The organism is Microbacterium sp. NPDC064584 (genome assembly GCF_040687315.1).
GTDB lineage: Bacteria > Actinomycetota > Actinomycetes > Actinomycetales > Microbacteriaceae > Microbacterium > Microbacterium lacus.
Window position 1 is genome coordinate 761,028 of the sequence record NZ_JBFBMZ010000001.1, and the last position, 112,027, is coordinate 873,054.

Here is a 112,027-nt window from a genome sequence, read left to right on the forward strand (position 1 = left end):
GCGAGCGCGACGCGCTCAGGATGAAGAACCAGTCCGCGCCCGGTTGGCCGGCCGCGCCCGAGCGTTCGAGCCTGCGCGCGAGGTCGGTGAAGACCGGGTCCTTCTCGTCGACGAGCGACGTGAAGCGCTCCAACAAGAGGCGCTGGCCGAGCGTGACCTCGCCCGAGTCGTTCAGATAGCCGGATGCCGTGGCCCACAGCACCTGATTCGCCAGGATCGACAGCAGCCCGGGTCCGTCGGTGTAGTGCCAGACGAGGGGATCGGCCACCATGATGTCGTCCTCCCGCGCGTCGGATATCAGCGTAGGTGGAACAGGCCCGCCTGCACAGGCCATCGGAGCTGTGACGACGCAGATGAAAGGAGATCGAGGATGCGGAGGGCGGATGCTGCGCATCGGCCCTCCGGATCCTCGATCTCCTCTCGTCAGTAGGCGACGGTCAGCGTGTTGCTCACCGAGATGAGCGTGACGACCGCGGCGTTGATGAAGCCGCCGATGTAGGGGTTGTTCGTCGCCCGGTAGATCTTCCGCGAGATGACGGCCGAGACCGCGAGGATCACGATCACCGGGAAGAGCCAGATGCTGAAGATGCCACCGAACCCGGGGATCGTCTCGCCCGTGATGAAGAACGTCGTGTACTGGGCGATCACGAGCACGATCGGCGCGATCGAGTTCGCCAGTGCGAGGACCAGCGTGTTCAGCCACTCCTTGCCGCGCAGCGTGAACCGGTTGAAGCCGTTGATCGCCACCGAGTTCGCGAAGAAGTAGACGAGGAAGAACGGCACGTACAGCAGCGCGATCCAGAGCTTGTCCGCCTCGAACGCCTTCACCGCGAGCACCCACAGCCGGAAGTCCGTCGTGAAGAAGTAGTCCAGGACGAACACGATCGCGAACGCCGCGGCGACGACGACGGCTCCGAGCCCGATGCCGTGGAAGAAGGTCTTCCATCCCGGGAGGACACCCGCCGCGCGCAGATCCAGGTCGTTCTTCCTGCCGAACGCGAAGTACGACACGAGCATGATGATCAGACCCGCGACACCGTTGATCGCCGCCCACGTCGCGATGAAGAACACCGCTCCCTGGGTGAAGATCGTCGGAAGCACGTTGAACGCGATGCCCTGCATCAGGGGCTGCTGGCTGAGCCACACGTAGCTCGCGCCCGAGAAGAGCGCGGAGACCAGCAGTCCGCCCCAGAACCAGGCCAGGCCGGTGCGGGTCGTGCCGGCGAGCTCACGCGTCTCCGTCACCCGCAGGCCGGCGAATGCCCGGGTGCCGAGGAGAGCACGGGTGAACGCGACGAGGAAGATGCCGAATCCGATCAGACCGACCGCCGTCGCCGTCTCCTTGATCTGCCACACCTGCGCGCCGGCGTCGATCGGCGTCGGGGCTCCGAACGTGGCTTCCCAGAACTCGATCTGCGAAGCCACGGTCGTCTGCGAGATGGTGCCCCACGGGTGCGTCTCGGCCGGGGTGTAGACGATGCGCGTCGCACCGTTCTCCTCATAGAACTGTCCGGCCCCCCGCTGCTGCGCATCCGCGGGGTCTGCGCCGAAGTTCAGGAACGACTGCGCGTTCGGGGTCGTGATGTAGTCACGCGGCGGGGTCAGCGCGACTCCCTCCGGGCTGTAGCTGCGGAAGAAGAACTCGTCGTACTGGTCGGCCACCAGGCCCACGTCGCGGGTGCCGTAGACGTTGGCGTATGCGCCGTCGGCATCCGTGTAGACGGGATCGTTGTCGACGAGGAAGACCGCGTCGATCAGCTGCTCGTCGGCCGCGTTGTCCAGGGCGACGGAGAAGTTCGCGGCTCGCGCCCCGTTCGAGTGCCCGGAGACGCCGATCTTGTCCTGATCGACGTAGGGCAGATCGGCGACCAGCTTGACGACGTCGTACATGCCGGTGCCGCCGAGGTCGAGCTGATCGTTGATCAGCGGCGATGAATTCCCGTGCCCGTACATGTCGATCGACACGACGACGAAGCCTCGGCGGGCGAGTTCGACGTAGTTCGCATCCTGCATCTCACGGTTGTTCCACCATCCGTGGGAGACGACGATCGCCGGCGCCTTGTTCTCGGCCGACACGGCGTCGGGGCGGAACATGAGGGCGCTGATCATCTGGCCGGACGGGGTTTCCCATCGCATGTCCTTGACCGCGACGGATCCGACGTTGGTCTGCACCGCCGACGCCACGATCGCCGACAGCAGCATCAGCACGAGAGACAGGCTCAGCCAGAACCGGTTGCGTCTTATGAGTGCGGGCTTCATTCGTTCTACTCCTTTGTATGCGTCCTCGTTCACATGCGCTGAGGGCGGCGCCCGGAAGGCGCGACGGCAGCATCGACGCCGCGTGAGCGCCGACGTGGAGAGGACTCCGACTGCGAGCTTCGGCGGTTGCCACCGCCGGGGGGACGGGAGAGGTGCCGAGCGTGCCGGTGACCGACATGGTCATCGGCCTGAATCGTATAGCCGAACGGGCATGGACTGTTCCGTCGCCCGCTGGTTCTGCACCTCTGTGCAGCGGGCGCGCTGTTTCCCGCGCCCGAGCGTGAACGAACGTGCACCGGGGGAGAATGAGCGCATGACTCTGCCCGAACCGGACGGCTTCGCTCCGGCATCCGAAGCGCTCGTCGCGGACCTGGTGCCGCGTGACGAGACGAGTGCGAAGCGGACTCTGCGCACCGTCCTCAACCTGGTCGGCGGCATGTTCCTGGACGACCACGAGCTCGGACACTCGAACCTCGATCTCGTCGTCACGCGCCGCGACACCGGGGCGGCGGTGCTGCGCGTCGCGGCGGGCACCCCGACCGAGGCGAGCTACCTGATCGATCGGGTGAAGACCGACCTGGCCACCAAGTCCATCGAGGACTTCCTGTCGGAGTGGCGCTGAGCGGCGCTACCGGGCACGGCGGATCCGGATGGGCCCGCGCGCCGTGGACGGATCCACCACAGCGCCCTGCTGCGTGATCTCCACATCACCCGCGTCGACCATGCGTCGCGCCGCGCGGCGCGCGGGCTCCATCAGGTCGCGCCAGTCCTCCCCGCCGACCGCGCGGGCTGCCTCGGACGGGCAGATCGTGGCATCGGCGGCCCGTGCCGCGAGGAGAGCACGGATCGAGTCCTCGAGCTCCCGGTCCACCGTCGAGACCTTGCGTCGGCGGCACGCGTCCGAGCAGTACCGCACGTCGTCCCAGTTCGCCGCCCACTTCTTGCGCCACTGCATCTCGCGCCCGCACGACGCGCACACCTTCGTCGGCGCGTCGGGGGCGGAGGAGCGGCTCACTCCTCCAGTGTGAACCCGAAAATTCGCTCCGGGTCAAGAACGGCAGGAGTTACGCGTCCACGCCGCGTCACATCAGCCGGCCGCCCCCTCCGGCGGGGCATGCTGGGCTCACATCGATCTGCATGGAGCACCACGTGTCCCGCATAGGCATCGTCGCCGAAGCGCCCCGCGAGAAGCGGGTGTCCGCGACCCCCACCACCGTTCCCAAACTCATCGCGCTCGGCTACGACGTCGTCGTCGAAGCCGGCGCGGGGGCGGGCTCGTCCTTTCCGGATGCCGAGTACGCGGCATCCGGAGCGATCATCGTCTCCGCCGACGAGGCGTGGGCGGCGGACATCGTCCTCAAGGTCGACGCCCCGACACCGGCCGAGATCTCCCGCCTCTCCGACGGCGGGACCCTGATCGCCCTGCTGAGCCCGGCGCTGCGTCCCGATCTCGTCGCGTCGCTCGCGACCCGCGGGATCACGGCGCTGGCTCTGGACGCGGTCCCCCGCATCTCGCGGGCGCAGTCGATGGACGTGCTCAGCTCGATGGCGAACATCTCCGGCTACCGCGCCGTGATCGAGGCGGCGAACGAGTTCGGCCGGTTCTTCACCGGCCAGGTGACGGCGGCGGGCAAAGTGCCGCCGGCGAAAGTCCTGGTCGCCGGCGCCGGTGTCGCGGGCCTGGCGGCGATCGGCGCCGCGTCGAGCCTCGGCGCGATCGTGCGGGCGACCGATCCGCGGCCCGAGGTCGCCGATCAGGTCGCCTCGATCGGCGGCGAGTATCTCGAGGTGATCGTGCCAGACGAGGCCAAGGAGGTCTCCGCCGACGGATACGCGAAGGCGACGAGCGAGGCGTACGACCGGCGGGCCGCGGAGATCTACTCGGAGCAGGCGGCGGACGTCGACATCATCATCACCACCGCCCTGATCCCCGGGCGCGCGGCGCCGCGGCTCATCACCGCCGCCGATGTGGCGAGCATGAAGCCCGGCAGCGTCATCGTCGACATGGCGGCCGCTCAGGGCGGCAACGTGGAGGGCTCGGTCGAAGGCGAGCGGGTGGTGACGGCGAACGGCGTCGTGATCCTCGGCTTCACCGACCTTCCCGGTCGCCTGCCGCAGCAGGCCTCGCAACTGTTCGGCACGAACCTCGTGAACCTGCTGAGGCTGCTGACCCCCGGCAAGGACGGCCGGCTGCGGATCGACTTCGACGACGTCGTCCAGCGCACCGTCACGGTCGTCCGCCGCGGCGAGAAGACGTGGCCGCCGCCGCCCGTGCAGGTCTCGGCGGCCCCGCCGAAGGCCGCGGCGGCGGCATCCGCCCCGATCGAACCGAAGAAGCCGATGTCCACGCGTACCCGCGGCACCCTCGTCGCGGCCGGGATCGCCGTGCTGTTCGCGGTGTGCGCGTTCGCGCCGCCGCCCCTGCCGCAGCACTTCCTCGTCCTGACGCTGTCGGTCGTCGTCGGCTTCTACGTGATCGGACACGTCGCCCACGCCCTGCACACGCCGCTCATGAGCGTGACGAACGCGATCTCGGGCATCATCATCGTCGGCGCGATGGTGCAGATCACCGCACCCGACCTCACCGTCCAGATCCTCGCGGCGATCGGGGTGCTGCTGGCGAGCATCAACATCTTCGGCGGGTTCGCCGTCACCCGGCGCATGCTCGCGATGTTCCAGAAGGGTCAGAGCCGATGACCACGATCGACACGGCCGGGCAGGTCGCCGGTGCGGCGTACATCGTCGCGGCGCTGCTGTTCATCCTGAGCCTGGCGGGTCTCAGCAAGCACGAGACGAGCCGCCGCGGTGTGGCCTTCGGCATCACCGGCATGGCGATCGCGCTCGCCGCGACCGTGTGGGTGACGATCGCCGGCGCGTGGGGCCAGCCGCAGACGACGCTCGGCATCGTGCTCCTCGTCGCGGCGGTGCTCGTCGGCGGGGCGATCGGGCTGTGGCGGGCGCGCGTGGTCGAGATGACCGGGATGCCGGAACTCATCGCCCTTCTCCACTCCTTCGTGGGTCTTGCCGCGGTGCTCGTCGGCTGGAACGGGGCGCTGTACGACACCGGCCTCGAGGGCGCCCTCGCCGACATCCACCACGCCGAGGTGTTCGTCGGCGTCTTCATCGGCGGGGTCACCTTCACCGGGTCGATCGTTGCCTTCCTCAAGCTCTCGGGGCGCGTCTCGTCGAAGCCGCTCATGCTCCCGGGCAAGAACGTCCTGAACCTCGGGGCACTCGTCGTGTTCGTCGTCCTCACGGTCTGGTACGTGATCACCCCGGAGCTGTGGCTGCTCATCCTCGTCACAGTGCTCGCGTTCGCGCTCGGCTGGCACCTCGTCGCCTCGATCGGCGGCGGCGACATGCCCGTCGTGGTCTCGATGCTCAACAGCTACTCCGGGTGGGCCGCGGCTGCCGCCGGATTCCTGCTGAACAACGACCTGCTGATCGTGACCGGCGCCCTCGTCGGCTCGTCCGGCGCCTACCTGTCGTACATCATGTGCAAAGCGATGAACCGGTCCTTCCTCTCCGTGATCGCCGGCGGGTTCGGCATCGAGGCGCCGAAAGGGGAGCAGGCGGATCTGGGCGAGCATCGCGAGATCGATGCCGAGGGCGCCGCCGAGCTCCTCGCCGGCGCCTCGAGCGTCGTGATCACCCCGGGCTACGGCATGGCGGTCGCCCAGGCGCAGCACGGCGTCGCCGACCTCGTGCAGAAGCTGCGTGAACGCGGCGTGGACGTGAGGTTCGGCATCCACCCTGTCGCCGGCCGACTGCCCGGCCACATGAACGTCCTGCTCGCCGAGGCGAAGGTGCCGTACGACATCGTGCTCGAGATGGATGAGATCAACGACGACCTGGCTCAGACCGACGTCGTCCTCGTGATCGGGGCGAACGACACCGTGAACCCTGCGGCGGCGGAGGACCCGGGTTCGCCGATCGCGGGGATGCCGGTGCTGCGCGTGTGGGAGGCGCGCAACGTGATCGTCTTCAAGCGGTCGATGGCCTCGGGATACGCTGGTGTGCCGAACCCGCTGTTCTATCGGGACAACGCGCAGATGCTGTTCGGCGACGCGAAGGAGCGCGTGGAGGACATCCTGTTCGCCCTCGCACGCGTCTCCGCCTGACGCCACGGCCCGGCCCCGCACTCGCGGGAGCCGGGCCGTCGCCTCATTCGTACCTGAGTGATTCCACCGGGTCGGCACGCGCCGCACGCGCGGCGGGCAGGGTTCCGGCGAGGAACGCGATGCCCATCACGATGACGATGATCACCGCGATCGAGAGCGGATCGAACGCGATGAGCGTGAGCCCCGGAAGATCTGCCAGGAGCGTGCCGGACAGTGCCGAGCTGATGCCCACGCCGGCGACGATCGCCACCGCCACTCCGATCGCGCTGCCGAGGAGCCCGATGAAGGCCGCTTCGAAGCTGAACAGGGAGAACACCCGGCCATTCCCCATGCCCATGGCCTTCATGAGACCGATCTCACGCGTCCGCTCCTGCACGGACATCAGCAGGGTGTTGACGATGCCGAAGCTCGCGGCGAGCAGGGCGATCACCGCGAAGGCGTTGAGCACGAGGACGATTCCGTCGATCACCGTGCGGAACGCGCCCAGCTGATCGGCGACCGTCGACCCGGTGAAGCCCTCCGCGGCGAGCCGATCCTTGAGCGCGGCGATGTCGTCATCGGTCGCCTGTGGGTCGAAACGGATCGTCGCCTGGGCGTAGCGGTCGAGCTGATCGGCGGGAACGCCGATGTTCTGCGCGTCGAAGAGTGCATCGCTGAGCGCCTGGTTGGGAACGATGCTCGCTCCGGCGGGGGTGACCAAAGCGTCGTCCGCGACCCCGACGACGGTGGCGTCGAACGTGTGCGCGGTGCGCTCGGCGTCGGTGAGGGTGAGCTCCACGGTCTTGCCGATCGCCTCGTCGGCGTTTCCGAGTCCCATGGGCTCGACGAAGTCGATCGGCAGCACGAGCTGGAGCTCGCTCGACGCGTCGTCCGGCTCGGCACCGGCGGCGAGCTCGATCGTCTGCCCCGCGATGAGGGCGCCGACGCCGATCACGTACTTCGTCCCGTCACCGGCCTGGATGTAGTCCAGGCTGATCGTCCGGGTGGGCTGCACGTCGAGGACGCCGTCGATCCCGGCGAGGGTCTCCAGATCATCGGGTCGGAGGGCGATCACAGTGGATCCCGGAGGGCCGGGCTGACCGCTCGCGACGGCGTCCGGATCGTACTCGACGGGTCCGTCGGCCGCGACGCCGGTCGGCCCGTCCGAGGTCTTCGTGACGGTCATCGCATCGGACGCGCCGATCGCCGTGACGGTGTCGTCGATGTAGGCGTTGATGCCGGTACCGAGGCCGCTGGTCAGTGTCAGGGTGAACGCGCCGACGAAGATCGCGAGGATCGTGAGGATGGTCCGCGTCTTCGAGCGGAAGGTGTTCGCGACGGCGGTGCCGATCAGGTCGAGGGTCTTCACGCCGCCACCCCCGCCGAGTCCTCGACGAGCAGGCCGTCGCGGATGAACAGTCGGCGATCGCAGCGGCTCGCGAGGTCTTCGTCGTGCGTCACGACGATGAGCGTGATGCCGTGCTCACGGTTGAGGCTGAACAGGATGTCCTCCACCACGGCGCCCGTCGCGCTGTCGAGGTTGCCGGTGGGCTCGTCCGCGAAGATGATCCGCGGGTTGTTCACCAGCGCCCGGGCGATCACCGTGCGCTGCTTCTGCCCGCCGGACAGATTGACGGCCTTGTTCTTGGCCTTGTCATCCAGCTCGAGCTGCGCGAGGGCGGCCAGGCCGCGGCGTCGACGTTCGGCGCGTCCGACGCCGGCGATCTTCAGTGGCAGGATCACGTTCTCCAGCACCGACGTGTTCCCGGTGAGGAAGAACTGCTGGAACACGAACCCGAACGTCTTGTTGCGGGTCCGGTTCAGCGCCTTGCCGCGCAGGCGCGATGTGTCCGCGCCCTCCAGCTCGACCGTGCCGGCCGTGGGCGCGTCCAGCAGGGCGAGCACGTGCATGAGCGTCGACTTTCCCGATCCGCTCTTGCCGACGATCGCGATGCTCTCGCCCTCGGCGATGTCGAAGCTCACCCCCTTCAGTGCATCGAAGCGGTTCTGGCCTCGGCCGTAGGACTTGTGGATGTCCCTGACCGAGATGATCGGCGTCGTCATCTCTCTCCTCGTTTCGCTGCGGGTGGGTGCGGTCTCCAGCATCGCCGTGCCGGCGTGGCCGGCGCATCGCCCGTTCGGATGCACTTCCGTACCGCGGATGCGGTACGGCGGATGCCGCACCGGGAGGATCCGCGACGCGTCCGGGACCGGCACACTGGAGCGATGAGGTCCGCATCGCCGTCCGCCCGGACCGCCGCCGGCCTGCCGCCGAAGCTGCCGGCGTGGGTCGGGGACGTCGTGGCGGCGATCGTCGTGATCGGCACCGCGTTCATCCCGTTCCCCGAGGCGCAGTTCCATCCGACCGATCCGGCGGGCTACGCGCTCGTGGTCGCCCCGGCGCTCGTGCTGCCCTGGCGACGCCGCTTCCCCGTGGCCGCGCTCGCTGCGTGCGTGGTCCTGTACGGTGTCGCCGCTTTCGCCGCTGACGTCTGGCCGGGCATCGTGCTGGCGGTCGCGATCGCGGTGTTCGCCGTCGCCACCCGGTCGAGCAGGCGGCGGACCGTCGTGGTGACCCTGGTCACGATCGGCGTCGTGGTGCTCATCTCGGTGACCAGCTCGCTCGTCGTGATGCTCGGGACCCGGATCTTCGCGATCGCGATCACGATCGCGTTCGCCGCCGCCGCCGCGGATGCCGAGCGATCGGCGCGCGCGTACATCTCGGCGATCACCGAACGCGCGGAGCGCGCCGAGCAGACGCGCGAGTCAGAAGCGCGGCGCCGCGTGAGCGAAGAGCGACTCAGGATCGCCCGCGACCTCCACGACGTGGTGGCGCACCAGATCGCGGTCATCAGTCTGAACGCCGGTGTGGCGGCATCCGCGCTTCCTGCACGGCCGGAGGCGGCCGAGGATGCGGTCCGCACGATCCGCTCGGCCGCACATACGGTGCTGGGCGAGATCGGCACCCTGCTGGAGGTGCTGCGGACGGATGAGGCGGCACCCGGCTCGCCGGACGCGCCGCAGCCGGGAATCGACAGCATCGCCGACCTCGTCGAGGCGTTCGCGGATGCCGGGCTCGCGGTGACCCTGCGGACGGAGGGCGACCTGGCCACGGTGAGTGCGACGAGCGGCCTCACCGCGTACCGCGTGGTGCAGGAGGCGCTCACCAACGCCCACAAGCACGGCGTCGAGGGCCGCGCGCACGTCCTGGTGAGCGTGGACGGGGCGCTGCACGTCGTCGTGACGAACCCGACGCGCGCGGATGCGGGTGTCGCCGAGGCGCCGCCGGGGTCGGGGCTCGGGCTCATCGGCGTCCGCGAGCGGGTGTCGGCGTTGCGCGGGTCGGTCGAAGCGGGGTCGGTCCCGGGCGGATGGCGGGTGTCGGCGACACTCCCGCTCTCGACGGAGGGAGCGCGATGATCCGGGTGCTCGTGGTCGATGACCAGGTGCTGATCCGACGGGCCGTGGTCCAGATCCTCGGCACGGCACCCGATGTGGACGTGGTGGGAGAGGCGCCGGACGGACTCGCGGCCGTGGCGGCGGCATCCCGACTCCGTCCCGATGTCGTCGTGATGGACATCCGGATGCCGCGCATGGACGGCATCGAGGCGACCGCGGCCATCTGCTCCGACGCCGATCTCGCGGAGACGCGGGTCCTCATCCTGACCACGTTCGAGGAGGACGAGTACATCGTCGCCGCGCTCCGGGCCGGCGCGAGCGGATTCATCGGCAAAGGCGCGGAACCGGAGGCGATCGTGCACGCCGTCCAGGCGATCGCCGCGGGCGACGCGCTGCTTTCCGCTGCGGCGACGCGGAGTCTCATCACGCGCTACGTCCTGCCGCGGACGGGCGGAGCGCCTGTCGAGGTGCCGGCGCAGTTGCGCGACCTGACGGACAGGGAGCGGGAAGTGCTTCTGCTCGTCGCCCGCGGTCTGTCGAACCACGAGATCGCCGAGAGCCTGCACATCTCCCCGCACACGGCGAAGACGCACGTGAACCGCGTGATGGCGAAGGTCGAGGCGCACGATCGTGCGCAGCTGGTGATCCTCGCCTATGAGAGCGGGCTCCTGGTGCCCGGTGACGCGTGAACGCGGTCAGTCGCGCGAGCGGTGCCCGGTGCACAACTCCTCGGATTCACGCAGTCGAGCGCGCCGAGACCGCGCCGGCTCGGGCGACCCGTCTCACGTCGGTCCCGGATCTGAGGAGTTGCGCACGCCGGTCCTGGCCGGCGTCAACCCCTTTCATCCCGAGCCGGCCCCGACGGATGCTGGAGGTTGGAAGGGGACCGCGATGACACAGGAACACACCGATCCGGCCGAAGAGGCCGAGACCGACGAGCCGACGCCCGAATCGACCGAAGATCCGGACGCGGACGAGCTGGACGAGCCCAGCACAGAGAAGGACCCGGGGGAGGAGCCGACGGGCGGGACGTCCGAGCCCGGACCCCGCGACCCGGGCGCGGATCACCGCGCCGTCGGGATCGGCGTGATCGACGCACCCCTCGTGGACCCTCAGGCCGAAGGCTGATTCACGCCTGAGCCTGCAGCACCTTCAGACGCTTCTTCGCCTGCTTCTCGACGAGCACTTCGACGAAATCGCGCACCTTCGCGTCGCTGAATTCGGCGTAGACGGCGCTCACGACCGTGCGGATCGTGTCAGCCGGAAGATCCGGGTATCGCGGCGTCAGGCGGTCCGAGATGTCGGCGATCGTCTGCTCGGCGCTGGGCGGTTCGTGTGTCATGAGGACTCCGGGGCGAGGGGGACGCTCTCACGGTACCTCCCCGAGCGTGACCGCGCACCGGGCGCCGAAGTCCGCTGAAAGCTCACTCCGTGGGGATGAATCGGATCCCACCCGGCCCGTCATAGTCTCGGGTGTCCGCACGGCCGAGGCTGCGGCGTGCCGAGAACGGGAGCGTCATGGGCGGGGAGCCGAAGAAGCCGCGCGCGAAGCGCGTGCGCAGCGAGATGAAGAGCACCGGCTACGAGATCTTCATCGGAATCCTCTCGATCCTGTCGATCGTGAATCTGGTGCTGGTCCTCGTGCTGCGCGAAGAATCCCTCGACACCGTGCTGGGCGCCATGAACGCGCTGTTCAGCCTGATCTTCCTGATCGATTTCACGTACCGCATCTTCACGGCGCCGTCGGCGAGCACGTACTTCTTCAGGCACTTCGGCTGGGCCGACCTGCTCGCGAGCCTTCCGTTCGCGCAACTGAAGATCCTCCGCATCTTCCGGCTCATCCGCGTCTGGCGCCTCCTGCGCGAGGTGGGTGTGAAAGCCGTCGCGCACACCCTGATCAAGGACCGCGCCGGCAGCGCCCTCTACATGCTCCTTCTCATGGGCATCCTGGTCCTGCAGTTCGGCAGCCTGACGATCCTGTACTTCGAGCAGAACGCGGAGGGCGCGAACATCACGACCGCCGGGGACGCGCTCTGGTACACGATGGTGACGATCTCCACCGTCGGGTACGGCGACCAGTACCCGGTGACACCCCTCGGGCGCCTGTGCGGCACGATCATCATCGTGGTCGGGGTCGGCATCTTCGGCACGTTCACCGGCTACCTTGCGACCGTCTTCCTCACGCCGAAGCCGACGGATGCCGAGCCCGTCGCCGACGAGGGGAAGCCGCTGTCCGCGGAGTCGGTCGACGCGCTGCGCGCGCGTCTGACGGAGATGGAGGCGAAGATGGCCGAGATCAGGAAGATGCTCAGCTGACCTGCCGAGGCGGGGGGAAATGCGCGATCGGGATCGGCTTCGTCGCGCCCCCGCCGGTGCGCTCCCAGGACTCGAGCGTCTCCAGTGCGTCCTGCGGTGACGCGAAGACGACGGGAAGGGGGAGCGGTGCGGTCCACACCACCTCCGCGACGTCGTCGTCGTCGATCGTGATGTGCGCGAGGGGACGGACGGCGAACTCGGGTGCGCCGGCATGGACGATCATCCAGTCACGATCGACGGTGCGACGCAGGGCGAAGCGGCGCCGTCGTGTGCTCTTCGGCATGCTCGACATGATGGTCCCTCGATGATCCCGGCGAGGGGAGGCGGTCCTTCGAGTGTGTGCCGCCCTCGTCCGCCGCGAACGGGGCTTGACAGCCGAGGGAGGGCGTGATCCTCAGGCCCGCGTGATCGTCACCGTTTCCGGTCTGAGGACGTAGCCGACGCGCATTCCGGGCTCGAGGTCCCCATCGGCCACTTCCGCGGGCGCCAGGTCCGCGGAGATCGTGTCGGACCGCACGCGGATCAGATCGCCGCGCGGCTCGAGATCCAGAACGGTCGCGAGGATGCGATCGACGCCGGGCGTCGTCGTCGCGGCAGACGCGACGGCGACATCGCCCGGGCGCACGGTCGCCACGACGCGATCGTGCACGGCGGCGTCGGTCGGCAGGGTCGACCGGATCACGATGCCGGCATCCGTGATCATCCCCTCGGCGGTGCGGATGCCGGTCAGCAGGTTCAGGCCCGCGAGGCCCGCCGTGAACCCGGTGCGCGGACGCGCGAACGTCGCGCGCGTCGGCCCCTCCTCGACGATGCGACCCTCCGACAGGACGATCACCCGATCGGCGAGTGTGAGCGCGTCCAGGACGTCGTGCGTCACGATGATCGCCGTGCGTTCGCGCAGCACGCGCAGGAGTGTGCGCCGGATCGTCGGGGCGACGGCGACATCCAGCGCCGACAGCGGCTCGTCGAGCAGCAGCAGGTGCGGGTCGGCGGCGAGGGCACGTGCGATCGCGACCCGCTGCGCCTGCCCTCCGGACAGCTCGGAAGGCCGGCGCTGCGCGAGCTCGGTCGCCTCCACCTCGTCGAGCCAGTGCCGCGCGATCTCCTGCGCACGTCGTCGCCCGAGCCCTTTGCTCCGCGCGCCGAACGCCACGTTCTCGAGCACGCTCAGGTGAGGGAACAGATCGGCGTCCTGAGTGAGGGTGGAGACGCCGCGTGCGTGCGGGGGTGTCCACCGGCCTCGCCCACCCGTGAGGTCGAACAGCACCGCGCCGTCCAGGTCGGCGTGCCCGGCATCCGGCTGCACGAGTCCCGCGATCATGCCCAGCAGGGTCGATTTGCCGGCGCCGTTCGGACCGAGCACCGCGACCGTCTCACCGAGGGCGACCTCGAGGTCGAGCGCGACTCCTCGCGCGTCGAGAGTCGCGGAGAAGACGAGCGTCATCGGCGCAGCCCCTGCGTGAACGACGTCGTACCCCCGGCGCGGTGGGCGACACCCACCACGATGACGGCGACGACGATGAGCACGAGCGACAGCGCGACCGCCGCGTCGGGGTCGACCTCTCGCTGCAGATAGATCTCGAGCGGGAGCGTGCGGGTCGTGCCTTGGAGGCTCCCCGCGAACGTGAGCGTCGCTCCGAACTCGCCCAGGGCGCGCGCGAAGGAGAGCACGGCGCCGGAGAGCAGCGCGGGGAGCACGAGCGGGATCGTGATGCGGCGCAGCACGGTCGTCGGTCGGGCGCCCAGGGTCGCGCCGATCGCCTCGAAGCGGGTTCCCACGGTGCGGAGGGCTCCCTCGAGACTCAGCACGAGGAAGGGCAGCGCGACGAAGGTCTGCGCGAGCACGACCGCCGTCGTGGAGAACGCGATGTCGATGCCCAGGGTCTGCAAGGTCGAACCCAGCAGTCCGCGGCGTCCGAACGTGTACAGCAGCGCGAGGCCGCCGACGACGGGCGGCAGGACGAGCGGCAGCAGAACGAGCGCGCGCAGCAGTTGCTGCCCGCGGAAGCGCGTGCGGGCGAGGACGAGCGCCATCGGCACCCCGAACACGACGCACAATAGCGTGGCGGCGATCGACGTGCGCAGGCTCAGCCACAAGGCTGCGCGGGATGACTCCGACGTGATCAGCGCGATGAACTGCGACCAGTCCACCCGGGCGATCATCGCCACGAGCGGCAGGAGCACGAAGAGCGCGCCGACCGCGGCGACCACGGCGACCCAGCGGGGGATGCCGGCGAACGTGCCCGCCCCGCGCACGCTAGGGCTTTCCGAAGCCGGCGGCCTCGAGCACGGCACGGCTCTCGGCGCTCGTGACGAACGCGACGAAGGCGGCGGCGATGTCCGGGGCGTCTGATTCGTCGAGCGAGGCGATCGGGTAGACGTTGACCGCCTCATCCGATTCCTCGAACGGGATGCCGGTCACCGCGTCGCCGGCGGCGATCACGTCGGTGACGTACACCAGTCCGGCATCCGCTTCACCCGAGGCGACCTTGCCGAGCACATCCGTCACCGACGACTCCTCGCTGACCGGGGTGAGTGTCACGCCCGTCGCCTCTTCGACGGTGACGGTCGCCGCGCCGCACGGCACCTCCGGTGCGCAGATCACGAGCTTCAGCCCCGGATCGGCGAGATCGGCGAACGCCGCGATCCCGGCGGGGTTGTCCGGTGGTACGGCGATCTCCAGCGTGTTCGTCGCGAAGTCGACGGGGTCGCCCTCGACCAGGCCGGTGTCGGTGAGCTTGGCCATGTTCTTCTGGTCCGCTGAGGCGAACACGTCGGCCGGAGCGCCCTCGGTGATCTGCGTGACCAGATCTGCGGAGCCGGCGAAGTTGAGATCGACGGTCGTGCCGGGGTGAGAAGCCTCGAACCGTTCGGCGAGTTCGGTGAACGTCGTCTTCAGCGAGGCGGCGGCGAACACGGTGATCGAGCCCGCGAGGACGCCGCGCGAGGCATCCGGGGACGGGCTCGGGGTGGTGCACCCGCCCAGGAGGAATGCCCCGATGACTGCCGCCGCCACCGCCGCAGTTCGCATCACGGCGTGGCCTTCCCCAGGGGAGTTTCGACGATCACATTGGTCGCCTTCACGATCGCCGTGGCGATCGAGCCGGGGACGAGCCCGAGCTCGCGCACAGCCTCGGTGCTCATGAGCGACACGACGCGGTGCGGTCCGCACTGCAACTCGACCTGCGACATCACCGTGTCGGAGATCACCTCGGTCACGAGTCCGACGAAGCTGTTGCGGGCGGACCGGCCGATCCCGCTCGGATCGGCGGGGACGACCGCGTTGCGTCGGGCGAGCGCGGCCAGCTCCAGGCCGTCCACGACGGTGCGTCCCGATGCATCGCGGGCGCTGGAGAGCACGCCGTTCTCGATCCAGCGGCGCAGCGTGTCATCGCTGACGCCGAGGTAAGTGGCGGCATCTTTCACCCGTATCTGCGGCATGAAGCTCAGTCTACGTCCGCACATACGGACTTGCAGGGCCAGCCCTAGGCTGGTGTCCCATGGCCCTCGGCGCAACCATCCACACATTCACCGTGCAGCTGGCCGACGTCGACCGCGGTGTCTATGACGAGCTCGCGCTGCGCGTGGCGCGGCATCCGTCCGAGACCGAGGCGTACATGATGACCCGCGTCCTGGCGTACTGCCTCGAGTACGAGGAGGGCATCGCGTTCAGTGAGGGCATCTCCTCCACCGACGAACCGGCCGTGCTCGTCCGCGACCTCACCGGGCGCGTGACGGTCTGGATCGAGGTCGGGGCCCCGGATGCCGAGCGCCTGCACCACGGCAGCAAGCTCGCGGATCGCGTCACGGTGTACACGCATCGCGACCCCGCGAAGGTGAGGGCGCCGTGGGCGGGTAAGCGCATCCACCACGTCGAGGACATCACGCTGCACAGCTTCGCGCCGGGCTTCGTGGACGCGGCCGTGGCCGCGCTGGAGCGGCGTAACGAGATGACGGTCTCGGTCACCGAGCGCGAGCTGTATCTCGACCTGAACGGGACGAGCCTGAGCTCGCCGATCCTGGACCACCCAGCCGTCTGAGCCCGACCGCCGGCGGCAGTTCGGCGTCAGGCGGCTCCGGCCAGGGCTGCGTTCTTCCTCGGCTGCTCTTCGAGCATGTCGAGCTCGATCGTGAGCCCCTGCGACGAGTTGGACGCCTGCGCGAAGCGCGCGAGGAGTTCGTGGTCGAGGGTCTCGGACTCGGAGGTGAAGACGAAGCGGAGGGGGATGGCGGGCTGCAGCCAGATCGTCGAGCGCCCTCCGGGGATGTCCTCGGTATGGCGCCAGGTGAGGGTGAAGCTTTCGCTCCGGCGCAGCTTCGTCGCGATCACGACCTTGATGTGAGCCAGAAGACGATCCGGAATCTCGATCGGTTCGGCGGTGTTTCCGTAGAACAGGTACCCCATGCGAGATCTCCTTTGCGGTTGGGTGGATGCCGACCCCGATCGACGGGACAACCGTAGCACGAATATCTCGCAAATTTAGATAAGTTCTCGAACAGTTAGTCTCACTAGAGGATCTGGTAGCGTGGCGGAAAGTCGATCGAGGAGGTGGGAAGATGGCAGCGATGATCTCGCCCTCATCCTCTTCGCTCCCCGCGCTGGCCGTAGCTCTGCGTCGATACGTCGATGCGCGCAACGCCGCACTCCTCGCCGCCCGCCTGCTCCTGGGTGTCAACGAGCTCGACGCGCGCGCGCTGCTTCACATCGCGGCCAACCCCGGCACGCGCCCCGGCGAGTTGCGCGATTACCTCGGCATCACCTCGGCCGGGGTCACGACGCTGATCGATCGACTCGTCGAGCGCGGCGCCGTGCAACGCGACGTCGACAGGGACGATCGCCGCGTGAGCAGGCTCACGGTCATCGCCGACCTGAAGGGCGAGCCCTGGAACGTGCTCACCCGATTCGACGACGCCTTCAGCGCGGCGATCGAGCGGTCGGATCAGAACGACGCGGGGCGATTCGCGGAGGCGCTGGACGGGTTCACGGTCGCGGCGCAGCAGGCGCGGATCTGAGCGTCACTCCGTCGCGCCGTGCAGGAAAGCGTAGGACTTGGCCTGCAAGAACGTTCCGAGCGCCGCGACGACGGAGAGTTCGTACGAGAGCTTGAGCACGTCGGCCGCGGTCATGGTGGCCGGGACCTCCCGAGCTTCCATGGTGACCCGCCATTCGTGGGAGCCGGGCTCGGGAGCGAGATACGCGTGCGTCGGGGCGTTCATGAGCTGGAAGACGACGAGACCGGTGTCTTCGCCCTCGAAGTCGTCCTGGGGGACGACCTTCGCGGATCCGTTCAGCGGATAGCCGAGCGTCGCGAACTCGTCCAGCCACGACTGGAGCGTGCTCAAGGTCCGGAACGGCATCGCGCTGCTTTCTCGTCGGTGCGGGAATCCCTCCCCGCTTCCCCAATTATGGGTGAAGTTGCACGCGCGCGAACAGTGATCCGGCATGTGCCTGTCAACCCCCCTCGCGAAAGTGCACGCGTGCGGCTGAATGATCAGGTACCCCGAACCCCGATAGAGGAGCAGACAATGGTGCAGATCATCGAGACCATCGACGTCGACGTGCCCGTGCGGACGGCTTATGACCAGTGGACGCAGTTCGAGAGCTTCCCGAATTTCCTCGACGAGGTGGAGTCCATCACGCAGCTGGATGAGACCCACACGCACTGGAAGGTCAAGGTCGGCGGCGCCGAGCGGGAGTTCGATGCGGAGATCACCGAGCAGCACCCCGATGAGCGCGTCGCGTGGCACAGCGTCGGCGGCGAGACCCACCACGCCGGTGTCGTGACCTTCCACAAGCTGACCGACACCTCGGCGCGCGTCACCGTGCAGATCGACTGGGAGCCGGAAGGCCTTCTCGAGAAGGTCGGCTCGTTCATCGGGGCGGGTTCGCACGCGGTGAAGAAGGATCTGAAGAACTTCAAGGAATTCATCGAGGCGCGCGGCGTCGAGACGGGCGCCTGGCGCGGCGACGTCCCGGCCTGACCGGCGGCGGAGGACATCGTGTCGGCATCGCACGACGACATCGAGATCTCGCCGATCTCGGCGTCCGACGCCGGCGAGGTGCTCACGATCCAGCGTGCGGCCTTCGTCTCCGAGGCGATCATCTATCAGTCCGTCGACATGCCTCCGCTCGTGCAGACGCTGGACGAGCTCGAGGCCGAGTTGCGGGATGCCGACGGGTGGATCGCACGGAGATCCGGCCGTCTGGTCGGGGCGATCCGCACACGGCGGGAAGGCGATTTGCTGCTGATCGGGCGCATCGCGATCGCACCGGACCAGCAGGGCGCCGGCATCGGACAGGCGCTCCTGGAGGCGGCCGAACAGGCGTCCGGTGCGGCGGAGGCCGAGCTGTTCACCGGCAGCCTCAGCGAGGCCAACATCCGGCTCTACGAGCGGTGCGGATACGTGGAGACCCAGCGGGTGGAACAGGGCGGCGGCATCCAGGAGATCTACTTCCGCAAGCGTCTGGGTCACGCCGCCGCGCCATCGGACTAGGGCGCCGAGAGGTCCAGGTCCTGATCGAGATCCGGTCCGACGAATCGCCGGGTGCCCGCCGCCGGTGGCCGGAGCGACTGCGTCCGCCGGTCGATGTCGTCGATGACGTTCTGGTCGCGACCGCGCTCCGTCGCGCCGTCCACCGGGATCGCCAGGAGCTGACTTGCGGGCCCGATGAGGAACTCCGCCGTCGTGAGGATGCCTGCCGCGTCCACGACGGGGACGATGAGCACATCGGACCTCTGCGTCGCGGCGAGCTCACGTGCGTAGTGCAGGACGGCCTCTGCCACGTCGTCGGCCATCATGACCGCGCCGCCGGTGTAGTGCAGAGTCATCATGATCCCATCGTGGTGCGCGGAGCGGGATCGGACGGGGGGCTTGCGGGATCCCGCCGTCCGTGCCATCCCGCCGCATCGTCGGTGTCAAGGGTGCCCCCCGCCGACCACGGGGATCTATCGTGCTAACAGCGCCCCACTTCGCGGCGCAGCATCCGAATGAGAAGAGCCGTGCAATGACCTCGCACATCGCCGTCGTCTGGAATCCGTCCAAGACCGAGAAGGAAACGCTCGAGTCCGGCCTCGCCGAAGCGATCGACGAGGCCACCGCGCCGACGGTGACGTGGTGGGAGACGACGAAGGACGATCCGGGCCGAGGTGCCACTCGTGACGCGCTCGCGGCAGGCGCCGACCTGATCGTCGTTGCCGGGGGTGACGGGACGGTCCGCGCGGTCGCCGAGCACCTCGCCGACGCGGCCGCCGACGCCGTCCTCGGGATCATCCCGCTCGGGACGGGGAATCTCCTTGCCCGGAACCTCGACGTCCCGATCAACGACGTCCCGGCCGCCTTCATGCGCGCCCTCGGCGACGCGGAGCGCGCGATCGACATCGGCTGGGTGGAGGTCGAGCTCGCCGAGGGCGTGGAACGTCACGCCTTCGCGGTCATGGTCGGGTTCGGCATCGACGCCCAGATGATCGCCGAGACGGATGAGGATCTGAAGAGCAAGGCCGGGTGGCTCGCCTACGTGGAGTCGCTCGGCCGCGCGCTCGCGGCGAGCGAGGTCGTGCCGTTCCACATCACCACCGACGGCAACCCGCCGCGCGACGAGGAAGGGCACACGCTGCTCATCGCGAACTGCGGCAGCCTGCAGGGCGGCATCACACTCCTGCCCGATGCGCTCCCCGACGACGGAGAGCTCGACTACCTCGTGCTGAGCGCGGAGGGCTTCGGCGAATGGGCGGGCACGCTCAAGACGATGATGTGGGACAACGGTCTGATGCGGCTGATCACCAAGAAGGACGATCTGACGAGCACGGATGCCGTCGGGCACGGTCGCGCGAAGAAGATCGAGGTGACCCTCCCTGAGGCGCGGGCCTTCGAGATCGACGGCGAGGAGATCGGCGAGACGACGTCATTCACCGTCACGATCCAGCCGGCCGCGATCCGGGTGCGCTGACCGGTTTCGCCATTCCGCGTCCTGCCCCCGTGAATCGGCCTCATCATATGAGGTGAGCGCGCGAGGAAGCCGCATCCGCCGGCACGCGACGTTCGTGAGAACCGGAGGTGCGTCGGCCATGGCACGCAAGCAGGAGACCCCCAAGGTCGTCGAGTACGACCGCAACGGCGATGCCGACGTGCTGGAGCTCAGACCGACGGACGTGCCGGTTCCCGGGCCGGGTGAGGCGACCGTCGAGGTGATCTGCGCGGGGATCAGCCACATCGACGGCTTCATCCGCGCCGGCCGCGAGACCGAGTGGGATGCCGATCCGTGGCCGCGGAGGTCGGGGAGCGACTTCGCCGGGGTCGTCGTCGCCGGCGACGGCACGTTCAAGTCGGGGACCGAGGTCATCGGCCACGTGCGCGCCGGGGCGCAGGCGACACACGTGACCGTTCCGACCGCGGCCCTCGTCGTCAAGCCGAAAGAGGTGTCGTGGGAGACGGCGGGAGGGCTCTTCCTCGCCGGTGCGACGGCGCTGGACACCCTGGACCAGCTCAAGATCGGTCCGGAGGACACGGTCGTGATCTCCGCGGCCGCCGGCGGTGTCGGAAGCATCGAGGCCCAACTCGCCAAACACCGCGGCGCCCGCGTGATCGGCACGTGCGGCGACCGCAACTTCGACTACCTGCGTCAGCTCGGCATCAAACCGGTGCGCTACGGCGAGGGCATCGCCGATCGCATCCGCGCCGCCGCCGGGGGGCCGGTCACGGCGCTCATCGACAACTTCGGTCAAGACGGTCACGCGCTCGCCGAGGATCTCGGCGTGCCGGCGAGCCGCTACCGCTCGAGCGAGGATCGCCGGCACACCGAGGTGAAGCTGCTGCGCGATGATGCGGAATCGATCGCCTACGGTACGAGTCTGCTCGCCCGCCTCGCCGAGCTTGCCCGGATCCGCGCGTTCACGCTGCTGGTCTCAGGCCTGTATCCGCTGGAAGAGATCGGAGACGCGTACCGGGATCTCGATAAGCTCCACTCGCGCGGCAAGGTGCTCATCGGCACCCGGATGGTCACGACATTCCGCACGCTGAAAGCCCGCGACGTCCACGAGGCCTCGGCCTGAAGCTACGGGCGCGGCTCGCAGATCACGACCGGAATCAGCCGGTCCGTCTTGCGCTGATAACCGGCGTAGCCCCGGTAGGCGCGCGTGATGCGGGGCCAGAGTTCGGCGCGCTCGGCGGCGCTCGCCGTCCGGGCCCGCATCGGGACCGTCGTGCCGCCGGTCGTCAACTCGACGTCGGGGTGCGCGATGAGGTTGAGGTACCACGCGGGATGCCGGTCGTCCCCGCCTTTCGAGGCGACGAGCACGTACGTGTCGCCGTCGTGCACCGGCGCGGTGAGCATGACGCTCCGGCGCGCGCCGGAGGTGCGCCCGACCGTATGCAGCTCGACGACCGGCATCGGGCCGATCCGCCAGCCCAGACGCCCCCCGGTGACGGCGAGGATGCCGCGGTGCAGGCGATTGAGCAGCCGGTGCCCGAAGTCGACCACCGTGTGCGCTGCCATGCGTGAAGCCTACGTCGGTCGCCGGGGGTTGAAGCGCGATGCCCGTCGCGTGACCCGATGACGGTAGCCGCGTCGGCGGGAGGTCGCCGAGGCGCGGGGTCGCTGCAGTCGCGCGTAAAAGGCGTGCTTGGCGAGCTCCACGACGACGAGGTAGAGCACGACCACCGCGACCAGGGCGAGGAAGAACCCGACCGGGAGAGGCTGGAAACCGAGCACGGCGGACAACGGCGAGGAGGGGAGCCAGACCCCGATCGCGATGACCGAGGTCGCCGTCACGATGAGTCCCGTCGACGGCCGGCTGCGCAGGAACGGTGTGCGGTGCGTGCGGATCGCGAAGACGATGAGGGTCTGGGTCGCGAGGGACTCGATGAACCAGCCCGATTGGAATTCGCTCTGACCGGCGTGGAAGACCCCGAGCATGAGGGCGAACGTGGCGAAGTCGAAGACGGAGCTGATCGGACCGAACACGAGCATGAACCGGCGGATGCCCCTGATGTCCCAGTGCGCCGGAGCCACCAGCTGCTCCGGGTCGACACGGTCGCCGGGGATCGCGAGCTGTCCACTGTCGTACAGCAGGTTGTTCACCAGGATCTGCGAGGGGAGCATCGGCAGGAACGGCAGGACGAGGGACGCGACGGCGGCGCTGAACATGTTGCCGAAGTTGCTCGATGTGCCCATCAGGACGTACTTGATGGTGTTCGCGAAGATACGTCGCCCCTCCCTGACCCCTTCGGCGAGGACACCGAGGTCCTTCTCCAGCAGCAGGACGTCGGCGGCGTCCTTCGCGACGTCCGCCGCGGAGTCGACCGAGATGCCGATGTCGGCCTGGTGAAGCGCGAGCGCATCGTTCACGCCGTCGCCGAGGAAGCCGACGGCGCGGCCGCTGTGGCGCAGGAGCCGCACCACCCGCGCCTTCTGCTCGGGAGAGACACGGGCGAAGATCGTCGCGGTGCGTGCCTTCTGGGCGAGCTCGTCGTCACCCATCGCATCCAGATCGCTGCCCGATAGCGTGTCACCGGGCGGCAGACCGATGTCGGCGAGCACCTTCTCCGCGACCACAGCGCTGTCGCCGGTGGCCACCTTCACGCTCACCCCGAGTGTGGCGAGGGTCCTCAGCGATGCCCGCGCGTCCGATTTCGGGCGGTCCAGGAACAGCAGGAACCCCTGGAGAGAGAGGCCGGCTTCGGCCTCGGGCGAGAGTCGCTCCTGGTCGGACGCGGTCGTCGTGGCGACGGCGATGACCCGGGCCCCCGAGCCGTATGCGCCCGCGAGCACACCGCTCGCCGCCGGCGGCACATCGCTGCAGCGGCGCATCACATCCTCAGGTGCGCCCTTCGTCACGATCACGCGCCGCCCGTCGGGCGTCTCTCCGAGCACCGTGGTCATGCGTCGTTCGTGGTCGAACGGCAGCAGGTCGATCCGACGGAAGCCGTCAGGCCGCGAGCCGGCCTCGTGCGAGGCCTCCCACAGCGCGGCATCCACCGCATTCAATCCCGCGGTCGTCACCGACGTCTCCGCGGCTTCGGTGGCGCGCAGCCCCCAGCACGTCAGCTCGGCGGGCGACAGGCCGGCGCGCACCGGAAGCGCGGTCGTGAAGCTGATCCGGCCCTCGGTGAGGGTGCCGGTCTTGTCGGTGACGAGCAGGTCGAGGTCACCGAGGTCCTCGATGCACACGAGTCGCTTGACCAGGACGTTCCGCTTCGTGAGCACGCGGGAGCCGGTCGCGAGGCTCGTGCTGACGACCGCGGGCAGCAGCTGGGGGGTGATCCCGACGGCGATCGCGAGCGAGAAGAGCAGCGATTCGAGGATCGGCCGCTGCAGCACGACGTTCGCGATGAAGATGAACGATGTCAGCACCGCGGCCACCTGCAGGAGCAGCAGCGAGAACTTCGCGAGCCCCCGCTGGAACTCCGTCTCAGGCTCGGTCGTCGACACGCCCGCGGCGATGCGACCGAACTCCGTGGCGCGGCCGGTCGCGACGACCACGGCCGTCGCCGAGCCGGACTGCACGACGGTGCCCATCAGCAGGCCGGCGCGCAGGTCGCCCACACCTGTCCCGGCCGGGATCGTCGCGGTCGACTTCGCGGCCGGGATGGACTCGCCCGTGATGATCGCCTCGTCGCACGCGAGATTGTGGCATTCGATCAGCCGCATGTCGGCGGGGACGACGGATCCCGTCGCGAGGAGCGCGATGTCTCCCGGCACGAGGACGGTCACATCGACGGATCTGGGCACGCCGTCTCTCCGGACGATGACCGAGTGCCGGATGCGGTCGTGCAGAGAGTCCGCAGCCCGCGCCGCGCGGTACTCGTTCACGAAACCGAGTCCGATGCTCGCGACGAGGATCACTCCGATGATGAGCGCGTCCGCCGCCTCGCCGAGGAACACCGAGACGAGCGCCGTGACGAACAGCAGCACGAGGATGGGGCTGCGGAGCTGCCGGCCGAGCACCGGCCACGCACGCGCCCGCCGTGTGCGAAGGGCGTTCGGACCGATCTCCGCGAGGCGCCGCGCCGCCTCCGCCGTGCTCAGGCCCGACGGGGATGTCGCGACGCGAGCGAGCACGTCGTCCGCGCTCAGCGCCGAGGCCTCCGCGACGCCGAGCGTCGGGGGAGCAGAGCAGGGACTCGTCGCACTCATCGCGACCCCAGTCCATCCCGCCGCCGCCGAGGGCGAAAGGCCCTTCGTCCCGCCGCGCAAGCCCTCACCCGACGGCGCGCGTGCGGGTAGCGTGGGCGCGTGAGCACGGACGCACCCTCGGTACCCCCGCAAGCCGTTGAATCCGCCGAACCCGACGCCCGGCGCATGATCGCCCTCGTGGTCGGCATTCTCGCGACGGTGCTGTTCGTGATCCTGCGCTTCGTCGTGGCGATCGACGATCACAAGCCGCTCGGGATCGACGTGTGGTGGAACGAGCTCATGGTGAGCATCGAGACGCCGCCGGGACTGATCCTGGCCTGGATTCCCGCGATCGTCGGCGGCACGATCGGGATGTTCGCGATCGCGCTGCTGACCGTGATCGTCCTGTACTGGCGGAAGCGACGGTGGGACTCACTGAACATGGCGATCGCGATCGCGCTGGTGGTGGCGATCGGTGCGCCGATGGCGGCGATCATCGCGCGGGCGCGGCCGGGGGATTCGCTCGCCGAGAGCGTGGCGACCTCCTTCCCGTCGGGCCACACCGCCGTCGCGACGACGTTCGTCGTGACCCTCGCGCTGCTGTTCCGCAGGTGGTGGATCTGGACGATCGGCGCGGTGTGGGTCGTCTGGATGATGTGGGGTCGCACGTACCTGCACGCGCACTGGCTGAGTGATGTCGTCGCCGGGATGCTGGAGGGGATCGCGGTCGCGACCCTCGTCTGGTGCGCGGTCGAAGCGTTGCGGGATCGGCGCGCCCGCAAGAAGCTCGGCGCCGCGCCCGCTTAGAGCGCCGCGGCGCTCTCGAGGAACGCGTGGTCGGCGGCCGCGTCGTCGGTCGCGGTGATGGCACGCAGGACGACCTCGTCGACCGCCGCGCGGTACTGCGCCAGGCGCTCCCCGAAGCCGAGGTCGGCCGCATCCAGCACCGTCCGGTCGGGATTCAGCCCCAGGCGAGCGAAGTTCGCCGCATACGACGGGAAGCCCGCATAGCGGCCCGTCTCTTCGCGCAGGCGCTCCCGCGCGTCCGGCTCGAGCGCCGTGCGCACGTACAGCGCGACGTGTGCGGCGGGGTCGACCGCATGTGCCTGTGCAGCCTGCACGTACGCGGTCGCCGGGTCGAGCCAGCTGAGCAGCGGCCCGTCCGCATCTGCTGCGGCCAGGTGGCGCATGCGCGGACCGAGCGCGCCCACCATGACACGGACGGCGGTCCCGGCGCGGAGGTCGGCGGCGGTCGTGCGCACGAGATCGAGGGCGCCGGTGCGGATGCCGCCCGCGCCGACCCCGATCACGACGCGCTCCTGCGGCAGGGCACGCACCCGCTCGCTGATCGTCGCGGCGCTCCACCGGTCCAGCGGCAGCACGCCGGTCGCGAGCGTGAGGGTGGAGGTCGCCGCGGCTGCCGCCTCGAGCAGAGTGAGCGCATCGGCGCCGGGGGTGTCGTTGACCCACAGCGCGTGGAAGCCCGCGGCCTCCGCGCCGGCGGCGAACGCCGCGGCGCGCTGCGGTCCGATCGCCGCGGCGATTCCGAGGGAGAGGACACCGGTGCGGGTCATGCTCCGAGCTTGCCGCATCCGCTCGTCAGCGGCCTCCACCGAACCGCGGGGCGCGCTTCTGCTGGAACGCCGCGAAGCCCTCGCGGTAGTCCTCGGTGTCGCACAGCGCCACTTGAGCGCTGTTCTCGAGCGCCATCGCGTCCCACAGCCCCAGGCGCTCGTCGCGAAGGCGACTGATGAGCGTCTTGCTCGCGACGAAGGCCTGCGTCGCACCGGCGGCAGCTCGCGTCGCGGCCTCCTCGGTACGTGCGAGGAGCTCATCGGCCGGGAAGACCTGGGAGAACAGCCCGGACTGCACCGCCTCGGTGCCGCTCATGAGCCGCGCCGTGTAGATGAGGTCGAGGGTCTTGTGGGCGCCGAGCCGCTCGAAGAACAGCGCGTGGCCGCCGGAATCCAGCGTCGCGCCGAGGGCGGCGAACGGCGAGCCGATGCGAGCCGAATCGGCGACGTACACGACATCGGTCGCGATGAGGAGGCCGAGGCCGACCCCCAGACATGCGCCGTGGGCGGCCGCGAACGTCGGGGCGGGGAACGCCGACATCTTCCGCAGGAGCGGAGTGACCAGCCCGCCGAGGTAGCCCTGCACGTCGTCGTCACGAGGGTCGACGCCCGCGATGTCGCGACCGGCGCAGAAGGCCGGACCGGCGCCGCTGAGCACGAGCGCCCGCACGCCCGCGGCTTCGGCCTCGTCGTACGCCGCCGAGAGATCGATGAGCGCGCGTTCGTCCAGGGCGTTGCGCTTGGCGGGGGCGTTGAGCGTGATCCTCGCCACGGCCCCGTCGATCTCGACCTCGATCATGCTCACGCCTTCCTTCACCGACTCATCCGTCGTAGTCCACGACGATGCGCTCGCTCGTCGGGTGCGACTGGCACGTCAGGACGTATCCGCGCTCGAGCTCATCGGGTTCGAGAGCGTAGTTCTCGGTCATTCGGACGCTGCCCGACACGAGCCGGGCGCGACACGTGCCGCACACACCCCCGGCGCATGCGAACGGCACGTCGCCGCGGACACGGAGGGCGGCATCCAGGATCGCCTCGTTCGCCGCGACCGGTGACTCCACCCGCGAGGACAGGCCGTCGAGCGTGAACTCGATCTGCACGGTCGGCTCACCCTCCCGCGTCTGCACGGGACGTCCGCGGTCCGTGCGCGGGGAGTCGGCATCCGTCGTGAACAGTTCGAAGCGGATCTCGGATGCCGGCACCCCGCGCGCCTGCAGCGTGTCGCGGCACAGCGCCACGAGTTCGAACGGGCCGCACAGGAACCACTCGGTGACGGTCTCAGGCCGAACGAGCGTGTCCAGGATCGTCTCGAGCCTGGTCGCGTCGATGCGGCCCGACAGCAGCGGTGCCGCACGCTGCTCGCGGGAGAGGACGTGATGCAGCGCGAGGCGCGCCGGGTAGCGGTCCTTGAGGTCGGCGAGCTCTTCGAGGAACATCACGTCCTGGGTCGCGCGATTCGTGTAGATCAGCGAGAACCGTGCCGTATCCGACGAGGCGAGCACGTGCGCGGCGAGGGCCATGAGGGGCGTGATGCCGGAGCCCGCGGCGATCCCGACGAGGTGGGCGTGCGCGAGGTCGGGCAGCTTCGAGGTGAACCCTCCGTCGGGACTCATGACCTCGAGGCGGACGCCCGCACGGAGGTTCTCGTGCGCCCACACGGAGAACAGGCCGCCGAGGTCGCGCTTGATCCCGACGCTGATCGATCCCGGCTGCGGGGGGCGGCAGATCGAGTAGCTGCGGCGCACCTCGTGGCCGTCCACGTTGGCGCGGAGCGCGACGTACTGACCGGGGAGGTACGCGTAGTCGTCCGCGAGGTCCGTCGGGACGCCGAAGGTGACCTCGATGCTGTCCGCGGTGAGCGGCCGGACCGAGAGGATCTCGAGCTCGTGGAACCGCGCGCGGCGCCGGGTGGCGGTCGTCATCACAGCGCCTTGAAGTGATCGAAGGGCTCGAGGCAGTCCTGGCACTCGTACAGCGCCTTGCAGGCCGTCGAGCCGAAGCGGGACAGCTCGCGCGTGCGCAGCGAGCCGCAGCGCGGGCACTTCACGGCCAGGCGGACCCGGATCGGGCCGGACGGGGGCGCTCCGTGCGGCGGCGCGATCCCGTACGCGGTCAGCTTCTGCTTGCCGGCATCCGTCATCCACTCCGTCGTCCACGCCGGGGCGAGCGTGGTCTGCACGCGGACGTCCTCGACCCCCGCGGCGATGAGCGCGAGGACCACGTCGTCGCGCATCGTTTCGATCGCGGGGCATCCGCTGTAGGTCGGCGTGAGGGTGACGACGACCCGGTCGCCGTCCACCTCGACGGCACGCAGCACCCCGAGGTCCTCGATCGTGAGGACCGGGACCTCCGGGTCGGTCACGGTCGCAGCGACCGCCCAGGCCTCGTCGCGCGTGATCACCACGTCGCCCCCGGATGCTGACGGGCGAGCACCTGCATCTCGGCGAGGATGAAGCCCAGATGCGGTGAATGGATGCCGCGCCGCCCGCCTCCGGATGAGACGAAGCCCTGCGGCACCTCGAGCTCGGCCTCGGCGAACACCGCGGCGATCACGGCATCGAATCCGGGGCGCAGCGTCGAGGGGCGGACCGCGATGCCCGGGAGCCGCTCGATGAGCGCCTCGTCGCGGAACAGCTCGTCGCCGTACGGCCAGATGTCGCCGATCGCGCGGATCATCCGTGCGCGAGACTCCTCCGTGCCGCCGGCGAGGCGCAGCGTCCACTGGATCGCGTGGTCGCGGTGGTAGTCGACCTCCTTGACCGCCTTCGCGGCGACCGCGGCGAGCGTGGGGTCCGTCGAGTCCTGCAGGGCGGTGTGGAGCTCGAACATGAAGGTCGCCGCGACGAGCTGCCGGGCGATCGTCTGGGCGAAGTCGCCGTTGGGCTGCTCCATGAGCCAGGCGCTGCGGAAGTCCGGTTCGCCGCGGAAATACGCCAGGTCGTCCTCGGATCGGCCGTCCGCGGTGCCGCTGTAGTGCAGGAGCGAGCGCGCGTGTCCGAGGAGATCGAGGGCGATGTTGCCGAGGGCGACGTCCTCTTCGAGCTCGGGGGCGTGCGCGATCCAGCCGGCGAGCTGCTGGGACAGGATCAGCGCGTCGTCGCCGAGCCAGAGCGCGTACTCCGCGACGTCGGCGGAGGCGGGAGGGGCGGCATCCGCCCCCGTGAGCTCGTCGGCGAGCCGCAGTTCGTCGACGGTGACGTCCCCGTGCAGATCGCTCACAGGTGCGGCACCCCCTCGGAGGCGGTGTAGTACACCGCGTGGCGGTAGTTCTTGCCTGCGGGGCTTTCGAAGAACGCGCCTTTCGCGTCGGGGTCGCTCGTCGTGATCGCCTCCGCCGGCACGACCCAGATCGAGACGCCCTCCCCTCTCCGGGTGTACAGGTCGCGGCCGTTGCGGACCGCCATCTCGGCGTCGGGGGCGTGCAGCGACCCGACGTGCACATGGCTGAGGCCCCGGCTCGCGCGGACGAACACCTCCCACAGCGGCCAGCTCTCGGCCGGCGAGGATCCCGGAGTCGCCATCACGCCACCGCCCGTTCGGAGCGCAGGGCCTGCTTGCGGGCGTACTCCGCCGCGGCCTCGCGCACCCAGGCGCCGCTCTCGTGCGCTTCGCGGCGGGCCCGCAGTCGTTCGGCGTTCATCGGGCCGCGGCCGGCGAGCACGTCGAAGAACTCGGTCCAGTCGATCTCGCTCATGTCGTACCGACCTGTCTCGGCGTTCCAGCGCAGGTTCGGGTCGGGCAGCGTGACACCGAGGGCCTCGGCCTGGGGGACGAGCATCGAGACGAAGCGCTGGCGCAGCTCGTCGTTCGAGAACCGCTTGATCTTCCACGCCATCGACTGGGCCGAGTTGGGGGACTGCTCATCGGGGGGCCCGAACATCATCAGGCTCGGCCAGTACCAGCGGTCCACGGCGTCCTGCGCCATGCGCCGCTGCGCCGGCGTGCCCTGCATGAGCGACAGCAGGATCTCGAAGCCCTGGCGCTGGTGGAACGACTCCTCCTTGCAGATGCGCACCATGGCCCGGGCGTACGGCCCGTACGACGCGCGGCACAGCGGCACCTGGTTGCAGATCGCCGCGCCGTCCACGAGCCACCCGATCGCGCCCATGTCGGCCCAGGTCGGGGTGGGGTAGTTGAAGATCGACGAGTACTTCGCCTTGCCGTCGATCAGATCCTGCGTCATCTGCTCGCGCGGCATCCCGAGCGTCTGCGCCGCCGAGTACAAGTACAGGCCGTGGCCCGCTTCGTCCTGCACTTTCGCCATCAGGATCGCCTTGCGCTTCAGGCTCGGTGCGCGGGTGATCCAGTTGCCCTCGGGCTGCATCCCGATGATCTCCGAGTGCGCGTGCTGCGAGATCTGACGGATGAGCGTCTTGCGGTACGCCTCGGGCATCCAGTCGCGCGGCTCGACCCGGGAGTCGGCCGCGATGATCTGCTCGAAGCGCTCCTCGGGGGTGCTGGACGCGGTCATCTTCGACTCCGATGTTTTACAGAACGATCGTTCAGATATTATGCCAGACATGGAGAGGCCCACGAAAGCGATGATGGCGCGCGACCTCGCCTCGGCATCCCTCGGCATGGTCGTCGAGCACGACGAGCCCGGTCGCGCCGTCGTGTCCATGCTCGTGCGCGAGGACATGACGAACGGCTTCGGCATCACGCACGGCGGCCTGGTGTTCGCGCTCGCCGACACGGCCTTCGCGATCGCGTGCAACGAGGACGAGCGCATCACGGTCGCCCAGGGCGCCGACATCACGTTCCTGACGTCCACGGTGGCGGGGCAGACCCTGACCGCGACCGCGGTGCGCCGAGCCCGCCGCGGGCGCGTGGGCCTGTACGACGTCACGGTCGCCGACGAGACCGGCGACGTCGTGGCGGAGATGCGCGGCCGCTCGCTCACGACCGACCGCTCCCTCGCGGAGTAGGTCAGACCGCAGCAAGCTCCTTCTCGACGAGCGTCAGCACGTCGTACTGCGCGACGAGCTCGTCGCGCTGATTGCGGATCACGGCATCCCACCGCACTTCGCCGTACTCGTCCGTCTCGCGCGGGGTGATCTGCTTCGCGGTGAGCTCGACCCGGATCTCATCGCCCGGCGACACGGGTGTCACGAAGCGCAGATTCTCCAGGCCGTAGTTCGCCAGCACCGGCCCGGGCGCGGGGTCGACGAACAGGCCGGCCGCCCACGAGACGAGCAGATATCCGTGCGCGACCCGCCCGGGGAAGAAGGGGTTGGCGGATGCCGCTTCCTCGTCCATGTGGGCGTAGAACGTGTCGCCGGTGAAGTGGGCGAACGTCTCGATGTCGGCGAGGGTCACTTCGCGCGTGTCCGACACGACCTGATCGCCGAGCCGCAGGTCGGTGAGCGACTTGCGGAACGGGTGCACGCCCCCGGGCTGCGCGGCGGCGCCCGGATGCCACACGCCGGTGAGCGCGGTGAGCATGTCGGGCGAGCCCTGCACCGCGGTGCGCTGCATGTGATGCAGGACGGCCCGGATCCCGCCGAGCTCCTCGCCGCCACCGGCGCGCCCCGGACCGCCGTGCACGAGGTTCGGCAGCGGCGAGCCGTGACCGGTGGAGGAGCGCGCGTCGTCGCGGTCCAGCAGCAGCACGCGTCCGTTGAACGCCGAGATGCGTCCGATGAGCTCGACCGCGACCGCCGGGTCGTGGGTGGCGATGCTCGTGACGAGCGATCCGCCGCCGCGGGCGACCAGATCCGCGGCCTCCGCCGTGGTCTCGTACGGCAGGATCGACGCGATGGGGCCGAACGCCTCGACCTCGTGCACGGCCGGGGCCGCGGCATCCGCGAACCGCAGCAGGATCGGCGCGACGAACGCGCCGTCGGGGGCCGGTCCCACCGAACCGTCGGCGTGCGTCACGGACGGCGCCTCGGTCGAGCCGATCACGATCTCACCGCCGGCCGCCTGGAGCCGCGCGACCTGCCGGAGCACTTCGTCGCGCTGCGCGGTCGAGGCGAGCGGGCCCATCGTGACGCCGTCCGCGCGCGGATCGCCGACCACGACGCGTTCGGACAGGCGCGTGCGGACCGCGTCGATCAGCGCGTCGACGGATGTCGAGGGCACGAGCGATCGGCGGATCGCGGTGCACTTCTGCCCGGCTTTCGAGGTCAGCTCGGTGACGAGCTGTCGCACGAACGCCTCGAACTCCGGCGTGCCGGGCTCGGCGTCGGGACCGAGGATCGAGGCGTTGATCGAGTCGGTCTCGCTCGAGAACCGCACGCCGCCGGTCTGCACGCACTCGTGCGCGCGGAGCTTCTCGGCGGTCGCGGCACTGCCGGTGAACGCCACGAGGTCGCCCAGGCGCAGGTGATCGAACAGGTCGGGCACCGGTCCGCTCACGAGCTGCAGCGCGCCGTCCGGGACGAGACCGGCCTCGACGAGGATCCGCACGCACGCCTCGGTCAGGTAGCCCGTCGGCGTCGCCGGCTTGATCAGGGTCGGCATCCCGGCGAGGAAGGCGGGGGCGAGCTTTTCGAGCGCGCCCCACACGGGGAAGTTGAACGCGTTGATCTGCACGGCCGCGCCCGGCAGCCGGGTGTAGATGTGACGTCCGAGGAACGAGCCGTCCTTCGAGAGCGGCTCGGCGGGTCCGTCGACGTACACGTGGGCGTTCGGCATCTCGCGCCGGCCCTTGCCCGAGTAGGAGAACAGCACGCCGATGCCGCCGTCGATGTCGACCCACGAATCGGCTTTCGTCGCACCGGTCCGCGTCGAGATCTCGTAGAGCTCGTCCTTGCGCTCGGTCAGCGCGCGGGCGAACTGCTTGAGCAGCACCGCGCGCCGGTGGAACGTGAGTGCGCCGAGGCTGCGCTGCCCCACGGTCCGGGCGTAGGCGAGCGCACCGGCGAGATCGAGCCCCGCGGTGCTGACGCGGGCGACTTCCGCACCGGTCGTCGCATCGCGCACGAGCGTCGATTCGGCATCCGCCTCGGGGGACCACCAGTGGCCCTGGACGTAACTCGGCAGCGTCATCCGTTCTCCCATCGGTAGAACCCCTCTCCGGTCTTCCGTCCGAGCCGGCCTTCGGCCACCATCCGGCGCAGCAGCTCGGGCGGGGCGAAGCGCTCGCCGAGCCGCGCGTGAAGCTCCTCGGCGATGCCGAGGCGGACGTCCAGGCCCACGAGATCCGTCGTCCGCAGGGGGCCGATCGGATGCCGGTACCCGAGCGTCATGGCGGCGTCGATGTCTTCGGCCGTGGCGATCCCCTCCTCGAGCATGCGGATCGCCTCGAGACCCAGGGCGACGCCGAGCCGGCTCGAGGCGAATCCCGGGGAGTCGCGCACCACGATCGGCGTCTTGCCGAGGGCGTCGACCCACCCGCGTGCGGCGTCGACGACCTCGTCGTCGCTCGCCCGCCCCCGGACGATCTCGACGAGCGCGGAGGCCGGAACCGGATTGAAGAAGTGCAGCCCGACGAAGCGCCCGGGGCGGCGGAGCGGGGCGGCGAGCTCATCGATCGGGATCGACGACGTGTTCGAGGCGAGCACGGTGCTGTCGGGCGTTGCCCTCTCCACGCGCTCGAGCGCCTGCCTCTTCAGCTCCGCGTCCTCCGGGACCGCCTCGACGACGAGTGCGCAGTCCGCGAAGGCGGCGGCATCCGTTCCGGTCGACAGCGCGTCGACCAGCTCGTCGGCGGTGAGCACCGTCGCGCCGCGCTCGAGCGATCGGGTGATGTCTCGGCGGATGCGCACGGTCGCGTCCTCGGCTGCGGCCGCGTCGCGCTCGACGACGACGACGCTGCTGCCGGCGAGGAGGAACGCGTGGGCGATCCCGGAGCCCATCCGCCCGCCGCCCAGCACGCCGACCGTGCGCGGCGCGCTCACCGGGCCGCCGATCGCTCGAGGAACGCGGTCATGCGCCGGTGCTTCTCGGGACTCTCGAACAGCTCCGCCTGCAGTTCTCCGTCGATCTCGGGATGCCGCTCCCGCGGTGCCCGCAGTGCGCGTTTGGTGTGCCGGGTGGCGAGCCAATCGTTCGCCGCGATGCGGTCCGCGATCGCATGGGCGGCGGGCAGCAGCTCCTCAGACGGATGCAGGCTCGAGACCAGGCCGATCGCGAGTGCTTCGTCGGCCTCGATGATCCGGCCGGTCAGCAGCATCTCGCTCGCGCGGCCCTCCCCGACGATCGCGCGCAGGCGCCACGTGGCGCCTGCTGCCGCGATGATTCCCAGCCGGGGCTCGGGGTTGCCGATCCTCATCGCGCCGGTGCCGATTCGGATGTCGGCCGCGTAGGCGAGCTCGGCGCCGCCGCCCAGCGCGTAGCCGTCGATCGCCGCGATCACCGGCATCGGCAGCGCACCGACGCGTCCGAACGCGGTCGCGTTGATACCGCGGAGCGCGTCGGCCGCGCGGCGATCGCGGAGCTGGGCGATGTCGGCGCCCGCGGCGAAGTCGCCGCCCGCGCCGGTCAGGATCAGCGTTCGCGGCTCGCGCTCCAGTTCGGCGCACAGGTCGTGCAGCGCGTCGACGGTGGCCTGATCGATCGCATTGCGCTTGTGCGGACGATCGAGGGTGGCCACGACCCGGTCGGGCAGGCGCTCGATGCGCAACGGGCCCATGTGCTGCTCCTGACTGCGGTGTCCGGCCGCCGGTCCATTACCGACCGAGCGTTCAGGAAATCAGTATGCCAGGCATGCCCGCGCGGGCAAACCCGGGCGGCGGGTGTCAGACTGAGCGGGTGACCGACGCCCCGGCATCCGCCCCCGCCCGTCGCGGACGACCGGGCTATGACCCCGATCAGATCCTCGCGGCGGCCGTCGACGTGTTCATCGCGCACGGGTACGACGCGACGTCGGTCGCCGCGGTCGCCGAGCGGCTGGGCCTCACGAAATCGGCTCTGTACCACCACTTCGACTCGAAGGAGCATCTGCTCGGCGTCGCCCTCGATGAGGCTCTGGGTGGCCTCGAGGGTGTGCTCGCGCAGCCGGGTGCGAGTGCGGGCGCCGCCGGCGAGCGGCTCGAGTTCGTGCTGCGCGGAGCCGTCCGCGTGCTCGTCGAGAAGCTGCCGTACGTCACGCTGCTGCTGCGCGTCCGCGGCAACACCGAGGTCGAGCGCGATGCCCTCGAGCGCCGCCGCGCGTTCGACCACCGCATCACCGCCCTCGTGCGCGACGCGCAGACGGAGGGCTCGGTGCGCGCCGACGTCGACCCGTCCGTGGCGACCCGCCTCGTGTTCGGCATGGTCAACTCGATCGTGGAGTGGTACCGCCCGACGGGCGCCGAAGGCGCCGACGACCTCGCCGACGACGTGCTGCGCGTCGCGCTGGACGGTCTGCGCACCCGCTGAGCGGCGCGCGCGACTCGGCCTTCGCGGCCCTTCGAATCGCTCGCGGCCCGTCATGCACGGCGTGCCGCGAGGCGGCGCACGTGCCGCGACCGCGTGGCGGCGCGAACGGGCCGGCTCAGAGCGCGGCGAGCGCCTGCTCGAGATCGGCCAACTGGTCCTCGGAGCTCTCGATGCCGACCGACAGGCGGACGACCTCCTCGGGGACGGCGAGCTCGGTGCCTCGCACGGAGGCATGCGTCATCGCGTCCGGGTAGTTCACGAGCGACTCGACGCCGCCGAGCGACTCGGCGAGCTGGAACACGCGCGTGGACTCCGCGAACCTCCGTGCCGCTGCGCCGTCGGCGAGGGCGAGCGAGACGATGCCGCCGAACGCCGACATCTGCGACGCCGCCAGCTCGTGACCCGGGTGCGAGGACAGCCCGGGGTAGTACACCTTCGCGACGCGATCGTGGCCTTCGAGGAAGGACGCGACGGCGGCCGCGTTCTCGCTGTGGCGCTGCATCCGGATGCCGAGCGTCTTGATTCCGCGCGTCGTGAGGAACGCGTCCATGGGTCCGGAGACCGCGCCGGCGGCGAACTGCAGGAACCCGACGCTCTCGGCCAGGGCGTCGTCGTTCATCACGAGCGCGCCGCCCACGACGTCGGAGTGCCCGCCGAGGTACTTCGTCGCAGAGTGGACGACGACGTCCGCCCCGCGCCGCAGCGGCTGCTGCAGGGCCGGGGACGCGAACGTGTTGTCGACCACGACCAGGGCACCGGCATCCCGTCCGAGCTTCGCGAGACCCGCGATGTCGGTGATGCGCAGCAGCGGGTTGCTCGGCGTCTCGACCCACAGCACCTTCGCGGGCTTCTCCTCGAGTGCCGCGGCCACCTGGCTGAGATCGGTCATGTCCACGACCCGCAGGCCCACGCCCCACGGTCCGAGGATCCGGGCGATGAGCCGGTAGGTGCCGCCGTACACGTCGTCGGACAGGAGCACGTCGTCGCCGGGCTTCAGCACCGCGCGCAGCAGCGCGTCCTCGGCGGCGAGACCCGACGAGAACGACAGACCGTGGCGGCCGTGCTCGATCGCGGCGAGCTGGGTCTGCAGCGCCGTGCGGGTCGGGTTGCCGCTGCGTCCGTACTCGTAGCCGCCGCGGAGTCCGCCGATCCCGTCCTGCGCGTAGGTCGTGGAGAAGTGCACCGGCGGGATCACGGCGCCGGTGGTCGGATCGAACTCCTGGCCGGAATGGACGGCGAGACTGTCGAAGCCGCGGATGTGCTCGCTCATGCGTTGCTCCCGGTCGTGCTGATCGTGGCGGATGCCGGGGCGGCGGCATCCGGAGTCGTGTCGGTCGTGGCGAAACCGCGGTCGGTCATCCACGCGTCGTTGAAGATCTTGCTGACGTACGCCCGGCCGTGGTCGGGCAGCAGGACGACCACGACGGCGTCCGCGGGAAGGTCGCGGGCGGTGCGGAGGGCAGCGACCACGGCCATGCCGCTCGAGCCGCCGACGAGGAGTCCCTCTTCGCGGGCGAGGCGCCGCGTCATCGCGAAGGACTCCGCGTCGCTGACACGGTGGTACTCGTCGACGACCGTCGGGTCGAACGTCTCGGGCCAGAAGTCCTCGCCCACGCCTTCGACCGCGTAGCCGTGGATCGGCCCGCCGGAGTAGATCGAGCCCTCCGGGTCGGCTCCGATGATCCGCACCGCACCCTGCGAGAGCTCGCGCAGGTAGCGGCCGGTGCCGGTGATCGTGCCGCCGGTGCCGATGCCGGCGACGAAGTGGGTGACCAGGCCCTCGGTGTCGCGCCAGATCTCGGGTCCCGTGGTCTCGAAGTGACCGCGCGGACCGTTCTGGTTCGCGAACTGGTTCGGCTTGAATGCGCCGGGGATCTCACGGGCGAGGCGGTCGGACACGCTGTAGTACGAGCGGGGGTCGTCGGGCTCGACGCTCGTGTCCGTCATGACGACCTCGGCGCCGTAGGCTCGGAGCACGTCGACCTTCTCGCCGGCGAACTTGTCGGGGACGACGAAGATCATCCGGTAGCCGCGCTGCAGGGCGACCAGGGCGAGGCCGACGCCGGTGTTGCCGCTCGTGGGCTCGACGATCGTGCCGCCGGGGCGGAGGAGGCCGTCGCGTTCGGCCGCGTCGACGATGTTCCGCGCGATGCGGTCCTTCGCGGAGCCGCCGGGGTTGAAGTACTCGATCTTCGCGAGCACCGTGGCGCGGATGCCGTCGGTGACGCGGTTCAGGCGGACGAGGGGGGTGTTGCCCACCAGGTCGGTGATGTTCTCGGCGTAGCGCACAGTGGTGTCCTGAGGGAAAGGCCGCGCGCGGGGGCGCGGCGGATGGCTGGGGTCGTCGAAGGCGAGCGCGAGGCGCTCAGCGACAACAACGACAGGTCAGCACCCCTCCACCATAACCCCTCCCGCCGAGGTGGTGGTTCTTCCTCCGAGGTGGTGGCTCTCCCGCCGAGGTGGTGGGTTTCCCGCCGAGGTGGTGGGGGCATTCTCGGGCGAAAACCCACCATCTCGCCGGAGAGGGGACCATCTCGGCGGGAAAGCGGGTCAGCGGGAGGTCATCACCGCGTCCCAGAGCGCGTCGGCGACCTCGCGCTTGCTCCCGGAGACCTGGGCGACCACCTCGTCCTCGGCACCGAGGATCGTCAGGGCGTTCTCTGCGCTCTCGAACCCCTTCTGCCAGCCCACTTCGTTCACGGCGAGCAGGTCCACGCCCTTGCGGCGGCGCTTCCGTCGCGCGCGGTCGAGCAGGGCATCGGCATCCGTCTCGGTCTCGGCAGCGAACCCGACGATCGTCTGCCCGTCGCGCCGACCGCGTACGAGGCCGGCGAGGATGTCCTCGGTCGCGACGAGCTGCAGCGTGAGGACCCCGCCGGTGTCCTCCTTCGCGAGCTTGCGGTCCGCGGTCTCGGCCACCCGATAGTCGGCGACCGCCGCCGCCATCACCACGACATCCGCGTCCACCGCGCGCTCGGTGACGGCACGGCCGAGCTCGGCCGCCGTGCCGACCCGCACGAGCTCGATGCCGGCGCGACCGATCGCGGGGGCGAGGGCATCGGCATCCGCGTGGGCGACCACGAGCGCGACCGACGCGCCGCGGTCGGCTGCAGCTAGCGCGACGGCGACCCCCTGTCGCCCGCTCGAGCGGTTGCCGAGGAAGCGCACCGGATCGATCGGCTCCCGCGTGCCGCCCGCGGAGACCACGACGCGCAGCCCGGACAGGTCGCGCCTGCGGTTCATGAGTGCGGAGGCATATGCGTGCAGCGCCTCGGGTTCGGTCATGCGTCCGGGGCCGACGTCACCGCCGGTCAGCGGTCCGTCCTCGGGGCCCACCACGTGCACGCCGCGCTCGCGGAGGACGGCGACGTTGTGCACGGTCGACGGATGCCGCCACATCTCGGTGTGCATCGCGGGGGCCACCACGACCGGTGCCGTCGTCGCGAGTAGGCTCGTCCCCAGCAGGTCGTCGGCCAATCCGGCGGCCGTCTTGGCAAGGAAGTTCGCCGTCGCCGGCGCCACGATCACGAGATCGGCCGCCTGCCCGAGCGCGACGTGGCGGACTTTCGCGACGTCGTCGTGCACGGAGGTGGTGACCGGATGACGGCTGATGGCCTCCCACGTCGGCGTGCCCACGAATCGCAGCGCGTCCTCGGTGGGGATCACGTGCACCTCGTGTCCGTCCCGCACCAGCAGGCGCACGAGTTGCACGGTCTTGTAGGCGGCGATCCCGCCCGTCACTCCGACGATGACGTACACGGCCCGATTGTCCCACGCAGGAAGGCGCCGACGTGTGCACCGTGATCATCAGCGTCCCCGACGACTCGTCGAGCCCGGTCCGCCTCCTCGCCGTCCGCGACGAGGATCCGGGACGGCCCTGGGATCGCCTCGGCCCGTGGTGGCCGCAGACACACCCCGGCGTGATCGGCATCCGGGACGCGCGCGCGGGCGGAGCCTGGCTCGCCGCGAACGAACAGGCCCGCACGCTCGCGGTCCTGCTGAACCGCCATGATCTGTCCGACCGCCGTGACGACGAGGTCACGACCCGGGGTGCGGTGGCGCTGGATGCCGCCGCCGGGCGCGCCGTCGGCGACAGCCCGCAGACGCGCGGGTTCAACCTCGTCGAGGTGACGGCGCACACCGCCCGCGTCACCGCGTGGGACGGACTGTGTTCCCGGACGACGGAGCTGCCGCCCGGCATCCACATGGTCGCGCACGACGACGTCGACGACCCCGAGACGCCGAGGATCGCCCGGTGGCTCCCCGAATTCCAGGATGCCGCTCCCGCGGGCGCCGCATGGTGGAAGCCGTGGCTGGACATCGTCGAGCGCACCGCCGACCTACCGGGCGACGACCCGGCGGCGATCATCCGCCGGCAGAGTTTCGAGGGCGTCCCCTCCTACTCGCTGCTCGTGTGCGTCGCCTCGATCGGGGATGCCGAGTTCGACGTCCGCGATGCGCCGTTCACGACCCCGGGGACGTGGACGCCCGCGGCGCTGCGCTGAGCGCCCGCCGCGATGCGCTGAGCATGCCCCGCGCCCGCCGCGCGCCGCGCGCGATCAGATCGCGCGCAATGCCGGCGGGCCATTGACGGCGCAGCTCCACGCCGTCGCGGCCCTCGACGAGGGCGCACCGGCGCCCGGCCCACACCGGTGACGGCCCGAGGGCGCGAAGTATCCCCGGATCGGCATGCAGCGGGACATCGAAGGTCCACCCCAGGCGTCGCACGTGTGCGCGCAGGCGTCCGCCGACCGAGGGATCCTGACGCGCGAACACGCGGACCGGGTCGATCACGACGCGCGCGTCGCGCAGCCCGGGCGCCGACGCACCGGGGATGCGGCGCTCGAAGGCGTCGGGCGACGCTTCGAGCCGCAGCTCGACCCGATCCGCCGGCGCCGCCGTGCCCGGCGGGATCACGAGGCCGAGCGCACGCCCGATGCCGTCCGGCGTGAGGTCCTCGCCGTCCGTGTCGAGCACGCGCGCGCGGATCGTGAGCGCGATCTTGCCGCGGGTCCACTCCGCCGCCACGATGCGGGCGTCGGCGCGCAGGCCGGCGTCGTAGTCGGCCAGGCGCAGGAGGTCCTCGCGACGGCCCGCCCGCAGCACGCTCGAGCGCACCCGGAGCGGAAGCGGCAGTCCGTCCTCGACGGAAGACCCGAACCGGCGCTGGGCGAGCGGGATCACCGCGTCCAGGAACCGCTCGCGGTAGGCGGCCGGGTAGCGCCGCATCCGCTTTCCGCCGAGCCGCCCGAGGATCTTGCCGCGGTACCAATGCCGCAGCAGCGTGTCCCGAAGGGCTCCCGGTTCGGTGTTGCGCTCCACGAGGTCGAGCACGGCTTCCAGGTGCGGGAAGTACGTCTCGGGGTCGATGCGCGACGAGCTCGCGCTGCCGGCGTTCTTCAGCCACGCGTAGCAGGGCGTCGAGGCGAGGATCGAGATCGTCCGTGCCCGGAAGTAGGCCTCCATCACGAACAGATGATCCTCCAGGCGCACGCGGCCGTTCGGATAGCGGATGCCGCCATCTCGGAGGAACGCCGTCCGGAAGAGCTTGTGCGGCGTCAGCAGCGCCAGCAGCGGGTCGCGCCCGAGCTCGGCGCGAGGGATGTCCCGCCGGAACACCGAGCGCGGGATGTCCCGGCCGATCCCGACGACCCGGCCGATCACCACGTCCGACGTGTGCGCGTCGGCGTACGCGGCGAGCGCGCGGAGGGCGTCGCGATAGAGGCGGTCGTCCTGGTCGGCGAAGAACACGTACCGCCCGCGCGCCGCGTCGATCCCGTGGTTGCGCGGCGTCCCCGGCCAGCCGGTGTGCGGCAGCGTCAGGACACGCACGTGCGGCCGGGTGCGGGCGACCTCCGCGAGCCGCGCGCGCGTCGTCTCGCCGGATCCGTCGTCGCACAGGAGAACCTCGAAAGCACCGGGCGGAATCGTCTGGCGATCCAGGGACGCGATCAGGTCGTCGAAGGTCGGGCCGGGCTCGTACACCGGGACGATCACGCTGACGTGGGGCGGGGAGTGATGGGCGGACACAGGTCGAGGCAACACCCGCCGCCTGAGAACCGGCGGAGGGTTGCGCATCCGCCCGCCGTATGCTGTGCCGCGGCATCCACCGTCCGCTCGAAGGGGCAGGATGGGACGATGCCGCTCGATCCCTTCTTCGCCGAGCGCCTGCGCGTGCACCGGCGGTACCTGATCGGGCAGCGGATCGCGCCGCTGCGCTCCCGCGTGACGCGGTGGTGGCGGCGGCTGCGGGGGGAAACGGATGCCGCGGCCCCCGCCCCGCGGCGGGGCCGCGCACTGACCCCGCGCGAGCGGCACCGACGCGCTGCTCTCGCGTGGGACCGCACCGAGCTGAAGACCGTCGGGACGCCCGGCCCCGAGTTGCGCACGAGCGAGCACACGGTCGAGGTCCCCGGATACCCCTCGGTCCGGGTGCGGATCTACCACCCGCCGACCGCGGAGACCCCGCCGGTCTGGCTGTCGTTCTTCGGCGGCGCGTTCCGCATCGGCGGCATCGACTATCCGACGACGGACGCCGCGAACCGGCGCCGGGCCGCGGAGGCGGGCGTCGCGATCGCCGCCGTCGACTACGCGCTCGCCCCCGAGCACCGGTTCCCGACGCAGATCGAACAGGCGCGCGCGGCGCTGGCGTGGATCCACGCGCACGCCGCCGAGATCGGGGTGGATGCCGACCGCATCGGCGTCGCGGGCATCTCGGCGGGCGGGTCCCTCGCCGCCGCCCTGACGATCGCGAACCGCGATCGGAGCGGCATTCCGATCCGCCTGCAGCTGCTCGAGGTGCCGGTGACGGACCTCACCGGCCGGCACCTGGATCTGCGCGCGACGTGGGCGCTCGGCATCCCGAGCGTGATCGCCCTGCGCGAGCTGCGGTCGGTCGCGCGCACGTATCTCGCCTCGCCGGCGGATGCGCGCGATCCGCTCGCCTCACCCCTCCGGGCCGCCTCGCACGCGGGCCTTCCGGAGGCGGTGATCCTCACCGCGGAGTACGACCCGCTCCGCGGCGACGGGGCGGCGTACGCGGCGAAGCTGCGCGCGGCCGGGGTCGAGGCGAGCGCGGTGCGCTATCTCGGGGTCACGCACGACACGTGGATGTTCACCGGGGCGCTGCCCGCTGCTCGCCGCTGGCACGCGGAGGTCGTCAGCACGCTCGCTCGCCTGCACGAGCGCTGACCGCGTCAGAACGCGGACAGGTTCGCCTGCAGGCCGCCGGGCACGAACTCCGAGCGCAGGATCCCGCGGCGCCGCAGGATCGGCACGAGGTCGTCCAGGGCGCGGTGCAGCGTGACCGGATGCAGGTCGCCGGAGAAGATCAGGCCGTCGTTGTCGGCGTCGTCCCCGAGCGCTTGGATGAGGTCGGCGAGCTCGTCGGCGGTGCCGACCGTGCCGCTGATGCCGTCGCCGATGCGGCCGAGCCGGGCCTTGCCCGCGAGGATCTCACGCAGCGGGACACCCTCGAACGAATCGAACCGGCCGCGCAGCCCTTTGATCGTGCCGCGCGAGACGTGCTCGCCGAAGATCCCCTCATCGAGCGGCTCGTCCAGGTCGAGCGTCGTCAGATCGGTCTCCAGATCGCTCGACCACGCTTCCGCGACAGCGCGCAGCGCCGCCTCGTCGGGGTTCGCGGATGCCGCCACGATGCGGTCGGCCTCCTCGACGGATGCCGCCACGATCGGCTTGAACACGAACAGCGTCTTGATCGAGGCGGGATCGCGCCCGTGCGCGACGGCATCCGCGCGGACCTTCTCGCGGTGGGCGCGCACGGCACCGACGTCGAGGTTCGACAGCGCGAGCTGGATCTGCGAGTTCTCCCCGGCGAAGCGGATGCCGCGGGGCGACCCCCCGGGGGAGGCCACGACCGGCTCGGAGGGGAGGGGCTCCGCGTTGAGCGGTCCGTCGAACGAGAAGTACTGCCCGCGGTGCTGCACCGCGCGGATCTTGGTGCCGTCGGCGTAGATCTGGGTCTCCGGATCGGCGATCAGGGCGTCGTCGTCCCAGCTGCGCCAGAGCAGGCGCAGGGCGTCCAGCCATTCCTGCGCCCGGTCGTACGCGGCGTCGTGCGGCAGGCGCTCCTGGCCGAAGTGGTGGGCGGAGCCGACGTCGGTGACGACGTTGAGGCCGAGCCGGCCGCCGGAGAGGTGCTGCAGAGACGCGAACTGCCGTGCCGCGGTGTAGGGGTGCCAGCCGGCCGGGTTCGCGGTCGGGATGACGCCCAGGTGCTCGGTCGCGGCGAAGAGGTACGGCGCGAGCGTCCACGGGTCGTGCTTGGGTCCGCCGTAGGCCTTGCGCACCCGCAGATCCAGAGTTTCCGGGCTGATCCCGACCGAGAGGGCGTCCTCGATCAGGACGAAGTCCATGCCCGCCTGCTCGAGCGTCCGGGCGCCCTCCTGGTAGAGCCCGGGCTTGCGCCAGTCGTAGTTCCACTCCCAGTACGGACGCGCCCAGCCGTGCGGGCCGAAGCCGCGCGAGAGGAACCAGCCGAAGTGCTGCGTCTTGCTCATACGATGCCGGCCCGCTCCAGAAGCTCCGCGGCTTCCACGGCGCCGAGGGCGCGGTCGAGGTCGGCGATCAGGTCGTCGGCGTCCTCGAGGCCGATCGACAGGCGCAGCAGCCCCTGCCCGATCCCTGCCGCCTGCCGCTCCTGCTCGGTCCGGTTGACGTGCGTGGTCGAGGCCGGGTGGAGCACGAGCGAGCGCACGTCCCCGAGGTGGGTCATCCGGGTGAACAGCTCCACCGCGTTCACGAACGTCCGTGCGGCATCCCGCCCGCCGCGCAGCGTGAACGAGAACACCGAACCCGCACCGCGCGGGAGGTAGCGCTCGGCGAGCGCGTGATAGGGGCTCGAGGGGAGTCCGCTGTAGTCGACCGACTCGACGGCGGGGTGCTCGGCGAGCCACTCCGCGATGCGCTGAGCCGACTCGCTGTGCCGCTGCACGCGCAGCGACAGCGTCTCGATGCCCTGCAGGATGAAGAACGCGTTGAACGGCGACGGCGAGGGGCCCTGACGGAGGGCGATGTTCGCCCGCGCGTAGTCCAGGAACGCGGCGCGGCCCGATCGCTCGGCGACCGTGCGTCCGTCGCTGCCCGGGGTGCGGGTGAGGTGCGGGAAGCGGTCGCCTGTTGCTGTCCAGTCGATGCGCCCGGCATCCACGATCACTCCGCCGAGAACCGTGCCGTGCCCGGCCAGGAACTTGCTCGCCGAGTGCACGACGACATCGGCGCCGTGCTCGATCGGGCGCAGCAGGTAGGGCGTCGCGAGGGTGCTGTCGATGATGAGGGGGATGCCGTGGCGGCGGGCGACGGCGGCGACGGCGGCGATGTCGAGGATCTCGTTGCGCGGATTCGGGATCGACTCGGCGAACAGGGCTTTCGTCTCGGGGCGGATGGCCGCCTCCCACGCGGCCGGGTCGTTCGCCTCGGTCACGAACGAGGTCTCGATGCCCAGCCGCGAGAAGTTGTCGCGGAAGAGTTCGCGCGAGCCTTCGTAGATGCCGGATGCCGAGACGAGGTGGTCGCCCGAAGCGGCGAGCGCGAGCACGGCCGTGGAGACCGCCGCCTGACCGCTGCCGACCAGAAGCGCTCCGGCGCCGCCCTCCAGGTCGGCGATGCGGCGCTCGACCGCGGAGTTCGTGGGGTTGCCGACGCGCGTGTAGCTGTATCCGTCGTCGGACTGCACGAAGCGCTCGTTCGCCTGGTCGAAGTCGGCGAACTCGAACCCGGCCGTCAGGTAGATCGGCGTCGCGCGCGGGCGGTGCCCGTCGATGCGGTCCGCGCCCGCGTGGATCTGGCGCGTCGCGAAGCCGAGGGCGTCGGGACGAGTGGTCTCGGGGCGCGGCGCGTCGGCGGGATCGCGATGTTCGGGCATGCCGGGAGACTACGGGTCGCCGCGCCCGGCGTCACCTCGCGCGTAAAGCGCGGAAACATCTCAGACGGCCAGGGCGCGATGGACCGACGCCACCGCGCTGGAGCCCTCCCCGACGGCGGCGGCGACGCGCTTCATGGATCCACGCCGCACGTCGCCTGCGGCGAACACCCGCGGCAGCGAGGTCTCGAAGGGCAGCGGCTCGCGGCCGAGGCTCTGCCAGTGCGACAGCGCGTAGGCGGCGACATCCGTCCCGGTCCGGACGAACCCGTCCTCGTCGAGGTCGACCCCTCGCAGCCACCCCGTCGCGGGCTCGGCGCCGATGAAGCAGAACAGGCCCCGCGCGTCGACGGTTCCGAGGCTGTCGATGTGAACACGCTCCAGCCCGGCATCCCCCTCCAGGCCCACGACGCGCGACGAGGTGTGCACGTCGATGCGCGGATCCTCCACGAGCCGGTCGACGAGGTACGACGACATCCGGGCGCCGAGGTCGTCGCCGCGCACCACGAGGTGCACAGGGCAGCCGTTCGCGGCGAGGTACAGGGCCGCTTGCCCTGCGGAGTTCGCCCCGCCCACCACGACCACCGGAGCGTTCAGCACCTGGCGGAGCTCCAGCTGGGTCGCCGCGTAGTAGATGCCCGAGCGCTCGAACCGATCCCAGTGCTCCAGCGCGAGCGTCCGATATGCGGCGCCCGCGGTCACGATCACAGAACGGGTCCGCACGACCCGCCCGTCGGTCAGGGTCACGTGCAGCAGATCGCCGACGGGGTCGAGGCGCACCGCTTCGCACGGTGCGTACACCCGCACGCCGAACTTCAGGGCCTGCAGCGACGCCTGCCCGATCAGGTCGCCTCCGGCCACGCCGAACGGGAACCCCAGGAAGTTCTCGATGCGCGACGTGGCCGCCGCCTGACCACCCGGGGCGACGGCATCCAGCAGGACGGTGCTGAGACCTTCGGAGGCGCCGTAGATCGCCGCCGCCAGCCCCGCCGGTCCACCGCCGACGACGACCAGGTCGACGATCTCGTCGGCGTGCGCCTGGTAGCTGAGACCCAGCCGCTCGGCGACCATGCCCGGGGTCGCCCGCACGATCGGCTCGCCCTGGATGAACGCGACGGGCAGATCGTCGGGGTCGAGCCGGTGGGCGGATGCCGGCGGGTCGGCCGGGTCGATCTCGACGGCGGTGTGCGCCAGACCGAACCGCTCGGCGAAGCGTCGCAGCGCGAGGAAGTCCCGCGAGGAGCGGGCGCCGACGAGCTTGAGCGTCAGCGCGGCCGGTCCCTCGCGCAGCGACTCGCGCCGGGCCCAGAGCGCGTGCAGGATCAGGTCGCACAGTTCGTCGTCCTCGGCCATGAGCCGCCGCAGCTGGGTGTGGGGGATCCGGCGCACGCGCCCCGGCACGATCACCCGTGCCGACAGGAACGCGTTCTGCTCGTTGAGCACACCCAGTTCGCCGGCGAACGTGCGCGGACCCATCCGCGTGATGATCGCCTCCTCGACCCACCACAGCGAATCGCGGACGATCTCGACCTCCGCCGTCTCGAGCAGAGCGAGTTCGTACGCGGCATCGCCGGAGCGGAAGAGGTAGTCGCCCACCTCGACGTCGACAGGCGTCCCGAACGCGCACAGTCGCTCCCACTGCGCGTCCGTGAGCGCGGGCGACATCGTCGGATTCAGGTCGGATCCCATGGGTCGGTCACCTCTCGGTCGGGGGCGTCGCTTCCGGTGCCGGCGGGGTCAGCGCCCGGATGAGCGACTGCGCGTCGTAGGGGCCCGTGTGGCGCCTGCCGTTGATGAAGAGCGTCGGCACCGACGTGATCCCCATCGCCTCGGCATCCAGCATGTCGTCACGGACGTGCCCGGTGACCTCCGGAGCGGTGAGGTCGCGCTCGAACTTCTCCACGTCGAGCCCGAGCTCGCGGGCGAGGCGGACGATGTCCGACGGGCGCTGGTTCTCCTGATCCGAGAACAGTCCGCGCTCGAACTCGAAGAACTTGCCCTGCAGGGATGCCGCCTCCGCGGCCTCCGCACCGGCGAGGGCGTTCGGGTGGTACTGCGTGAGCGGAGCGTGCCGCCACACGTAGCGGAGCTGGTCGCCGAGTTCGGCCTTGACCTCCTGGATCGACCCCGACGCCTTCAGGCAGAACCCGCACTGGAAGTCCCCGTACTCGACGATCGTGTACGGCGCGTCGTCGCGGCCGAACACGTGGTCGCGGCGGGAGTCGACGGGGCGGACGAGCGTCTGGCCGGTGTCCTCGCGCGGGTGGAACGCATCCGAGACGCGGAAGACGATCGTGGCCACGAGGAACGCGATCACGGAGGCGGCGAGGACGCCGACACGGGCCTGGTTCTGCGCGTCCTCCCCGTCGATCGCGATGTCGACGATGAACAGCGAGATCGTGAAGCCGATGCCGGAGAGGGCGGCGCCGCCCGCGATGCGGTCGAGCGTGAGACCCGGGCCGAATTCGCCGAGCCGGAGGGTCTTCAGGATCGCCGCCGACCCGAAGATCCCGAGGAACTTGCCGACGACGAGCCCGATCACGATGCCCCACGTGAGCGAGGAGACGAGGGCGGCGCCCAGGATCTCGGGGGTGATCAGGACTCCCGCGTTCGCGAGCGCGAACAGCGGCAGGATGACGTACGCGACATACGGCGCGTACGCGGACTGCAGTCGCTCGTTGATCGAGATCGATTCGCGCAGGCTGTTCGCGGCCGCCCGCGCGTACTCGGTGTTCGGCGACTGACGGAACGTGCGGGCGAGCTCGAGCGCGTGCTCGACATCGCGGCGGTCCGGCCGGTAGACGGGCACGAGGAGCGCGATCGCGACGCCGGCGAGCGTCGGGTGCACGCCGGAGGCGAGGAAGGCGAGCCACACGATGACGGCGAGGGTCGCGTACACCGGGCCTCGGCCCCCGCGGAGGTAGCGCGTGAAGTAGACGCCGACGAGCCCGGCCGCGGCGATCAGCAGCGGCAGGGGCGTGAAGTTCTCGGTGTACACGAGCGCGATGATGCTGAGCGCGCCGATGTCGTCCACGACCGCGAGAGCGAGGAGGAACACGCGCAGGCGACCGGGCACCCGGGGCCCGACGAGCGCGAGAGCCCCCACCAGGAACGCGGTGTCTGTGGAGATCACGACGCCCCACGCGGAGGCGTGACCGGAGTCGGCGGCGACCCACACGAACAGCAGTGCCGGCAGGGCGAGTCCGGCGATCGCGGCGACGACCGGCACGACCGCACGGGACCAGCTCGTGAGCTCGCCGATCGCGAACTCGCGCCGCACCTCGAGCCCGACGGTGAAGAAGAAGATCGCCATGAGCGCGTCGTTCACGAGGGCGTGCAGAGTGAATTCGAGGTGCAGGTCGCCGACGCCGATCATGAGCTCGGTGTCCCAGAAGGTCTCGTACGACCCGATCGACACGTTCGCCCAGGCGACCGCGGCGACGGTGGCGAGCAGCAGGACCAGGGCGCCGATGCGGTTCTGGCCGAGCGAGCGGACCTTCTCGGCGATCGAGCGGCGCGACCGCGAGCGCGCCGAGGACTGCTCCGGATCGGGTGAGCGCTGGATGAGCGTCAGTTCGGCCATACGCGTGCATTCTCCTCGGACCCCACACGGGCGACAAGCCCACTCGCGCCCCGCGCATTCCCCTGCGATGATGCAAGCGTCACCCGAAGACAGGTCCCCCGTGCCACCCATCGCGTTCTCTGCGCTCGCCGCCGCCATCGTCCTCGTCGCGGCGGGTCTCTTCCTGCTCGCCCGCCGTTCCCGCGCCGAACGCGACATCGCGATCGGCGCGCGTGCCGCGCTCATGACGGGTTCGCTCCCGATCGCCGAGGACGCGAAACCGGATGCCGCCGCCACGCTCGCCGCGACGGAGGCGGTCGGCGGCGCCATGACCGACGCCGGGTACTCGGTCGAGACGATCCAGAACGTGCTGGCGGACATCGCCGAGACGAACGGGCTTCCCGAGAGCCAGGCCCTGGTCTTCCCCAATGCCCTCCTCGTGTCGGCGCGCGGCGACGGTCAGCACCGCACCGGAGCCACGGCCAGCGGTGACGGGCAACTGCTGTTCTCGCAGATCGACGAGGTGCAGCGGACGGTGGATGCCGCACGCACGGGCCTGCTCGACCCGCAGTCCACGATCGAGAAGATCGCCCGCGTCCGGGACATGACACCGACCTACGGGCGGGTCGTTCGCGTGGTCGCGTACGGCTTCCTCAGCGGCGCGCTCGCGGTGCTGCTCGGTTCGACGTGGACCGGAGTGTCGCTGTCGGCCGGACTCGGCCTGATCACCGGCGCCGCGCTTCTCGTGAGCGAGCGCGTGCCGCGACGGTACTCCGCCCTCATCACCGTCGCGATCGCCTTCGGCGTGGCGCTCGTGGTGTTCCTGCTGCTGCGCGGGGGCTGGGGTTCCGGCATCCTGTCCGCGCTCATCGCGCCGCTCGTCGTCCTGCTCCCCGGGGCCCTGCTGACCACGGCCGTGCTCGAACTGTCCACGGGCAACATGATCTCCGGCGCGGGGCGTCTTGCCGCCGGGGGGATGCAGCTCGTCCTGCTCGGCGCCGGGATCGTCACCGCCGGCGCGGTCGTCGGGGTGCCGGACGTGGATTTCAGCAAGAACCCCGAGATGCTCGGCCCGTTCGCGCCGTGGGTCGCGGTCGCGGTGTTCGGGATGGCGATCTCTGTGCATCGGTGCGCGCCGCGGCGGACGATCGGCTGGATCCTGCTCGTCCTCTACGTCGCGTACTCGGCGCAGATCCTCGGCGGTCTCGTGCTCGGCGGTGTGCTGTCGGCGTTCATCGGGGCGCTCGTGGTGACGCCGGTGACGGCGCTCGTGGCCCGGCAGCCCTCCGGGCCGGCGGCGCTCATCAGCTTCACCCCCGCGTTCTGGCTGCTCGTCCCCGGAGCCCTCGGCCTCGTCGGGGTCGCCGACGTGCTCGGCGGTGATTCGGCCGCGGGCTCCTCGCTCGTCGCGACGCTGTCCACGATGGTCGCGATCGCCCTCGGCGTGCTGGCCGGCTCCAGCCTGTCCAACCGGATGCGGCGCCCCGCGCTCTGAAGCGGCTTGGTAGTCTGCGGCCGACCCTTCGTACGGCTCGGAAAGCAGATTGCGGATGATCGATCAGGTTCTTCTCTCCATCCCCGACGGTCAGGAGGATGTGACCGTCGTGCGGCCCATCGACGGCCTCAGCTACATCGACCCGGACGATCCGGCGATGCCGTCCTACCGCGTGATCGCGAACAACCGCGCGCCCGTCGCGTTGCGCGACATGATGATCATCCCGGTGCGCACCGGCTACGTCGGGGGCGGCGCCCATGTCGCGCCGGACCCGGCGCTCGTGCCTCCCACCGGTGCCGAGGCCGTCCCGGACGTCGAGGTCACGGTGGTGTACCTGCCGGTGAGCGGGGGTGTCGCGCGGTGCCAGGTCTATCGGCCGCGCTCAGCATCGCCCGCAGAGTTGCTTCCGGTTCTGCTCTACGTGCACGGCGGAGGATTCACCGTGGGCAGCTCCGATGACACCGACTACATCACGCGGCGACTCGCGCGGGACAACGGCATGCTCGTCGTCTCGGCGGACTACCGGCTCGCGCCGGAGTACCCCTTCCCGACGCCGTTGGAGGACGTCTACGACGTGTACCGCTGGCTGCGCGCGGACGCGGCCCGGGTGGGCGGCGACCCGGCGTGGGTCGGGGCGGCGGGCGATTCGGCCGGTTCGAATTTCGCGGCGGCTCTGCCTCTGCGCGCCCGGGCCGATGCGGTGCCGGTGCCGTCCGCGGTCGTGCTGCTGGGAGCGTTCGTCGACTTCGTCGCCGAGAGGTGGCCCTCGTTCCAGGCGATGGCCCCCCGCGGGATCGTGTATGACAGCGCCTTCTTCGGTTTCATCCGGGGCGCTTACGTGCCGACCACGCCGTGGACGGACCCGCTCGTCAGCCCGATCTACGGCGACCTCGCGGACTACCCGCCGACCGTGATCGCGACGGGGACGCACGACCCGATCGTGGACTCTGCGCGTGCCTTCGCCGACCTGCTGCGGGAGGCGGGCACCCCGGTGGCCGGATACTTCCCCGACGGCATGCCGCACGGCTTCTACTTCTTCCCGGACGTGCAGGTGCCCGAGGGGGATAGGGCGTTCGATGAGGTCGCGCGCTTCTTGGCCGCCCATCGTCCGTGACGCGGACGAACTCACGGCGCGCTCACAGTTTGACGGGACCAAAAACCCCGGCGGCGCGGTTCTGTTGAAGTGACGCGGCAGCCAGCCGCGTCGACCGAGGAGGAACCCATGTCCCACGACTACCGCGCGACGGCCGACGCCCTGAGCCGGCTGACCCCCGCGCAGTACCGCGTCACGCAGGACGACGGCACCGAGCCGCCGTTCCGCAACGAGTACTGGAACCACCACGAGCCCGGCATCTACGTCGACGTCGTCTCGGGCCAGCCGCTGTTCTCGTCGACCGACAAGTACGACAGCGGCACGGGCTGGCCGAGCTTCACCCGCCCGATCGAGCCCGCAGCCGTCACCGAGAAGGTGGACGGAATGCTGTGGATGAAGCGCACCGAGGTGCGCTCGTCGGGCGCCGACAGCCACCTCGGGCACGTCTTCGACGACGGACCCCGGGATGCCGGGGGCCTGCGCTACTGCATGAACTCCGCCGCGCTGCGCTTCATCCCCGTCGCACAGCTCGAGGAGCAGGGTTACGGTGACTACCGCAGCCTCTTCGACACGACCACCACACAGGAGAACGCATCATGACCAGCGGACCGAACGACACCGGCGAGATCACCCGCACCCCCGGAACCGAGACCGCCGTCCTCGCGGGCGGTTGCTTCTGGGGCGTGGAGGACCTGATCCGTCGCCAGCCCGGCGTGCTCGACACCCGCGTCGGCTACACCGGCGGAGCGAACGACCACGCGACCTACCGCAACCACCCGGGCCACGCCGAGGCCGTCGAGATCGTTTTCGACCCCACGAAGACGACGTACCGCGACATCCTGGCGTTCTTCTTCCAGATCCACGACCCGTCGACGCTGAACCGCCAGGGCAACGACATCGGCACGAGCTACCGGTCGGCGATCTTCCCGCTGGATGCCGAGCAGGAGCGGATCGCGCGCGACACGATCGCCGACGTCGACGCGTCGGGGCTCTGGCCCCGCAAGGCTGTCACCACGATCGAGCCCGCGGGCCCGTTCTGGGAGGCCGAGCCCGAGCACCAGGACTACCTCGTGCGGATCCCGCACGGCTACACGTGCCACTTCGTGCGGCCCGGATGGGTGCTGCCCAAGCGCGACGCGACCGTCTAGGACGAACGAGAACGGCCGGGCCCGGGGGCCCGGCCGTTCTGCGTGTCTTCTACAGCGTGCGGGCGAACGGGTCGAAGTCGACCGGCACCGCCGCGATCGGCTCGACCGTGCTCTCGACCGTCACGAACTCGCCGCGAGCGGCGGAGTCCTGCGCGGCGGCCATCGTGTCCAGCACGTGGTAGCCGAGCTCGCCGGTCGCGCGATGCGGGCGGCCCGTGCGGATCGCCCGCGCCATGTCGAGCGCGCCGAGTCCTCGGCCGACGACGACACCCTCTTCGGGCACCTCCGTGAACTCCTGCTCGGCCACGGCGGCGAGGGCGGGGTCGGAGCCCCGGTGGCCGAACGGGCGCGTGATGGCGGTCCGTCCCGTGAACATGTTCGGATCCGGCAGCACGATCGTCCCCTCCGTGCCCGAGATCTCGAAGAAGCCCTGGCGGCGCAGCGCCGAGTCGAAGCTCAGGAGCGACTGCGACTGGGCGCCGCCCTCGAACGTCGCGAGCACGTTGATCGTCGAAGGGACCTCGACCGGGAACGTCTGCCCGGCATCCGGCCCCACGAGGATCGTGCGCTCCTCGACCTGCTTGAGCCCCATCGCGGCGACCGTCGCCACCGGACCGAGGATCGAGATCAGCGTGGTCAGGTAGTACGGGCCCATGTCGAACAGGGGTCCGGCGCCGTTCGCGTACAGGAAGCCCGGGTTCGGGTGGAACACCTCGGGGCCCTGGTACTGCATGCTCGTCTGCGCGAAGAGCGGTCGGCCGATGTCACCGCGTTCGATCGCCCGCTTGGCGGACTGGATGCCGGGCCCCAGCACGGTGTCCGGGGCGATCCCGACCCGAAGGCCCGCGGCATCGGCCTGCGCGAGCAGCGCCCGAGCGCTCTCGCGGTCGATGCCGATGGGCTTCTCGCTCCAGACGTGCTTGCCCGCGGCGATCGCGAGAGAGGAGACCTCGACGTGCGCGGCGGGGATCGTGAGGTTGATCACGAGCTCGACACCGGGGTGGGCGAGGACGTCCTCCGCGGTTCCGGATGCCGGCACCCCGTGCTTCTGCGCCTGCGCGGCGGCCCGCTCGGCCAGCACATCGCCGACGATGAGCACCTCCACGTCGGGGAAGCTGTTCAGGTTCTCCAGATACGTGTCGCTGATGTTGCCGGCACCGATCACGCCGATGCCGACGGGGCCCGATCCGACGGGCGCGAACGCGGCCATCAGGAGAGTCCTCGAGCCGCGAGGAACTCGTACCCGGTGCGGACGCCCGCCCAGATGTCACCCGGGTAGGCGTCGAACTCGACGATGGCGTACTGCGCCGCATGCGCGGCATCGAGCGCGGCGGTCAGCGCGACCGCGCCTTCTCCGGCGGGCACCTGATCGGTCGGCACGGTGCCCAGCGACGGAAGCGGGTCGAGCGTGCCGTCCTTGACGTGGAGGGCCACGACGCGGTCGCCGAGGCGTTCGACGAGGGCCGCCACGTCGGCGCCGCCGGCCGAGGCCCAGTACAGGTCGAGCTCGAGGCCGACCGCGGGATCGAGGTGCTCGGCGAAGATCTCCAGGGCGAAGCGTCCGTCGATGCGGTTCGTGAACTCCTGGTTGTGATTGTGGTACCCCACCGCGATGCCGTACCCGGCGCCGATCTGCGCCGCGGCGTTGAGCGCCTCGGCCGTCTTGCGGATCTCCTCGGTGCTCTCCCAGCGGTCCGGGGCGACGAACGGGTCGAACACGGTCGACATGCCGAGCTTCGTCGCGGCCTGGAAGACCTCGTCGGGTGTGGGGACGGCGATCGTCGGGTCGAACGGGTTCTCCGTGCCGGAGGCGAGCGAGGCGTGGCCGGTCGGGGAGGCGAGTCCGTGTCGGGTGAATGCCTCGGCGAGCTCGTCCGCCCGGGTCACGAAGCCGAACGCCTCGACGTTGCGGAAGCCGATCTCGCGGAGCGAGGCGAGCGTCGCGTCGGCGTCGGCGGTGAGCTCGTCTCTCACCGTCCACAGCTGGACGGAGATTGCGGGGGTGGTCATGGAGCGGTCCTGCTTTCTTGCGGGCGGGCGAGCTTTTGGGAACGGTACCACAGAAAACCACCACCTGGAGGTTTTTCTTGGTACGCTTCGGATATGCCCGCGCCGACGCCCTCCGACGAACCCGGGACGAGTCGTCGCCCGTACGCGAAGGGCGTCGCACGGCGGCAGGAGATCCTCGACCGGGCGATCGAGGTGTTCGCGGCGAAAGGCGCCGAGGGTACGTCGCTGCGAGCGATCGCCGAGCGGATCGGGGTCTCGCACGCGGCCCTGCTGCACTACTTCGGCTCACGCGAAGAGCTCCTCGTCGAGGTGCTGCGGCACTGGGAGGCGCTGCGTGGGGGAGCCCCGCGCGAAGTGGTGGGCGCGATGGTGGCCGCGGCCGAGCGCAACGTGACCGTTCCCGGATTCGTCGCGCTGTACACGTCCCTCCTCGCCGGCGCGGTCGAGCCCGACAAGGCCTACTCCCGCGAGTTCTTCTCGGCGCGCTTCGCGCGACTGCGCGGGGAGATCGCACGTCTGATCCGTCTCGGTCAGGCAGACGGGACGATCCGCACGGACGTGGACGCCGAGGAGATGGCTGCCCTCGTGATCGCCGCCTCCGACGGGCTGCAGACGCAGTGGCTCCTCGATCCGGCCGTCGACATCGCCCGGAGTCTGCTGCTGCTGGAGCGCATCCTCGCCGTCCCGCACGTCGCTCAGAAGAATTCCGACGAACCCGCGTAATGGACGGCGCGGCCCGGCGTCCTGGGTGTGTGAAGTAGAGCTCCATGTACTTCACGGTGCTGCCCCAACAGTGCCTGGGCCGTCGCTGCTTGGTTTCATCCCCAGAAGTCAGCGTCGGCCCTCAACTGTCTCCGCGGGCTTCGTCGAGCGCTTCGGCTATCTTTGCCGGCATCCGCGTGATAGGCATTCCTCATGGCAGACGATCTGGGGTCGTCGCATGTTCGCAGCGATTTTGGGGAATTGAGCGACGCCGAGCTCGTGCGTGCAACCCGCGAGGGCTCGCGGCGTGCGTATGCCGCGCTGTACGCGCGGCACTCTTCGGGCGCGCTCAAGTACGCGCGCACCCTCACCTCGTCGGATGCCGATGACGTGGTCTCCGAGGCGTTCCTGAAGGTGTACTCCGCCCTTCGCGCGGGGAAGGGCCCCGAGGAGGACTTCCGCTTCTACCTCCGCTCAGCGGTGCGCAACACGTTCGTCTCCATGGTGCGTGCGCGCCGGACGGTCGACGCGGGTGACGCGATCGAGGAGGTCGTCGGCGATCGCGGCGCCGATGTCGCCTCTCTCCGCAGCTTCGACGGATCGACCACGGCCAAGGCTTTCCTGTCGCTGCCGGCGCGGTGGCAGGAGGTGCTGTGGTACCTCGAGGTCGAGGGTTTCAGCCGGGAGCGCACGGCCGAGATCCTGGGCATGAACGCGAATGCGGTCTCCGCACTGTCCTTCCGCGCGCGCGAAGCGCTGCGGACGGCCTGGGTGCAGCAGCATGTCGGTGCCCCGTCCGACCTCGACCGGGGCTGCGAGGCGATCTCGCCGCTGCTCGGCGCGCACTCGCGACGGGGTCTCTCGCGACGTGATCGCCTCCGGGTCGAGCACCACCTGACCGGCTGCGGACACTGCCGCTCGATCGTCGACGAGCTGTCCGAACTGCTGACCCCCGGCCGGCTCGCGCTCGCCCTGCTGCCCCTCGTGGTCACCGGCGGTGGATTTGCGGCGTGGGCCGCGCGCTTCGGTGTGGGTTCGACCTCGATCGGTCCCGCGGCGCTCGCCTCGGCATCCGCTGCGGCACCGTCCACCGCGCTGCTCGCTTCCGTTGGCGGCAGCACGGGTGCGGCGGCCCTGTCGGTCGTGGGCAAGGTCGCCGCGTGCGCCGTGGCGGTCGCGATGATCGTGCCGCCCGCCCAGATGCTGATCGTCGCGGTGAACGACGCGCCGCTCACCCCTCACTCCTCGAGCACGATCCACCGCGCCGTGTTCAGCGAAGACGGGGCGGATCAGGTGTCGCCGACCGGCCCGCTCGTCGACGAGTCTCCGCAGACGGACCCGACCGCGCCCGCGGATGCCGACGATCCGGTCGCGGGCGGACGGCCGGAGTGGGCGGGTACACCCGGGGGCAACCCGGACGGCGGCGGCAACGCGGCAGCCGACGCTGCCGGGGATGCCGGGGGCAATGCGAACGCGGGTGGGAGCAACCCGAATGCGGGTGGCGGAAACCCGAACGCGGGTGGAAGCAACCCGAACGCGGGCGGTGGCAACCCGAACGCGGTCGGTGGCAACGCCAATGCCAATCCCAACGCCGGCGCGACCGGCAACACGAACTCGAAGGGAAACGCGAACTCGAGCCCGAATGCGAATGCCAACGCCAACGCCAACGGCAACGGGAACGGCAACGGCAACGGCAACGGCAACGGCAACGGCAACGGGAACGCGAACGGCAACGGGAACGGCAACGGGAATGCCGACGGCAACGCGAACGGTAAGGGGCAGGTGAGCGGCAATGCGTCCCCGCAGGCCGGCAACGCCGCCCCGAACGGCGCAGCGGCGTCGAACGGCCAGGGCAGCACCGCGCGCAGCGCGAACGCGAACAGCGCCACGACTCCCGGGGCGAAGGGCGGCCCGGCGGAGGACGCCGCACCGACGACTCCCACCGGCCCGTAGTCATGGCTGACGGTGCGCCTCCGCCGTTCGATCCCGAATTCGACGAGGTGCTGAGCCGACTCGCCGGCACGGTGCCGCCCGCGATCACCCCCGATCTGATCGAGGGTTTCCGCGCGCTTCCGCCGGATCCCACCGTCGGGGGCCTCATGGCCGCCCTCGGAGTCACGCACGAGCAGCGCACGGTGCCGGGATTCGAGGGGGCGGCCCTGAACGCATCGGTCTTCCGCTCGCCCGCGCAGGATGCACCGGGCCCCGGCATCCTGTATCTGCACGGCGGAGGGATGGTCTTCGGCAACCGGTTCGGCGGCGTCGGCGCATATCTGCCGTTCATCGCGAGCCACGGTGCCGTCGTGATCACGATCGACTACCGACTCGCACCGGAGCATCCCGACCCGGCGCCGGTCGAGGACTGCTTCGCGTCGGCGCGCTGGATCGCGCAGCACGCCGACGAGCTCGGCATCGACCCCGGCCGGATCATCGTCGCCGGGCAGAGTGCCGGGGCGGGACTGGCCGCCGGTGTCTGCCTGCTGGCCCGCGACCGCGATGAGCCGGCGATCGCCGCGCAGGTGCTCGTGAGCCCGATGCTCGACGACCGTAACGACACCGGGTCGGCCCACCAGATCGACGGCCGGGGCGTATGGGACCGCACGAGCAACGCGACCGGGTGGTCGGCCCTCCTCGGCGACCGGCGCGGTGGCGATGCCGTCACGGATGCCGCCGCCCCGGGCCGCGCGATCGACCTCGGCGGTCTGCCGCCCGCGTTCCTCTCGGTCGGCAGCGCCGAGGTCTTCCGCGACGAGACCGTCGCGTATGCGTCGCGCATGTGGGCGGGAGGCGGCGACGCCGAGCTGCACGTCTGGCCGGGAGGATTCCACGGGTTCGAGAACTTCGCTCCCCAGGCGGCGCTCTCCCGTGCGGCGGCGGCTGCGCGGGACGGATGGCTCACCCGGTTCCTGAATCGGTGACACGCTCGCCGTATGCGCGCGGGCGCGACAGACTGTCTGGCATGACCCACGCGCCCGAACCAGATCACATGCACGCCATCTCGGACGACACCCGCGACACCGTCGACGAGGTGCTGCACTACGCCCGACGACGTGCGCTCTTTCAGGACATCCCGCTCGACAAGGCGATGTCGCCGCGCGACCTGGCCCGGCTGGCGTCGGGATCGATCACCGCCGACGGCATCGGGGCGCGACGGGCGATCGGGCTGTTCGAGAACGTGCTCGCACCGGCCTGCATCTCCACCGACCACCCTGGATACCTGTCGTTCATCCCGTCCGCGCCGACGAAGGCCGCCCTCGCGTTCGACGTCGTGGTCTCCGCGTCGGCGATCTACGCCGGGTCGTGGATGGAGGGTGCGGGGGCGGTCTACGCCGAGAACGAGGTCCTGCATTGGCTCGCGCGCGAGTTCGGCCTGCCCGAGGGCGCCGGCGGCGTCTTCGTGCAGGGCGGCACGATCGGCAATCTGTCCGCTCTCGTCGCCGCGCGCGACGTGGCGCGGCGACGCAATCGCCAGGTCGGGCGCGAGGACCCCGCGCGCTGGATCATCGTCTGCAGTGCGGAGGCGCACTCCTCGATCGCGTCGGCGGCCGCGGTCATGGACGTCGACGTCATCACCGCGGCACCGGATGCCGAGGGGCGGCTGCATGGCGAATCCGTGAGCGCTCTGCTCGACGAGCACGGCCCAGCGGTGTTCGCCGTCGTCGCCACGGGCGGCACCACGAACTTCGGCATCGTGGACGACATCGCCTCGGTCGCCGCGGCGACGCGTGGGAGGGACGTCTGGCTGCACATCGACGGCGCCTACGGGCTCGCCGCGATGCTCGTCGAGAGCATGCGGCCGGCCTTCGAAGGTGTCGGCGAGGCGGACTCGGTGATCGTCGACCCGCACAAGTGGCTTTTCGCGCCGTTCGACGCGTGCGCGCTCATCTACCGCGATCCCTCCGTAGCCCTCGCCGCGCACACGCAGAAAGCCGAATACCTCGACACGCTCACCGAATCCGCCGACTGGAACCCGTCCGACCTCGCGATCCAGCTCACGCGGCGTGCGCGCGGACTTCCGCTGTGGTTCTCGCTCGCGACGCACGGCACCGAGCACTACCGGGCCGCGATCGACGGCGGCATCCGTCTGGCTCGTCGCATCGCCGACGAGATCACCGCTCGAGAAGGGGTCTCGCTCGTCCGCGAGCCCCAGCTCTCGGTCGTCGTCTTCCGGCGGGAGGGCTGGTCGCCGGCGGACTACCAGGCGTGGTCGGACCGGCTGCTGGAGGACCAGCGGGCCTTCGTCGTCCCGAGCTCCCACGCGGGGGAGACGGTGCTGAGGTTCGCGATCATCAGTCCGCTCACGACGTTCGAGACGCTCACCGACATCCTCGACACCCTCGCCTGAGCGGTCCGGGAGAGCGGGAGGCGGGCCGACGCGCAAGACCATTGCCAGAGGGATAGGTCGCACATAGACTCATCGAACTGCTCGGCAGTCGGGGCGGACGGCGTCGTCGGTCCCGGAGTCAGGACCTCAATCCCCCCAGGAGTGTCATGCATTCTCGCCCACGCGCCCTCATGTCCGCGGTCATCGCCGCGATCGCCGTTCCGGCCCTGATCTTCGGCTCCGCGCCGGCATGGGCGGCTGATCCGATATCTCCACCGACGTTGCCCGACGCCGCGACCGGCGACGGGTACGACACCCCGACTCCTCGCGGTCTCGCCGACAGCCTGAAGAGGGCATCGGGTGCGGTGGAGGTCAGCGTCCGGCTCGCCGAACCGGCGATCGCCGAGACGGTGCCCGAAGGGGCGATCGCCGACGGCACCGTGCCCGGGGCATCCGACCAGCTGGCGCAGAAGGACCGCGTCAACGCGCAGCAGGACGAGTTCGTCGCCGCGGCCGATGATCTCGGTGTGACCGAGCTCGCCCGCACCGACCTCGCCGCGAACATCGTCGCGGTCTCGGTCGACGCCGGGCAGCTGGAGAGCCTCGCGGCTCTCCCGAACGTCATCTCGATCAACCCGATCCGCACGTACGAGAAGGACATCGTGACGGCGGCCGCGGAGGAGACCGTCGAGTCGGGCAGCCTCGCGCAGGCGATCGACTACGTCCAGGCCGCCCCGCTGCACGCGCAGGGCATCGACGGCACGGGCGTGAAGGTGGCCGTGCTCGACTCGGGCATCGACTTCACCCACCTCAACCTCGGCGGACCCGGCGACCAGGCCGTGACCGACGAGTGCTTCGCGGGAGCCGCGGCCCCCGTGGCCGGCATCTGCGCCACGCTCTTCGGCGAAGGAGCCCCCAAGGTCAAGGGCGGGTACGACTTCGTCGGCGAGAACTGGCCGAACTCCGACCTCGTCCAGGACCCCAACCCGATCGACGCGGGACCCGAAGCGGGCCACGGCACGCACGTCGCCGACATCATCGGCGGCCGGAGCGCCGACGGCTCGCATCTGGGCATCGCCCCGGGCGTCGACCTCTACGGCGTGAAGGTCTGCTCGTCGGTGTCGACCTCGTGCAGCGGCGTCGCGATCCTCCAGGGTCTGGACTGGTCCCTCGACCCGAACGGCGACGGGGACATCTCCGACGCGGTCGACGTCGTCAACATGTCCCTCGGCTCGTCGTACGGCCAGGAGCAGGACGACTCGGCGTTCGCCGCGAACAACCTCGTCAACGCAGGTGTGGTCGTGGTCGCCTCCGCAGGCAACTCCGCCGACCGTCCCTTCATCGTCGGGTCGCCGTCGTCGGCGCCCGGCGTGATCAGCGTCGCGCAGACCTCGCTGCCGGACGACCTGCAGTGGGTCATCCAGACCAGCGCCGGCACCACCATCACGAACGCCGTGCTGCAGTCCTGGTCGCCCGCGCCGACGGGGGTCATCTCCGCTCCGCTGGCGCGACCGACGGATGCGGGCGGCATCGGCTGCTCGGCAGGCGCCTACTCGTCCTTCCCGGCCGGCTCGATCGCGCTCGTCTCGCGCGGCTCGTGCAACGTGTCGGACAAGGCGGTCTTCGCCCAGGATGCCGGTGCGATCGCCGTCATCATCTACAACAACGCCCCCGGTGACCCGCCCAGCTTCAGCTTCGGCAGCACCGTCCCGGTCACCGTTCCGACATTCAGCATCTCCCAGTCCGCGGGTCAGGCTCTCGTGGCCGCCCTCGCCACCGGGCCCGTCACCGCGACGATCGATCCGGCCAGTGCGATCTCGCTGTCGAACACGATGGTCGGCACGTCGAGCCGCGGCACGACGATGGGCGACAACCGGGCCAAGCCCGACATCGGCGCCCCCGGCGCATGGCTGTCGGCCGAGACCGGCACGGCGACGGAAGAGACGAACTTCGGCGGAACCTCCGGTGCCGCCCCGGTCGTCTCCGGTGCCGCGGCGCTGCTGATCGACAAGTTCCCGGACGCCACGCCGCTCACGATCAAGGCGCGTCTGCTCAACGGTGCGGACAACACCAACCGCACTCCGACCGCGGACGGCTTCATCACGACGCCGATCTCGCGCATCGGCGCGGGTGAAGTGCGGGTCGCCGCGGCGGCGGACGCAGCCAGCGTTCTGACGACGCCCGGCGCCGGCGGAAACATCGGTCTCGGCATCCCGTCGATCACGACGAAGTCGAACTACTCCACCGACGTCGAGCTCACCCTCACGAACACGAGCGACACGAAGCTGAAGTACGACCTCGCCGCGAGCTTCCGCGAGGAGGCCGATCAGGCCAGCGGTGCGGTCGCGCTCAAGTTCGCGCCGAACAGCGTCAACCTCGGTGCCGGCAAGAGCCAGAAGATCAAGGTCAAGGTGACGATCGACGGCTCGAAGCTGCAGGACTGGCCCTTCAACGACGTGGGCGCCACCGGTGGCGACGGGTCGCTGCTGAACGGACCCGAGTTCGACGGCTGGATCACGGCGACATCCGAGCGCGACAGCGTGAAGATCGGCTGGACCGTCCTGCCGAAGAAGGCCGCCGAGGTGAGCGCGAGCTCGTCGCTCAAGCTCAAGAAGGACGGCACCGGATCGGTCAAGGTCAAGAACACGTCGTCGGTGGCGAGCGGGGATGTGGAGATCTTCGCCCTGACCGGCACGAGCCCCGAGCTGCCCGACCCCGCGCCGGGTGAGCCCGGGTCGCCGGGCAGCAACGCGGCGATCATCGACCTCGCCGCGGTGGGTGTGCGCGAGCCGGAGCCGGGCTTCGTCCAGTTCGGCGTCGCGACGTACGACCGCCGCACCGTGCTGAACTACCCGGCCGAGTTCGACGTGTACGTCGACTCGAACAACGACGGGACCGACGACTACATCGTCTACAACGCCGAACTGGGCGGGTTCGCCCTCACCGGCCAGACCGTCGTCTACGTCGCGAACCTCGCGACCGGTGCGAGCACGGCGTACTTCTACGTCGACGGAGGATTCAACTCGTCGACGCAGATCCTCACCGCGCCGATGTCGGCGCTCGGCATCGCGCCGGGACAGACGTTCGGCTACAGCGTGTACGCGTTCGACAACTACTTCACCGGGGCGACGACCGACTCGATCGAGGGTCAGACGTTCACCGCCGGTGAGGTGAAGTACACGCCCTCGTCCGGCACGCTGACGGTGCCGGCGAAGTCGAACTCGACGATCGACGTGAAGGCGACCGCCGCCGCCGGAGCGTCGACGCAGACCGGCCTGCTGCTGCTCTACCGCAGCGCCGCGACGAACGACTACGGCGTGGTCCAGATCGCGAAGTAGCCGCGCATCACGGGGCCGGGCGTCGGAAGGCGCCCGGCCCCGTCGCGTGCCCGCGCGTCCTCTCTCGCGCCCTCGAGGTGGTCCCTTTCCCGCCGAGGTGGTCCCTTTTCTCCCGAGGTGGTCCCTTTTCTCCCGAGGTGGTCCCTTTTCTCCCGAGGTGGTGTGCACCATCTCGCGGAGAAACCGACCATCTCGGCGGAGGAGGCACCATCTCGGCGGAGAACCCACCATCTCGGGGCGGAACGCGGGACAGAGGAGAAGGGAGCGGAGGGGGCGGAGGACCTTCGGCCTAGCGAACAGAGCCGGATCGGAGTGGACTGGGGGGTGAGTGAGAGGAGTCCGCCATGACGAACGACGACAAGGGCATCGAGCACCTCACCACGACCGAATGCTGGCGGCTGCTGGAGAGCACGTCGCTCGGTCGGCTCGCGGTGGCGGGCGACAAAGGCGTCCCGGATCTCTTTCCGGTCAACTTCACCGTGCACAGCGGTTCCGTCTTCCTCCGGTCGGCGCCCGGATCCAAGCTCATGGACATCGCGGCGCACCCCGGCGTCGCATTCGAGATCGACGGGGAGGACCCGCTCTCGCACTGGAGCGTCGTGATCCGCGGATCAGCCGTGCGCCTCGATTCGGATGCCGAGATCCACGAGTCCGGCGTCGAGATGCTCCGATCCGCGAGTCCGACCGAGAAGCACGACTTCGTGCGCATCACCCCGGCCTCGGTGACCGGTCGGCGCTTCCGAAAAGACGCGACATCCGCCCCCGCCGCCCCTCCTGTCACGACGACCGGCTCGCACGAGCCGATCAGGCCGCCGGAGCGCGGAGGTCAGCATCCCGACCGCACCGCGACCGGACCCATTCCGATCCCGCACTTCCCGCCGCGTCCGACGCACTGACACAGCGGTCGGACGTCAGCTCGTGGGGCCGCCGTCGACGACGGCGTAGCGGTCCGGCTCCGGCGCGCGGCGGAACCGGCGGCCGGAGAGCCGGGACGGGGTGATGCGCACCCAGCGGTACTTGAGCGTGGGGATCCAGGGCTCGAGGCCCAGGGCGTCGGCACGGTCGATGTCGTCCTGCGCATCGAGGCGCTCGGCGACGCCCTTGGCCACGACACTGGCCGCGGTCTCGTCGTCGTAGCGATCGGCCTCCAGCGCCACGCGCGGATTCGCGGTCAACTCTGCGAGCTTCGAGCCCGGAGAAGTCCGGAAGTAGAGGGCGCCCTCGTGCGCGACGAAGTTGATCGGGAAGATGTCCACGTCATCGCGCACGCTCAGCGCGAGTCTGCCGAGCTGCGCGTGCGCGAGGAGATGCCAGCACTCCTCGGCCGTCATCTCGGTGACGACGTTGTCTTCGACATCCACGGTGGCCTCCTCGCTCGACCTCGGAGCGACTGCCCCGATGCGGTGATGACGATTCAACTCGGCAGCGACGGCCGCGCCCAGGGCCGAAGGTCCCGCCGTTCAGGAGCGCTCGCGGCGGTGTTCGGCACCGTAGACGGCAGCCTGCGTGCGCCGCTCCATGCCGAGCTTCGCGAGCAACCCGCTCACGTAGTTCTTCACCGTCTTCTCGGCGAGCCCGAGTCGCTCGCCGATCTCGCGGTTGGTCAGCCCTTCCGCGATCAGCGAGAGCACCTGACCCTCTCGCAGCGACAGTGCGGGTGCGACCGCTTCTTCGCGCGCCGCCGGCGCGAGCGCGCTCGCCGCCTGCTGCAGCACGGCCGGCGGCTGGATCGTGCGCCCGGACGCGACCCGCCGGATCGCGTCGATCAGGGCCCGGCTGCGGATGTCCTTCAGGACGTAGCCGCTCGCCCCCGCCAGGACGGCCGAGCGCAGGGCGTCGTCGTCGTCGTACGCCGTGAGGATCAGGCAGGAGATCTCGGGATGCGCCGAACGCACGTCCCGGCAGAGGTCGATCCCGTTGCCGTCGGGGAGGCGGACGTCGAGGACCGCCACATCCGGCAGCGTGGCCTCGATCCGGCGCCCCGCTTCGTGTACCGAGCCGGCTTCGCCGACGACGGTCAGATCGGGTTCGGCGTCGACGAGCTGCGCGATCCCGCGCCGCACGATCTCGTGATCGTCCACCAGGAATACGCGGATCATCCCGCCCGTCCTTCCGTCGTCGCAGGCACCGTCCACCGCACCCGGGTGCCTCCCTCGGGTCCCGGGGAGATCGTGCACGTTCCGCCGAGCAGCGCGGCGCGCTCGATCATGTTGGCGAGCCCGCTCATGTGCACATCCGATGGGATGCCGCGCCCGTCGTCCACGACCGTGAGGGTGACGATTCCCGACTCGATGCTCAGAGCGACTTCGACGCTCTGTGCCTGTGCGTGCTTGGCCACATTCGTCAGACACTCGCGCAGCACCGCGGTCAGCTCGTCCGCGAGTCCCGTCGAGACGAGCGAGTCCAGCGCCCCGGCGAACGTCACGCGCGGCGTCATGAGCATGCCGGTGGACAGCTCGGAGACGACGTCGAGCATCCTGTCGCGCAGGCGACGCTGCGTGCGGTCGCCCGAGCCGAGAGCGAAGATCACCGTGCGGATGTCCTTGATCGCGGCATCGAGGGCGTCGACCTGCCGTTCGATCGCGGCTCCGGCCTCGGCATCCACCGTCGTGGACACCGCCTGCAGGGACAGACCGGCTCCGAAGAGCCGCTGGATCACATGGTCGTGCAGATCGCGCGCGATCCGGGCTCGATCCCGGCTCTGATCGAGCCGACGCCGGTCCTCGCGCGCCCGCACCACCTCGATCGCGACCCCCGCCTGGCCCGCGAACGCGAACGCCATGTCGAGGTCGACGGCGGTGAAGGCCGGGGCGTTGGGGCGCCGTGAGACGGTGAGCACGCCGAGGGGCTCGTCCGCGGCGAACAGCGGGATCGCGACGGTGGGGCCGCGGTCGCTCCGGCCGTCCGGCAGGCTCTGCGCGTCCACGCTCGCCGCCCGGCGGGTCGACAGCGCCCGCGCAGCGAGCGTGCCCGCGGCGGGAAGGATCTCGCCGCGGGCCGGTGCGCCGGGAGCCGTGCCGGCCGCACCGCGCACCGTCGTCACCCGGAACTCCTCGTCGCCGTGCGGGACCATGACCGCGACGAGGTCCACGTCCATCAGTGCGCCGACGTGGTCGGCGATCACCTCGAGGACGTCTTCGGTGTCGGCATCCAGCATCGCCGCCATCACGTCGGCGGTCGTCGCGCTCCACGCCTCGCGTGAGCGGGTGATGTCGAACAGTCGGGCGTTCTCGATCGCGATGCCGGCGCTCGCGGCGAGCGCGACCACGAGCTCCTCGTCGTCCCCGGTGAAGGGGCCGTGGTCGCTCTCGGCCAGGTAGAGGTTGCCGTAGACCTGCTCGCCGACGCGGATCGGCACCCCGAGGAACGCATCCATCGCCGGGTGGTGGGCGGGGAAGCCCACCGAGCGGGGATCGGCGGTCAGGTTCTCGAGGCGGATCGGGGCACGCTCGGCGATCACGGCACCGAGCAGTCCGCGTCCGGCCGGCAGGTGACCGATGTGGGCGACGGTCGCCGCATCGACGCCGACGTGGATGAACCGCTCCAGACCGTCGCCGTCGGCCGCGATGACGCCCAGAGCGCCGTACCGCGCGCCGACGAGGTTCATCGCCGACTCCACGATTCGGCGGAGCACGATCTCGAGGTCGAGGCGCTCCACGACGGATGTCGTCGCCCGCAGCAGATCTCGCAGTCGCCGATCCGCGCGGTCGTCGTCGACCTGCGCGTGCTGATCGGTCCGCGACACGGCGACCTCCCGTCCAGGCGAGTCTAGCCAGAGCCCTCTCACACCGAGTCGGTCCTCGCGCTCGGGACGACGCACACCGGGACGTGCGCCTGGGACAGCACGTCCTGTCCGGTCGATCCGAGGACGGCGCCCGTGAAGAGTGTGCGATGGTGCGTGCCGAGCACGAGCAGATTCGCCGCCCGGGAGGCCCGTAGCAGCGCCGTGGCCGGGCTCGTCTGCTCGATGATCTGCTCGGTGAGCAGATCGGGATGCGCCGCGCGGGCGCGGGTGATCGCGTCGCGGATCACCCGACGATGCGTGGCACGCGTCTCGATCGGCGAGGCGAGGAGCGCGACGGATCCCTCCATCTGCGGGACCGGCATCGCCCACGTATGCACGAGGGTGAGACGGACACCCGCCGCGGCGGCCTCGGCTGCCGCGAAGTCGACCGCGGCGAGCGACGAGTCGTCATCGTCCACGCCGACGACCACGCCGCCGGCGTTCGTCGTCCAGCGCTCGGGCCAGTCGTCGGGGATCACCGCGAGGGCGGTGCGAGTCCGGGAGGCGACACGCAGCGGCATCCAGGCGGCCACCGCCGACCACAGGGGCCGACCTCGGTGCGACCCGATCACCAGCAGATCGGCGCCCCGCGCGCGCTCGAGCAGGGCGTCCGGCATCCGCCCCGTGAAGCGATGCGCATCGACCTCGGCGTCGGGCGCGCGGTCGCGCAGGCGCCGTTCGGCCTCGATCAGCCCGGCGTCGCGGCCGAAGTCGTCTTGAAGCAGTGTGCCACCGATCATGACGACCTCGACCCGGCGGGGTCCCGCGGCGGCGCGCTCCGCCACCCAGTCCAGTGCCACCATCGAGGACGGGCTGCCGTCGAATCCCAGCACGATCGTCTCCACGACGGGCCTCCTCCCGGACCGCGGTGCTCCATGCGCCGCCGTTTCGCACGGTACGGGAGCGCGTACGCCGTCCGAAGGGCCGAAGGTCCCTCGTCGTGACCCCTGCGCCCCCGATCCGTGCGAGGGTCGAAGTGATGAGCACCGGAGAGCAGACCAAGACGATCGTCATCACGGGGGCGAGCGACGGCATCGGCGCCGCTGCGGCCCGCAGGCTCGCCGAGCGCGGTCACCGGCTGGTCCTGGTGGGGCGCTCACCCGAGAAGACCCGCCGGATCGGGGCGGAGCTGGACAGTCCCGCCTTCGCAGCGGACTTCGCCGATCTGAGCGAGGTGCGGGCGCTCGCCGCGCGCATCGACGAGGAGGTCGATGCCGTCGACGTCCTGGTCAACAACGCCGGCGGGGTCTTCGGTGACCGCACCCCGACGGTCGACGGCTTCGAGAAGACCCTGCAGGTGGACCACCTGGCGCCGTTCCTCCTCACGAATCTGCTCATGCCCTCGCTATTGGCGGCGCGGGCGAGCGTCATCACGACCTCGAGTGCCGCCGCGCGCCTGTTCGGCGACATCCAGCTGGACGATCTCCAGAACGAGCGCCGGGTCTCCGCGAACAAGGCGTACGGCGACGCGAAGCTCGCGAACATCCTGTTCACGAAGGAGCTGCATCGGCGGTTCCATGCGCAGGGGCTGTCGGCGGCGGCTTTCCATCCCGGCCCGGTCGCGACGAACTTCGCGTCGGAGTCGACGAGCGCCATGCGCTGGGTGTACCAGACGCCCCTCCGCCACGCCTTCGGGCTCATCTCCGCCGACCGCGGCGCGCAGACGCTCCTCTGGCTGGCCGAGACCACGCCGGGGACGGACTGGGCCTCGGGTGAGTACTACGAGAAGCTGAAGGTCGCGCGGACCAATCCGCAGGCGGCGGATGCCGATCTCGCCCGACGTCTGTGGGACCGCAGCGCGGAGCTCGTCGGGCTGTAGCCGACGCACTACGCTGAGCGGCGTGATCGAACGGTCCGGGCGATGATGCCCCACGCCTCAGCCCGAGCCGGCTTCTGGATCGTCGCCGCGGTCTTCGCCGCAACGATGGCCTATTCGACCGTGCCGACCCCGCTGTACCCGTTGTACGAGCAGAGCGACGGCTTCCCGGTGAGCCTCGTGACCGTCATCTACTCCGCCTACGCGGTCGGGGTGATCGTGAGCCTGTACTTGTTCGGCCACATCAGCGACTGGTTCGGGCGCCGCCCGATGATCCTGATCGCCGTCGCGATCTCGCTCGTGTCGGGCGTGATGTTCCTGGCCTGGCCGGAGACCGCGGGGCTCGTGGCCGCGCGCCTGGTCAACGGAGTGAGCATCGGCATCATGTCGGCGACCGCGACGGCGTACCTCGGCGAAGTGCGCGCGGTCGCTGCCCCCACCGAGAAGCCGGCGTTCGCCACCTCGGTCGCGGGTGCAGCGAACCTCGGCGGACTGGCGCTCGGCTCCCTCATCGGGGGAGCGATGGCCGAAGTGCTCCCCGACCCGCTCGTGCTCCCGCACGTCCTCTTCCTCGTGCTCCTCACCGTTGCGCTGGTCGCCGTCGCGGCGGTGCCGGAGACGGTGGCGCGACCCGCAAAGGCGCCTCGCTACCGCCCGCAGAAGCTCTCCGTGCCGCGCGCGAACCGGTCCATCTTCCTCGTGGCCGCGTTCGGTGCGTTCGCGGGCTTCGCGGTGTTCGGGCTGTTCAGCTCGCTCATCCCGACTTTCCTCGGCGGCGAGTTCGAGGACCGCGACCACCTGCTGGCGGGGATCAGCGTCTTCGCGATCTTCGGGGCGTCGGCGGCCGGCCAGCTCGCGCTCGCCGGAGCGCGGCTGCGGACGCAGCTGACGGTGGCCGTCCTCGCGTGCACCGTGGGTCTCATGGGTGTCGCTACGGGGGCGATCCTCGTGCAGATCGCCCTGTTCCTCGGCGGCGGGGTGATCGCGGGGCTCGGCGTCGGTCTGCTCTTCCGAGGGGCGATCGGCACCTCGCTCGCGATCGCCGAGCCGGGGCACTCCGCAGAGACGGTCGCGCTGTTGTTCCTGATCGCGTACCTCGGCCCGGTGATCCCCGTCCTCGCCGTCGGTGCCGGGCTGTCCTTCGCCCCGCCGCTGGCCGTCCTGCTGGTGTTCGTGGTGCTCGTGCTCGCGGCGACGGTGTCTGCGGGTCTGATCATGCGCCGCCGCGCGGCACCCTGACCCCCGCGATGAGGCGGGCTGTCCGCTCCACGAAGTAGGCTCGCACCATGGGCAGGTTCATCTACGACACGATGGCGAATTCGGTCGATATCGACGATCGCACGCTGGCACATCTGCGGATCGTCGTGATGAACAAGCTCCGGCGCACCGAGGCGTTCATGTTCGACGTCGAGGTCGGTGACGGCAGCGGTCGGCGCAGCTTCTGGATGCACCCGTCCGTGCCGATCCAGTTCCACTTCTTCGGCAGCCGCAACCCGCGCATCAACCGGGCGTGGATCGAAGACCTCATGCAGGCCGCGAGCGGCCCGAACGGTCTGACCATCACTCCCGAGCCGACCGAGGACACGCCGGCCGAAGAGTGATCCGTCCGGGTCAGCGCTCGGGCTGAGCCGGCATCTCGCTCGTGCGGAGTACTTCCGCGGCCTCGTCAGCCGGGTTCTGCGGCACGTCGTTGCCTGCCACGGTCAGTTTCTCGATCGTGAGCTCATCGACTTCGACCTTGCCGACGGAGATGTCGGCATCCTGCTCCCCGTCCTCGCCGATGACGGGGATCGGGCCGGTGTCGAAGTGCTCGGCGATGAGCGTGATGCCGCCGGAGGAGTTCGCCGAACTCGCGAGCTCCTCGATCCACTCGCGGCTCAGATTCGTCGGCTCGGGGTCGTCGAACACGAACCGGAGCGGGATCGACGGGTGCAGCCAGATCGTGGTGCGCCCACGCGGCTGATCGTCGGGGTGGCGCCACGTGACCGTGAAACTCTCGCTCCGACGCAGCTTGGTCGCGATGACGACCTTCAGATGCGCCATCGCGCGGTCCTCGATGTGGATCGGGGTCGCCGATCCTCCGTAGTAGATGGTGCCCACGTGGCCACCATATGCCCTGTCAGCGCGTGGCGCGTGCCAGGTTGGCCTCGAGCTCGTCACGGTCCTGCCGCACCACGTACGCGGGCTGATCGCGCTCGACCCGCCAGCTCTCCGAGAGCGGTCCGGCGTTCACCGTGTCGAATCCGAACTCGTCGTACAGCGCGGTCACGAATGCGACGGCGTCCGCGTGATCGCTCGAGGTCGCGAGAGCTCGGCGACCGGGCGTTCCCGCGGGCGAGCCGTCGGTGAGGATCTGTCCCGACATGATGTGGTTGAACGCCTTCACGACCTTCGACTCGGGCAGGTGCTCCTGGAGCATGCCGCTCGTGGTCGTGGTCTTCTCCTCGAGCGCGGCGATCCGGCCGTCGCGCTCCCAGTAGTAGTTGTTGGTGTCCAGCACGATCTTGCCGACCAGCGGTGCGACGGGCACCTCTTGATAGGCCTTGAGGGGGACGGTCACGATCACGACCTCACCCCGGGTTGCGGCATCCGTCACGGTGCCCGCCTGGGCGTGCTCGCCGAGCTCGGCCACGAGCTCCTGCAGCGACGCGGGGCCGCGCGAGTTGCTGATGACCACATCGTGGCCGCGGTCCACGAGTCCCCGGGCGAGGGTAGAGCCGATATGTCCTGCGCCGATGATTCCGAAGCGTGTCATGCGGGGTGGAACGCGACCGCCGGGCGGGTATTCCCGATCGGATGCCGCGCCTCAGAGCCGCGACCAGGCCTCGGTGAGGACGCTCCGCAGGATCTGCTCGATCTGATCGAACTCGGACGGGCCGATCGTGAGCGGCGGCGCCAGCTGGATCACGGGATCGCCGCGGTCATCGGCGCGGCAGTACAGGCCCGCGTCGAAGAGCGCCTTGGAGAGGAAGCCGCGCAGCAGCCGCTCGGACTCGTCGTCGTCGAAGGTCTCCTTCGTGGCCTTGTCCTTCACGAGCTCGATGCCGAAGAAGTATCCGTCGCCGCGGACGTCGCCGACGATCGGCAGGTCGCCGAGCCGCTCGAGCGTCGACCGGAAGACCGGAGAGTTCTCGCGGACGTGGGCCAGCAGCCCTTCCTCCTCGAAGATGTCGAGGTTCTCCAGCGCGACCGCGGACGAGACCGGGTGCCCGCCGAACGTGTAGCCGTGCGGGAACGAGGCCTGGCCGTGGGCGAACGGCTCGTAGATGCGGTCGCTCACGATCGTGCCGCCCAGCGGCGAGTAGCCGCTCGTGACCGCCTTCGCGAACGTGATCATGTCGGGCTGATAGCCGTAGACGTCCGCGCCGAAGTACTGGCCGAGGCGGCCGAACGCGCAGATGACCTCGTCCGAGACCAGGAGCACGTCGTACTTGTCGCAGATCTCGCGGACGCGCTGGAAGTAGCCGGCCGGCGGGGGAAAGCATCCGCCGGAGTTCTGAACCGGCTCGAGGAACACGGCGGCGACCGTGTCGGGACCCTCGAAGTTGATCATCTCCTCGATGCGGTCGGCCGCCCAGACGCCGAACTCCTCCGGAGTGCCTCCGGCGAAGCCCATCTCGCCCGCACGGTAGTAGTTGGTGTTCGGCACGCGGAACCCGCCGGGGACCACGGGTTCGAACATGGATTTCATTCCCGGCAGGCCCGTGATCGCGAGCGCGCCCTGCGGCGTGCCGTGGTACGCGATGAAGCGCGAGATCACCTTGTGCTTCGTGGGGCGCCCGACGAGCTTCCAGTAGTGCTTCGCGAGCTTGAACGCAGTCTCGACCGCCTCCCCGCCGCCGGTGGAGAAGAAGACGTGGTTGAGGTCACCCGGCGCGAGATCGGCGATCCGGTCGGCCAGCTCGATCGCGGCGGGGTGGGCGTAGGACCAGATCGGGAAGAACGCGAGCTGCTCGGCCTGACGGGCAGCAGCCTCCGCGAGCCGGCGCCGACCGTGTCCGGCGTTGACGACGAAGAGACCGGCGAGACCGTCGATGTACTCCTTGCCGGTCGAATCCCAGATGCGGTGCCCCTCGCCCTTCACGATGATCGGCACCCCGGGGCCTTCGGTCATGACCGACTGGCGGGAGAAGTGCATCCAGAGATGGTCGCGCGCCATCGCCTGGAGGTCGGCATCCGTCCGGGACGGGGATTCGGTCGAGATCGACATGTGGCGGCCTTCCTCCCGGCGCCGTGCGCGCCGGTGGCTCCGACGTTACTCCCGCCTGCGGCCGCGGTGCCTCATCCGATCGGCACCGCGGCGAGGACCGCGACGTCCGTCACCCGGCGGTCGGCCGATCCGACGACGTGCACGTCTCCGGTCAGCTCGATCACCGCGCTCGCCTCGCGCTCGGCGCACGACGGCCCGACCCACAGCTCCACAGTGCCGGGTTCGACGATGCGCGTTCCCGCCCGTGAGGTGAAGGCCAGGCGCGTGGACGGCACGTCGAACACCACGTCGCGCTCCGCCCCGGCCGGAAGGTCCACCCGGGCGTAGCCGAGCAGCTGCGCGACCGGACGCGTCACCGAGGCGGAGACGTCGCGGGCGTAGAGCTGCACGACGTCGGTGCCGTCGCGCTCGCCGTCGTTGCGCACGCGGACGGTGGCGCGGAACGAGTCGCCGGCCGGCGCGGCACCGTCGACGCGCAGGTCGGTGTGACTGAACGTCGTGTAGCTGAGCCCGAAGCCGAACGGACGCACCGGGGCGCTGCTCGCGCTGGTGACGTCGCTCGGACCGCCGAGGATCGGGTGCAGGTACGAGTACGGCTGCGATCCCGCCGACCGTGGCAGGGACACCGGCAGACGGCCGCTCGGCACGCTCGCCCCGGACAGGAGGGAAGCGAGCGCGGGTGCGCCCTCTTCACCGGGGAAGAAGGACTGGACGACGGCCGCCGGGGCGCCGGGCGCATCCAGCGCCCAGTCGATCGCGTACGGACGGCCGGTCAGCAGGACGAGCACGACCGGGGTGCCTGTCGCGGCGACCGCCTGGACGAGTTCCCGCTGCACTCCGGGCAGCTCCAGGCTCTCCACGTCGTTGCCCTCGCCGACCGTGCCGCGCCCGAAGAGCCCCGCGCGGTCGCCGACGACGACGACCGCGACATCGGCATCCCTCGCCGCGGCGACGGCGTCGGGGATGCGGCTGCGGTCCTCTCCCTCGACGTCGCACCCTTCGGCGTGGACGATCTCGGACTGGGGGAACTCGGACCGCAGGGCGTCGAGCACGGTCGGGATCTCGAAGCCGAACTCGACGCCGGGGTGGTGTGCGAGGACGTGGTTCGCGAACGAATAGCAGCCCATGAGCGCCTCGGCCGACGCCGCGTTCGGCCCGATCGCGGCGATGCGCTGCGGCGAGTGCAGCGGCAGGACGCCGTCGTTGGAGAGGAGCACGACCGACTCCTCGGCGAGCCGACGGGCCGCCGCGCGGTGCGCGGGGCCGTCCAGGTCCGCGCTTCGCGGCGCCGCGTCGAAGGTCTCGTCCAGAAGCCCCAGCCGCTCCTTCTGAGCGAGCACGCGCGCCACGGCACGGTCGACGATCGCCTCGTCGATGCCCCCGGTGCGCATCAGCGCGAGGAGCGGCTCCGCGTAGGCCTCGGCGTTCGGGAGTTCGACGTCGACCCCGGCCGTCAGCGCGAGACGGGCCGCTTCGGCGGGGCTCGCGGCGACCGCGTGCATCGTCTGCAGGAACAGCACCGAGAAGTAGTCGGCGACCACGACCCCGTCGAAGCCCCACTGCCCGCGCAGCAGATCGGTGAGGTGTTCCGCGGAGGCGGCGACCGGCATCCCGTCGATCTCGGCGTACGAGTTCATGACGCTCCGCGCACCGCCGTCGCGGACGGCCATCTCGAACGGCGGGAGGAGGACGTCGGCGATCTCGCGCGGTCCCGCGGACACCGGCGCATGGTTGCGACCCGCGCGCGAGGCGGAGTATCCGACGAAGTGCTTGAGGGTGGCGTCGACGCCCGTCTCCTGCAGACCGCGCACGTAGGCGGTACCGATCGTGCCGACGACGTAGGGGTCCTCTGCGATGCACTCGTCCACGCGGCCCCAGCGCGGGTCGCGGATCACATCGAGGACGGGAGCGAGGCCCTGGTGGATGCCGAGCTCGCGCATCGTGCCGCCGATCAGGCGCGCCATCTCGTGCACCGCCTCCGGATCGAACGAGGCCCCCCACGCGAGCGGGGTGGGATAGGTGGCGGCCTTCCACGCGGCCAGGCCCGTCAGGCACTCCTCATGCACGATCGCCGGGATGCCGAGCCGGGTCTGCCCGCGCAGGCGCCGCTGCTCGCCCCAGAGCCATTCGGCGCGGGCGATCGGGTCGACGGGCCGCGTGCCGTACACCCGGGTGAGGTGCCCGATGCCGTGACGGCTGGCCTCCTCATAAGCGGTCGACGAGCCGAGCTCGTCCGCCATCGGCGCCACGACCTCGTCGCCCTGATCGATCCAGTACCCGCCGAGCTGAGCGACTTTCTCTTCCGGCGTCATCTGAGCGATGAGGTCTTCTACGCGCGCCGAAGCGCGCTGTTCGTTCTCGATCATGACTTCTTCCTCAGCCCTTGACCGCACCCGTGAGCCCGCCGACGATGCGTCGTTCGAACAGGCTGAAGAACACCAGCGCGGGGATCATCGACAGCGATGTGAAGGCGAGCACCTTCGCCGTGTCGACGGAGTACTGCGATGCGAACGCCTGCGTACCCAACGGGAGGGTGAAGGAGTTCTCGTTGTTCAGGATGAACAGCGGCAGCATGTAGCTGTTCCAGCTGCCGATGAACGCCAGGATGCCGACCGTGATCACACCGGGCACGGCGAGCGGGATCACCATTCGCCAGAAGAAGCCCAGGCGACTGCATCCGTCGATCGCCGCCGCCTCCTGGAGCTCGTTGGGGATCGCCGCCAGGAACGGCACCAGGATGATCACGGTGATCGGCAGGGCGAAAGCGACCTGGGGGATGATGACGCCGGCGAGAGAGTTCATCAGACCGAGGTTGCGCACCAGGATGTACAGCGGCGTGATCGCGACCGTCATCGGGAACATGAGCCCCGCGGCGAAAAGGGCGTAGACGGCTCCGCGCCCGCGGAATGAGTACCGGGCCAGCGCGAACGCGGCCATGAGCCCCAGGGAGACCACGACCGCCGTGGTGACGACAGCGGTGATCGTGGAGTTCCCCACCTGCTGCCAGAACACACCGCTGAGCAGGACGTCGGCATAGTTCTGCCAGTTCCACACGGTCGGGAGCCCGGACGGGTCGACCGTGATCTCGGAGTTCGACCGGAATCCGCCGAGGATGATGTAGGCGACAGGCGCGAGCATGAGCCCGATGAGCACGAGCGCCACGAAGTAGATCAGGAGGCCCGCCGACCGTCGAGGGGCCGGTGAGGTTCGCCGGGGCGCCGGAGGCGCGGCGAGTGTGACAGTGGCCATCAGGCCTTCCCTCCCGTGATGGCTCCGGCGGTGTCGCGACGAAGCAGGAAGCGCTGGTAGAGGAGTGCGACGGCCAGCGAGATGAGGAACATGACGACGGCGACGGCGCTGCCGTAGCCGAAGCTGCCGGCGTTGCGGCCGTTCGCGACCATGTAGGTCGCCATCGTGGACGTGCCGGCGGTGGAGGCCACGTACTGACCCCAGATGATCCACACCAGATCGAACAGCTGGAGCGAGCCGATGATCGAAAGGAACGCCCAGATGCGCACGGTCGGACCGAGCAGGGGGAGCACGATGTGGCGCTGGATCTGCCAGTAGGACGCGCCGTCGATCGCGGCTGCCTCAGCGAGTTCACCGGGGATCCCCTGGAGACCTGCGAGGAACAGGATCGTGGCGAACCCGACGTATTTCCAGGTGATGATCACCATGAGCGTCCAGATCGCGATCGACGGGTCGGACAGCCAGTCGGTGGCGAGGGCGCCCAGCCCCACTCGTTCGAGGAGGCCGTTCAACGCGCCGTTGGACTGCAGCATGAGCGACCAGCCGATTCCGACGACGACCTCGGAGATCACGTAGGGGACGAAGATCAGCACGCGGATCGCGGATTGGAAGCGCATTTTGCGGTTCAGCAGCAGCGCCAGTCCCAGCGCGACGGGACCCTGCAGCACGAGGGACATGATCGCGATGAAGACGTTGTGGCCGAGTGCCTCGTGGAAGGCCGGGTCGGTCAGGATCACGATGTAGTTGCGCAGGCCGACGAAGTCGACTGCGGGGCCGAATCCCGACCAGCTGAAGAAGCCGTAGTACGCGGCCATCACCACCGGGAAGATGACGAAGGCGACGAACACGATCAGCGCCGGGCCGATGAGGATCAGCAGCTCGAGACGAGATCCCCATCCGGCGCCGCGGGCGCGCCGGCCCGGGGCGCGCCCGCGGCGGGGAGGGCGCCCCGAGGGGGGCGTCGCCTGAGCGTCGCCCCCCTCGGCGTCCGGCGTTCCGGGCGTGTCCGCGGTGGTGTGCGAAATGTCGCGCACGGAAGCCATCAGTGCTCTCCGCTCAGGACTTCGCCGCGGCGGCGTTGACCGCATCGACGATGGCTTGAGCGTCGCCCTTGCCGGCGAACATGTCGACCACGGCGACGTTGAGGGCGTTGCCGATGTTCTGGCCGTACAGGGTGTCCAGCCAGACGACGACGTACGGGGCGTCGTTGTAGGCCTTGAGCACTTCCTGCAGCGACGGATCGGTCACGACGCCCTGTGCCTCCTGGGAAGCGGGCAATGTCACGAAGGCTTCGGCGTACGCCTCCTGATTGGCCTTCTCGACCATGAAGTTCAAGAAGTCGACGCACTCCTTGGGAGCGTTCACCCAGCACGAGTACCCGTCGACGCCGCCCATCATCGCGCCGGGCTCGCCGTCACCGCCGGGAACCTCCGGGAACGGGAACCAGAGCAGATCGGCGAGCGGCTGCTCGTCCGGGGTCAGCGAAGCGATCACTCCGGGGTTCCACGCGCCCATGAGCTCCATGGCGGCCTGGTGGTTCGCGACGAGTCCGGCGGACGACCCGGCGCCCTGCTGGGCGGGCGTCGTGAGGAAGCCCTCGTTGAAAGGCTCCGTCTCCAGGAACGACTGCAGGTCCTCGCCGGCCTTCAACCAGCACGGGTCATCGAAGCTCCGGCTGTCGGCGGCGGCGTCCATGACGTCCTTGGTGCAGGCGCGGAGGGCGAAGTTGTAGTACCAGTGGGCTGCGGGCCATGCGTCCTTCGCGCCGACCGCGATCGGTGCCACGCCGCTCTCTTTCAGCGCGGTGTCCGCCGTCTCGAGTTCGTCGATCGTGGCGGGGGGAGTGGTGATGCCGGCCGCCTCGAACAGGTCGCCCGCGTAGAAGATGCCCGACGGAAGGACCGAGGTCGGCATCCCGTAGTTCTTCCCGTCGATCTCGAAGGCGGACAGGACGCCGCCGAGGGCCTGCTTCGACGCGTCCGTGATGCCGTCGGTGAGATCCATGACCTGGCCGGCCTTGACGATGTCGGCGAGCTTGCCGCCGCCGCGCGCCATGAAGATGTCGGGGGCATCACCGGAGTTCAGCGCGGTCTGCAGCTTCCCGTCCATCTCCTCGTTCTGGATCGACTGGATCTCGACGGTGACACCGGGGTTCGCCTCTTCGAACGCCGCCGCGGTGTCTTCCCAGTAGGCCTTGCCCGGGCCGGTGGTCGAGTTGTGCCAGAAGGTGAGCGTGACATCGCCGCCGCCGCCGTCGCTGCTGTCGCCGCTGCCGCCGGCACAGCCGCTGAGGGCGAGCGCCCCCGCGATCAGGACGGCAGACCCCGCGCGGAGCTTCTTGCCATTCATGTGATTTCCGTTCTCTTCGTCGAGTCGCACCTCGCGCACGGAGGTGTCGTGAATGGTGCCCGATGGGTGGTGCTCGGGAACTGGCGTTCAGTGTCGCAAGCGATTTGTTGCCGTGTCAAACGTTTTCGAAAACCTTTTCCATTCGTTATCATCGCGACATGGGACGCCGCGCCACGATCAACGATGTCGCCGCGGCTGCCGGGGTGTCAGTGTCCACGGTCTCCAAGGCCGTGCACGGTCGCTACGGCGTCTCGCCTGACACGATCCGCCGCGTCATGGACGTGGTGGAGCGCTTGGGCTACCAGTCGAGCCTCGGCGCGAGCAGCATGCGCGCGCACCGCACGGGTGTGATCGGCGTCCTCGTGCCCGCCTTCGAGCCGTTCAGCGCCGAGATCCTCAAAGGCGTCGGCGCCGCGGTCCGCGGCACGGCTTTCGACCTCATGGCCTACGCAGGCTCGCAGGACGGCACCGGCGAGGGCTGGGAGCGTCGATCGGTGAGCCGGTTGAGCGGAACGCTCATCGACGGGGTCATCATGGTCACCCCCACCGTGGTCAACGTGGCAGGCGAGGTGCCGATCGTCGCGATAGACCCGCACACCGGTCCTGCCGACCTGCCGACGGTCGAGTCCGACAGCTTCCACGGTGCGCAGCTCGCGACCCGCTACCTGATCGAGCTCGGCCACTCCCGCATCGGATTCATCGCGGGCCGCCCCGACCTGCGCTCGTCCGTCCTGCGCGACGCGGGGTACCGCAGCGCGCTCTTGGAGGCCGGCATCCGGTTCGAACCCGGCCTCGTGGGCGTCGGCCGATACGAGGAGGACGCCTCCCGGCAGCTCGCGCACGAACTGCTGTCGCAGGTCGAGCGCCCCACGGCGATCTTCGCGGCGAACGACCTGTCCGCGATCGCGGTTCTCGGGGCCGCGCATGAACTGGGAATCAGCGTGCCCGACGAGCTCTCGGTGATCGGCTTCGACGACATCCCCGAAGCATCGCGACACGTCCCCGCCCTCAGCACTGTCCGTCAGCCCATGCAGCGCTTGGGCGAAGTCGCCACGAGACTCCTGATCGGGCTCATGAACGGCGAGACCCCCGAGCAGACGCACGTGCGCCTGCCCACGCGGCTCGTGCCGAGGGCGACGACCGCGCCGCCGCTCTGACGTGACGGGGGATCAGCCGGCGCTCTGGCCCGGGATCAGCCGGCGATCGCCGAGGGGTCGCGCAGGATGTCGCCGAACGCGAGCTCGGCCGCGCCGATCAGCAGGCGGTCCTCCGCGAGAACGGCGGTGCGGATGCGGAGCCCCTCCGTGTTCGCGGGCATCGCCTGCGCCGCGACGGCGGCCTCCAGAGCCTCCAGGTCGCGGTCGGCGAGGGTCGCGAGGAACCCGCCGAGCACCACGACCGACGGATTGAGCACGTTGACCGCATTGCCGAGCGCCGTCGCCAGGATGCGTCGCTGGCGGGCGACCTCCTCGGCGGCCGTCACCGACCCGGACGTGCGCAGCGCTTCGGCGAGCGTGGGCTCGTCCGCGGAGTGCAGCTTCACCGCGGCGAGCAGACGTGCCCTGCTCACTTCGTCCTCGAGCACGCCGTCGCCCGCGCGCCGATCCGCGGGGGAGGCGATGCCCGGACGGTTCTGCCCGAATTCACCGGCGTAGCCGCCGGCGCCGGGGATCGGCATCCCGCCCACGATGAGTCCGCCGCCGATGCCGCTCGCGCCGCCGTTGAGGTACACGACGTCGTCGACGCCGCGCGCGGCGCCGAACAGGTGCTCGGCCATCGCGCCGAGACTCGCGTCGTTGCCGACCGTGGTCGGCAGGCCGGTGGCTCCGGCGACGAGGTCGCGCACGGGCGCGTCGGTCCAATGCAGGTGCGGCGCGTTGCGCACGAGGCCGTCGGCTGCGCGGACGAGGCCGGGGACGGCCAGACCCACCCCCACGATCCGCGCGTCCGCGAGGCCGCCGGCGCGCCAGCTGTCGACCTGCGCCGAGATCATCGCGGCGGTGTCTTCGGGTGAGATCAGACCGTCCAGCTCGATGCGGGCGCGCATTGCGATGCTCTGGTCGAGTCGTACGGCGCCGATCGTGAGCGCGTCGACCTCGGGGTTCGCGGCGATCGCGACGACGCGCGGATCGGAGGCGACCACCGGAGACGGACGACCCACGCGCCGTGAGGCCTCCGGAGCGCGCTCCTGCACGAGCCCTTCGCGCACGAGTTCGGCCACGAGATCGGCGATCGTCGAGCGATTGAGCCCGGTCGCCTCGGTGAGCGCCGCCCGCGACTGCGGGCCGTCGACGTGCACGAGGCGGAGGACCCGGGCGAGGTTGCGCTGGCGGACGCCGTCGGGGCCTGTTCGCTCAGCGGCGTGGAGCTCGTTCATCTCCCTCACTGTAGGGCTCGAGGACGTTTGTTGTCGGAAACTGCAATCTGCCCGTATGGTCGTGCCCACGCCGCACCGCTCGAGGAGGACACGTGGGCCGCTATCGCAATCCGATCCTGCCGGGATGCCATCCCGATCCGTCGATCTGCCGGGTCGGAGACGAGTATTTCCTGGTGACCTCGACGTTCGAGTACCTGCCCGGGCTGCCGGTCCACCGCTCGACCAATCTGGTGGACTGGGAGCCGATCGGTCACGCGATCGAGCGCTCCGACCAGCTGGATCTGTCCGGCCTGCGATCCTCGTGCGGACTGTTCGCGCCCACGATCCGGCACCATGACGGCACGTTCTTCGTCGTGTGCACCGTCGTCGCCGGGGCGGCCGGTGACGCGGAGGAGTGGGGCGGGCGGACCGGTCACTTCGTCGTGACCGCGACCGATCCGCGGGGTCCGTGGTCGGATCCGATCTGGCTCGCAGGCGAGGGTGAGATCGATCCCTCGCTCGCGTTCGACGACGGCCGCGTCTGGCTGTGCGGCACGCGCCTCGCCCAGCCCGGACTCTGGCACCACCAGACCGAGGTGTGGCTGCGGGAGCTCGATCCCGAGACGTTCGCCGTCATCGGCGACGAGCACGTGCTCTGGCACGGTGCCGTCGAGGGTGCCGTCTGGGCCGAGGGGCCCCACCTGTACCGGCACCCGGAGGGCGGATGGATGCTGCTCGCCTCGGAGGGCGGCACGTTCGGCGAGCACGCGATCAGTGTCGCGTACGCCGACGAGATCACCGGGCCCTACCGTGGCGATCGGGGTAACCCGAGGCTCACCCACCGAGACCTCGGTGCACGCACCGACATCTGGGCCGTGGGACACGCGGATCTCGTGGACGCGGCCGACGGTCGTACGTGGGCCGTGCTGCTCGCGACCGGTCTGCGCCCCGACGGCGGGGACAGCCTCCTCGGACGCCAGACGCACCTCGTGCCGGTCGACTGGGAGGGCGGCAGCCCGCTGTTCGCACCGGGAGTGGGGCGCGTGCAGGGCGAGGTCGATGCCGAAGGCGTTCCGGACCAGGTCGTCGGGCCCGATTCCTTCGACGACGACTTCGACGGGTCGTTGGGGCTCGCCTGGACAGGTGTCCGCCGGATGCCTCACACGTTCGCCGACACGGCCGTCCGCCCGGGATTCGTGCGGCTCCGCGGCGGCGGCGAGCCGACCGGGCTCGAGGACCAGTCCTTCCTCGGTCGGCGACTCCCCGCCGAGCGCGTCGAAGCGCGGGCGGTGCTGGAACTCTCGGGCGCCGGGCGGGGCGGCATCCTCCTGCGCGTCGGCGACGAGCGCCACCTCGAGGTCTCGGTCGACGACACCGGCCTCGCCCGCGCGGTGCTCGTCACCGGTGACGGCCGCGCGGTGTTCGGCGAAGCCGCGGTCGACGCCGGTGCGCCGGTCGAGATCGCGCTGCGGATCGACGGGGCGGATGCCGAGGCCGTGGTCTCCGGCGCGAGCCTGGGTACGGCGGATCTGCGGGGGCTCAGCCCGGTCGCCGCCGCGTCGTTCCTCGGCGCCTGGATCGGCCCGTTCGCGGCCGGGGAGGGTCACGTCGACGTGGACGGCCTCGAGCTGCGCGTGCTGTCGTGATGTCCGTGCGGATGCCGCTGGACGCGGCATCCGAAACGTTATAGGTTGTGACCAGCAACATTTTCCGCAAAGGAGCAGCATGCCCACCCCTACTCGCGACGACAAGTTCTCTTTCGGACTCTGGACCGTCGGCTACAACGGCACCGACCCGTTCGGCGGCCCCACCCGTCACCCGCTCGATGTCGTGCACGCGGTCGAGAAGCTCGCCGAGCTCGGCGCCTACGGCCTCACGTTCCACGACGACGACCTGTTCGCGTTCGGCTCGACCGACGTCGAGCGTCAGACCCAGATCGACCGCCTGAAGGGTGCGCTGGCCGACACGGGGCTCATCATCCCGATGGTCACCACGAACCTGTTCTCGGCGCCCGTCTTCAAGGACGGCGGCTTCACCTCGAACGACCGCCAGGTGCGCCGCTTCGCGCTGCGCAAGGTGTTCCGTCAGCTCGACCTCGGCGCCGAGCTCGGCGCGAAGACCTTCGTGATGTGGGGCGGCCGCGAGGGCGCCGAGTACGACTCCGCGAAGGACATCCGCCAGGCGCTCGAGCGCTACCGCGAGGCCGTCAACCTCCTCGGTGACTACGTGACCGACAAGGGCTACGACATCCGATTCGCGATCGAGCCGAAGCCCAACGAGCCGCGCGGAGACATCCTCCTCCCGACGCTCGGCCACGCGATCGCGTTCATCGACTCGCTCGAGCGCCCTGAACTCGTCGGCCTGAACCCCGAGGTCGGGCACGAGCAGATGGCGGGCCTGAACTTCGCCGCCGGCATCGCGCAGGCGCTGTTCCACGGCAAGCTCTTCCACATCGACCTGAACGGTCAGCGCGGCATCAAGTACGACCAGGACCTCGTGTTCGGCCACGGCGATCTGCACAACGCGTTCGCGCTCGTGGACCTGCTCGAGAACGGCGGCCCCGGCGGGGTTCCGGCGTACGACGGCCCGCGCCACTTCGACTACAAGCCCTCGCGCACCGAGGACGAGACCGGCGTGTGGGACTCGGCCGCCGCGAACATGCGCACCTATCTCCTGCTCAAGGAGCGGGCCGCGGCGTTCCGCGCCGACCCCGAGGTGCAGGAAGCGCTGGCCGCCGCCCGCGTGGACGAGCTCTCGGTGCCGACCCTGAACGAGGGCGAGACCTACGACGACTTCCTCGCGGACCGCTCGGCCTACGAGGACTTCGACCCGTCGGTGTACCTCGGCGGCAAGGGCTTCGGTTTCGTGCGCCTGCAGCAGCTCGCGACCGAGCACCTGCTTGGCGCGCGCGGCTGACCCGGTCTTCTCCCGGCAAGTTGGCGACACCTTCCTGCGTCGGCGCCTGAGGTTTCATCGGGCCGACGCAGGAAAGTGGCGCCAACAGGTTGAGCGGGCTCAGGACCCGCAGGATGGTGTCGCCAACGTGAGAAGTGCGAAAGGAGAGCCATGGCTCTCGTGATGGGCGTCGACTCGTCGACGCAGTCCTGCAAGGTGCTGGTCGTGGACGCCGATTCGGGTGCGGTCGTGCGCGAGGGGCGCGCGACGCACCCGTCCGGCACGTCGGTGGACCCGGAGGCGTGGCTGCCGGCCCTGCGGGCGGCGATCGCGGATGCCGGGGGCCTCGGTGACGTGGAGGCGTGGGCGATCGGCGGGCAGCAGCACGGCATGGTGGTGCTGGATGCCGAGGGTCGGGTGATCCGCGACGCGCTGCTGTGGAACGACACGAGGTCTGCGGGAGCGGCATCCGATCTCATCGCCGAATTCGGCGCCGACGCGCTCGCCCAGCGCACCGGACTCGTGCCGGTGGCGTCGTTCACGATCACGAAGCTCCGATGGCTGCGCGATCACGAACCCGAGAACGCCGCGCGGGTCGCAGCCGTCGCGCTGCCGCACGACTGGCTCACGTGGCGGCTGCGCGGCTTCGGCCCGCAGGGTGAGTCGCCGCTCGGCCCGGTGTTCGCCGAGCTCGTGACCGACCGCTCGGACGCGTCGGGCACCGGGTACTGGGATCCCGCGAGCGGTGGGTACGACCGCGATCTGCTGATCGCGGCGCTCGGGCACGACGCCGCGCTGCCGCGCGTGCTCGGCCCGGAGGAGTGGGTCATCGACCAGGACGGCCGGCGGGTCGGCGGGGGAGCCGGCGACAACGCCGGCGCCGCGCTCGGGCTCGGGGCCGGGCCCGGCGACGTCGTCGTCTCGATCGGCACGAGCGGCACGGTCTTCGCGGTGAGCGAGCAGCGCACGATCGATCCGACAGGGACGGTCGCGGGCTTCGCGGACTGCACCGGGCGGTTCCTGCCGCTGGTCGCGACGCTCAACGCGGCGCGCGTCCTGGACGCGATCGCCCGTCTCCTCGGGGTCGATCACGCCGAGCTCAGCCGGCTCGCGGTGTCGGCGGAACCGGGCGCGGCGGGTCTCGCACTCGTGCCGTACTTCGAGGGCGAGCGCACGCCGAATCTGCCCGATGCGACCGCGTCGCTGACCGGGATGACACTGGCTTCGACGACGCGGGAGAACCTGGCCCGGGCCGCCGTGGAGGGCATGCTCGCGGGGCTCGGCGCGGGGCTGGAGGCGCTCCGCGCGCTCGGTGTGCCGATCGAGCGCGCCCTGCTGATCGGCGGGGGTGCGCAGTCCGAGGCAGTGCGCGTGGTCGCCCCGCTCGTGCTGGGGGTTCCGGTCGAGGTGCCCGCGCCTGGAGAGTACGTCGCTCTCGGTGCCGCGCGGCAGGCGGCATCCGTCCTCGCCTGACGCGCCCGCGGCCCCGCTCGTCTCCCGAGATGGTCCCTCTTCCGCCGAAATGGTCCCTCTTGTCCCGAGATGGTGCACACCACCTCGGGAGAAGAGCCACCGTTTCGCGGGCAAACCCACCACCTCGGCGGAGGACCCACCATTTCGCGGGGAAAGCCACCACCTCGGCGGAGGAGCCACCGTTTCGCGGGGAAAGCCACCACCTCGCGGGAAGACCCACCACCTCGGGAGGGCACGCGCTCCCAGGCGGCTCGTAGGCCGCCACCGTACCGTCGAGGGATGCCGGACGACGGGCTCGATGAACAGCTCACCTTCTCGACCGCCCAGTTGCGCGCGATGCGCGACGAGATGCAGCGGTTCCTCTTGGAGTATCGCTTCGGCATGCAGGAGGTCGAGACCAAGGTCGGGATCCTCCGCGACGAGTTCGCCTACATGCACGACTACAACCCGATCGAGCACGTCTCCAGCCGCGTGAAGTCGCCGGACAGCATCGTCGACAAGGTCGTTCGCAAGGGCGTGGAGCCCGACTTCGCCTCGATCCGCCGAGAGATCACCGACATCGCCGGCGTCCGCATCACGTGCAGCTTCACCACGGACGCCTACCGGCTGTTCGACCTGCTCACCCGGCAGGACGACGTCACGGTCGTCGCGGTGAAGGACTACATCGCCGAGCCGAAGGCGAACGGATACAAGAGCCTTCACGCGATCATCGAGGTGCCGGTCTTCCTCTCCAGCGGCCGGGTGGCGGTGCCGGTCGAGGTGCAGTTCCGCACGATCGCGATGGACTTCTGGGCGAGCCTCGAGCACAAGATCTATTACAAGTACGACCGCCAGGTTCCCGCGGAGCTCCTCACGAGCCTGAAGGATGCCGCCGACACGGCCGCCGAACTCGATGAGCGCATGCAGCGCCTTCACCGCGAACTTCACGGACCGAAGGGTCGCACGGTCGCGGTCTGAGCGCCGGCCGGACAGAATGAACGGATGACCGCGCCCGCAGACCTCGACGCGGTCGCCGCCGAGCTCTACGCGCTGCCGCCCGACGAGTTCACCGCGGCACGCAACGTCAGGGCGAACCAGGCGGACGGGCCCCTCGCCGCGCAGATCAAGGCGCTGCGCAAGCCGACGGCCGCGGCCTGGGCGGTGGGTCTCCTCGCCCGCGAGGGTCAGCTCGGCGACGCGCTCGAGCTCTCCGCTGCGCTGCGCGAGGCGCAGGACGACCTGGACGCCGCGGAGCTGAACCGCCTCGGCCGTCAGCGCCGGGCCCTCGTCGCCGCGCTCGCTGCGCAGGCCGCCGATCTCGCGGCCGCGAAGGGTGTCACGGTCAGCGCGTCGGCGCGCACCGAGATCGAGAAGACGATCAATGCCGCCGTGATGGATGCCGCGGCGGCGGCCGCCGTGATGACCGGGCGCCTGGTCCGAACTCTCGAGGCGACCGGGCTCGAGCCCGTGGACCTGACCGACGCGGTCGGCGGCTCCGTACCGGGGGTGCCGGACGCCCCGGCGCCGAGCCGCGACGACCTCGCGGAGCGCCGGGCGCGCAAGGCCGCCGAGCGGGAGCTTCGCGAGGCCGAGCGCGCCGCGGGCGAAGCGGACCGCGAGCTGGCGAAGATCGACGCGAAGCTCGCGAAGGCGCGCGAGCGCACCGACCACCTCCGCGAACGCGTCGATGACCTGCGCGCAGAACTCGCGCGGTTCGAAGCGGATGCCGAGAAGGCAGAGGCCGCCGCGACCGATCTCGAAGCCGAACGCACCGTGGCGGCCGAGCGCGCGCAGAGCGCCGCCCGCGCGACCGAGCGCGCACGGAAGGCCCTGACGTGAGGCCGGGCTTCCGCTTCGTCGCGGCGGTCATCGCCGGCATCCTGGCCGTCACCGGCGCCGTCGTCGCGGCCGAGGTCGCCCGCTTCGCCGGCGACGCGCTGGAGCGCCCCGGGATCGACGCGTTCTACGAGCAGCCCGCGGATGCCGCCACCGGCGACCCCGGCACGATCGTGAAGACCGATCCTCTGCTCGGCGCCCCGCTCGCGGCGCGCGCGTGGCGCATCATGTACCGCACCACGACCGCCGCCGGAGAACCGGTGGTCGCGACCGGTGTGCTCGTGGTTCCGCTCCTGCCGGCGCCTCCCGAGGGGCGGACCGTCGTGTCCTGGGGACACCCCACCACGGGAGCCGCCCGGGACTGCGCGCCCTCCTACGCCTTCGATCCGTTCTCGCTGATCGAAGGTCTCCGCGCTCTCCTGGACCGCGGGTACGCGGTCGTCGCGACCGACTACGTCGGCATGGGCACCGACGGCCCGGACTCGTACCTCGTCGGGATCACCGGCGGGAATGCCGTCCTCGATGCGGTGCGCGCCGCCCGGGCCGTCCCCGAGGCGCGGGCGAGCGATCGGGTCATCCTGTGGGGGCACTCTCAGGGCGGTCAGGCCGTGCTGTTCGCGGCCGAGCAGGCGCCGCAGTACGCCCCCGAGCTGCAGATCCAGGCGGTCGCCGCGGCGGCCCCGGCCGCGAACCTGGCCGACCTCATGAGCGCCCATCTCGACGACATCTCCGGGGTCACGATCGGCTCGTACGCCTTCACCGCGTTCTCCGAGACCTATCCGGACGCGCCGCTGGAGAGCATCCTGACGCCCGCGGCGCTCAAGACCGTGCCGCAGATGAACGAGCTGTGCCTGCTGAGCAACATCGACGAGCTGCATGCGATCGGTCAGCCGCTCGTCGGCGACTTCACGATCGCGGACCCCACGACCGCCGCACCGTGGAGCGACCTGCTCGCCGAGAACTCCGCCGGCGCGACGGCCTTCGACGCGCCGCTGTTCCTGGCTCAGGGGCTGAAGGACGAGCTCGTCGTCCCGAAGGACACGGCGGCGTTCGCCGAGCACGAGGCGGGGCTCGGCATCCGCGTGACCTACCAGGAGATCCCGTTCGCGACGCACGGCACGGTGGCCCTGCTCGCTATCCCGGGGCTCATGCAGTGGCTGGACCGCCACGTGCCGTGAGCCGCCCGATACGGTGAATCCGTGGACCAGCTCGAGCCGACGCTTCTCGTCATCCCGCTCCTCGCGGTGCTCGCGCCCCTGCTCGCGCGCGGACTCGGTCGGTGGGTGCGGATCCCGATCGTCGTCTTCGAGCTGCTGCTCGGCATCCTCTTCGGCCCGGCGCTCCTCGGCTGGGCCGTGCCGTCGGAGTTCATCGGCGCGCTGTCCGAGTTCGGCCTCGCGATGCTGTTCTTCGTCGCAGGCTCCGAGATCGACTTCACCGCGTTCCGGGGGCGCACCGGTCGCCGCGCCGTCGGCGGCTGGCTCATCAGCCTCGTCGCCGGCGTCGGTATCGCCTGGTTGATCTGGCCCGGCCAGGCGGCGATCGTCGTCGGGATCGCGCTGTGCTCGACAGCTCTCGGCACGATTCTGCCGATCCTGCGCGATGCACGGGAGCTCGGTACGCCGTTCGGCAAGGCGATCAGTGCGATCGGCGCGGTCGGCGAGTTCGGGCCCCTGATCGCGATCTCCATCTTCCTCGGGGCGAGCAACCCCGGCATCGAGGCGGTCGTCCTCGTGCTGTTCGGGCTCGTCGCGGGGCTCGCGATCTGGCTGGCGTTCCGGATGCCGCGCGGGGCGATGCACCGCGTCGTCAACTCCACCCTCCACACGTCCGGGCAGTTCGCGATCCGGGTGGTGTTCCTGATCCTGTCGGGCCTGGTGGCGCTCAGCATCGTCCTCGATCTCGATCTGCTTCTCGGCGCTTTCGCCGCGGGCATCGTGTGGCGCCTGCTCATGCGCGATGCCGACGCGCGCGACCGCGAAGCCGTGGAGAGCAAAGTCGAAGCCGTCGCGTTCGGGTTCCTGGTGCCGGTCTTCTTCATCTACACCGGGGTGACGTTCGATCTTGCGTCGCTCCTCGCCGACCCTCTGCTGCTGCTGGCGCTCCCCGTGCTGCTCGTGGTGCTGCTCGTCGTGCGGGGCCTCCCGTCGATGCTGGCCGCTCCCGAGGGGTCGGGGCCGAGGGACCGCATCTCGGTGGGCGTCCTCGGCGCGACGGGTCTGCCCATCATCGTCGCGGTCACCGCGATCGGCGTCGCCGAGGACGTCATGTCCAGCGCTCACGCCGCGGTGCTCGTGGGTGCGGGCGTGCTATCGGTCCTGCTGTTCCCCCTGATCGCGATGACGCTTCGCGGAGAGCGGCGGTCGCGGGTCAGCGCCCCGCTCGAAGACGACCTCGCGTGAGCACGCAGGACATCCTCGCGAGCGCCCGCGCCCGGCTGCGCGGTGCGCCCCGAGAGGCGCTCGGCGAACTCGTCGTCCCCCGCCGGGTGCTCGGCATCGGCCGGGCCGACCGCATCGTCCCGCGCGGCACCGCGTGGCACCTCGGCGCGCTGCTCCTCACCGACGACGGGGTGCTCGGGACCGGTGAGATCCTCCGCGCCCGCACCGAGGCGCGGCGCGGGTATGCCGCGGAATCCCAGCGGCAACGGGCCGAACTCGCGGCGGCCGCCCGGCGCGGCGGCTTCGCGGAGGGCGAGACCGTGCACGTCGGGTGGCAGGAGCTCGATATCGACGCGGTGGACGGGGGAGCGGCATCCGGCCCCCTCGCGCTGCGCGACGGGGTGCCCTCGATCCGGTGGAGCGCGGCGGGCGGATACATGCCGCTGGAGCGCTACCTCGCCGAGCGCATCGAGCTGCTGCGGAACCCGCCCGCCGGCGCGACCTGACCTCAGTCCTCGGCCGCGCCGAACCTGCGGGCGAACGCGTGCAGAAGCCGCACCGGCTCCGTGACGGATGCCGCCAGCACCCGGCCCGCGACGGTGTCGTAGTCGTTCGCCGGGAAGTAGCCGTCGTCGCGGTACACGGCCATGCGCTCGGTGAAGGCGCGGGTCGTGGGCTCGGGGTGGAACTGGGTCGCGTAGAGGCGCTCGCCCAGGCGGTAGGCCTGCACCGGGCAGCCCTCGTTCGTGGCGAGCAGCGTCGCGCCGGGCGGCACGGCCGCGGCGCCTTCCTTGTGGGCGGTGAGTGCGGTGAACCGGCGCGCGATCGTGCCGAAGATCGGGTCGGCCTGCCCTTGGTCGGTGAGCTCGACGCCGACCGGACCGGTGTCCTCCGGGAAGCCTCGGCTGACCTCGCCGCCGAGGAGGCGCGTGAGGATGCCGATGCTGTAGCACGTGAACATCCCGGCCCCGCGGCCCGAGTGCAGCACCGCCGTCGCGAGCTTCTCGAGGTCGGCCTCGAGGCGTCGCTGCACGTCGGGTTTGGCGGACTCGGGGTCGGTGACGTTGAACGGGCTTCCGCCGATGAAGAAGCCGCTGTAGCGGTCCAGGACGTCGTCGGGCAGGGGCTCGTTCACGAGGTCGAGGGTCGCCAGCCGATCCGGCGTGAGGCGCGCGGCGGCGCGGAACGATTCGTACTCGGCGACCGCGGCGAGCTGCTGCGGGCGCACGCAGACGTACAGGAGCGGCGCCGAGGTCATGCAGCGAGTTTAGACGTGCGCGCAGGCGGATTCTGAGGTCGTGGGAAATGTATCCGCCGACATGTATCACGCCCGATCTTTCGCGCTCTGTGCATGTGTGGACACAATGGGCGTCATGACGCACGAAAGCGCTGGGGCTTTTGTCGACTCCGCCGAACCGACACGCTGGGAGAGGGCTGCGGCCCTGTTCGTCCGCTGGCGCGACGGGGAGACGCGGGCGATGGATGACCTCGTGCGGCTGATGACGCCGCTGCTCTGGCACGTCGTGCGCGCATACGGTCTCGACCGGGCGCTCGCCGAGGACGTCGTGCAGACGACGTGGATGACGCTCGTGCGCCGGCACGAATCGATCACCGAGCCGCAGGCGATCTCGGGATGGCTGACGATGGTGGCGCGCCGCGAGGCGTGGCGCGTCGGCAAGCTGCAGCGCCGCGCCGATCCGACCGAGGTCGAGAGCCTGGAGGCTCACCTTCCCGCCCAGCAGTCCGCGGAGCAGACCGCATCCACCGACGACGAGTCCCGTCGCCTGTGGGATGCCGTCTCCAGGTTGAACGACCGATGCCGGCGCCTGCTGCGCATCGTGGCTTTCGAGGAGCGCCCGGACTACGCACGCATCGCCCAGGACATGGCGATGCCGATCGGCTCGATCGGGCCGACGCGTCAGCGCTGCCTCGGCAAACTCCGCTCGCTCCTGGTGGGCGACGGCTGGGAAGAGGACTGACATGGACACCGAGGACTTCGCAGCGGACGCCGCGCTGTTCGCCCGCATGCGACTCATGTGGCAGGAGGTCGACCCCGCACCCGCCGACCTGGTCGACCGGATGGTCGCCGCCGTCGCCGTCGAGGACCTGTCGCGCGAGTACGCGCTGCTGACCCTCGTGGAGGGCGACCTCGCCGCCGTGCGCGGCGAGAGCGACACCGCCACGCTGCAGTTCAGCGACGGGACGACGAGCGTGCTGCTGCACGTGAGCGCCACCGAGGACGGCGCGCGCCGCATCGACGGGTGGGTGGATGCCGCGGCCCTCGCGATCCGCCTGGTGCAGGGGGAGCGCGAGTTCAGCACCGACCCGGGCGAGCACGGCCGCTTCGCGTTCGACAGCGTCCCCGCCGGTGTCTCGCGGCTCCGCCTGGTCGTCCGCGACGCCGGCGGCGAGATGCACGACTTCCAGACCCCCCAATTCGAAGTGTGACCTGTCGGATGCCGCGACGGTGGTCGCGGCATCCGCTGTGATGAGGAGCGAACATGAGTGATCTGCCCCCCGACGACCCTGCCCGCGGAGCGGTTTCCGATCAGCGAGGAGTGCCGGGGTGGAGGCGCCGGTACGACTCCGCGCGCGCTCAGGGCGTGCCGCTCGATCCGACCAGCGAGCCGGTGCGGGGAGTCAGCGCGTATCCCACCGCGTATGCCCCCGATCATCTGCTGCTCACGTCTGGGGAGAAGGTCGAGTCGGTCCTCGAGGTGCTCCGTCCGGCGGCGGCGGACTTCGGCTGGGGTCTGGAGCTGCAGAACCTCGACGGCTCGCCGCTCGATCCTGAGACCGCAGGGGAGCGGGCCCGTCGAGGCCGCGAGCGATTCGACCTGCCGACGATCTACCGCGTCGAGATCTTCCCCTCGCCGAGCCCGGATCGCGACGATCAGCCGGTGCCGCCGATCGACGCGTGGCGCCTGCTGCAGCGTGCCCGGGCACGCAACGGGCGGGTCATCCCCGGTGTGAGCCTCGACCACGTCCTCTCGGTCGACCCGTTCGGCAAGACGAACCCGTTCGGCAAGACGAACCCGTTCGGCAAGACGAACCCGTTCGGCAAGACCAACCCGTTCGGCAAGACCAACCCGTTCGGCAAGACGAACGCACCGGGGGTCGACAGTTACGCCGAACCCGGCTGCGGCGGTCGCCAGGTGGTCGACTACATCGGTCCCGCGCCGCGCCGCAGCATCGCCGTCGACAAGGGTGGCAGACGGCCGGTCGTCGCAATCCTGGACACCGGTTGCGGCACGCACGAGTGGCTGACCGATGACATCGTGACGCGGTCACCGGTTGTGGACGGCGTGCGGCTCGGAGTCCACGACCCGGAAACGGATCCCGAGGTGATCGGCGACGTCTCCGGCCAGTTCGACGGGGAACTGGATGCGTCCGCCGGCCACGGCACGTTCATTGCCGGGATCATCCGACAGGTGTGCCCGGAGGCGGACCTCGTGACCGTGCGCGTGGCAGACAGTCAGGGGACGCTGCTGGAGGGGCATTTCCTGTACGCGATCCGCACGTTGGTCAAGTGGATGCTGCTCCCGGCCGCGGAGGGCGGCCGGCGCATCGACGTGCTGAACCTGTCGCTGGGGTACTACCACGAGACCCCGGAGGACGAACTCTTCGACCGGACTCTCAGTGAGCTGCTCACGCTCGCGCGCAGGAACGGCTGTGCCGTGGTCTGCTCCGCGGGCAACGAGGCGACCGACCGGCCCACGTTCCCCGCGGCGCTATGGAACTGGCCCGGATCGGACTTCGCCGTCGAGGACGTCGTCGATGCCGCTCCGCATCTCGCGGTGGGCGCGCTCAATCCGAACAACAGCGTCGCCCTCTTCAGCAACATCGGCGCGTGGGTGCACACGTACGCGCCGGGGTCCGCGGTGCTGAGCACTTCTCCGCCCCTCAACGGCGGCGTGCAGGCCGGGACGCGCTCGGACCGTCTCGGGATGCGCCGAGAGACGATCGATCCCGACGATTTCACCGGCGGCTACGCGTTGTGGAGCGGGACCTCGTTCGCGGCTCCGTATGTGGCGGGCCGGCTCGCCTCCGCTCTCGTGGAGAGGCTGGCGAGTTCGGCGGACCTCGAGCCGAAGGCGTGCGCGCGTGTCCTGGACGAAGCGCGTGTGCAGGTGCTGGCAGAGCTGGAGAAGCGGCTGCTGCGGGCGGGGTGACGCGCGCGTCGCGAACGGCGCCATGATGGGGGGATGGCGCGTTCCGCGGCGGAACTTCACGAGACGGCGGTCCGGCTCGCGAATCAGGGGCGCCACTCCGCCGCGACCCGGCACCTGCTCACGGCTCAGGAACTGACCGAGGATCCTGGCCTGCGGGCGCGCATCCTCGGCACTCTCGGCTACATCCGCGCGCGCACGGGCGACCCCGAGGGCGGCGAGCGGCTGTGCCGCGAGGCGATGGCACTGCCCGGGATCGACTCCCGGACGTACGCGCTCCTTTCGGGACAGCTTGGCGCCCTCGCCGAGCAGGCGGGAAGGTACGACGACTCGGAGAAGTGGCTGACGCGCGGCATCGACGCCCTGGCCGAGGACACCGAGGAGCGCGCGAACCTGCTCGTGAACCGCAGTCTCGTCAACATGCGCCGGCTCCGGTTGAGCGCCGCATCCGAGGACGCCTCCGCGGCATCGCGCATCTTCGCGTCGATCGGGAGCCCGATCGACGAAGCGCAGTCGCAGCACAACGAGGGGTATCTCGCACTCCTCGCCGGTGATCTCGTGACCGCGATGCGGGTCATGTCCGGTGCTCGCAGCACGCTCGCGGAACAGTCTCCGGTACTCGCGGCGATGTGCGACATGGACCGTGCGGAGGTGCTTCGGGACGCCGGGCAGGTGCGAGAAGCGGAGCGCCTGCTCGCTCACGCGGCTGGAGTCTTCGGTCGTCAGCGGATGCCGCAATCTCGCGCGGAGGCCGAGTTCCACCTCGCCCGATCGCTCCTCGCGCACGACCCGGTCGGTGCGCGACCGATCGCCCGTCATGCGGCTCGCCGATTCCGCGGTCTGGGAAGCGCGTCGTGGGCCCTGCGTGCGGACGCGGTGCGTATGCGCGCCGAGCTCAGCGCGGGGCAGGTGCTGCGCAGCGGACGCCGTGTCGGCGCGACCGGTCCCGTGCCGTCGCGGTCGGAGATCGAGGAGACGGCACGCGGGCTCGCCCGTGTCGGCTTCGCCGGAGAGGCAGCCGCCCTGCGGTTCACGCACGAGGTGTGGAGCGCGCGTCACGGAGCCGTGCAGGACATGCGGGCGCGTCCGGTGCGGCTCGCGGACGGCGCCCCGATGGAGGCGCGCACCCTTGCCCACCAGGCTCGCGCGACCCGCGCCGAACGTCGGGGCCGGCTCGCGCAGGCTCGTCGGTTCGCCGCCGCAGGGCTGGATGAACTGGCGGAGTGGCTGAGCGATTTCGGCAGCCTCGACCTGCAGACATCAGCGGTGATGCAGGGCAACGGCCTCCTCGGCGTGGGGCTGGCCGCAGCCGTCCGCTCGGGCCGGCCCGAGGCGGTCTTCGAGTGGTCCGAACGCGCGCGCCACATGAGCGCGCAGGTTCTGCCTCTCCGGCCACCGCCGGACCCCCAGCTGGCGGAGGACCTCTCCGAACTGAGGATGCTGCGCGCGGACGGCGGGGACTGGCAGTCACAGCCACGCGCGCGCGAACTTCGTGAACGCATCCGCGACCGCCAATGGTCGACGACCGGCGGCGCAGCCCTCCAGAACCGCGTCGGGCTCGACGACCTGCGCGAGGCGCTGGATGAGGAAACGGCGGTCCTCTCGTTCGTCTTCTCCGGGGACTCTTTGCACGTGCTGGTGACGCGGCGTTCCGATGTCGCCCTCGTCGACGTCGCGGAGTGGCCACGCGTCCGCGATGCGTTGCCGGGCTTGCGCTCGGATCTGGACATGGCGGCGTCCGTGCGCGGCCGGATGGGGGAGATCGTCCGCCGCTCGCTCGATGATCGCCTGGCGGCGCTGTCGGCGGTGCTGATCGATCCCGTCCTTGCGCGACACGCTGCCCAGCGCTGCGTGATCACCGTGCCTGGGGTGCTGAGCGGCATCCCGTGGTCGATGCTCCCGGGTCTGCGCGGCTCGGCCGTCACTCTCGCCGGTTCGGCGTCGCGATGGATCCATCAGCGCGGACAGGAGACTCGGCTCGAGACGGCTGCGTTCGTCGCCGGTCCGCGCGTGTCGCGGGCTCAGGAGGAGATCGCCGCGGCGTCCGTGACCTGGCGCTCGCCGGTGATTCCGGATCCCGCGACCGTCGATGTCGTGACCGACCTCTCGTCGAGCGTCGACGTCCTGCATGTCGCCGCCCACGGCCGTCATTCCGCCGACACCCCGATGCTCTCGGGCCTGGACCTCACTGACGGCACGCTGTTCGGCTACGACATCGACCGGATGGCGAAGGTGCCGTCGCTCGTTGTGCTCTCGGCGTGCGAGGCGGGTCGCTCGTCCGTGCGGTGGGGGGAGGAGGCGATCGGCATGACGCGTGCGTGGCTCCACGCAGGCACCCGGTGCGTGATCGCCGCGCCGGTGGTCGTCGCCGACGACGACGCGTGCGAACTGCTGGCGGCGATGCACGAAGGGCTGGCTGCGGGTGAGGAGCCGGCAGTGGCCCTGGCGGCGGCATCCGCCCGCACGGGCATCGTCGCGCCGTTCCAGGCCCACGGATCCGGCTTCTGAGAAAAGTCAGCCGGGGATGTATCAGACCTGAGCCGTCGCGCTCCTTCATCGTGGAGCGGCCCTGCAGTCCGGAACCGGGGGGTAACGGATATTGGGGGCGCAGGATCCATGGGGCGCGATCGGGGCGCGAGGATCCTGTCGGGCTGCTCCGCGGGGGATGTCGCGGAAACCCAACTCGGCGACATCCCCCGCTTCACATCCGCGACGAGTTCGCGGTGCGTCCGCGCACGATCCCGATGAAGGTCTCCACGGCCGGCGTGGTCCGATCGGTCGGCCAGGCCAGCGCGACGGTGGACGTCGGCGCCTCCCGCAACGGGCGCGACGCGACGTCCTTGCGGCGGTGCAGTCGCGCGAGCGACATCGGCGCGATCACGATCCCGACGCCGGTCGCGACGACCGCGACCGCCTGCTCGGTGTCCTCCGGGGCGTCGAACGCCGGCGCGACCGTGCCGGGAACGCGGATGCCGAGCGCGTCGTCGCGCGGCACGATGAGCACTTCGCCCGCGAGGTCCTCCGGCGCGAGCTCGTCGACCGCGGTCAGGTGCGAGTCGGAGGGGCAGATCACGACGGTCACCTCGTCGTACAGCGGGATGACGCTGAGCCCATCGCGCTCGATCGGCAGCCGGACCAGCGCCGCGTCCAGATCGCCCGCCAGGAGCCGCGACCGCTGATCCGCCACGGAGATCGGCTCGAGCTCGAGCGGGGAGAGCGGCATCCGCTCGCGCCACGCGTCGATCCAGCCGCCCGGCGTGGCCCCGGGGATCGCGCCGAGCACGAAACGCTCCGGGGGCGGAGGCGGTGCGATCGGCTCAGGGGTCTTCGCCGGTGTCTTCGCGCGCTTCTTCACGGGCGCTTTGTGCGCCGACGGGCGGGGCTTTCCAGACCGGGACCCGCCGCCTTTCGCCACGGACTCAGCGTAGCCGGGGCGATAGTGTTCGCTCATGATCGCCGTCATCGCCTCGGTCTTCGCGGGCCTCGCCGCCCTGCTGCACGTCTACATCTTCATCCTCGAGAGCGTGCGCTGGCGCACGCCGCGGGTCTGGAAGACGTTCGGCGTCGCCGACCAGGCCGCCGCCGACATCACGCGGCCGATGGCGTACAACCAGGGCTTCTACAACCTGTTCCTCGCGATCGGAGCGGCGTTGGGGCTCGTCCTCTACTGGGTCGGCGCTCCCGACTCGGGCCTGCGCATCGCCGGGTTCACCCTCGTGCTGTTCAGTGTCGGCTCGATGCTCGCGGCATCCCTCGTGCTCATCTCGTCCGGCAAGCGCTACCTGCGGCCCGCGGCGATTCAGGGGACGCTGCCGCTCCTGGCGTTCGTGCTGTTCCTTCTCGCCTGAACTCTGCCCCTCGAGTGCACGGGTTCGTACCGAGTGCACGGGCTCGACACGTCAGCAAGCAGTGCGCTCGGCGCGAAGCCGTGCGCTCGGCGCAACCCGCGCCGGGACTCAGGCGGCCAGGCGCAGGCCGCGGCGGTCCGTGGCGACGCGCTCGCCGTCTCCGACGGTCTCGTCGTCGCCGATGAGCGAGTTCACGGCGACCCGGGCTCCCGTGCCGATGTGCGTCCGCACGCCGATCTTCGCGCCGGCGCCGATCGCGGCACCTGACCCGATGTGGGCGTGGGGGGCGATGTCGGCCTCCGGGCCGATCACGGCGTCCGCTTCGACCCAGACCCCGCGGCCGACGTGAGCGCCCGCGGCGATCTGGACGCCCGGCTCGACGTACGCGCCGGCCTCCACGATCGCACTCGGGTGCACCTTGGCGCCGTGCGCGACGAGCCCGCGGCCGTTCGTGTGCTTGCGATACCGCAGCGACTCACCACGGTCGTTCTCGATGTCGACGTAGTTCTTACCCACGATCCCCTCCAGCGGCCCAGTTGTGCCGAGTACAGGAATAACCTGTCCCACTGCTTATTCATTCCCGCGCATCGGTCCATTCGGATGCATTCACGCGCAAGAAATATTCGCCGCGGAGCCCAGAACGGATTCCCCTGCGGGACCTCTTCTCGCGGATGCCGTCACGTCTGGCACGTCGGACACCAGAAGGTGTTGCGCTCCCGGGTCGGATCCGCTCCGAGCGACCCCTCCCTGATGACCGTTCCGCAGCGTCGGCAGGGCCGGCCTTCGCGTCGATAGACCCAGGTGGAGCGCCCCGGTCGGTCGTCGCCGGTGAACGTGCGCCCCTGCCGATCGCGGTTCGCGCGGATCATGCGCGCGCCGAGATCCAGGATGCCGGCGACGTCGGTCTCCGTCGCCGGGCGGGTGGGCAGCACCCCGCGGACGAAGAGGATCTCGTTCGCGTACTCGTTGCCGAAACCCGCGACGTTGCGCTGGTCCAGGAGCGCGACGTGCACCGCGCGCTCGTCGGCGCCGAGCCGCCGGGCGGCCTCCGCGGGGTCCCACGCGTCGCTGAGCGGATCGGGACCGAGATGACCCACGATCTGCTCTTCGTCGCGGGTGGGGACGACTTTGATATCGGCCAGATCGAACCCGACGGTGTCCCACTCCGCGTTCGCGAGCACGGCGCGCGCCGTGTAGCCCGGCCGACGCCAGCGCCCGCCGCGCGGATAGACGTCCCACCGGCCCTCCATCTTCAGATGGCTGTGCAGGGTCCACTCACCGATGTGGTGGAGGAGGTGCTTGCCCCGAGGGACGACCTCGTGCACGGTCATGCCGCGCAGGTCGATCGTCGCGGCCTGCGGCACGCGCAGATCGAAGCGTGTGAGGACAGTGCCCGCCAGAGCTTCATGCAGGCGGTGCGCCGCGCGGTAGACGGTGTCGCCCTCAGGCACGCGCGGCCTCGCGGAGCGTGTCGCCCGCGGTCAGGCGGCGGAGCGTGAGTCCTCGCGGGGACTCGACGAAACCGGCATCCCGCAGCGCCCGCGCGATTCCGGTGCCGTACACGAACTCGCCGTTGACCTGCTCGATCGTGAGGGTGGCGAGTCTGCGCGCCCGTGCGGTCGCCGCCAGGTCGCCGGCGGCGGCGGTCAGGACGGCCTCGTCGTCGGTGAAGGCGAGCGCCGACTTGCCGCCGCGCTCGAGGTACAGCGCAAGCGACCCGTCGACGATCACCACGAGCCCGCCCGCCTTGCGTCCGGGACGGTGGGTGACGCCCTCGATCGTCGGCCAGGCCAGGGCGGCTCCGTAGGGATTCGCCGGATCCGTCGCGGCGAGCGTGTACGCGCGCAGCGGCGGCGGGTCGGCGAGACCGGCGAACTCGCGCAGCCGGTCGACCGTCGCGGAGGCGGCGAACTGGGCGGCGCCGAGCTTCTCGATCACATAGCCGCGGCGGCAGTGCCCCGCCTGCTCGAAGCCCGCGAGCACGCGGTAGGCCTGCGCGAATCCGCCGGGCAGGCCTTCGGACTGCACGGAGCCCCGCGTGACCACGCCATACCGGTCCAGCAGCAGACTCGCCGCCGCGGTCGCCCGCAGCGTCGCGTCCTCCTCGGCCTCGGGCAGCAGCGACCACCGCCCGCCGATCGCCGGCGGGCGCGGCGGAGTGCTGGATCTGCCGACCGACGCACCGCGGTACATCCGGGCGCGCGGCGCCTTGCGCGCGGTGCGGTGCGCCTGCGAGCCGCCCCCGAGCAGCATCCGCACCGGGGTGAACGTGTCGTTCGTCACCCGGCCTGCCCACGTCAGATTCCAGAGCGCGTCGATCACGGACTGCTCGTTCAGCGCCCCGACCTGCTGCCGGAGCTGCGCGGCGAAGAACGCGCCGCCGCCGGAGAGCGCCGTGAGGATCTGCTCCTCGATCGAGCCGCTCGCGATGTCCTCCTCGATCCTCTGCAGGGTGAGGGGCGCGGCATCCGCCGGGTGCAGGGCGATCCAGCCGTCCCGGCCCGGAAGCGACCCGTGCCCCGACCAGACGACTTCGCCCGTGGCGGTGAGCTCGTCGAGCATCGCCGGGCTGTAATCGATCACGCGGGAGGGGAGGACGAGCGATTCCCAGGCGCTCGCCGGGATCGGCACGCCCGCGAGCTGCTCGATGACCGCCGCGACCCCGTCGATGCCCTCGAGCGGACGCGCGACGTGCTGCCAGACGGGCAGGAACCGCGCGAACGCCTCGGGAGCCACCGGCTCGACGCTGCCGCGGATCGCCGCGAGCGAGCGCATCCGCAGGCGCCGCAGCACTTCGACGTCGCACCACTCGGTCTCCTCCGACGAGCCCGAGCCCGCGGGGAGGAAGAATCCGCTCGACAGGCGCCCCTGTCCTTCCAGCCGCTGCAGCGTGAGGCGGGCGACCGCGATCCCCACGCCGAGCCGCTCGGCGACCGCGGTGCTCGTGAACGGACCGTGTGTGCGGGCGAAACGGGCGACGAGATCGCCCAGCGGGTCGGCGAGCGGCTCGAGGAACGCATTCGGGATGCCGACCGGCAGGGCTGCTCCGAGCGCATCGCGCAGGCGTCCGGCGTCCTCGATCGCGGCCACCCGCGAGACCCCGGCGACCGTCACCGGGATCGCCCGTCGCGTGTCGATCAGGGCGTCCAGGTGCGCGCGGGCATTCTCGGGGTCGGTCAGACGCTCGGCGACCTCGGCCGCATCCAGCGGTCCGAGGACGCGCAGCAGGTCGGCGACGCCCTCGACGCCATGCGCACGTCGGTCGGGGTCCAGGCGCTGCGCCTCCCGCTCGAACTGCGCCATGATCTCCGGATCGAGCAGCTCGCGCATCTCGACCTTGCCGAGCAGCTCGGAAAGCAGCGCCGGGTCGACCGAGAGCGCCGCGGCCCGACGTTCGGCCAGTGGCGAGTCGCCTTCGTACATGAAGGCACCGACGTACCCGAACAAGAGGTCGCGGGCGAACGGCGAGGGGGAAGTCGTGGTCGTTTCGATCAGGCGGATGCTGCGATCGCCGATGCTGCGGGCGATCCGCAGCAGCGCGGGCACGTCGTAGACGTCTTGCAGGACCTCGCGGAGGGTCTCGAGGATGATCGGGAACGTCGGGTACCGGCGGGCCACCTCCAGCAGCTGCGCGGACCGCTGTCGCTGCTGCCAGAGCGGGGAGCGGCGGTTCGGGTTCATCCGCGGCATGAGCAGCGCCCGGGCGGCGCACTCGCGGAACCGGGAGGCGAACAGTGCGGAACCGCCCACCTCGTCGATCACGATCTGCTCGAGCTCGTCGGGCTCGAAGACGAACAGCTCGGCGCCCGGCGGTTCTGCGGTGGCGTCGGGCACCCGGGCGATGATGCCGTCGTCGCTCGCGACGGCCGAGCCCTCGACGCCCAGGCGCTCGCGGATGCGGGCGTTCACGGCCAGCGCCCACGGGCCGTGGACCTTCATGCCGTACGGGGAATGCAGGATCACCCGCCAGTCGCCGACCTCGTCGCGGCCGCGCTCGACCGTCAGCGTGCGGTCGGTGGGGAGGGTGCCGGTGGCCTCGCGCTGTTCGGCGAGGTAGGACAGGAGGTTGACCGAGGCGTTGTCGTCGAGCCCGGCATCCCGGAGTCTGTCCCGTGCCTTCTCGGGACTCGCCGCCGACACCTCGCGGGAGAACCTGCCGAGCGCCTCGCCGAGCTCGGCGGGCCGGCCGAGGCCGTCGCCGTGCCAGAACGGGAGCTTGCCCGGCTGGCCGTACGCCGGGAGGACGTTCACGCGGTCGTGCGTGATCTCGACGATCCGCCAACTCGTCGTGCCGAGGGTGAACACGTCGTTGATGCGCGACTCGTAGACCATCTCCTCGTCGAGCTCGCCCACGCGCGCGTTCTGCGATTCGCCGGCGATGAACACACCGAACAGCCCCCGGTCGGGGATCGTCCCGCCGCTCGTGACCGCGATGCGCTGCGCGCCCGGGCGGCCCGTGAGCGTGCCGAGGTCGCGGTCCCACACGACGCGCGGCCGCAGCTCGGCGAACTCGTCGGAGGGGAAGCGGCCGGCCAGGAGGTCGAGGGTCGCCTCGTACGCCGAGCGCGGCAGGGTGCGGAACGGGGCGCTCGCGCGCACGGTGTCGTACCAGCCCTCGACGTCGATCGGCCCGAGCGCGCAGGCGGCCACGGTCTGCTGCGCGAGGATGTCGAGCGGGTTCTGCGGCACCGCGATCGCCTCGATCTGCCCGGCCAGCATGCGCTCGGTGACGATCGCGGTGTGCAGCACGTCGCCGCGGTGTTTGGGGAACAGGGCCGCCCGGCTCACCTCGCCGACCTGGTGGCCGGCGCGGCCGATGCGCTGAAGACCGGAGGCGGCACTCGGCGGCGCCTCGACCTGGATCACGAGGTCGACCGCACCCATGTCGATCCCGAGCTCGAGACTGCTCGTCGCGACGACGCAGCGCAGGGTTCCGGACTTCAGCTCCTCCTCGACCTGGGCGCGCTGCTCTTTCGAGACCGAGCCATGGTGGGCCTTCGCGAGCACCGGCTCGGCGCCGGCCGAGATGCCGGCCTGAGCCATGGTCTGGGCCGGGATGGCGGCATCCGGCACGTCGAGTCCCAGGCGCTCGGCGTAGATCTCGTTCAGGCGTCCGGTCAGACGCTCGGCGAGCCGACGGGAGTTGGAGAACACGATCGTCGAGCGATGCTCGAGGATGCGGTCGACGATCGCCTCCTCGACGTGCGGCCACAGCGACCCCGTCACCTCGGTCGATTCGGGACGCTTGCCGCCGCCGTCGCCGAACCAGTCCTCGTCGATCGGCGCGTCGGCCGCTGCCGTCGGTGCGGGGGACGCGGGACCGGATGCCGGCGGCGGAGGCGGATTGAGCATGTCGTCGACCGGCACCACGACCGACAGGTCGAACGTCTTGGTCGCGCGCGGGGCGACGATCTCGACGGGCGCCGAGCCGCCGAGAAAGCGCGCCACCTCGTCGATCGGACGGACCGTGGCGGACAGGCCGATGCGCTGGGCGGGAGCGGCCTCGGCATCCGCCGACCGGCGCAACGCGTCGAGGCGCTCGAGGCTCACCGCCAGGTGGGCCCCGCGCTTGGTCGCCGCGACCGCGTGCACCTCGTCGATGATGACGGTGTGAACGCCGGTCAGGGTGTCGCCCGCCTGGCTCGTGAGCATGAGGTAGAGCGACTCGGGCGTCGTGATCAGGATGTCGGGCGGTGCGGTGACGAGCTTGCGGCGGTCGGAGGAGGTCGTGTCGCCCGAGCGCACGCCGACGCTCACGTTCGGCACGCGGATCCCCAGCCGCCGGGCCGACTGGCCGATGCCGACGAGCGGCGAGCGGAGGTTGCGCTCGACGTCCACGCCGAGGGCCTTCAGCGGCGAGATGTAGAGGATGCGGGTCGGGGACGGCGCGGGCGGGCGGGAGCCCCGGCGCGGGGGCGGTTCGGGTGCCGGGGCCTCGGCATCCTTCTCACGGAACACGCGGTCGATCGCCCACAGGAACGCGGATAGGGTCTTTCCTGAGCCGGTGGGGGCCACCACGAGCGCGTGCTTCCCGTGCGAGATCGCATCCCACGCCCCGAGCTGTGCGGAGGTCGGGGCGGCGAAGGCGCCGCGGAACCAGTCCTGCGTGGCAGGACCGAACCGCTCGAGCACATCACTCACGCGTCCATCTTCCTCGCTGGGTGCGACATCGGGGGCGGGCTTGATTTCGAGCGCCGACGTCAGGCGCGCTCCCGCAGACCGTCCGGCAACATCTCCAGGGTGACGTCGATGCCGAGTCTGCTCAGGAAGTGCTCGTCGTGGCTGACCACGAGCACCGCACCCCGGTAGGCGCCGAGGGCGTCGACGAGCTGGTCGGCGGTATCCAAGTCGAGGTTGTTGGTGGGCTCGTCGAGCACGAGCAGCTGCGGCGGGGGATCCGCCAGCAGCACGCGCGCGAGCGCCACCCGGAACCGCTCGCCGCCGGACAAGGTCGACACCGCCCGGTCCATCGCGTCCCCGCGGAGCAGGAACCGCGCGAGCCTATTCCGCAGTTCGCGATCGGGCATCGCCGTCGCGGCATCGCGGATGTTCTCGAACACCGACGCGTGCTCGGCGAGTCCGTCCACCCGCTGCGGCAGGTAGCCGATGCGGTCGGTGTGCGCGATCGCGGCGATGTCCGCCGCCGGCGTTTGCCGAGCCACGAGGTGCTCGAGCAGCGTGGTCTTGCCCACCCCGTTCGGCCCGACCAGCGCGACGCGCTCGGGCCCCTGGATCACCCACGAGCGTTCCCCGTCGCCGAGCGTCGCGATGCGCCGCCCCGCCGCGACGTCCGGATCCGGCAGATCGATCCGGATCGCCTCATCGTCGCGGACGCGCCGTTCGGCGGCATCCAGCCGCGCCCGCGCCGCCGTCTCGCGGTCGCGCATGTCCGTGCGCATCTTGCCCGCCGACACTTCGGCCGCGCGCTTCAGACCCCCGGCGAGGATCGGCGGAACCCGCTTCTCCAGCTGCGCCTTGCGCCCCATGGCCGCTCGGCGCGAGATCTTGATCTCCGCCTCGATCCGGTCGCGCTTCTCGCGCTTGACGACCTGCGCCGCCGCGCGCTCGGCACGCAGCGCGGCGCCCTGCTCGGCATCCCGCAGCGCCTGCCAGTGGGAGAACGGACCGCCGACGACGGTCAGCGCGCTCCGGTACAGCTCGACGGTGTCGTCCATGAGCTCGAGCAGCGCGACGTCGTGGCTGACGACGATCAGCGCGCCGCGCCACCCGCGCACCATGTCGGCGAGCCGCGTCCGCGCCGGGCCGTCGAGGTTGTTCGTCGGCTCGTCCAGCAGCGTGACGCCCGCCCCCCGCAGCCGGATGCCGGCGATCGCGGTCAGCACGGCCTCACCGCCGGACAGCTCGCCCACCCGTCGGTCGAGCATGCCCGGCTCGAGTCCGGCCTCGGCCAGCGCGACGTGCGCGCGAGCCTCGACGTCCCACTGGTCGCCGACCTCGTCGAAGCGTGCGGGATCCACGTCGCCCGCCTCGATGGCACGCACCGCGCGCAGCGGGACGCCCACGCCGAGCAGGTCGGCGACCGGCGTCTGCACGTCCAGCGTGAGTCGCTGGGGCAGATACGCGGGCGGCGCGGACGCCGTCACCGCCCCGCCGGTCGGAGTGAGGTCACCGGTGATCAGGCGCAGAAGAGTGGACTTGCCGGAGCCGTTGCGTCCGACCAGGCCGGTCCGCCCGGCGCCGAACGCCCCCGAGACCTCGCGGAGCGCGACGGAGCCGTCCGGCCAGGAGAACGAGACACGGTCCAGGACGACCGTGGAGTGCAGAGAAGAGTGAGCAGGCATGAAGGCCTCCAGATGTCATGCGCTGACACCGGGTGCCTGCTCGAAGAGACGAGCGGCAGAGCTCTGCGGAACGGGAGCGTCGGCGGTTCAGCGCGCGGATGCGGGCGCGGAAGCGTCGAGAGTTCTCACCGGAGGTTCCTCACGTGGGGGACAGGAGTGACCAGAATAGCGGATCCCGCCCGCTCAGTCCTCGGCGGTCTTCGCTTCGAGCTGCTTCTCGAGGAACACCCGCACGTCATCCAGTTCACCCTCGGACACGCTGTGGGTGAGACCCGGGTAGACCCGACCGCTCAGCTCGGCGTGCTCGGGAAGCCACGCGACGGTGTGTTCGACGAGGAACGCGGGGATCACGTCGTCCCGCGTTCCGCGCCCCCAGAACACCGGCGGTCGCCGCTCGGCCAGGGCGGTGTCGCCGGGCAGCTCGCCCGGCGTCACGTAGCCGCTGAGGGTGACGGCGAAGGCGAAGCGCTCGGGCTGCAGGCGCATCGCCTGGAGCGCCACCGCGGCACCCTGCGAGAAGCCGAGGAGGCCGACGTCGACGCCGGGAGCGGTCCCGTCGAGCCAGGCGATGAGTGCGGACGCGGCATCCGTCACGTGCCGGGGGTCCCGGTTCTGCAGTCCTTCGATCGGGTACCAGGAATGGCCGGGCGCCGGGAACGGCGGGGTCAGCGGAGCGCGGACGGCCGCGACCGCGAAAGCGGGCGGCAGATAGGGGACGAGGCCGAACAGGTCGCGCTCGTCGGCGCCGTAGCCGTGCAGGAGCACCAGGAGCGGGCGGCCCGCGCGGTCGGCGGCGTCGGCGGACCAGAGGACGGCGTCGGGGTCGAGATCGGCCATCTGTCCATCTTCTCAGCACGGTCCGACCCGAGTCCGCTTCACAACTCCTGCATTCCGGGCGACGTGCGGCGCGGCATCCGCGGAATTCCGCCGTTCCGCTCACGCCAGGCACCCGGATTGCGGGAGTTGTGCACACCGCCTGAGGTATACAGGAGGCATGCCGGTCAGAACCCCCGACCCCGACCCGAACGATCGCGACGACGAGGGCGTGCCGCGCGATCCGCTCGGCGGCGAGGGCTTCGGCCCCGGCGGCCAGGCCGGGCGCAGCGGGCGTGACGGGCGGCCCCTCGGCGACGGGACGTTCGGCTCGCCGACCCCGAGCAGCGCCGCCAATCCGGGCTGGCTCTCCGAGATCGAGCTGGCTGAGGCGCGGCGGCGACTGCCGATCCTGTACGTGGAGGCGGTGCCGGTGCGCACCGACGGCGTGGGCAATGTCACCGAGGTCGGCATCCTCCTGCGCGCGACGCCGCTCGGCGAGATGACCCGCACGATCGTGAGCGGCCGCGTGCGGTACGGCGAGACGGTGCGCGACGCGCTCTTCCGTCACCTCGAGAACGACCTCGGCCCCATGGCCTTCCCGCTCCTGCCCCCGCAGCCGGTGCCGTTCACGGTCGCGGAGTACTTCCCGATGCCGGGCGTCTCGGCGTTCCACGACGACCGCCAGCACGCGGTCTCTCTCGCGTTCGTCGTGCCGGTGACGGGCACGTGCCAGCCGCGGCAGGACGCGCTCGAGGTGACGTGGATGCCGCCCGCCGAAGCCGCGAGCGATGCGCTGTCGGCCGAGATGGAGGGTGGACGGGGGAGCCTGATCCGCCTCGCGCTGGCGAGCGTCGGCGCTCTGCGCTGACCTGCTGCTCGCGAGAGGGCAGTTCTGGCTGCCGCGTACGGCGTGTCGCCCTACATTCCTGCCCTGTCGCGAGCGGCAGGCGGCGGGCCTGAGTGTTTCCCCCTGACCGGGTCCGGGATGCCGCCACCGGCGTAGCCTGAAGCCATGAGCTCCGAAGCCCGAGTGACACGTCGCCGCGCCCTCACGTGGAGCGCCGCACTCGGCGTGCCGGTGCTGGTCGGAGCGGCGATCCTCGTGCCCGTGGCCGCGAGCGGCGCGGTCGACCTTCCCGACAAGACCCCCGCCGCGCTCATCGCGTTCGCCGCGGACAGCGAGGTCGACGCGCTCAGCGGCACGATCGAGCAGACCTCCGATCTCGGTCTGCCCGACCTCGGCGCGCTGGCTGGGGGAGCGGCATCCGGCGACGAGGCGACCGCGGCGAAGCTCGACGATCTGCTGTCGCTCGTCACCGGATCGCACACCGCGAAGGTGTACCTCGACGGCGCCGACGCGCGTCTGCAGGTGCTGGATCGGCTGGGTGAGCGCAACGTCTACGTCGACGGCGCCGCCGGGACCGCCTGGTTCGTGGACAGCGAGTCGCAGACCGCGACCGCGCTGCCCCTGCCGGACGGCGAGGCGCCGGACGTCGCGCCGACACCCGAAGACATGCTCGACCAGGCGCTCGCGAAGCTCGACGAGAGCACGGAGGTGACCGTCGGGACCGATGGCCGGGTCGCGGGCCGGGACGTGTACGAGCTGATCCTCACGCCGCGCACGGACGACACGCTCGTCGGTGAGCTGCGCTTCGCGATCGACGGCGAGAACGGCGTGGCGCTCTCCGCGTCCGTCACCGCGCGCGGCGCGTCCCAGCCGGCGTGGCAGGTCTCGTTCACGCAGGTGGATTTCACGGCGCCCGACCCGTCGGTGTTCGCTTTCACTCCCGGCGACGGCGTGCAGGTCGAGCAGCTCGCGCTCCCCGACCGTGCCCCGACCGCCCCGGACTCCGACGCACCCCGGCCCACCGTCATCGGCGAGGGCTGGTCGAGTGTGGTCGAGCTGCCGATGGACGCAGGGAAGACTCTGGACGCCGAGCAGCTCGCGCTCCTCGACTCCCTCACGACGCCCGTCGACGGCGGCCGGGTGCTGCAGACCGCGCTCGTGTCGGTGCTGCTGACCGACGACGGCAGGGTGCTCGCCGGCGCGGTCCCCGTCGACGTCCTGGTCGCCGCGGGTCGCTGACGCGTCCGTGAGCGACCTCGCGATCCGCACCGCCGGGCTCACGAAGCGCTTCGGGGCGCAGACGGCCGTCGACGGCCTCGACCTCGCCGTGCCGCGCGGGTCGGTCTTCGGCTTCCTCGGGCCGAACGGCTCGGGCAAGACGACGACGATCCGGATGCTGCTCGGACTGATCCGGCCGAGCGGCGGCGAATCGCACGTCCTCGGCGAACGGATGCCGGCCTCCGGCGACACGGTCCTCCCACGCGTCGGCGCGCTGGTCGAGGGCCCCGCGTTCTCGCCTTTCCTGACCGGAGAGCAGAACCTCCGCCGCTTCGACGCCGCCGACCGCCACTCCGATCCTCGGACGCGGGCCACGCGCGTCGCCGCCGCACTGGACCGTGTGGGCCTCGGTCATGCGGCGCGCAAGAAGGCTCATGCGTACTCGCTCGGCATGAAGCAGCGGCTGGGCCTGGCGAACGCCCTCCTGATGCCGCGCGAGCTGCTCGTGCTGGACGAGCCGACGAACGGGCTCGACCCGCAGGGGACGCGTGAGGTGCGCGCCCTGATCCGCTCGTTCGCCGCCGACGGCACGACCGTGTTCGTCTCCAGTCACCTCCTCGCCGAGGTCGAGCAGCTGTGCAGCCACGTCGGGGTCATGAGCGGCGGGCGCCTGGTCGCGCAGGGGACGCTCGAGGACTTCCGCCGGACGGGTGCGCACCCGCGGGTGCGCGTGAAGACGCCGCAGACGGATGCCGCCGCCGCGGTCCTCGCCCGGCTCGGCGTCGCCGCGGTGGCGCGGGATGCCGCCTCAGATCGGGACGCCGTGACCGGCACCCTGCCGCCGGACGGTCCCGCGCCGGAGGCGATCGTCGCCGCACTCGTCGCGGCCGGAGTGCCGGTACGCGGCTTCGAGGTCGTGGGCGAGAGCCTGGAGCAGCGCTTCGTCGAGCTCACCGGGGAGGGCTTCGATGTCGTCGCGTGAGGAGGTCGTGGCGCGGGGAGGCACTGTGCGCCTGTTCGCGAACGAACTGGCCGCGCAGTTCCGCCGCTGGCGCACGTGGGCGATGCTCGCTGCCCTTGCGCTCATCCCGGTGCTGATCGGCATCGCGGTGCGGCTGGTGGGCGGGTCGAGCCCCGGCCGGGGCCCGGCGTTCCTGGACCAGATCACCGACAACGGACTGTTCGTCGCGCTCGCCGCGCTCACGGTCGCGATCCCGCTGTTCCTGCCGCTCACGGTGAGCGTCGCCGCCGGCGATGCGATCGCGGGGGAGGCGAGCCACGGCACGCTCCGCTACCTCCTGATCGCCCCGGCGGGACGCGCGCGGCTCCTGATCGTGAAGTACCTGTCGGCGGCTGTCTTCTGCCTCGCCGGAACCGTCGCCGTGGTGACGGTCGGGACGATCGTCGGGATGGTGCTCTTTCCGATCGGGCCGGTCACTCTGCTCTCCGGCGCGCAGGTGAGCGTGGGTGAGGGGATCCTCCGCCTCCTCGCCGTCGCCGCGTACGTCGCGGTCTCGCTTCTCGGGCTCGCCGCGATCGGGCTGTTCTTCTCGACGCTGACGAACGTCCCGATCGGGGCGATGGCGGCCACGGCGATCCTCGCGGTCACGGCGCAGATCGTCGGCGCGATCCCGCAGCTGGACGCGCTGCATCCGTGGCTCTTCACCGATCGATGGCTGGACTTCGGCGATCTGCTGCGCGCCCCGATCGTGTGGGACTCGTTCGGCGCGAACGCCGTTCTGCAGGGCGGCTACATCCTGGTGTTCGGTGCCGCCGCGCTCGCGCGTTTCCTCACGCGCGACGTGCTGTCCTGACCCTGGCGGCAGGTCAGGCGGCGGTCTCGCGCGCGATCGCGGCGATGAAGGCGTCGATGTCCTGCTCGGTCGTGTCGAACGAGCACATCCACCGCACCTCGTTCTTGGACGCGTCCCAGTCATAGAAGCGGAAGGACTCCCGCAACCGGTCGGCCACACCGTCGGGCAGAGTCGCGAACACGCCGTTCGCCTCGGTCGGCTGCGTGAACTCCACGCCGCGGATCGACCCGTCGGCGAGGCCGGCCTCCACCCCCGCACGTAGACGTGCGGCCATCGCGTTCGAGTGCGACGCGTTGCGCAGCCACAGGTCGCCCTCCAGCAGCGCGATCAGCTGCGCCGAGACGAACCGCATTTTGGACGAGAGCTGCATGTTGAGCTTGCGCAGGAACGTGAGCCCCGCCGACGCGTCCGGGTCGAGAACAACGATCGCCTCGCCGAGCATCGCACCGTTCTTCGTGCCGCCGAAGCTCAGCACGTCCACCCCGACGTCGCGCGTGAACGCGCGGAAGGGCGCACCGAGGGACGCCGCCGCGTTCGAGATGCGCGCGCCGTCCAGGTGCAGCTTCATCCCGAGCGCGTGCGTGTGGTCGGCGATCGCGCGGATCTCATCGATCGAGTACAGCGTGCCGAGCTCGGTGGACTGGGTGATCGAGACCACGAGCGGCTGCGCGCGGTGCTCGTCGCCCCAGCCCCAGGCCTCGCGGTCGATGAGCTCGGGGGTGAGCTTGCCGTCGTCGGTCGGCACCGTCAGGAGCTTGATGCCGGCGACCCGTTCGGGGGCGCCGCCCTCGTCGACGTTGATGTGCGCGGTGGAGGCGGCGATGACGGCGCCCCACCGCGGTAGCATCGACTGCAGTCCGACGACGTTCGCGCCGGTGCCGTTGAAGACCGGGAAGGCCTCGACGCCGTCGCCGAAGTGCCCCGCGAAGACCTCCTGCAGGCGGGCGGTGTACGCGTCCTCGCCGTAGGCCACCTGGTGGCCGTCGTTCGCCGCGGCGATCGCCTGGATCACTTCGGGGTGGATGCCGGAGTAGTTGTCGGACGCGAAGCCGCGCAGGGCGGTGTCATGGAGCGGGGTCACCGCTCCATTCTCCCACATCGCGCCGCGTCACATCTTGGCGTAGCGGGCCCGCGCGAAGCAGAACAGGCCGTACAGCACGAGGCCCGCGCCGACGACCCACAGGATCACCGGCCCGAACGGAAGACCGGCCAGGGCGTGCAGCGCGGCATCCAATCCGCCGGCCTGGGCGGGGTCGTGTGCGATCGCGGCGATCACGAACAGCACGCCGGTCACGGCGACCGCGATGCCCTTCGCGACGTAGCCGACGACGCCGAAGATCACGATGCCCTGCCGGGCTCCCTTCTTCGCCGCCGCGGCCGCTTCGCTCTCGGCCGCGGTCGAAGGAAGGTCCAGGTTCTTCCTGAAGGCCTGAGTGATGCCGCGATAGATGAACGCGATGCCGATACCGCCGACGATCAGCCCGACGAGCACGAGAAGGACGACGCCGGCGGGTGTGGCGAGCAGCTGCGCGCTCATGGTCTGCGACGACTCGGACGAGTCCGACTGGCCGCCCACCGCGTACACGAGCGCGGTGATCGCGATCGCGATGTAGGCCACGGCCGTGCCGATGTACTTGACCCGGTAACCCCACTTCTTCTTCGTGTCGGGGTTGCGCTCCAGGAACGCCTCGGCGATCTGCCAGATCGCGAGGGCGGACAGGCCCAGGAAGATGGCCCAGAGCAGGGCGATTCCGGCGGGCGAGTTGCGGATCTGCTCCATCGCGCCGCCCTGATCCGCCTCTCCGCTCCCGCCGGTGGCGACGGCGATGGCGATCAGGCCGATCACGATGTGGACGATGCCCAGGACGACGTAGCCGATCCGGGCGATCGTGCGGAAAACGGTGGAATCTTGCGCCGCTCGGGCAGCGGCTTGGGGACCGGTCATACGCGAATGCTAGCGATCCGGGGATACCCCGCGGGAGTACTTGACTACAGGGTGATGATCGTGCCGTTCACGGATGCCGCATCCTCGGCCCACAGTGCGGTGAAGCGTGCCGCGAGTTCGGCTTCCAGGCCCTCGAGGCTCTTCACCCGGAAGACCGTCGCCGCTGCGGTGAGCGGGGCGCCGGCATCCCTCGCCGCCTTCGCGAAGCCCTGCGCGACCGCGCGCGTCCACGCCTCGCTCGCGGCCTTCACCGCCGCGTAGTTCGCTCCGCCCGCGAGGGGCTTGTCCACTGCGGTCGAGGAGACGATCGCCAGGCGCGCGCGGTCGGCGGCTCTCAGATCAGCGTCGAACTCCCGCGACACCACCCGCAGCGCGGTGAACGACAGTTCGAGGAACCGGTAGTCCGCCTCGCTCTGCCCGGCCAGGCCTCCGCCGCCTCGCCAGCCGCCGACGAGGTGCAGCACGCCGTCCACCGCGCCGACGCGATCGTGCAGGGCGTGCACGGCGGCTTCGTCGGTGAGGTCGGCGACCTGGACCCGGATGCCGCGCACGGCCTGAGCGAGTTCGGCCAGCCGGTCCTCGTCTCGGCCGACCGCGACGACCCGCGCCCCGGCCTCGGCGAGGG

At 70.7% G+C, this 112,027-nt stretch carries 105 protein-coding genes and 2 pseudogenes (2 of these 107 only partly in view); 49 read left to right on the forward strand and 58 right to left on the reverse strand.

Annotation, left to right across the window (positions count from 1 at the left end; translation table 11 throughout):
• Positions 1–271 carry the beginning of a DUF2971 domain-containing protein gene (locus AB0P18_RS03640; protein WP_363358970.1) on the reverse strand. Its footprint begins 644 nt before the window's first position, so 271 of the gene's 915 nt are visible here — the first part of the coding sequence; its start codon is at positions 269–271; its stop codon lies off the left edge, out of view.
• Positions 272–423: 152 nt separating this feature from the next.
• A complete protein-coding gene (locus AB0P18_RS03645; protein ID WP_363358971.1) occupies positions 424–2,259 on the reverse strand; it encodes an alpha/beta fold hydrolase in 1,836 nt (611 codons plus the stop codon).
• A gap of 313 nt (positions 2,260–2,572) precedes the next feature.
• Between AB0P18_RS03645 and AB0P18_RS03650 the strand changes: the two genes are divergently transcribed.
• The gene (locus tag AB0P18_RS03650; RefSeq protein ID WP_363358972.1) at positions 2,573–2,881 is read left to right on the forward strand and encodes a hypothetical protein; all 309 of its coding nucleotides are present in this window, start codon (positions 2,573–2,575) and stop codon (positions 2,879–2,881) included.
• 6 nt (positions 2,882–2,887) lie between these two features.
• Here AB0P18_RS03650 and AB0P18_RS03655 read toward each other — a convergent pair whose 3' ends face one another.
• A complete protein-coding gene (locus AB0P18_RS03655) occupies positions 2,888–3,274 on the reverse strand; it encodes a DUF2256 and DUF3253 domain-containing protein (protein ID WP_363358973.1) in 387 nt (128 codons plus the stop codon).
• Between the two features lie 134 nt (positions 3,275–3,408).
• Between AB0P18_RS03655 and AB0P18_RS03660 the strand changes: the two genes are divergently transcribed.
• The gene (locus AB0P18_RS03660; RefSeq protein ID WP_363358974.1) at positions 3,409–4,956 is read left to right on the forward strand and encodes a Re/Si-specific NAD(P)(+) transhydrogenase subunit alpha; all 1,548 of its coding nucleotides are present in this window, start codon (positions 3,409–3,411) and stop codon (positions 4,954–4,956) included.
• Entirely contained in the window at positions 4,953–6,380 is a 1,428-nt protein-coding gene (gene pntB / locus AB0P18_RS03665) for a Re/Si-specific NAD(P)(+) transhydrogenase subunit beta (RefSeq protein ID WP_363358975.1), read from the forward strand. The genes AB0P18_RS03660 and pntB overlap by 4 nt, the downstream gene beginning before the upstream one ends.
• A gap of 43 nt (positions 6,381–6,423) precedes the next feature.
• Here pntB and AB0P18_RS03670 read toward each other — a convergent pair whose 3' ends face one another.
• Together AB0P18_RS03670 and AB0P18_RS03675 are read right to left on the reverse strand one after the other, a co-directional pair.
• Complete coding sequence (locus tag AB0P18_RS03670; protein WP_363358976.1) at positions 6,424–7,728, reverse strand: FtsX-like permease family protein; 1,305 nt, start codon at positions 7,726–7,728, stop codon at positions 6,424–6,426.
• Complete coding sequence (locus AB0P18_RS03675; protein ID WP_344051445.1) at positions 7,725–8,423, reverse strand: ABC transporter ATP-binding protein; 699 nt, start codon at positions 8,421–8,423, stop codon at positions 7,725–7,727. Before AB0P18_RS03675 ends, AB0P18_RS03670 begins: the two co-directional genes overlap by 4 nt.
• Before the next feature lie 162 nt (positions 8,424–8,585).
• Here AB0P18_RS03675 and AB0P18_RS03680 point away from each other — a divergent pair, with 162 nt between their 5' ends.
• The 3 genes from AB0P18_RS03680 (at position 8,586) to AB0P18_RS03690 (ending at position 10,886) form a co-directional block, all read left to right on the forward strand.
• Complete coding sequence (locus AB0P18_RS03680; protein ID WP_363358977.1) at positions 8,586–9,779, forward strand: histidine kinase; 1,194 nt, start codon at positions 8,586–8,588, stop codon at positions 9,777–9,779.
• On the forward strand, positions 9,776–10,447 hold the full coding sequence (locus AB0P18_RS03685) for a response regulator transcription factor (RefSeq protein WP_363358978.1): 672 nt from the start codon (positions 9,776–9,778) through the stop codon (positions 10,445–10,447). Before AB0P18_RS03680 ends, AB0P18_RS03685 begins: the two co-directional genes overlap by 4 nt.
• Before the next feature lie 202 nt (positions 10,448–10,649).
• Positions 10,650–10,886 (forward strand): hypothetical protein, encoded by a 237-nt coding sequence (locus AB0P18_RS03690; protein ID WP_363358979.1) that lies wholly within the window; start codon positions 10,650–10,652, stop codon positions 10,884–10,886.
• A 1-nt stretch (position 10,887) separates the two neighbouring features.
• Here the strand turns inward: AB0P18_RS03690 and AB0P18_RS03695 are convergent, their stop codons facing one another.
• Positions 10,888–11,100 (reverse strand): three-helix bundle dimerization domain-containing protein, encoded by a 213-nt coding sequence (locus tag AB0P18_RS03695; protein WP_363358980.1) that lies wholly within the window; start codon positions 11,098–11,100, stop codon positions 10,888–10,890.
• Between the two features lie 176 nt (positions 11,101–11,276).
• Here AB0P18_RS03695 and AB0P18_RS03700 point away from each other — a divergent pair, with 176 nt between their 5' ends.
• Positions 11,277–12,074, forward strand: coding sequence for an ion transporter (locus AB0P18_RS03700; protein ID WP_363358981.1), 798 nt, complete (start codon positions 11,277–11,279; stop codon positions 12,072–12,074).
• On the opposite strand, the gene AB0P18_RS03705 is transcribed toward AB0P18_RS03700, so the two are convergent.
• The 5 genes from AB0P18_RS03705 to AB0P18_RS03725 all read right to left on the reverse strand — a co-directional run bounded on the left by AB0P18_RS03705 (position 12,067) and on the right by AB0P18_RS03725 (position 15,515).
• The gene (locus AB0P18_RS03705; RefSeq protein WP_363358982.1) at positions 12,067–12,357 is read right to left on the reverse strand and encodes a hypothetical protein; all 291 of its coding nucleotides are present in this window, start codon (positions 12,355–12,357) and stop codon (positions 12,067–12,069) included. The two genes, AB0P18_RS03700 and AB0P18_RS03705, sit on opposite strands and share 8 nt — an antisense overlap.
• A 111-nt stretch (positions 12,358–12,468) precedes the next feature.
• On the reverse strand, positions 12,469–13,518 hold the full coding sequence (locus AB0P18_RS03710) for an ABC transporter ATP-binding protein (protein WP_363358983.1): 1,050 nt from the start codon (positions 13,516–13,518) through the stop codon (positions 12,469–12,471).
• Positions 13,515–14,330: an ABC transporter permease gene (locus AB0P18_RS03715; RefSeq protein ID WP_363358984.1), complete on the reverse strand. Its 816-nt coding sequence runs from the start codon at positions 14,328–14,330 to the stop codon at positions 13,515–13,517. The genes AB0P18_RS03710 and AB0P18_RS03715 overlap by 4 nt, the downstream gene beginning before the upstream one ends.
• A gap of 1 nt (position 14,331) precedes the next feature.
• Positions 14,332–15,105: a molybdate ABC transporter substrate-binding protein gene (gene modA / locus AB0P18_RS03720; RefSeq protein ID WP_363359108.1), complete on the reverse strand. Its 774-nt coding sequence runs from the start codon at positions 15,103–15,105 to the stop codon at positions 14,332–14,334.
• The gene (locus AB0P18_RS03725; RefSeq protein WP_363358986.1) at positions 15,105–15,515 is read right to left on the reverse strand and encodes a TOBE domain-containing protein; all 411 of its coding nucleotides are present in this window, start codon (positions 15,513–15,515) and stop codon (positions 15,105–15,107) included. Before AB0P18_RS03725 ends, modA begins: the two co-directional genes overlap by 1 nt.
• A 59-nt stretch (positions 15,516–15,574) precedes the next feature.
• Between AB0P18_RS03725 and AB0P18_RS03730 the strand changes: the two genes are divergently transcribed.
• Positions 15,575–16,114: a YaeQ family protein gene (locus AB0P18_RS03730; RefSeq protein WP_363358987.1), complete on the forward strand. Its 540-nt coding sequence runs from the start codon at positions 15,575–15,577 to the stop codon at positions 16,112–16,114.
• A 26-nt stretch (positions 16,115–16,140) separates the two neighbouring features.
• On the opposite strand, the gene AB0P18_RS03735 is transcribed toward AB0P18_RS03730, so the two are convergent.
• A complete protein-coding gene (locus AB0P18_RS03735) occupies positions 16,141–16,479 on the reverse strand; it encodes a hypothetical protein (protein WP_363358988.1) in 339 nt (112 codons plus the stop codon).
• A 152-nt stretch (positions 16,480–16,631) separates the two neighbouring features.
• On the opposite strand from AB0P18_RS03735, the gene AB0P18_RS03740 reads away from it, so the two are divergent.
• Complete coding sequence (locus AB0P18_RS03740) at positions 16,632–17,087, forward strand: helix-turn-helix domain-containing protein (RefSeq protein ID WP_363358989.1); 456 nt, start codon at positions 16,632–16,634, stop codon at positions 17,085–17,087.
• Between the two features lie 3 nt (positions 17,088–17,090).
• Here AB0P18_RS03740 and AB0P18_RS03745 read toward each other — a convergent pair whose 3' ends face one another.
• Positions 17,091–17,432, reverse strand: coding sequence for a hypothetical protein (locus AB0P18_RS03745; protein WP_363358990.1), 342 nt, complete (start codon positions 17,430–17,432; stop codon positions 17,091–17,093).
• 168 nt (positions 17,433–17,600) lie between these two features.
• On the opposite strand from AB0P18_RS03745, the gene AB0P18_RS03750 reads away from it, so the two are divergent.
• Both AB0P18_RS03750 and AB0P18_RS03755 read left to right on the forward strand, forming a co-directional pair.
• A complete protein-coding gene (locus tag AB0P18_RS03750) occupies positions 17,601–18,056 on the forward strand; it encodes an SRPBCC family protein (RefSeq protein ID WP_363358991.1) in 456 nt (151 codons plus the stop codon).
• 18 nt (positions 18,057–18,074) lie between these two features.
• Entirely contained in the window at positions 18,075–18,569 is a 495-nt protein-coding gene (locus tag AB0P18_RS03755) for a GNAT family N-acetyltransferase (RefSeq protein WP_363358992.1), read from the forward strand.
• Here AB0P18_RS03755 and AB0P18_RS03760 read toward each other — a convergent pair.
• A complete protein-coding gene (locus tag AB0P18_RS03760; RefSeq protein WP_344051512.1) occupies positions 18,566–18,907 on the reverse strand; it encodes a hypothetical protein in 342 nt (113 codons plus the stop codon). The two genes, AB0P18_RS03755 and AB0P18_RS03760, sit on opposite strands and share 4 nt — an antisense overlap.
• Before the next feature lie 173 nt (positions 18,908–19,080).
• Between AB0P18_RS03760 and AB0P18_RS03765 the strand changes: the two genes are divergently transcribed.
• Positions 19,081–20,022 (forward strand): diacylglycerol kinase family protein, encoded by a 942-nt coding sequence (locus AB0P18_RS03765; RefSeq protein ID WP_363358993.1) that lies wholly within the window; start codon positions 19,081–19,083, stop codon positions 20,020–20,022.
• A gap of 118 nt (positions 20,023–20,140) precedes the next feature.
• Positions 20,141–21,124, forward strand: coding sequence for an NADP-dependent oxidoreductase (locus AB0P18_RS03770; protein WP_363358994.1), 984 nt, complete (start codon positions 20,141–20,143; stop codon positions 21,122–21,124).
• 2 nt (positions 21,125–21,126) lie between these two features.
• Here AB0P18_RS03770 and AB0P18_RS03775 read toward each other — a convergent pair whose 3' ends face one another.
• Both AB0P18_RS03775 and mgtA read right to left on the reverse strand, forming a co-directional pair.
• A complete protein-coding gene (locus AB0P18_RS03775) occupies positions 21,127–21,567 on the reverse strand; it encodes a nitroreductase family deazaflavin-dependent oxidoreductase (protein WP_363358995.1) in 441 nt (146 codons plus the stop codon).
• Between the two features lie 9 nt (positions 21,568–21,576).
• Positions 21,577–24,207: a magnesium-translocating P-type ATPase gene (gene mgtA, locus AB0P18_RS03780; RefSeq protein WP_363358996.1), complete on the reverse strand. Its 2,631-nt coding sequence runs from the start codon at positions 24,205–24,207 to the stop codon at positions 21,577–21,579.
• Between the two features lie 99 nt (positions 24,208–24,306).
• Between mgtA and AB0P18_RS03785 the strand changes: the two genes are divergently transcribed.
• Entirely contained in the window at positions 24,307–24,993 is a 687-nt protein-coding gene (locus AB0P18_RS03785; RefSeq protein WP_363358997.1) for a phosphatase PAP2 family protein, read from the forward strand.
• Here AB0P18_RS03785 and AB0P18_RS03790 read toward each other — a convergent pair.
• Genes AB0P18_RS03790 through paaA form a run of 7 tightly spaced genes read right to left on the reverse strand, consistent with a single transcriptional unit; the run spans position 24,990 to position 30,231 of the window.
• Entirely contained in the window at positions 24,990–25,760 is a 771-nt protein-coding gene (locus AB0P18_RS03790; protein WP_363358998.1) for an LLM class flavin-dependent oxidoreductase, read from the reverse strand. The genes AB0P18_RS03785 and AB0P18_RS03790 overlap by 4 nt on opposite strands.
• Before the next feature lie 25 nt (positions 25,761–25,785).
• Positions 25,786–26,559 (reverse strand): enoyl-CoA hydratase/isomerase family protein, encoded by a 774-nt coding sequence (locus AB0P18_RS03795; protein ID WP_363358999.1) that lies wholly within the window; start codon positions 26,557–26,559, stop codon positions 25,786–25,788.
• A gap of 22 nt (positions 26,560–26,581) precedes the next feature.
• A complete protein-coding gene (paaE, locus tag AB0P18_RS03800) occupies positions 26,582–27,682 on the reverse strand; it encodes a 1,2-phenylacetyl-CoA epoxidase subunit PaaE (protein WP_363359000.1) in 1,101 nt (366 codons plus the stop codon).
• On the reverse strand, positions 27,682–28,161 hold the full coding sequence (paaD, locus tag AB0P18_RS03805; protein ID WP_363359109.1) for a 1,2-phenylacetyl-CoA epoxidase subunit PaaD: 480 nt from the start codon (positions 28,159–28,161) through the stop codon (positions 27,682–27,684). Before paaD ends, paaE begins: the two co-directional genes overlap by 1 nt.
• Positions 28,158–28,979 carry a 1,2-phenylacetyl-CoA epoxidase subunit PaaC gene (paaC, locus tag AB0P18_RS03810; protein WP_344051530.1) on the reverse strand — a complete coding sequence of 274 codons (822 nt, stop codon included), beginning with the start codon at positions 28,977–28,979 and terminating at the stop codon, positions 28,158–28,160. Before paaC ends, paaD begins: the two co-directional genes overlap by 4 nt.
• On the reverse strand, positions 28,976–29,281 hold the full coding sequence (gene paaB, locus AB0P18_RS03815; protein WP_344051532.1) for a 1,2-phenylacetyl-CoA epoxidase subunit PaaB: 306 nt from the start codon (positions 29,279–29,281) through the stop codon (positions 28,976–28,978). The genes paaC and paaB overlap by 4 nt, the downstream gene beginning before the upstream one ends.
• Positions 29,281–30,231 carry a 1,2-phenylacetyl-CoA epoxidase subunit PaaA gene (paaA, locus tag AB0P18_RS03820; RefSeq protein ID WP_363359001.1) on the reverse strand — a complete coding sequence of 317 codons (951 nt, stop codon included), beginning with the start codon at positions 30,229–30,231 and terminating at the stop codon, positions 29,281–29,283. Before paaA ends, paaB begins: the two co-directional genes overlap by 1 nt.
• Positions 30,232–30,280: 49 nt before the next feature.
• Between paaA and paaI the strand changes: the two genes are divergently transcribed.
• Positions 30,281–30,685, forward strand: coding sequence for a hydroxyphenylacetyl-CoA thioesterase PaaI (paaI, locus tag AB0P18_RS03825; RefSeq protein ID WP_363359002.1), 405 nt, complete (start codon positions 30,281–30,283; stop codon positions 30,683–30,685).
• A 1-nt stretch (position 30,686) separates the two neighbouring features.
• Here paaI and paaZ read toward each other — a convergent pair whose 3' ends face one another.
• The 3 genes from paaZ to AB0P18_RS03840 are packed head-to-tail and all read right to left on the reverse strand — an operon-like array spanning position 30,687 to position 34,335.
• The gene (gene paaZ, locus AB0P18_RS03830) at positions 30,687–32,750 is read right to left on the reverse strand and encodes a phenylacetic acid degradation bifunctional protein PaaZ (protein ID WP_363359003.1); all 2,064 of its coding nucleotides are present in this window, start codon (positions 32,748–32,750) and stop codon (positions 30,687–30,689) included.
• A complete protein-coding gene (locus AB0P18_RS03835) occupies positions 32,747–33,601 on the reverse strand; it encodes a 3-hydroxyacyl-CoA dehydrogenase family protein (RefSeq protein WP_363359004.1) in 855 nt (284 codons plus the stop codon). The genes paaZ and AB0P18_RS03835 overlap by 4 nt, the downstream gene beginning before the upstream one ends.
• Complete coding sequence (locus AB0P18_RS03840; RefSeq protein WP_363359005.1) at positions 33,598–34,335, reverse strand: enoyl-CoA hydratase/isomerase family protein; 738 nt, start codon at positions 34,333–34,335, stop codon at positions 33,598–33,600. Before AB0P18_RS03840 ends, AB0P18_RS03835 begins: the two co-directional genes overlap by 4 nt.
• Positions 34,336–34,454: 119 nt before the next feature.
• Here AB0P18_RS03840 and AB0P18_RS03845 point away from each other — a divergent pair, with 119 nt between their 5' ends.
• Positions 34,455–35,063 carry a TetR/AcrR family transcriptional regulator gene (locus tag AB0P18_RS03845; protein WP_363359006.1) on the forward strand — a complete coding sequence of 203 codons (609 nt, stop codon included), beginning with the start codon at positions 34,455–34,457 and terminating at the stop codon, positions 35,061–35,063.
• Positions 35,064–35,178: 115 nt separating this feature from the next.
• On the opposite strand, the gene AB0P18_RS03850 is transcribed toward AB0P18_RS03845, so the two are convergent.
• From AB0P18_RS03850 to coaBC, 3 genes and pseudogenes are all read right to left on the reverse strand, one after another.
• On the reverse strand, positions 35,179–36,333 hold the full coding sequence (locus AB0P18_RS03850) for a cystathionine gamma-synthase (protein WP_363359007.1): 1,155 nt from the start codon (positions 36,331–36,333) through the stop codon (positions 35,179–35,181).
• Positions 36,334–36,401: 68 nt separating this feature from the next.
• Positions 36,402–37,352 (reverse strand): annotated as a pseudogene (locus tag AB0P18_RS03855) (pyridoxal-phosphate dependent enzyme); the annotation flags it as partial.
• 261 nt (positions 37,353–37,613) lie between these two features.
• Positions 37,614–38,822: a bifunctional phosphopantothenoylcysteine decarboxylase/phosphopantothenate--cysteine ligase CoaBC gene (gene coaBC / locus AB0P18_RS03860; RefSeq protein ID WP_363359008.1), complete on the reverse strand. Its 1,209-nt coding sequence runs from the start codon at positions 38,820–38,822 to the stop codon at positions 37,614–37,616.
• 32 nt (positions 38,823–38,854) lie between these two features.
• Here coaBC and AB0P18_RS03865 point away from each other — a divergent pair, with 32 nt between their 5' ends.
• On the forward strand, positions 38,855–39,568 hold the full coding sequence (locus tag AB0P18_RS03865; protein WP_363359009.1) for an NRDE family protein: 714 nt from the start codon (positions 38,855–38,857) through the stop codon (positions 39,566–39,568).
• Here AB0P18_RS03865 and AB0P18_RS03870 read toward each other — a convergent pair.
• The gene (locus AB0P18_RS03870) at positions 39,528–41,093 is read right to left on the reverse strand and encodes a glycosyltransferase family A protein (RefSeq protein ID WP_363359010.1); all 1,566 of its coding nucleotides are present in this window, start codon (positions 41,091–41,093) and stop codon (positions 39,528–39,530) included. The two genes, AB0P18_RS03865 and AB0P18_RS03870, sit on opposite strands and share 41 nt — an antisense overlap.
• Before the next feature lie 108 nt (positions 41,094–41,201).
• On the opposite strand from AB0P18_RS03870, the gene AB0P18_RS03875 reads away from it, so the two are divergent.
• Positions 41,202–42,254 carry an alpha/beta hydrolase gene (locus AB0P18_RS03875; protein ID WP_344051552.1) on the forward strand — a complete coding sequence of 351 codons (1,053 nt, stop codon included), beginning with the start codon at positions 41,202–41,204 and terminating at the stop codon, positions 42,252–42,254.
• A 5-nt stretch (positions 42,255–42,259) separates the two neighbouring features.
• Here AB0P18_RS03875 and AB0P18_RS03880 read toward each other — a convergent pair whose 3' ends face one another.
• The 4 genes from AB0P18_RS03880 to nhaA are packed head-to-tail and all read right to left on the reverse strand — an operon-like array spanning position 42,260 to position 48,526.
• A complete protein-coding gene (locus AB0P18_RS03880) occupies positions 42,260–43,582 on the reverse strand; it encodes an LLM class flavin-dependent oxidoreductase (protein WP_363359011.1) in 1,323 nt (440 codons plus the stop codon).
• Entirely contained in the window at positions 43,579–44,946 is a 1,368-nt protein-coding gene (locus tag AB0P18_RS03885; RefSeq protein WP_363359012.1) for an aminotransferase class I/II-fold pyridoxal phosphate-dependent enzyme, read from the reverse strand. The genes AB0P18_RS03880 and AB0P18_RS03885 overlap by 4 nt, the downstream gene beginning before the upstream one ends.
• Positions 44,947–45,006: 60 nt before the next feature.
• Positions 45,007–46,632, reverse strand: coding sequence for an FAD-dependent oxidoreductase (locus AB0P18_RS03890; protein WP_363359013.1), 1,626 nt, complete (start codon positions 46,630–46,632; stop codon positions 45,007–45,009).
• A gap of 7 nt (positions 46,633–46,639) precedes the next feature.
• Positions 46,640–48,526, reverse strand: a complete 1,887-nt coding sequence (gene nhaA / locus AB0P18_RS03895) for a Na+/H+ antiporter NhaA (protein WP_363359014.1) — start codon at positions 48,524–48,526, stop codon at positions 46,640–46,642.
• 100 nt (positions 48,527–48,626) lie between these two features.
• Here nhaA and AB0P18_RS03900 point away from each other — a divergent pair, with 100 nt between their 5' ends.
• The 4 genes from AB0P18_RS03900 to msrA all read left to right on the forward strand — a co-directional run bounded on the left by AB0P18_RS03900 (position 48,627) and on the right by msrA (position 52,241).
• Positions 48,627–50,000, forward strand: coding sequence for a threonine/serine exporter family protein (locus tag AB0P18_RS03900; protein ID WP_344051562.1), 1,374 nt, complete (start codon positions 48,627–48,629; stop codon positions 49,998–50,000).
• A 55-nt stretch (positions 50,001–50,055) separates the two neighbouring features.
• The gene (locus AB0P18_RS03905) at positions 50,056–51,114 is read left to right on the forward strand and encodes an alpha/beta hydrolase (RefSeq protein WP_344051564.1); all 1,059 of its coding nucleotides are present in this window, start codon (positions 50,056–50,058) and stop codon (positions 51,112–51,114) included.
• Between the two features lie 108 nt (positions 51,115–51,222).
• Positions 51,223–51,693: a peptide-methionine (R)-S-oxide reductase MsrB gene (gene msrB, locus AB0P18_RS03910; RefSeq protein ID WP_344051566.1), complete on the forward strand. Its 471-nt coding sequence runs from the start codon at positions 51,223–51,225 to the stop codon at positions 51,691–51,693.
• Positions 51,690–52,241 (forward strand): peptide-methionine (S)-S-oxide reductase MsrA, encoded by a 552-nt coding sequence (gene msrA, locus AB0P18_RS03915; RefSeq protein ID WP_344051568.1) that lies wholly within the window; start codon positions 51,690–51,692, stop codon positions 52,239–52,241. The genes msrB and msrA overlap by 4 nt, the downstream gene beginning before the upstream one ends.
• 49 nt (positions 52,242–52,290) lie before the next feature.
• Here the strand turns inward: msrA and AB0P18_RS03920 are convergent, their stop codons facing one another.
• The gene (locus tag AB0P18_RS03920; protein ID WP_344051570.1) at positions 52,291–53,451 is read right to left on the reverse strand and encodes a Gfo/Idh/MocA family oxidoreductase; all 1,161 of its coding nucleotides are present in this window, start codon (positions 53,449–53,451) and stop codon (positions 52,291–52,293) included.
• On the reverse strand, positions 53,451–54,251 hold the full coding sequence (locus AB0P18_RS03925) for a sugar phosphate isomerase/epimerase (RefSeq protein ID WP_363359015.1): 801 nt from the start codon (positions 54,249–54,251) through the stop codon (positions 53,451–53,453). The genes AB0P18_RS03920 and AB0P18_RS03925 overlap by 1 nt, the downstream gene beginning before the upstream one ends.
• Positions 54,252–54,344: 93 nt before the next feature.
• On the opposite strand from AB0P18_RS03925, the gene AB0P18_RS03930 reads away from it, so the two are divergent.
• The 6 genes from AB0P18_RS03930 (at position 54,345) to AB0P18_RS03955 (ending at position 63,511) form a co-directional block, all read left to right on the forward strand.
• Positions 54,345–54,974 (forward strand): TetR/AcrR family transcriptional regulator, encoded by a 630-nt coding sequence (locus AB0P18_RS03930; RefSeq protein WP_363359016.1) that lies wholly within the window; start codon positions 54,345–54,347, stop codon positions 54,972–54,974.
• Positions 54,975–55,166: 192 nt separating this feature from the next.
• Positions 55,167–56,906, forward strand: coding sequence for a sigma-70 family RNA polymerase sigma factor (locus AB0P18_RS03935; protein WP_363359017.1), 1,740 nt, complete (start codon positions 55,167–55,169; stop codon positions 56,904–56,906).
• Between the two features lie 2 nt (positions 56,907–56,908).
• Entirely contained in the window at positions 56,909–57,871 is a 963-nt protein-coding gene (locus AB0P18_RS03940; RefSeq protein ID WP_363359018.1) for an alpha/beta hydrolase, read from the forward strand.
• Between the two features lie 41 nt (positions 57,872–57,912).
• Entirely contained in the window at positions 57,913–59,298 is a 1,386-nt protein-coding gene (locus AB0P18_RS03945) for an aminotransferase class V-fold PLP-dependent enzyme (RefSeq protein ID WP_363359019.1), read from the forward strand.
• Between the two features lie 146 nt (positions 59,299–59,444).
• The gene (locus AB0P18_RS03950; RefSeq protein ID WP_363359020.1) at positions 59,445–62,615 is read left to right on the forward strand and encodes a S8 family serine peptidase; all 3,171 of its coding nucleotides are present in this window, start codon (positions 59,445–59,447) and stop codon (positions 62,613–62,615) included.
• A 344-nt stretch (positions 62,616–62,959) separates the two neighbouring features.
• Positions 62,960–63,511 (forward strand): pyridoxamine 5'-phosphate oxidase family protein, encoded by a 552-nt coding sequence (locus tag AB0P18_RS03955; protein WP_363359021.1) that lies wholly within the window; start codon positions 62,960–62,962, stop codon positions 63,509–63,511.
• Between the two features lie 15 nt (positions 63,512–63,526).
• Here AB0P18_RS03955 and AB0P18_RS03960 read toward each other — a convergent pair whose 3' ends face one another.
• The 4 genes from AB0P18_RS03960 to AB0P18_RS03975 all read right to left on the reverse strand — a co-directional run bounded on the left by AB0P18_RS03960 (position 63,527) and on the right by AB0P18_RS03975 (position 67,244).
• On the reverse strand, positions 63,527–63,976 hold the full coding sequence (locus AB0P18_RS03960; RefSeq protein WP_363359022.1) for a pyridoxamine 5'-phosphate oxidase family protein: 450 nt from the start codon (positions 63,974–63,976) through the stop codon (positions 63,527–63,529).
• A 99-nt stretch (positions 63,977–64,075) separates the two neighbouring features.
• Entirely contained in the window at positions 64,076–64,714 is a 639-nt protein-coding gene (locus AB0P18_RS03965) for a response regulator transcription factor (protein WP_344051588.1), read from the reverse strand.
• Positions 64,711–66,360, reverse strand: a complete 1,650-nt coding sequence (locus AB0P18_RS03970; RefSeq protein WP_363359023.1) for a GAF domain-containing protein — start codon at positions 66,358–66,360, stop codon at positions 64,711–64,713. Before AB0P18_RS03970 ends, AB0P18_RS03965 begins: the two co-directional genes overlap by 4 nt.
• Before the next feature lie 38 nt (positions 66,361–66,398).
• Entirely contained in the window at positions 66,399–67,244 is an 846-nt protein-coding gene (locus AB0P18_RS03975) for a universal stress protein (RefSeq protein ID WP_344051592.1), read from the reverse strand.
• A gap of 134 nt (positions 67,245–67,378) precedes the next feature.
• On the opposite strand from AB0P18_RS03975, the gene AB0P18_RS03980 reads away from it, so the two are divergent.
• Genes AB0P18_RS03980 through AB0P18_RS03990 form a run of 3 tightly spaced genes read left to right on the forward strand, consistent with a single transcriptional unit; the run spans position 67,379 to position 69,816 of the window.
• On the forward strand, positions 67,379–68,218 hold the full coding sequence (locus AB0P18_RS03980; protein ID WP_363359024.1) for an SDR family NAD(P)-dependent oxidoreductase: 840 nt from the start codon (positions 67,379–67,381) through the stop codon (positions 68,216–68,218).
• Positions 68,219–68,260: 42 nt separating this feature from the next.
• The gene (locus AB0P18_RS03985) at positions 68,261–69,454 is read left to right on the forward strand and encodes an MFS transporter (RefSeq protein ID WP_363359025.1); all 1,194 of its coding nucleotides are present in this window, start codon (positions 68,261–68,263) and stop codon (positions 69,452–69,454) included.
• Between the two features lie 47 nt (positions 69,455–69,501).
• Positions 69,502–69,816 (forward strand): ATP-dependent DNA ligase, encoded by a 315-nt coding sequence (locus AB0P18_RS03990; protein ID WP_344051598.1) that lies wholly within the window; start codon positions 69,502–69,504, stop codon positions 69,814–69,816.
• Positions 69,817–70,030: 214 nt separating this feature from the next.
• Here AB0P18_RS03990 and AB0P18_RS03995 read toward each other — a convergent pair.
• From AB0P18_RS03995 to AB0P18_RS04025, 7 genes and pseudogenes are all read right to left on the reverse strand, one after another.
• Positions 70,031–70,315, reverse strand: a pseudogene (locus AB0P18_RS03995) (hypothetical protein); the annotation flags it as partial.
• Positions 70,316–70,334: 19 nt separating this feature from the next.
• Entirely contained in the window at positions 70,335–70,970 is a 636-nt protein-coding gene (locus AB0P18_RS04000; RefSeq protein WP_363359027.1) for an NADPH-dependent F420 reductase, read from the reverse strand.
• A 51-nt stretch (positions 70,971–71,021) separates the two neighbouring features.
• A complete protein-coding gene (locus AB0P18_RS04005) occupies positions 71,022–72,425 on the reverse strand; it encodes an aspartate aminotransferase family protein (protein WP_344051602.1) in 1,404 nt (467 codons plus the stop codon).
• A gap of 71 nt (positions 72,426–72,496) precedes the next feature.
• On the reverse strand, positions 72,497–74,791 hold the full coding sequence (locus tag AB0P18_RS04010; protein WP_363359028.1) for a glycoside hydrolase family 3 N-terminal domain-containing protein: 2,295 nt from the start codon (positions 74,789–74,791) through the stop codon (positions 72,497–72,499).
• A gap of 10 nt (positions 74,792–74,801) precedes the next feature.
• A complete protein-coding gene (locus AB0P18_RS04015) occupies positions 74,802–75,674 on the reverse strand; it encodes a carbohydrate ABC transporter permease (protein WP_363359029.1) in 873 nt (290 codons plus the stop codon).
• On the reverse strand, positions 75,674–76,717 hold the full coding sequence (locus tag AB0P18_RS04020) for a sugar ABC transporter permease (RefSeq protein ID WP_363359030.1): 1,044 nt from the start codon (positions 76,715–76,717) through the stop codon (positions 75,674–75,676). The genes AB0P18_RS04015 and AB0P18_RS04020 overlap by 1 nt, the downstream gene beginning before the upstream one ends.
• 13 nt (positions 76,718–76,730) lie before the next feature.
• A complete protein-coding gene (locus AB0P18_RS04025) occupies positions 76,731–78,023 on the reverse strand; it encodes an extracellular solute-binding protein (protein ID WP_363359031.1) in 1,293 nt (430 codons plus the stop codon).
• A 158-nt stretch (positions 78,024–78,181) separates the two neighbouring features.
• On the opposite strand from AB0P18_RS04025, the gene AB0P18_RS04030 reads away from it, so the two are divergent.
• Positions 78,182–79,180, forward strand: coding sequence for a LacI family DNA-binding transcriptional regulator (locus AB0P18_RS04030; protein WP_363359032.1), 999 nt, complete (start codon positions 78,182–78,184; stop codon positions 79,178–79,180).
• Positions 79,181–79,215: 35 nt separating this feature from the next.
• On the opposite strand, the gene AB0P18_RS04035 is transcribed toward AB0P18_RS04030, so the two are convergent.
• On the reverse strand, positions 79,216–80,400 hold the full coding sequence (locus tag AB0P18_RS04035; protein WP_363359033.1) for an ROK family transcriptional regulator: 1,185 nt from the start codon (positions 80,398–80,400) through the stop codon (positions 79,216–79,218).
• A 92-nt stretch (positions 80,401–80,492) separates the two neighbouring features.
• On the opposite strand from AB0P18_RS04035, the gene AB0P18_RS04040 reads away from it, so the two are divergent.
• The 8 genes from AB0P18_RS04040 (at position 80,493) to AB0P18_RS04075 (ending at position 89,449) form a co-directional block, all read left to right on the forward strand.
• The gene (locus tag AB0P18_RS04040; RefSeq protein ID WP_363359034.1) at positions 80,493–82,025 is read left to right on the forward strand and encodes a family 43 glycosylhydrolase; all 1,533 of its coding nucleotides are present in this window, start codon (positions 80,493–80,495) and stop codon (positions 82,023–82,025) included.
• A gap of 79 nt (positions 82,026–82,104) precedes the next feature.
• Positions 82,105–83,295: a xylose isomerase gene (gene xylA, locus AB0P18_RS04045; protein WP_363359035.1), complete on the forward strand. Its 1,191-nt coding sequence runs from the start codon at positions 82,105–82,107 to the stop codon at positions 83,293–83,295.
• 150 nt (positions 83,296–83,445) lie between these two features.
• The gene (gene xylB, locus AB0P18_RS04050) at positions 83,446–84,747 is read left to right on the forward strand and encodes a xylulokinase (RefSeq protein ID WP_363359036.1); all 1,302 of its coding nucleotides are present in this window, start codon (positions 83,446–83,448) and stop codon (positions 84,745–84,747) included.
• A gap of 279 nt (positions 84,748–85,026) precedes the next feature.
• Positions 85,027–85,704, forward strand: coding sequence for a GTP pyrophosphokinase family protein (locus tag AB0P18_RS04055; protein WP_363359037.1), 678 nt, complete (start codon positions 85,027–85,029; stop codon positions 85,702–85,704).
• Between the two features lie 24 nt (positions 85,705–85,728).
• The gene (locus AB0P18_RS04060; protein ID WP_363359038.1) at positions 85,729–86,565 is read left to right on the forward strand and encodes a transposase; all 837 of its coding nucleotides are present in this window, start codon (positions 85,729–85,731) and stop codon (positions 86,563–86,565) included.
• Positions 86,562–87,740: an alpha/beta fold hydrolase gene (locus AB0P18_RS04065; protein WP_363359039.1), complete on the forward strand. Its 1,179-nt coding sequence runs from the start codon at positions 86,562–86,564 to the stop codon at positions 87,738–87,740. The genes AB0P18_RS04060 and AB0P18_RS04065 overlap by 4 nt, the downstream gene beginning before the upstream one ends.
• Positions 87,741–87,761: 21 nt before the next feature.
• Entirely contained in the window at positions 87,762–88,964 is a 1,203-nt protein-coding gene (locus tag AB0P18_RS04070; RefSeq protein WP_363359040.1) for a cation:proton antiporter, read from the forward strand.
• The gene (locus AB0P18_RS04075) at positions 88,961–89,449 is read left to right on the forward strand and encodes a glutaminase (RefSeq protein WP_363359041.1); all 489 of its coding nucleotides are present in this window, start codon (positions 88,961–88,963) and stop codon (positions 89,447–89,449) included. The genes AB0P18_RS04070 and AB0P18_RS04075 overlap by 4 nt, the downstream gene beginning before the upstream one ends.
• A gap of 2 nt (positions 89,450–89,451) precedes the next feature.
• On the opposite strand, the gene AB0P18_RS04080 is transcribed toward AB0P18_RS04075, so the two are convergent.
• A complete protein-coding gene (locus AB0P18_RS04080) occupies positions 89,452–90,201 on the reverse strand; it encodes a GMP synthase (RefSeq protein WP_363359042.1) in 750 nt (249 codons plus the stop codon).
• A 115-nt stretch (positions 90,202–90,316) separates the two neighbouring features.
• Between AB0P18_RS04080 and AB0P18_RS04085 the strand changes: the two genes are divergently transcribed.
• Genes AB0P18_RS04085 through AB0P18_RS04100 form a run of 4 tightly spaced genes read left to right on the forward strand, consistent with a single transcriptional unit; the run spans position 90,317 to position 95,620 of the window.
• Positions 90,317–90,922 carry a sigma-70 family RNA polymerase sigma factor gene (locus AB0P18_RS04085; protein WP_363359043.1) on the forward strand — a complete coding sequence of 202 codons (606 nt, stop codon included), beginning with the start codon at positions 90,317–90,319 and terminating at the stop codon, positions 90,920–90,922.
• 1 nt (position 90,923) lies between these two features.
• Positions 90,924–91,391: a hypothetical protein gene (locus AB0P18_RS04090; RefSeq protein WP_363359044.1), complete on the forward strand. Its 468-nt coding sequence runs from the start codon at positions 90,924–90,926 to the stop codon at positions 91,389–91,391.
• Between the two features lie 53 nt (positions 91,392–91,444).
• Positions 91,445–93,115, forward strand: coding sequence for a S8/S53 family peptidase (locus AB0P18_RS04095; protein WP_363359045.1), 1,671 nt, complete (start codon positions 91,445–91,447; stop codon positions 93,113–93,115).
• Positions 93,116–93,148: 33 nt separating this feature from the next.
• Positions 93,149–95,620 carry a CHAT domain-containing protein gene (locus tag AB0P18_RS04100; RefSeq protein WP_363359046.1) on the forward strand — a complete coding sequence of 824 codons (2,472 nt, stop codon included), beginning with the start codon at positions 93,149–93,151 and terminating at the stop codon, positions 95,618–95,620.
• Positions 95,621–95,813: 193 nt separating this feature from the next.
• Here AB0P18_RS04100 and AB0P18_RS04105 read toward each other — a convergent pair whose 3' ends face one another.
• Complete coding sequence (locus tag AB0P18_RS04105) at positions 95,814–96,467, reverse strand: LysR family substrate-binding domain-containing protein (protein WP_363359048.1); 654 nt, start codon at positions 96,465–96,467, stop codon at positions 95,814–95,816.
• 94 nt (positions 96,468–96,561) lie between these two features.
• Between AB0P18_RS04105 and AB0P18_RS04110 the strand changes: the two genes are divergently transcribed.
• On the forward strand, positions 96,562–96,960 hold the full coding sequence (locus tag AB0P18_RS04110; RefSeq protein WP_344051646.1) for a DUF1304 domain-containing protein: 399 nt from the start codon (positions 96,562–96,564) through the stop codon (positions 96,958–96,960).
• 108 nt (positions 96,961–97,068) lie between these two features.
• On the opposite strand, the gene AB0P18_RS04115 is transcribed toward AB0P18_RS04110, so the two are convergent.
• From AB0P18_RS04115 to AB0P18_RS04135, 5 genes are all read right to left on the reverse strand, one after another.
• Positions 97,069–97,476 carry a transferase gene (locus AB0P18_RS04115; RefSeq protein ID WP_344051649.1) on the reverse strand — a complete coding sequence of 136 codons (408 nt, stop codon included), beginning with the start codon at positions 97,474–97,476 and terminating at the stop codon, positions 97,069–97,071.
• Between the two features lie 161 nt (positions 97,477–97,637).
• Complete coding sequence (locus AB0P18_RS04120) at positions 97,638–98,411, reverse strand: DNA-formamidopyrimidine glycosylase family protein (RefSeq protein WP_363359049.1); 774 nt, start codon at positions 98,409–98,411, stop codon at positions 97,638–97,640.
• Positions 98,404–103,101, reverse strand: coding sequence for an ATP-dependent helicase (locus tag AB0P18_RS04125; protein ID WP_363359050.1), 4,698 nt, complete (start codon positions 103,099–103,101; stop codon positions 98,404–98,406). Before AB0P18_RS04125 ends, AB0P18_RS04120 begins: the two co-directional genes overlap by 8 nt.
• A 59-nt stretch (positions 103,102–103,160) precedes the next feature.
• Positions 103,161–104,762 (reverse strand): ABC-F family ATP-binding cassette domain-containing protein, encoded by a 1,602-nt coding sequence (locus AB0P18_RS04130; RefSeq protein ID WP_363359051.1) that lies wholly within the window; start codon positions 104,760–104,762, stop codon positions 103,161–103,163.
• Positions 104,763–104,945: 183 nt separating this feature from the next.
• Complete coding sequence (locus tag AB0P18_RS04135) at positions 104,946–105,599, reverse strand: alpha/beta hydrolase-fold protein (RefSeq protein ID WP_363359052.1); 654 nt, start codon at positions 105,597–105,599, stop codon at positions 104,946–104,948.
• A gap of 157 nt (positions 105,600–105,756) precedes the next feature.
• Here AB0P18_RS04135 and AB0P18_RS04140 point away from each other — a divergent pair, with 157 nt between their 5' ends.
• From AB0P18_RS04140 to AB0P18_RS04155, 4 genes are all read left to right on the forward strand, one after another.
• Positions 105,757–106,446 (forward strand): NUDIX hydrolase family protein, encoded by a 690-nt coding sequence (locus tag AB0P18_RS04140; RefSeq protein ID WP_344051659.1) that lies wholly within the window; start codon positions 105,757–105,759, stop codon positions 106,444–106,446.
• Positions 106,447–106,590: 144 nt separating this feature from the next.
• Positions 106,591–107,664, forward strand: coding sequence for a DUF2092 domain-containing protein (locus tag AB0P18_RS04145; RefSeq protein ID WP_363359053.1), 1,074 nt, complete (start codon positions 106,591–106,593; stop codon positions 107,662–107,664).
• A 7-nt stretch (positions 107,665–107,671) separates the two neighbouring features.
• Positions 107,672–108,625 (forward strand): ABC transporter ATP-binding protein, encoded by a 954-nt coding sequence (locus AB0P18_RS04150; protein ID WP_363359054.1) that lies wholly within the window; start codon positions 107,672–107,674, stop codon positions 108,623–108,625.
• A complete protein-coding gene (locus tag AB0P18_RS04155; RefSeq protein WP_363359055.1) occupies positions 108,612–109,457 on the forward strand; it encodes an ABC transporter permease in 846 nt (281 codons plus the stop codon). The genes AB0P18_RS04150 and AB0P18_RS04155 overlap by 14 nt, the downstream gene beginning before the upstream one ends.
• Before the next feature lie 13 nt (positions 109,458–109,470).
• On the opposite strand, the gene AB0P18_RS04160 is transcribed toward AB0P18_RS04155, so the two are convergent.
• The 3 genes in view from AB0P18_RS04160 to AB0P18_RS04170 are tightly spaced (at most 44 nt apart) and all read right to left on the reverse strand, a layout consistent with a single transcriptional unit that may run on beyond the window.
• Positions 109,471–110,538, reverse strand: coding sequence for a low specificity L-threonine aldolase (locus tag AB0P18_RS04160; RefSeq protein WP_363359056.1), 1,068 nt, complete (start codon positions 110,536–110,538; stop codon positions 109,471–109,473).
• Between the two features lie 27 nt (positions 110,539–110,565).
• Positions 110,566–111,402 (reverse strand): DUF1206 domain-containing protein, encoded by an 837-nt coding sequence (locus AB0P18_RS04165; RefSeq protein WP_363359057.1) that lies wholly within the window; start codon positions 111,400–111,402, stop codon positions 110,566–110,568.
• Positions 111,403–111,446: 44 nt separating this feature from the next.
• Positions 111,447–112,027: the 3' portion of an SDR family NAD(P)-dependent oxidoreductase gene (locus AB0P18_RS04170; RefSeq protein WP_363359058.1), read on the reverse strand. 79 nt of this gene lie beyond the right edge of the window; only the last 581 of its 660 coding nucleotides appear in the window; its start codon lies off the right edge, out of view — the gene reads right to left on this strand; it ends in the stop codon at positions 111,447–111,449.

What these genes read in the sequence shown, in the direction of transcription:
- AB0P18_RS03750 (WP_363358991.1), top strand. Translation starts at nt 17,601, where the DNA reads ATGGTGCAGATCATCGAGACCATCGACGTCGACGTGCCCGTGCGGACG.
- AB0P18_RS03790 (WP_363358998.1), bottom strand. Translation starts at nt 25,760, where the DNA reads ATGACCCGCACCGGTGTCCTCTCCCTCGGAATCGCCGCGGCGATCGGA.
- AB0P18_RS03935 (WP_363359017.1), top strand. Translation starts at nt 55,167, where the DNA reads ATGGCAGACGATCTGGGGTCGTCGCATGTTCGCAGCGATTTTGGGGAA.
- AB0P18_RS03770 (WP_363358994.1), top strand. Translation starts at nt 20,141, where the DNA reads ATGGCACGCAAGCAGGAGACCCCCAAGGTCGTCGAGTACGACCGCAAC.
- AB0P18_RS04100 (WP_363359046.1), top strand. Translation starts at nt 93,149, where the DNA reads ATGGCGCGTTCCGCGGCGGAACTTCACGAGACGGCGGTCCGGCTCGCG.
- AB0P18_RS03645 (WP_363358971.1), bottom strand. Translation starts at nt 2,259, where the DNA reads ATGAAGCCCGCACTCATAAGACGCAACCGGTTCTGGCTGAGCCTGTCT.
- AB0P18_RS04135 (WP_363359052.1), bottom strand. Translation starts at nt 105,599, where the DNA reads ATGGCCGATCTCGACCCCGACGCCGTCCTCTGGTCCGCCGACGCCGCC.
- xylA (WP_363359035.1), top strand. Translation starts at nt 82,105, where the DNA reads ATGCCCACCCCTACTCGCGACGACAAGTTCTCTTTCGGACTCTGGACC.
- AB0P18_RS03840 (WP_363359005.1), bottom strand. Translation starts at nt 34,335, where the DNA reads ATGGGCCCGTTGCGCATCGAGCGCCTGCCCGACCGGGTCGTGGCCACC.
- AB0P18_RS04085 (WP_363359043.1), top strand. Translation starts at nt 90,317, where the DNA reads ATGACGCACGAAAGCGCTGGGGCTTTTGTCGACTCCGCCGAACCGACA.
- AB0P18_RS03980 (WP_363359024.1), top strand. Translation starts at nt 67,379, where the DNA reads ATGAGCACCGGAGAGCAGACCAAGACGATCGTCATCACGGGGGCGAGC.
- AB0P18_RS03890 (WP_363359013.1), bottom strand. Translation starts at nt 46,632, where the DNA reads ATGGGATCCGACCTGAATCCGACGATGTCGCCCGCGCTCACGGACGCG.
- modA (WP_363359108.1), bottom strand. Translation starts at nt 15,105, where the DNA reads ATGCGAACTGCGGCGGTGGCGGCGGCAGTCATCGGGGCATTCCTCCTG.
- paaZ (WP_363359003.1), bottom strand. Translation starts at nt 32,750, where the DNA reads ATGACGCTGCCGAGTTACGTCCAGGGCCACTGGTGGTCCCCCGAGGCG.
- AB0P18_RS03695 (WP_363358980.1), bottom strand. Translation starts at nt 11,100, where the DNA reads ATGACACACGAACCGCCCAGCGCCGAGCAGACGATCGCCGACATCTCG.
- AB0P18_RS04155 (WP_363359055.1), top strand. Translation starts at nt 108,612, where the DNA reads ATGTCGTCGCGTGAGGAGGTCGTGGCGCGGGGAGGCACTGTGCGCCTG.
- AB0P18_RS03945 (WP_363359019.1), top strand. Translation starts at nt 57,913, where the DNA reads ATGACCCACGCGCCCGAACCAGATCACATGCACGCCATCTCGGACGAC.
- AB0P18_RS03925 (WP_363359015.1), bottom strand. Translation starts at nt 54,251, where the DNA reads ATGACCACCCCCGCAATCTCCGTCCAGCTGTGGACGGTGAGAGACGAG.
- AB0P18_RS04030 (WP_363359032.1), top strand. Translation starts at nt 78,182, where the DNA reads ATGGGACGCCGCGCCACGATCAACGATGTCGCCGCGGCTGCCGGGGTG.
- AB0P18_RS03690 (WP_363358979.1), top strand. Translation starts at nt 10,650, where the DNA reads ATGACACAGGAACACACCGATCCGGCCGAAGAGGCCGAGACCGACGAG.
- AB0P18_RS03705 (WP_363358982.1), bottom strand. Translation starts at nt 12,357, where the DNA reads ATGCCGAAGAGCACACGACGGCGCCGCTTCGCCCTGCGTCGCACCGTC.
- AB0P18_RS04005 (WP_344051602.1), bottom strand. Translation starts at nt 72,425, where the DNA reads ATGTCGATCTCGACCGAATCCCCGTCCCGGACGGATGCCGACCTCCAG.
- msrB (WP_344051566.1), top strand. Translation starts at nt 51,223, where the DNA reads ATGTCCCACGACTACCGCGCGACGGCCGACGCCCTGAGCCGGCTGACC.
- AB0P18_RS03905 (WP_344051564.1), top strand. Translation starts at nt 50,056, where the DNA reads ATGATCGATCAGGTTCTTCTCTCCATCCCCGACGGTCAGGAGGATGTG.
- AB0P18_RS03725 (WP_363358986.1), bottom strand. Translation starts at nt 15,515, where the DNA reads ATGCCGCAGATACGGGTGAAAGATGCCGCCACTTACCTCGGCGTCAGC.
- AB0P18_RS04055 (WP_363359037.1), top strand. Translation starts at nt 85,027, where the DNA reads ATGCCGGACGACGGGCTCGATGAACAGCTCACCTTCTCGACCGCCCAG.
- AB0P18_RS04140 (WP_344051659.1), top strand. Translation starts at nt 105,757, where the DNA reads ATGCCGGTCAGAACCCCCGACCCCGACCCGAACGATCGCGACGACGAG.
- AB0P18_RS03940 (WP_363359018.1), top strand. Translation starts at nt 56,909, where the DNA reads ATGGCTGACGGTGCGCCTCCGCCGTTCGATCCCGAATTCGACGAGGTG.
- AB0P18_RS03735 (WP_363358988.1), bottom strand. Translation starts at nt 16,479, where the DNA reads ATGGGGTACCTGTTCTACGGAAACACCGCCGAACCGATCGAGATTCCG.
- AB0P18_RS04000 (WP_363359027.1), bottom strand. Translation starts at nt 70,970, where the DNA reads ATGACACGCTTCGGAATCATCGGCGCAGGACATATCGGCTCTACCCTC.
- AB0P18_RS03850 (WP_363359007.1), bottom strand. Translation starts at nt 36,333, where the DNA reads ATGAGCGAGCACATCCGCGGCTTCGACAGTCTCGCCGTCCATTCCGGC.
- AB0P18_RS04095 (WP_363359045.1), top strand. Translation starts at nt 91,445, where the DNA reads ATGAGTGATCTGCCCCCCGACGACCCTGCCCGCGGAGCGGTTTCCGAT.
- AB0P18_RS03650 (WP_363358972.1), top strand. Translation starts at nt 2,573, where the DNA reads ATGACTCTGCCCGAACCGGACGGCTTCGCTCCGGCATCCGAAGCGCTC.
- AB0P18_RS03680 (WP_363358977.1), top strand. Translation starts at nt 8,586, where the DNA reads ATGAGGTCCGCATCGCCGTCCGCCCGGACCGCCGCCGGCCTGCCGCCG.
- AB0P18_RS04145 (WP_363359053.1), top strand. Translation starts at nt 106,591, where the DNA reads ATGAGCTCCGAAGCCCGAGTGACACGTCGCCGCGCCCTCACGTGGAGC.
- paaE (WP_363359000.1), bottom strand. Translation starts at nt 27,682, where the DNA reads ATGACGACCGCCACCCGGCGCCGCGCGCGGTTCCACGAGCTCGAGATC.
- xylB (WP_363359036.1), top strand. Translation starts at nt 83,446, where the DNA reads ATGGCTCTCGTGATGGGCGTCGACTCGTCGACGCAGTCCTGCAAGGTG.
- AB0P18_RS04035 (WP_363359033.1), bottom strand. Translation starts at nt 80,400, where the DNA reads ATGAACGAGCTCCACGCCGCTGAGCGAACAGGCCCCGACGGCGTCCGC.
- AB0P18_RS03675 (WP_344051445.1), bottom strand. Translation starts at nt 8,423, where the DNA reads ATGACGACGCCGATCATCTCGGTCAGGGACATCCACAAGTCCTACGGC.
- AB0P18_RS03730 (WP_363358987.1), top strand. Translation starts at nt 15,575, where the DNA reads ATGGCCCTCGGCGCAACCATCCACACATTCACCGTGCAGCTGGCCGAC.
- AB0P18_RS03920 (WP_344051570.1), bottom strand. Translation starts at nt 53,451, where the DNA reads ATGGCCGCGTTCGCGCCCGTCGGATCGGGCCCCGTCGGCATCGGCGTG.
- AB0P18_RS04010 (WP_363359028.1), bottom strand. Translation starts at nt 74,791, where the DNA reads ATGATCGAGAACGAACAGCGCGCTTCGGCGCGCGTAGAAGACCTCATC.
- AB0P18_RS03685 (WP_363358978.1), top strand. Translation starts at nt 9,776, where the DNA reads ATGATCCGGGTGCTCGTGGTCGATGACCAGGTGCTGATCCGACGGGCC.
- pntB (WP_363358975.1), top strand. Translation starts at nt 4,953, where the DNA reads ATGACCACGATCGACACGGCCGGGCAGGTCGCCGGTGCGGCGTACATC.
- AB0P18_RS04080 (WP_363359042.1), bottom strand. Translation starts at nt 90,201, where the DNA reads ATGACCTCGGCGCCGCTCCTGTACGTCTGCGTGCGCCCGCAGCAGCTC.
- AB0P18_RS03885 (WP_363359012.1), bottom strand. Translation starts at nt 44,946, where the DNA reads ATGCCCGAACATCGCGATCCCGCCGACGCGCCGCGCCCCGAGACCACT.
- AB0P18_RS03710 (WP_363358983.1), bottom strand. Translation starts at nt 13,518, where the DNA reads ATGACGCTCGTCTTCTCCGCGACTCTCGACGCGCGAGGAGTCGCGCTC.
- AB0P18_RS03775 (WP_363358995.1), bottom strand. Translation starts at nt 21,567, where the DNA reads ATGGCAGCGCACACGGTGGTCGACTTCGGGCACCGGCTGCTCAATCGC.
- AB0P18_RS03700 (WP_363358981.1), top strand. Translation starts at nt 11,277, where the DNA reads ATGGGCGGGGAGCCGAAGAAGCCGCGCGCGAAGCGCGTGCGCAGCGAG.
- AB0P18_RS04060 (WP_363359038.1), top strand. Translation starts at nt 85,729, where the DNA reads ATGACCGCGCCCGCAGACCTCGACGCGGTCGCCGCCGAGCTCTACGCG.
- AB0P18_RS03955 (WP_363359021.1), top strand. Translation starts at nt 62,960, where the DNA reads ATGACGAACGACGACAAGGGCATCGAGCACCTCACCACGACCGAATGC.
- nhaA (WP_363359014.1), bottom strand. Translation starts at nt 48,526, where the DNA reads ATGGCCGAACTGACGCTCATCCAGCGCTCACCCGATCCGGAGCAGTCC.
- AB0P18_RS04025 (WP_363359031.1), bottom strand. Translation starts at nt 78,023, where the DNA reads ATGAATGGCAAGAAGCTCCGCGCGGGGTCTGCCGTCCTGATCGCGGGG.
- AB0P18_RS04130 (WP_363359051.1), bottom strand. Translation starts at nt 104,762, where the DNA reads ATGCCTGCTCACTCTTCTCTGCACTCCACGGTCGTCCTGGACCGTGTC.
- AB0P18_RS03990 (WP_344051598.1), top strand. Translation starts at nt 69,502, where the DNA reads ATGGGCAGGTTCATCTACGACACGATGGCGAATTCGGTCGATATCGAC.
- msrA (WP_344051568.1), top strand. Translation starts at nt 51,690, where the DNA reads ATGACCAGCGGACCGAACGACACCGGCGAGATCACCCGCACCCCCGGA.
- AB0P18_RS04165 (WP_363359057.1), bottom strand. Translation starts at nt 111,402, where the DNA reads ATGACCGGTCCCCAAGCCGCTGCCCGAGCGGCGCAAGATTCCACCGTT.
- AB0P18_RS03760 (WP_344051512.1), bottom strand. Translation starts at nt 18,907, where the DNA reads ATGATGACTCTGCACTACACCGGCGGCGCGGTCATGATGGCCGACGAC.
- AB0P18_RS03765 (WP_363358993.1), top strand. Translation starts at nt 19,081, where the DNA reads ATGACCTCGCACATCGCCGTCGTCTGGAATCCGTCCAAGACCGAGAAG.
- paaI (WP_363359002.1), top strand. Translation starts at nt 30,281, where the DNA reads ATGGAGAGGCCCACGAAAGCGATGATGGCGCGCGACCTCGCCTCGGCA.
- AB0P18_RS03875 (WP_344051552.1), top strand. Translation starts at nt 41,202, where the DNA reads ATGCCGCTCGATCCCTTCTTCGCCGAGCGCCTGCGCGTGCACCGGCGG.
- AB0P18_RS03745 (WP_363358990.1), bottom strand. Translation starts at nt 17,432, where the DNA reads ATGCCGTTCCGGACCTTGAGCACGCTCCAGTCGTGGCTGGACGAGTTC.
- AB0P18_RS04020 (WP_363359030.1), bottom strand. Translation starts at nt 76,717, where the DNA reads ATGGCTTCCGTGCGCGACATTTCGCACACCACCGCGGACACGCCCGGA.
- AB0P18_RS03795 (WP_363358999.1), bottom strand. Translation starts at nt 26,559, where the DNA reads ATGATCGAGGTCGAGATCGACGGGGCCGTGGCGAGGATCACGCTCAAC.
- AB0P18_RS03740 (WP_363358989.1), top strand. Translation starts at nt 16,632, where the DNA reads ATGGCAGCGATGATCTCGCCCTCATCCTCTTCGCTCCCCGCGCTGGCC.
- AB0P18_RS04090 (WP_363359044.1), top strand. Translation starts at nt 90,924, where the DNA reads ATGGACACCGAGGACTTCGCAGCGGACGCCGCGCTGTTCGCCCGCATG.
- AB0P18_RS03880 (WP_363359011.1), bottom strand. Translation starts at nt 43,582, where the DNA reads ATGAGCAAGACGCAGCACTTCGGCTGGTTCCTCTCGCGCGGCTTCGGC.
- paaA (WP_363359001.1), bottom strand. Translation starts at nt 30,231, where the DNA reads ATGACCGCGTCCAGCACCCCCGAGGAGCGCTTCGAGCAGATCATCGCG.
- AB0P18_RS04110 (WP_344051646.1), top strand. Translation starts at nt 96,562, where the DNA reads ATGATCGCCGTCATCGCCTCGGTCTTCGCGGGCCTCGCCGCCCTGCTG.
- AB0P18_RS04015 (WP_363359029.1), bottom strand. Translation starts at nt 75,674, where the DNA reads ATGGCCACTGTCACACTCGCCGCGCCTCCGGCGCCCCGGCGAACCTCA.
- mgtA (WP_363358996.1), bottom strand. Translation starts at nt 24,207, where the DNA reads ATGAGTGCGACGAGTCCCTGCTCTGCTCCCCCGACGCTCGGCGTCGCG.
- AB0P18_RS03985 (WP_363359025.1), top strand. Translation starts at nt 68,261, where the DNA reads ATGATGCCCCACGCCTCAGCCCGAGCCGGCTTCTGGATCGTCGCCGCG.
- paaB (WP_344051532.1), bottom strand. Translation starts at nt 29,281, where the DNA reads ATGGCGACTCCGGGATCCTCGCCGGCCGAGAGCTGGCCGCTGTGGGAG.
- AB0P18_RS03930 (WP_363359016.1), top strand. Translation starts at nt 54,345, where the DNA reads ATGCCCGCGCCGACGCCCTCCGACGAACCCGGGACGAGTCGTCGCCCG.
- AB0P18_RS03950 (WP_363359020.1), top strand. Translation starts at nt 59,445, where the DNA reads ATGCATTCTCGCCCACGCGCCCTCATGTCCGCGGTCATCGCCGCGATC.
- AB0P18_RS03965 (WP_344051588.1), bottom strand. Translation starts at nt 64,714, where the DNA reads ATGATCCGCGTATTCCTGGTGGACGATCACGAGATCGTGCGGCGCGGG.